General features: G+C 72.0%; 105 protein-coding genes, 7 tRNA genes, 3 pseudogenes and 1 riboswitch. Of the genes and pseudogenes, 27 read left to right on the top strand and 88 right to left on the bottom strand.

The window, feature by feature from the left end; all coding sequences use genetic code 11:
* The first annotated feature begins 76 nt into the window (after window positions 1-76).
* A complete protein-coding gene (locus ABT245_RS12715) occupies window positions 77-1,942 on the top strand; it encodes an AAA family ATPase (protein ID WP_351732397.1) in 1,866 nt (621 codons plus the stop codon).
* Window positions 1,943-2,341: 399 nt separating this feature from the next.
* Here the strand turns inward: ABT245_RS12715 and ABT245_RS12710 are convergent, their stop codons facing one another.
* The 10 genes from ABT245_RS12710 to ABT245_RS12665 all read right to left on the bottom strand — a co-directional run bounded on the left by ABT245_RS12710 (window position 2,342) and on the right by ABT245_RS12665 (window position 11,636).
* Window positions 2,342-3,427 carry a hemolysin family protein gene (locus ABT245_RS12710; protein ID WP_351732394.1) on the bottom strand — a complete coding sequence of 362 codons (1,086 nt, stop codon included), beginning with the start codon at window positions 3,425-3,427 and terminating at the stop codon, window positions 2,342-2,344.
* A complete protein-coding gene (locus ABT245_RS12705; RefSeq protein WP_351732392.1) occupies window positions 3,424-4,758 on the bottom strand; it encodes a hemolysin family protein in 1,335 nt (444 codons plus the stop codon). Before ABT245_RS12705 ends, ABT245_RS12710 begins: the two co-directional genes overlap by 4 nt.
* A 205-nt stretch (window positions 4,759-4,963) precedes the next feature.
* Window positions 4,964-5,428 carry a PH domain-containing protein gene (locus ABT245_RS12700; protein ID WP_351732390.1) on the bottom strand — a complete coding sequence of 155 codons (465 nt, stop codon included), beginning with the start codon at window positions 5,426-5,428 and terminating at the stop codon, window positions 4,964-4,966.
* A gap of 22 nt (window positions 5,429-5,450) precedes the next feature.
* Complete coding sequence (hisG, locus tag ABT245_RS12695; protein ID WP_351732387.1) at window positions 5,451-6,326, bottom strand: ATP phosphoribosyltransferase; 876 nt, start codon at window positions 6,324-6,326, stop codon at window positions 5,451-5,453.
* Window positions 6,327-6,444: 118 nt separating this feature from the next.
* Window positions 6,445-6,717 (bottom strand): phosphoribosyl-ATP diphosphatase, encoded by a 273-nt coding sequence (locus ABT245_RS12690; protein ID WP_351732384.1) that lies wholly within the window; start codon window positions 6,715-6,717, stop codon window positions 6,445-6,447.
* A gap of 33 nt (window positions 6,718-6,750) precedes the next feature.
* A complete protein-coding gene (gene ribH / locus ABT245_RS12685; RefSeq protein WP_351732382.1) occupies window positions 6,751-7,236 on the bottom strand; it encodes a 6,7-dimethyl-8-ribityllumazine synthase in 486 nt (161 codons plus the stop codon).
* A 21-nt stretch (window positions 7,237-7,257) separates the two neighbouring features.
* The gene (locus ABT245_RS12680; RefSeq protein WP_351732379.1) at window positions 7,258-8,592 is read right to left on the bottom strand and encodes a bifunctional 3,4-dihydroxy-2-butanone-4-phosphate synthase/GTP cyclohydrolase II; all 1,335 of its coding nucleotides are present in this window, start codon (window positions 8,590-8,592) and stop codon (window positions 7,258-7,260) included.
* Window positions 8,589-9,233, bottom strand: coding sequence for a nicotinamide mononucleotide transporter family protein (locus tag ABT245_RS12675; protein ID WP_351732377.1), 645 nt, complete (start codon window positions 9,231-9,233; stop codon window positions 8,589-8,591). The genes ABT245_RS12680 and ABT245_RS12675 overlap by 4 nt, the downstream gene beginning before the upstream one ends.
* Entirely contained in the window at window positions 9,230-9,832 is a 603-nt protein-coding gene (locus tag ABT245_RS12670) for a riboflavin synthase (RefSeq protein ID WP_351732375.1), read from the bottom strand. Before ABT245_RS12670 ends, ABT245_RS12675 begins: the two co-directional genes overlap by 4 nt.
* A gap of 149 nt (window positions 9,833-9,981) precedes the next feature.
* Window positions 9,982-10,112, bottom strand: a riboswitch (FMN riboswitch).
* A 330-nt stretch (window positions 10,113-10,442) separates the two neighbouring features.
* Window positions 10,443-11,636, bottom strand: a complete 1,194-nt coding sequence (locus ABT245_RS12665) for an ROK family transcriptional regulator (protein ID WP_351732373.1) — start codon at window positions 11,634-11,636, stop codon at window positions 10,443-10,445.
* 144 nt (window positions 11,637-11,780) lie between these two features.
* Between ABT245_RS12665 and ABT245_RS12660 the strand changes: the two genes are divergently transcribed.
* From ABT245_RS12660 to ABT245_RS12645, 4 genes are all read left to right on the top strand, one after another.
* The gene (locus ABT245_RS12660; RefSeq protein ID WP_351732370.1) at window positions 11,781-12,992 is read left to right on the top strand and encodes an MFS transporter; all 1,212 of its coding nucleotides are present in this window, start codon (window positions 11,781-11,783) and stop codon (window positions 12,990-12,992) included.
* Between the two features lie 195 nt (window positions 12,993-13,187).
* The gene (locus ABT245_RS12655; protein ID WP_351732368.1) at window positions 13,188-14,597 is read left to right on the top strand and encodes a uracil-xanthine permease family protein; all 1,410 of its coding nucleotides are present in this window, start codon (window positions 13,188-13,190) and stop codon (window positions 14,595-14,597) included.
* 154 nt (window positions 14,598-14,751) lie between these two features.
* Window positions 14,752-15,447 carry a DUF5995 family protein gene (locus ABT245_RS12650; RefSeq protein ID WP_351732364.1) on the top strand — a complete coding sequence of 232 codons (696 nt, stop codon included), beginning with the start codon at window positions 14,752-14,754 and terminating at the stop codon, window positions 15,445-15,447.
* Between the two features lie 88 nt (window positions 15,448-15,535).
* A complete protein-coding gene (locus ABT245_RS12645; protein ID WP_351732361.1) occupies window positions 15,536-16,465 on the top strand; it encodes an LLM class F420-dependent oxidoreductase in 930 nt (309 codons plus the stop codon).
* A 208-nt stretch (window positions 16,466-16,673) separates the two neighbouring features.
* Here the strand turns inward: ABT245_RS12645 and ABT245_RS12640 are convergent.
* The 5 genes and pseudogenes from ABT245_RS12640 to ABT245_RS12620 all read right to left on the bottom strand — a co-directional run.
* A pseudogene (locus tag ABT245_RS12640) lies at window positions 16,674-17,250 on the bottom strand (HAD family hydrolase); the annotation flags it as partial.
* 59 nt (window positions 17,251-17,309) lie between these two features.
* On the bottom strand, window positions 17,310-18,389 hold the full coding sequence (locus ABT245_RS12635) for an ABC transporter ATP-binding protein (protein ID WP_351732359.1): 1,080 nt from the start codon (window positions 18,387-18,389) through the stop codon (window positions 17,310-17,312).
* A 4-nt stretch (window positions 18,390-18,393) separates the two neighbouring features.
* Window positions 18,394-19,212, bottom strand: a complete 819-nt coding sequence (locus ABT245_RS12630) for an ABC transporter permease (protein WP_351732357.1) — start codon at window positions 19,210-19,212, stop codon at window positions 18,394-18,396.
* Entirely contained in the window at window positions 19,197-20,096 is a 900-nt protein-coding gene (locus ABT245_RS12625) for an ABC transporter permease (RefSeq protein WP_351732354.1), read from the bottom strand. Before ABT245_RS12625 ends, ABT245_RS12630 begins: the two co-directional genes overlap by 16 nt.
* A complete protein-coding gene (locus ABT245_RS12620; protein WP_351732352.1) occupies window positions 20,093-21,250 on the bottom strand; it encodes an ABC transporter substrate-binding protein in 1,158 nt (385 codons plus the stop codon). The genes ABT245_RS12625 and ABT245_RS12620 overlap by 4 nt, the downstream gene beginning before the upstream one ends.
* A 212-nt stretch (window positions 21,251-21,462) precedes the next feature.
* Here ABT245_RS12620 and ABT245_RS12615 point away from each other — a divergent pair, with 212 nt between their 5' ends.
* The gene (locus tag ABT245_RS12615; protein WP_351732349.1) at window positions 21,463-22,212 is read left to right on the top strand and encodes a GntR family transcriptional regulator; all 750 of its coding nucleotides are present in this window, start codon (window positions 21,463-21,465) and stop codon (window positions 22,210-22,212) included.
* Between the two features lie 210 nt (window positions 22,213-22,422).
* Here ABT245_RS12615 and ABT245_RS12610 read toward each other — a convergent pair.
* From ABT245_RS12610 to fmt, 8 genes and pseudogenes are all read right to left on the bottom strand, one after another.
* Window positions 22,423-22,608: pseudogene (locus tag ABT245_RS12610) on the bottom strand (Lrp/AsnC ligand binding domain-containing protein); the annotation flags it as partial.
* A gap of 34 nt (window positions 22,609-22,642) precedes the next feature.
* A complete protein-coding gene (locus tag ABT245_RS12605) occupies window positions 22,643-24,085 on the bottom strand; it encodes a GuaB1 family IMP dehydrogenase-related protein (RefSeq protein WP_351732347.1) in 1,443 nt (480 codons plus the stop codon).
* Window positions 24,086-24,321: 236 nt separating this feature from the next.
* Window positions 24,322-24,630: a barstar family protein gene (locus tag ABT245_RS12600; protein ID WP_351732345.1), complete on the bottom strand. Its 309-nt coding sequence runs from the start codon at window positions 24,628-24,630 to the stop codon at window positions 24,322-24,324.
* A complete protein-coding gene (locus ABT245_RS12595; protein ID WP_351732342.1) occupies window positions 24,627-25,028 on the bottom strand; it encodes a guanyl-specific ribonuclease in 402 nt (133 codons plus the stop codon). Before ABT245_RS12595 ends, ABT245_RS12600 begins: the two co-directional genes overlap by 4 nt.
* Window positions 25,029-25,078: 50 nt before the next feature.
* Window positions 25,079-26,116 carry a sugar-binding transcriptional regulator gene (locus ABT245_RS12590; protein WP_351732340.1) on the bottom strand — a complete coding sequence of 346 codons (1,038 nt, stop codon included), beginning with the start codon at window positions 26,114-26,116 and terminating at the stop codon, window positions 25,079-25,081.
* A 78-nt stretch (window positions 26,117-26,194) separates the two neighbouring features.
* Window positions 26,195-26,881, bottom strand: coding sequence for a ribulose-phosphate 3-epimerase (rpe, locus tag ABT245_RS12585; RefSeq protein WP_351732338.1), 687 nt, complete (start codon window positions 26,879-26,881; stop codon window positions 26,195-26,197).
* Window positions 26,882-27,422: 541 nt separating this feature from the next.
* The gene (locus ABT245_RS12580) at window positions 27,423-28,841 is read right to left on the bottom strand and encodes an RsmB/NOP family class I SAM-dependent RNA methyltransferase (RefSeq protein WP_351732336.1); all 1,419 of its coding nucleotides are present in this window, start codon (window positions 28,839-28,841) and stop codon (window positions 27,423-27,425) included.
* Between the two features lie 80 nt (window positions 28,842-28,921).
* Complete coding sequence (gene fmt, locus ABT245_RS12575; protein WP_351732334.1) at window positions 28,922-29,854, bottom strand: methionyl-tRNA formyltransferase; 933 nt, start codon at window positions 29,852-29,854, stop codon at window positions 28,922-28,924.
* Between the two features lie 276 nt (window positions 29,855-30,130).
* Here fmt and ABT245_RS12570 point away from each other — a divergent pair, with 276 nt between their 5' ends.
* On the top strand, window positions 30,131-30,673 hold the full coding sequence (locus ABT245_RS12570) for a hypothetical protein (RefSeq protein ID WP_351732332.1): 543 nt from the start codon (window positions 30,131-30,133) through the stop codon (window positions 30,671-30,673).
* Window positions 30,674-31,318: 645 nt separating this feature from the next.
* Here ABT245_RS12570 and ABT245_RS12565 read toward each other — a convergent pair.
* The 14 genes from ABT245_RS12565 to pyrR form a co-directional block, all read right to left on the bottom strand.
* Window positions 31,319-33,466, bottom strand: a complete 2,148-nt coding sequence (locus tag ABT245_RS12565; RefSeq protein WP_351732330.1) for a primosomal protein N' — start codon at window positions 33,464-33,466, stop codon at window positions 31,319-31,321.
* Between the two features lie 168 nt (window positions 33,467-33,634).
* Window positions 33,635-34,843: a methionine adenosyltransferase gene (gene metK / locus ABT245_RS12560; RefSeq protein ID WP_351732328.1), complete on the bottom strand. Its 1,209-nt coding sequence runs from the start codon at window positions 34,841-34,843 to the stop codon at window positions 33,635-33,637.
* 276 nt (window positions 34,844-35,119) lie between these two features.
* Window positions 35,120-36,322: a bifunctional phosphopantothenoylcysteine decarboxylase/phosphopantothenate--cysteine ligase CoaBC gene (gene coaBC, locus ABT245_RS12555; protein WP_351732325.1), complete on the bottom strand. Its 1,203-nt coding sequence runs from the start codon at window positions 36,320-36,322 to the stop codon at window positions 35,120-35,122.
* A gap of 168 nt (window positions 36,323-36,490) precedes the next feature.
* Window positions 36,491-36,763 carry a DNA-directed RNA polymerase subunit omega gene (rpoZ, locus tag ABT245_RS12550; RefSeq protein ID WP_005319902.1) on the bottom strand — a complete coding sequence of 91 codons (273 nt, stop codon included), beginning with the start codon at window positions 36,761-36,763 and terminating at the stop codon, window positions 36,491-36,493.
* A 38-nt stretch (window positions 36,764-36,801) separates the two neighbouring features.
* On the bottom strand, window positions 36,802-37,359 hold the full coding sequence (gene gmk, locus ABT245_RS12545) for a guanylate kinase (RefSeq protein WP_351732323.1): 558 nt from the start codon (window positions 37,357-37,359) through the stop codon (window positions 36,802-36,804).
* Between the two features lie 37 nt (window positions 37,360-37,396).
* The gene (locus ABT245_RS12540) at window positions 37,397-37,720 is read right to left on the bottom strand and encodes an integration host factor (protein ID WP_030810589.1); all 324 of its coding nucleotides are present in this window, start codon (window positions 37,718-37,720) and stop codon (window positions 37,397-37,399) included.
* 300 nt (window positions 37,721-38,020) lie between these two features.
* Window positions 38,021-38,914, bottom strand: a complete 894-nt coding sequence (gene pyrF / locus ABT245_RS12535; RefSeq protein ID WP_351732319.1) for an orotidine-5'-phosphate decarboxylase — start codon at window positions 38,912-38,914, stop codon at window positions 38,021-38,023.
* Entirely contained in the window at window positions 38,911-40,020 is a 1,110-nt protein-coding gene (locus ABT245_RS12530; RefSeq protein ID WP_351732317.1) for a quinone-dependent dihydroorotate dehydrogenase, read from the bottom strand. Before ABT245_RS12530 ends, pyrF begins: the two co-directional genes overlap by 4 nt.
* Window positions 40,021-40,111: 91 nt before the next feature.
* Window positions 40,112-43,420: a carbamoyl-phosphate synthase large subunit gene (gene carB / locus ABT245_RS12525; protein WP_351732314.1), complete on the bottom strand. Its 3,309-nt coding sequence runs from the start codon at window positions 43,418-43,420 to the stop codon at window positions 40,112-40,114.
* The gene (gene carA, locus ABT245_RS12520; protein WP_351732312.1) at window positions 43,413-44,570 is read right to left on the bottom strand and encodes a glutamine-hydrolyzing carbamoyl-phosphate synthase small subunit; all 1,158 of its coding nucleotides are present in this window, start codon (window positions 44,568-44,570) and stop codon (window positions 43,413-43,415) included. The genes carB and carA overlap by 8 nt, the downstream gene beginning before the upstream one ends.
* The gene (locus ABT245_RS12515) at window positions 44,567-45,214 is read right to left on the bottom strand and encodes a PH-like domain-containing protein (protein WP_351732309.1); all 648 of its coding nucleotides are present in this window, start codon (window positions 45,212-45,214) and stop codon (window positions 44,567-44,569) included. The genes carA and ABT245_RS12515 overlap by 4 nt, the downstream gene beginning before the upstream one ends.
* Window positions 45,211-46,497, bottom strand: coding sequence for a dihydroorotase (locus ABT245_RS12510; protein WP_351732307.1), 1,287 nt, complete (start codon window positions 46,495-46,497; stop codon window positions 45,211-45,213). The genes ABT245_RS12515 and ABT245_RS12510 overlap by 4 nt, the downstream gene beginning before the upstream one ends.
* A gap of 5 nt (window positions 46,498-46,502) precedes the next feature.
* Window positions 46,503-47,483, bottom strand: coding sequence for an aspartate carbamoyltransferase catalytic subunit (locus tag ABT245_RS12505; protein ID WP_351732305.1), 981 nt, complete (start codon window positions 47,481-47,483; stop codon window positions 46,503-46,505).
* 91 nt (window positions 47,484-47,574) lie between these two features.
* On the bottom strand, window positions 47,575-48,144 hold the full coding sequence (gene pyrR / locus ABT245_RS12500) for a bifunctional pyr operon transcriptional regulator/uracil phosphoribosyltransferase PyrR (protein WP_351732302.1): 570 nt from the start codon (window positions 48,142-48,144) through the stop codon (window positions 47,575-47,577).
* 252 nt (window positions 48,145-48,396) lie between these two features.
* Between pyrR and bldD the strand changes: the two genes are divergently transcribed.
* Window positions 48,397-48,900: a transcriptional regulator BldD gene (bldD, locus tag ABT245_RS12495; RefSeq protein ID WP_086170636.1), complete on the top strand. Its 504-nt coding sequence runs from the start codon at window positions 48,397-48,399 to the stop codon at window positions 48,898-48,900.
* A gap of 193 nt (window positions 48,901-49,093) precedes the next feature.
* On the opposite strand, the gene nusB is transcribed toward bldD, so the two are convergent.
* From nusB to ABT245_RS12415, 16 genes are all read right to left on the bottom strand, one after another.
* Entirely contained in the window at window positions 49,094-49,522 is a 429-nt protein-coding gene (gene nusB / locus ABT245_RS12490) for a transcription antitermination factor NusB (protein ID WP_351732299.1), read from the bottom strand.
* A gap of 2 nt (window positions 49,523-49,524) precedes the next feature.
* A complete protein-coding gene (gene efp, locus ABT245_RS12485) occupies window positions 49,525-50,091 on the bottom strand; it encodes an elongation factor P (protein ID WP_351732297.1) in 567 nt (188 codons plus the stop codon).
* A gap of 86 nt (window positions 50,092-50,177) precedes the next feature.
* Window positions 50,178-51,284 (bottom strand): aminopeptidase P family protein, encoded by a 1,107-nt coding sequence (locus ABT245_RS12480; protein WP_351732295.1) that lies wholly within the window; start codon window positions 51,282-51,284, stop codon window positions 50,178-50,180.
* 149 nt (window positions 51,285-51,433) lie between these two features.
* Complete coding sequence (locus ABT245_RS12475) at window positions 51,434-52,342, bottom strand: Pro-rich N-terminal domain-containing protein (protein WP_351732292.1); 909 nt, start codon at window positions 52,340-52,342, stop codon at window positions 51,434-51,436.
* Between the two features lie 187 nt (window positions 52,343-52,529).
* Window positions 52,530-53,621 (bottom strand): 3-dehydroquinate synthase, encoded by a 1,092-nt coding sequence (gene aroB, locus ABT245_RS12470; protein WP_351732290.1) that lies wholly within the window; start codon window positions 53,619-53,621, stop codon window positions 52,530-52,532.
* Window positions 53,618-54,100: a shikimate kinase gene (locus ABT245_RS12465; protein WP_351732520.1), complete on the bottom strand. Its 483-nt coding sequence runs from the start codon at window positions 54,098-54,100 to the stop codon at window positions 53,618-53,620. The genes aroB and ABT245_RS12465 overlap by 4 nt, the downstream gene beginning before the upstream one ends.
* A gap of 32 nt (window positions 54,101-54,132) precedes the next feature.
* A complete protein-coding gene (gene aroC, locus ABT245_RS12460; RefSeq protein WP_351732287.1) occupies window positions 54,133-55,317 on the bottom strand; it encodes a chorismate synthase in 1,185 nt (394 codons plus the stop codon).
* Window positions 55,318-55,482: 165 nt separating this feature from the next.
* Window positions 55,483-56,316 carry a shikimate dehydrogenase gene (locus ABT245_RS12455; RefSeq protein WP_351732285.1) on the bottom strand — a complete coding sequence of 278 codons (834 nt, stop codon included), beginning with the start codon at window positions 56,314-56,316 and terminating at the stop codon, window positions 55,483-55,485.
* Between the two features lie 90 nt (window positions 56,317-56,406).
* The gene (gene mltG, locus ABT245_RS12450) at window positions 56,407-58,263 is read right to left on the bottom strand and encodes an endolytic transglycosylase MltG (protein ID WP_351732282.1); all 1,857 of its coding nucleotides are present in this window, start codon (window positions 58,261-58,263) and stop codon (window positions 56,407-56,409) included.
* A gap of 119 nt (window positions 58,264-58,382) precedes the next feature.
* The gene (gene ruvX, locus ABT245_RS12445) at window positions 58,383-58,847 is read right to left on the bottom strand and encodes a Holliday junction resolvase RuvX (protein ID WP_351732280.1); all 465 of its coding nucleotides are present in this window, start codon (window positions 58,845-58,847) and stop codon (window positions 58,383-58,385) included.
* 15 nt (window positions 58,848-58,862) lie between these two features.
* Complete coding sequence (gene alaS / locus ABT245_RS12440; protein ID WP_351732278.1) at window positions 58,863-61,535, bottom strand: alanine--tRNA ligase; 2,673 nt, start codon at window positions 61,533-61,535, stop codon at window positions 58,863-58,865.
* Window positions 61,535-61,879: a hypothetical protein gene (locus ABT245_RS12435; RefSeq protein WP_351732275.1), complete on the bottom strand. Its 345-nt coding sequence runs from the start codon at window positions 61,877-61,879 to the stop codon at window positions 61,535-61,537. Before ABT245_RS12435 ends, alaS begins: the two co-directional genes overlap by 1 nt.
* A 7-nt stretch (window positions 61,880-61,886) precedes the next feature.
* Window positions 61,887-62,333, bottom strand: a complete 447-nt coding sequence (locus ABT245_RS12430) for a DUF948 domain-containing protein (RefSeq protein ID WP_351732272.1) — start codon at window positions 62,331-62,333, stop codon at window positions 61,887-61,889.
* A 234-nt stretch (window positions 62,334-62,567) separates the two neighbouring features.
* Window positions 62,568-63,182 carry a 30S ribosomal protein S4 gene (gene rpsD, locus ABT245_RS12425; RefSeq protein WP_351732269.1) on the bottom strand — a complete coding sequence of 205 codons (615 nt, stop codon included), beginning with the start codon at window positions 63,180-63,182 and terminating at the stop codon, window positions 62,568-62,570.
* A 303-nt stretch (window positions 63,183-63,485) separates the two neighbouring features.
* A complete protein-coding gene (locus tag ABT245_RS12420) occupies window positions 63,486-64,841 on the bottom strand; it encodes a replication-associated recombination protein A (protein WP_351732266.1) in 1,356 nt (451 codons plus the stop codon).
* A 77-nt stretch (window positions 64,842-64,918) separates the two neighbouring features.
* On the bottom strand, window positions 64,919-65,572 hold the full coding sequence (locus ABT245_RS12415; protein ID WP_351732264.1) for a vitamin K epoxide reductase family protein: 654 nt from the start codon (window positions 65,570-65,572) through the stop codon (window positions 64,919-64,921).
* A gap of 143 nt (window positions 65,573-65,715) precedes the next feature.
* Between ABT245_RS12415 and ABT245_RS12410 the strand changes: the two genes are divergently transcribed.
* From ABT245_RS12410 to ABT245_RS12395, 4 genes are read left to right on the top strand one after another with little or no spacing between them, the layout of a single operon-like run.
* On the top strand, window positions 65,716-66,678 hold the full coding sequence (locus tag ABT245_RS12410) for an ABC transporter ATP-binding protein (RefSeq protein WP_351732262.1): 963 nt from the start codon (window positions 65,716-65,718) through the stop codon (window positions 66,676-66,678).
* Window positions 66,675-67,520 carry an ABC transporter permease gene (locus ABT245_RS12405; protein WP_351732260.1) on the top strand — a complete coding sequence of 282 codons (846 nt, stop codon included), beginning with the start codon at window positions 66,675-66,677 and terminating at the stop codon, window positions 67,518-67,520. The genes ABT245_RS12410 and ABT245_RS12405 overlap by 4 nt, the downstream gene beginning before the upstream one ends.
* Window positions 67,517-68,848, top strand: a complete 1,332-nt coding sequence (locus ABT245_RS12400) for a sensor histidine kinase (RefSeq protein WP_351732518.1) — start codon at window positions 67,517-67,519, stop codon at window positions 68,846-68,848. Before ABT245_RS12405 ends, ABT245_RS12400 begins: the two co-directional genes overlap by 4 nt.
* The gene (locus ABT245_RS12395; RefSeq protein ID WP_351732258.1) at window positions 68,845-69,465 is read left to right on the top strand and encodes a response regulator; all 621 of its coding nucleotides are present in this window, start codon (window positions 68,845-68,847) and stop codon (window positions 69,463-69,465) included. Before ABT245_RS12400 ends, ABT245_RS12395 begins: the two co-directional genes overlap by 4 nt.
* Before the next feature lie 72 nt (window positions 69,466-69,537).
* Here the strand turns inward: ABT245_RS12395 and hisS are convergent, their stop codons facing one another.
* Window positions 69,538-70,800, bottom strand: coding sequence for a histidine--tRNA ligase (gene hisS / locus ABT245_RS12390; RefSeq protein WP_351732255.1), 1,263 nt, complete (start codon window positions 70,798-70,800; stop codon window positions 69,538-69,540).
* Window positions 70,801-70,812: 12 nt separating this feature from the next.
* Window positions 70,813-71,523 (bottom strand): MBL fold metallo-hydrolase, encoded by a 711-nt coding sequence (locus tag ABT245_RS12385; RefSeq protein WP_351732253.1) that lies wholly within the window; start codon window positions 71,521-71,523, stop codon window positions 70,813-70,815.
* Window positions 71,524-71,691: 168 nt separating this feature from the next.
* Between ABT245_RS12385 and ABT245_RS12380 the strand changes: the two genes are divergently transcribed.
* Together ABT245_RS12380 and ABT245_RS12375 are read left to right on the top strand one after the other, a co-directional pair.
* Window positions 71,692-72,513, top strand: a complete 822-nt coding sequence (locus ABT245_RS12380; protein WP_351732250.1) for a peptidylprolyl isomerase — start codon at window positions 71,692-71,694, stop codon at window positions 72,511-72,513.
* A gap of 144 nt (window positions 72,514-72,657) precedes the next feature.
* Window positions 72,658-73,887 (top strand): DUF349 domain-containing protein, encoded by a 1,230-nt coding sequence (locus tag ABT245_RS12375; RefSeq protein WP_351732247.1) that lies wholly within the window; start codon window positions 72,658-72,660, stop codon window positions 73,885-73,887.
* A gap of 96 nt (window positions 73,888-73,983) precedes the next feature.
* Here ABT245_RS12375 and ABT245_RS12370 read toward each other — a convergent pair whose 3' ends face one another.
* From ABT245_RS12370 to pgsA, 15 genes are all read right to left on the bottom strand, one after another.
* On the bottom strand, window positions 73,984-76,497 hold the full coding sequence (locus ABT245_RS12370) for a RelA/SpoT family protein (RefSeq protein ID WP_351732245.1): 2,514 nt from the start codon (window positions 76,495-76,497) through the stop codon (window positions 73,984-73,986).
* 238 nt (window positions 76,498-76,735) lie between these two features.
* The gene (locus ABT245_RS12365; protein ID WP_351732242.1) at window positions 76,736-77,275 is read right to left on the bottom strand and encodes an adenine phosphoribosyltransferase; all 540 of its coding nucleotides are present in this window, start codon (window positions 77,273-77,275) and stop codon (window positions 76,736-76,738) included.
* The gene (secF, locus tag ABT245_RS12360) at window positions 77,272-78,378 is read right to left on the bottom strand and encodes a protein translocase subunit SecF (RefSeq protein ID WP_351732240.1); all 1,107 of its coding nucleotides are present in this window, start codon (window positions 78,376-78,378) and stop codon (window positions 77,272-77,274) included. Before secF ends, ABT245_RS12365 begins: the two co-directional genes overlap by 4 nt.
* Before the next feature lie 3 nt (window positions 78,379-78,381).
* A complete protein-coding gene (secD, locus tag ABT245_RS12355; RefSeq protein ID WP_351732237.1) occupies window positions 78,382-80,148 on the bottom strand; it encodes a protein translocase subunit SecD in 1,767 nt (588 codons plus the stop codon).
* Window positions 80,149-80,279: 131 nt separating this feature from the next.
* Window positions 80,280-80,843 (bottom strand): preprotein translocase subunit YajC, encoded by a 564-nt coding sequence (yajC, locus tag ABT245_RS12350; protein ID WP_351732236.1) that lies wholly within the window; start codon window positions 80,841-80,843, stop codon window positions 80,280-80,282.
* Window positions 80,844-81,010: 167 nt separating this feature from the next.
* Window positions 81,011-82,105 carry a Holliday junction branch migration DNA helicase RuvB gene (gene ruvB / locus ABT245_RS12345; protein ID WP_351732234.1) on the bottom strand — a complete coding sequence of 365 codons (1,095 nt, stop codon included), beginning with the start codon at window positions 82,103-82,105 and terminating at the stop codon, window positions 81,011-81,013.
* A 35-nt stretch (window positions 82,106-82,140) separates the two neighbouring features.
* Window positions 82,141-82,746 carry a Holliday junction branch migration protein RuvA gene (gene ruvA, locus ABT245_RS12340; RefSeq protein ID WP_351732232.1) on the bottom strand — a complete coding sequence of 202 codons (606 nt, stop codon included), beginning with the start codon at window positions 82,744-82,746 and terminating at the stop codon, window positions 82,141-82,143.
* Window positions 82,743-83,282, bottom strand: coding sequence for a crossover junction endodeoxyribonuclease RuvC (gene ruvC, locus ABT245_RS12335; RefSeq protein ID WP_351732230.1), 540 nt, complete (start codon window positions 83,280-83,282; stop codon window positions 82,743-82,745). The genes ruvA and ruvC overlap by 4 nt, the downstream gene beginning before the upstream one ends.
* Window positions 83,283-83,404: 122 nt before the next feature.
* Window positions 83,405-84,157, bottom strand: a complete 753-nt coding sequence (locus tag ABT245_RS12330; RefSeq protein WP_351732229.1) for a YebC/PmpR family DNA-binding transcriptional regulator — start codon at window positions 84,155-84,157, stop codon at window positions 83,405-83,407.
* Between the two features lie 49 nt (window positions 84,158-84,206).
* Window positions 84,207-84,812, bottom strand: a complete 606-nt coding sequence (gene pdxT / locus ABT245_RS12325) for a pyridoxal 5'-phosphate synthase glutaminase subunit PdxT (protein WP_351732226.1) — start codon at window positions 84,810-84,812, stop codon at window positions 84,207-84,209.
* 3 nt (window positions 84,813-84,815) lie between these two features.
* Window positions 84,816-85,727: a pyridoxal 5'-phosphate synthase lyase subunit PdxS gene (gene pdxS / locus ABT245_RS12320; RefSeq protein WP_351732223.1), complete on the bottom strand. Its 912-nt coding sequence runs from the start codon at window positions 85,725-85,727 to the stop codon at window positions 84,816-84,818.
* A gap of 271 nt (window positions 85,728-85,998) precedes the next feature.
* Window positions 85,999-86,541, bottom strand: coding sequence for a LemA family protein (locus ABT245_RS12315; RefSeq protein WP_351732220.1), 543 nt, complete (start codon window positions 86,539-86,541; stop codon window positions 85,999-86,001).
* 589 nt (window positions 86,542-87,130) lie between these two features.
* The gene (locus ABT245_RS12310) at window positions 87,131-88,300 is read right to left on the bottom strand and encodes a glycosyltransferase family 4 protein (protein WP_351732217.1); all 1,170 of its coding nucleotides are present in this window, start codon (window positions 88,298-88,300) and stop codon (window positions 87,131-87,133) included.
* The gene (locus tag ABT245_RS12305) at window positions 88,297-89,205 is read right to left on the bottom strand and encodes a phosphatidylinositol mannoside acyltransferase (protein ID WP_351732215.1); all 909 of its coding nucleotides are present in this window, start codon (window positions 89,203-89,205) and stop codon (window positions 88,297-88,299) included. Before ABT245_RS12305 ends, ABT245_RS12310 begins: the two co-directional genes overlap by 4 nt.
* Window positions 89,202-89,936 carry a phosphatidylinositol phosphate synthase gene (pgsA, locus tag ABT245_RS12300; RefSeq protein WP_351732212.1) on the bottom strand — a complete coding sequence of 245 codons (735 nt, stop codon included), beginning with the start codon at window positions 89,934-89,936 and terminating at the stop codon, window positions 89,202-89,204. Before pgsA ends, ABT245_RS12305 begins: the two co-directional genes overlap by 4 nt.
* Before the next feature lie 227 nt (window positions 89,937-90,163).
* Here pgsA and ABT245_RS12295 point away from each other — a divergent pair, with 227 nt between their 5' ends.
* Window positions 90,164-92,362: an elongation factor G-like protein EF-G2 gene (locus ABT245_RS12295; protein WP_351732209.1), complete on the top strand. Its 2,199-nt coding sequence runs from the start codon at window positions 90,164-90,166 to the stop codon at window positions 92,360-92,362.
* 363 nt (window positions 92,363-92,725) lie between these two features.
* Window positions 92,726-94,372, top strand: coding sequence for an AbeC-like domain-containing protein (locus ABT245_RS12290; RefSeq protein ID WP_351732206.1), 1,647 nt, complete (start codon window positions 92,726-92,728; stop codon window positions 94,370-94,372).
* Between the two features lie 18 nt (window positions 94,373-94,390).
* Here ABT245_RS12290 and ABT245_RS12285 read toward each other — a convergent pair whose 3' ends face one another.
* Window positions 94,391-94,951, bottom strand: a complete 561-nt coding sequence (locus tag ABT245_RS12285; protein WP_351732203.1) for an HIT family protein — start codon at window positions 94,949-94,951, stop codon at window positions 94,391-94,393.
* A 67-nt stretch (window positions 94,952-95,018) separates the two neighbouring features.
* On the opposite strand from ABT245_RS12285, the gene ABT245_RS12280 reads away from it, so the two are divergent.
* Window positions 95,019-95,675, top strand: coding sequence for a potassium channel family protein (locus tag ABT245_RS12280; RefSeq protein WP_351732200.1), 657 nt, complete (start codon window positions 95,019-95,021; stop codon window positions 95,673-95,675).
* Window positions 95,676-95,705: 30 nt separating this feature from the next.
* On the opposite strand, the gene thrS is transcribed toward ABT245_RS12280, so the two are convergent.
* The 3 genes from thrS to ABT245_RS12265 form a co-directional block, all read right to left on the bottom strand.
* Complete coding sequence (gene thrS, locus ABT245_RS12275) at window positions 95,706-97,682, bottom strand: threonine--tRNA ligase (protein ID WP_351732198.1); 1,977 nt, start codon at window positions 97,680-97,682, stop codon at window positions 95,706-95,708.
* A 121-nt stretch (window positions 97,683-97,803) separates the two neighbouring features.
* Window positions 97,804-99,039, bottom strand: coding sequence for a hypothetical protein (locus tag ABT245_RS12270; protein WP_351732196.1), 1,236 nt, complete (start codon window positions 99,037-99,039; stop codon window positions 97,804-97,806).
* Window positions 99,036-99,602: a DUF4365 domain-containing protein gene (locus ABT245_RS12265; protein ID WP_351732193.1), complete on the bottom strand. Its 567-nt coding sequence runs from the start codon at window positions 99,600-99,602 to the stop codon at window positions 99,036-99,038. Before ABT245_RS12265 ends, ABT245_RS12270 begins: the two co-directional genes overlap by 4 nt.
* A 168-nt stretch (window positions 99,603-99,770) precedes the next feature.
* Here ABT245_RS12265 and ABT245_RS12260 point away from each other — a divergent pair, with 168 nt between their 5' ends.
* Entirely contained in the window at window positions 99,771-100,496 is a 726-nt protein-coding gene (locus ABT245_RS12260; RefSeq protein ID WP_351732191.1) for a 3'-5' exonuclease, read from the top strand.
* A gap of 57 nt (window positions 100,497-100,553) precedes the next feature.
* Here ABT245_RS12260 and ABT245_RS12255 read toward each other — a convergent pair.
* The 5 genes and pseudogenes from ABT245_RS12255 to ABT245_RS12235 form a co-directional block, all read right to left on the bottom strand.
* Window positions 100,554-100,625: transfer RNA gene (locus tag ABT245_RS12255), tRNA-Val, on the bottom strand.
* A gap of 39 nt (window positions 100,626-100,664) precedes the next feature.
* Complete coding sequence (locus ABT245_RS12250) at window positions 100,665-101,111, bottom strand: SRPBCC family protein (protein ID WP_351732188.1); 447 nt, start codon at window positions 101,109-101,111, stop codon at window positions 100,665-100,667.
* Window positions 101,112-101,439: 328 nt separating this feature from the next.
* A pseudogene (locus ABT245_RS46045) lies at window positions 101,440-101,763 on the bottom strand (extracellular solute-binding protein); the annotation flags it as partial.
* Between the two features lie 26 nt (window positions 101,764-101,789).
* A tRNA-Val gene (locus ABT245_RS12240) sits at window positions 101,790-101,861 on the bottom strand.
* Window positions 101,862-101,964: 103 nt separating this feature from the next.
* Window positions 101,965-102,450 carry a TIGR02611 family protein gene (locus tag ABT245_RS12235; RefSeq protein ID WP_351732183.1) on the bottom strand — a complete coding sequence of 162 codons (486 nt, stop codon included), beginning with the start codon at window positions 102,448-102,450 and terminating at the stop codon, window positions 101,965-101,967.
* Window positions 102,451-102,641: 191 nt separating this feature from the next.
* Here ABT245_RS12235 and ABT245_RS12230 point away from each other — a divergent pair, with 191 nt between their 5' ends.
* Together ABT245_RS12230 and ABT245_RS12225 are read left to right on the top strand one after the other, a co-directional pair.
* Window positions 102,642-103,055, top strand: coding sequence for an SsgA family sporulation/cell division regulator (locus ABT245_RS12230; RefSeq protein WP_004002642.1), 414 nt, complete (start codon window positions 102,642-102,644; stop codon window positions 103,053-103,055).
* Between the two features lie 259 nt (window positions 103,056-103,314).
* Complete coding sequence (locus ABT245_RS12225) at window positions 103,315-103,875, top strand: CGNR zinc finger domain-containing protein (RefSeq protein ID WP_351732180.1); 561 nt, start codon at window positions 103,315-103,317, stop codon at window positions 103,873-103,875.
* 421 nt (window positions 103,876-104,296) lie between these two features.
* Here ABT245_RS12225 and ABT245_RS12220 read toward each other — a convergent pair whose 3' ends face one another.
* Together ABT245_RS12220 and ABT245_RS12215 are read right to left on the bottom strand one after the other, a co-directional pair.
* Window positions 104,297-104,464, bottom strand: coding sequence for a hypothetical protein (locus ABT245_RS12220; RefSeq protein WP_351732531.1), 168 nt, complete (start codon window positions 104,462-104,464; stop codon window positions 104,297-104,299).
* Between the two features lie 164 nt (window positions 104,465-104,628).
* Window positions 104,629-105,072, bottom strand: coding sequence for a hypothetical protein (locus ABT245_RS12215; RefSeq protein ID WP_351732178.1), 444 nt, complete (start codon window positions 105,070-105,072; stop codon window positions 104,629-104,631).
* Window positions 105,073-105,274: 202 nt separating this feature from the next.
* On the opposite strand from ABT245_RS12215, the gene ABT245_RS12210 reads away from it, so the two are divergent.
* Window positions 105,275-105,802, top strand: a complete 528-nt coding sequence (locus ABT245_RS12210; RefSeq protein ID WP_351732175.1) for a DsbA family protein — start codon at window positions 105,275-105,277, stop codon at window positions 105,800-105,802.
* Window positions 105,803-105,906: 104 nt separating this feature from the next.
* On the opposite strand, the gene ABT245_RS12205 is transcribed toward ABT245_RS12210, so the two are convergent.
* From ABT245_RS12205 to ABT245_RS12195, 3 genes are read right to left on the bottom strand one after another with little or no spacing between them, the layout of a single operon-like run.
* Entirely contained in the window at window positions 105,907-106,731 is an 825-nt protein-coding gene (locus ABT245_RS12205; RefSeq protein WP_351732172.1) for a GNAT family N-acetyltransferase, read from the bottom strand.
* A 52-nt stretch (window positions 106,732-106,783) separates the two neighbouring features.
* Window positions 106,784-107,605: an aminotransferase class IV gene (locus ABT245_RS12200; protein ID WP_351732170.1), complete on the bottom strand. Its 822-nt coding sequence runs from the start codon at window positions 107,603-107,605 to the stop codon at window positions 106,784-106,786.
* A 1-nt stretch (window position 107,606) separates the two neighbouring features.
* A complete protein-coding gene (locus ABT245_RS12195; protein WP_351732167.1) occupies window positions 107,607-108,656 on the bottom strand; it encodes a chorismate-binding protein in 1,050 nt (349 codons plus the stop codon).
* A gap of 177 nt (window positions 108,657-108,833) precedes the next feature.
* On the opposite strand from ABT245_RS12195, the gene ABT245_RS12190 reads away from it, so the two are divergent.
* From ABT245_RS12190 to ABT245_RS12170, 5 genes are all read left to right on the top strand, one after another.
* Window positions 108,834-108,906: transfer RNA gene (locus tag ABT245_RS12190), tRNA-Gly, on the top strand.
* A gap of 38 nt (window positions 108,907-108,944) precedes the next feature.
* Window positions 108,945-109,018: transfer RNA gene (locus ABT245_RS12185), tRNA-Cys, on the top strand.
* A 1-nt stretch (window position 109,019) separates the two neighbouring features.
* A tRNA-Val gene (locus tag ABT245_RS12180) sits at window positions 109,020-109,091 on the top strand.
* A gap of 20 nt (window positions 109,092-109,111) precedes the next feature.
* Window positions 109,112-109,183: transfer RNA gene (locus ABT245_RS12175), tRNA-Val, on the top strand.
* Window positions 109,184-109,217: 34 nt separating this feature from the next.
* Window positions 109,218-109,289, top strand: a tRNA-Val gene (locus tag ABT245_RS12170).
* Between the two features lie 50 nt (window positions 109,290-109,339).
* Here ABT245_RS12170 and ABT245_RS12165 read toward each other — a convergent pair.
* The 4 genes from ABT245_RS12165 to ABT245_RS12150 form a co-directional block, all read right to left on the bottom strand.
* Window positions 109,340-109,621 (bottom strand): TFIIB-type zinc ribbon-containing protein, encoded by a 282-nt coding sequence (locus tag ABT245_RS12165; protein WP_351732164.1) that lies wholly within the window; start codon window positions 109,619-109,621, stop codon window positions 109,340-109,342.
* An 80-nt stretch (window positions 109,622-109,701) separates the two neighbouring features.
* Window positions 109,702-110,676 carry a phosphotransferase family protein gene (locus tag ABT245_RS12160; protein ID WP_351732162.1) on the bottom strand — a complete coding sequence of 325 codons (975 nt, stop codon included), beginning with the start codon at window positions 110,674-110,676 and terminating at the stop codon, window positions 109,702-109,704.
* Window positions 110,677-111,048: 372 nt separating this feature from the next.
* Window positions 111,049-111,246, bottom strand: a complete 198-nt coding sequence (locus ABT245_RS12155) for a hypothetical protein (RefSeq protein WP_351732159.1) — start codon at window positions 111,244-111,246, stop codon at window positions 111,049-111,051.
* A 197-nt stretch (window positions 111,247-111,443) separates the two neighbouring features.
* Window positions 111,444-111,719, bottom strand: coding sequence for a DUF8836 family protein (locus ABT245_RS12150; RefSeq protein ID WP_351732156.1), 276 nt, complete (start codon window positions 111,717-111,719; stop codon window positions 111,444-111,446).
* Window positions 111,720-111,915: 196 nt separating this feature from the next.
* Here ABT245_RS12150 and ABT245_RS12145 point away from each other — a divergent pair, with 196 nt between their 5' ends.
* Window positions 111,916-113,286 (top strand): serine/threonine-protein kinase, encoded by a 1,371-nt coding sequence (locus ABT245_RS12145; RefSeq protein ID WP_351732516.1) that lies wholly within the window; start codon window positions 111,916-111,918, stop codon window positions 113,284-113,286.
* Window positions 113,287-113,411: the final 125 nt, after the last annotated feature.

Here is a 113,411-nt window from a genome sequence, read left to right as displayed (position 1 = left end):
GCGGTTCGACCAAAGGCGGCCACCGGGCAGCCGCCCGGCGGTGAACCAACGGGGGCACGGTTTGTGGGGGGACGTGATGGACTTCGGCACGCGGGGCCCCAAGGCCCCGGCCGACCTCGCCTGGTTGCGGGGTGTGGACGCCTACACCGTGGGCGCCTATCCGCAGGCGGAGGAGGAGTTCCGCACCGCGGTGCGGATGGATCCCGGGATGGCGGACGCCTGGCTCGGGCTGCACGCGCTGCGCGTCGACACGACGACCGCGCTGCTGCGGATGTTCCGGCACCGTGACCGGTTCGGGGAACAGCGGTCCCGGCACCGCCGCAGCCTCAACTCCTGGTACTGGCTGGGCTGGTGGGTGCAGCCGGTGCTGGAGAGCCCGCGCGACCTGCTGCTCGCGCACTCCTCGCACTGGCTCGACGGCCGCCATGTGCCGGAGCTGGACCGGGCTCTGGCCGGGCTGCCGCCCGTGGACACCGACCCGCAGGTCCGCTTTCTGCACGCCTGCCGCGCGTATCTCGTCAAGGACTGGGAACAGCTCGTCCGGCACACCGAACCGTTGCTCGACGACGCCCTGCTCGGCATCGAGGCGGGCCTGTTCGGCGGCATGGCCCGGGTCCGCCTGGAGATGTACGGCCAGGCAGAACCGCTGCTGTCGGCGGCCCTGATGCGCTGCCGCAGCGAGCAGCCGCAGCGCAAGGAGTTGCGCTACTGGCTGGCCCGCGCCCACGAGGGCACGGGCCGCAGCGCCGCCGCCCTCCCCCTGTACCGGGCCGTGCACCGGGTCGACCCCGCCTTCATGGACACCTCGGCCCGGCTCGCCGCGATCGCCGAGGGCGACGAGTACGACGACGCCGCGGACCTCGCGACGATCATGCTCGGCGGGGCCGGACAGGACAGCGTGGACGGCCCGGACCTGCTCGACCCGCTCTTCGGCGGCGAGGGCCGCGATCTGCGGCTGCCCGAGCCCGACCTGCCGCCGGCCGGCCCGCTGCCGTCGGTGATCGATCCGGCGGTGCGCGAGAAGGCGGGCGTGCCGTCGCCGCCGCTGCCCACGGGGCCCACCGATCCGGCCCTGCTGGAGGAGGCGCTTGCCGAACTGGAGCGCATGGTCGGACTGGAACCGGTGAAGCGCCAGGTCAAGGCGTTGTCGGCGCAGTTGAACATGGCCCGGCTGCGGACCGGGCAGGGGTTGCCGGTGCAGCCGCCGAAACGCCACTTCGTCTTCTCCGGCCCCTCGGGCACCGGCAAGACCACCGTCGCCCGGATCCTCGGCCGTGTCTTCTACGCTCTCGGGCTGCTCGGCGGCGACCACCTCGTGGAGGCGCAGCGGGCCGACCTGGTCGGCGAGTATCTGGGGCAGACGGCCGTGAAGGCCAACGAGCTGATCGACTCCGCGATCGGCGGCGTGCTGTTCGTGGACGAGGCGTACTCGCTGTCCAACTCCGGCTACGGCAAGGGCGACGCCTACGGCGACGAGGCCTTGCAGGTGCTGCTCAAGCGGGCGGAGGACAACCGGGACCACCTGGTGGTGATCCTGGCCGGCTACCCCGAGGGCATGGACCGTCTGCTGGCCGCCAACCCCGGGCTGTCCTCCCGCTTCACCACCCGCGTCGACTTCCCCTCGTACCGGCCGCTCGAACTCACCGCGATCGGCGAGGTGCTGGCCGCAGAGAACGGGGACGCGTGGGACGAGGAGGCGCTGGAGGAACTGCGGTCCATCGCCGGGCATGTGGTCGACCAGGGGTGGATCGACGAGCTGGGCAACGGACGGTTTCTGCGCACCCTGTACGAGAAGAGCTGCGCCTACCGGGATCTGCGGCTGTCGGGTTACCCCGGTGCGCTGTCCCGGGACGACCTCGCGACGCTGCGGCTGCCCGACCTGATGCAGGCGTACGGGGAGGTGCTGTCGGGGCGCGGGCCGCAGGATCCGTCGGCCATGTGACCCACGCAACGACTTCCGTGCCGCGCGGCGCCTGCACGCGGTGGCATCCGATGGCCGCGGACCGCGACCCGGCGACGGTGGCCGAGATCGAGCGGCTGCCGCGGGATTACCGGGACCGCGGGCTGATGACACCCGCGCCGCTCAGGGCGCTTCCGGTGTCCGCGCGATCGACGCGTCGGCCGGCGGCCCCACCCACCAGCAGCCGCCTGCCAGCCGGGCGCCCGCCTCCCGCCGCTCCTCGGCCTGCTCCCGCCGCTGCTCGGCCTGCTCGGCGCGGAAGCCGGCGCGGCCCGTTCCAGCCGTGGGCCGCGGCGTCCCAGGACTCGCCGCTGTCGGGGCAGGCGACGACCGGCTTGCCGGTGACCCGCGCCGCGGCCCGCGGCCCGGAAGGGGCCCGGCTCAGCCGGCCAGCGCCTCCTCCGGTTCCCCGCTCACCCGCGGCTCCGTCGTCCTCGGCCCACCGGCCTGCCGGTGCGCGGGATCGCGTACCTCGCCGACCAGCAGTTCCAGTACGTCCTCCAGCGCGACCAGGCCGAGGATCCGGCCGGACGCGTCGGCCACCTGCGCCAGATGGGTGGCGGCCCGTCGCATCACCGTCAGCGCGTCGTCCAGCGGCAGTTCGGCCCTGAGCGTGGTCATCGGACGCCACACCTGCTGGGGCACGGCCCGCTCGGAGTCCTCCAGGTCGAGTACGTCCTTCACATGCAGATAGCCCATGAAGGCGCCGGTCTCCGCGGCGACCGGGAAGCGGGAGAAGCCGGTCCGTGCGGTGAGCCGGACGATCTGGCCGGGGGTGACCGACGGGGGCACCGTCACCAGCGACTCACGCTTGAGGAGCACATCGGTGACCGGGCGCGAGCCCAGTTCCAGCGCGTCCTCCAGGCGCTCCTGCTCCTCGGGGTCGAGCAGCCCTGCCTGACCGGAGTCCTCCACCAGTCGGCCCAGCTGCACGCTGGTGAAGACGGCCTCGACCTCGTCCTTGGGCTCGACGCGGAAGAGCCGCAGGATGCCCTGGGCGCAGGCGCCGAGCGCCACGGTGATCGGCCGGCACAGCCGGGCGAAGGCGACCAGACCGGGGCTGAGCCACAGCGCGGCCTTCTCCGGTGCGGCCATCGCCAGGTTCTTCGGCACCATCTCGCCGATCACCAGATGGCAGAAGACCACCGCGGCGAGGGCGATGACATAGCCGAGCGGGTGGATCATGCCGTGCGGCAGGTGGATCCACTCGAAGACCGGCTCCAGCAGCCGCGCCACCGTCGGCTCGGCGACCGCGCCCAGGGTCAGCGAGCAGACCGTGATCCCGAACTGGGCGGCGGCCATCATCTGCGGCAGGTGCTCCAGGCCGTACAGCACCTGGCGGGCCCGCGCGCTGCCGAGCGGTTCGATCTGGCTGCGGCGCACGGAGACCAGCGCGAACTCGGCGCCCACGAAGAAGCCGTTGGCGAGCACCAGCAGCGCGGCGAAGAGGAGTTGCAGCAGGCTCATCGGACCGCCTCCGGGACCGGGGCCACGGGGGCGGTGCGCACCAGCCGGACCCGTTCCGCCCGGTAGTGGCCGACCTGGCGCACCGACAGCCGCCAGCCGGGCAGCTCGGCCCGGTCGCCCGGTGCCGGGATACGGCCGAGCAGATCGGCGACCAGGCCCGCGACGGTCTCGTACGGCCCCTCGGGCACGTCGAGGCCTATCCGCCGCAGGACGTCGACGCGGCAGCTGCCGTCCGCGTCCCAGGCGGGCCTGCCGTCCTCGGACGGCGCCACGGCGAGTTCGGGAAGGTCCTGGCCGTCGTGCTCGTCGCGGACCTCGCCGACGAGTTCCTCGACGATGTCCTCCAGGGTGACCACCCCCGCCGTGCCGCCGTACTCGTCGACGACGACCGCGATGGGCTGCTCGCTGCGCAGCCGGGCCAGCAGCGGCTGCACGGGCAGGGTCTCCGGGACCAGCAGCGCCCTGTGGGCGATCCGGCCGACCGGGGTGCGCAGCCGCTCGTGCGGCGGGACCGCCAGGGCGTCCTTGAGATGGGCCATGCCCACGATCTCGTCGATCTTCTCCCGGTAGACGGGGAAGCGGGACAGTCCGGTGGCCCGGGTGAGGTTGACGACGTCCTCGGCGGTGGCCGAGGACTGCAGCGCGCTGACCTTCACCCGCGGGGTCATCACGTGCTGCGCGGTCAGCTCACCCAGCGACAGGGTGCGCACGAACAGGTCGGCCGTGTCCTGTTCCAGGGCTCCCGCCCGGGCGGAGTGCCGGGCCAGCGAGACCAGCTCGCCGGGGGTGCGGGCGGAGGCCAGCTCCTCGGCGGGTTCCACACCGAGGGCGCGCACCAGCCGGTTGGCGACCGCGTTGAGCGCGGCGATCACCGGTCGGAACTGACGGGCGAACCGGTGCTGCGGACCCGCGACGAACCGCGCGACCTGCAACGGCCTGGAGACCGCCCAGTTCTTCGGTACGAGTTCGCCGATCACCATCTGGATCGCGGAGGCGAGCAGCATGCCGACGACCACGGCGACGCCGGGCACGGCGCCGTCGGGGATGCCGGTCGCGGTGACCGGGCCGCTCAGCAGCTCGGCGAGGGCCGGTTCGGCGAGCATGCCGACCACCAGGGAGGTGATGGTGATGCCGAGCTGGGTGCCGGAGAGCTGGAAGGACAGCTCCCTCAGCGACTCGACGACCCTGCGGGCGCGTCGGTCGCCCTCGGCCGCGGCCTTCTCGGCGTCCGGTCGCTCGACCGTCACCAGGCCGAACTCGGCCGCGACGAAGAAGCCGTTGGCGAGGATCAGCAGGAATGCGGCTGCGAGGAGCAGCAGGGGGGTGGTCATGATGCCGCCGCCTCCGCGGTATGTCGGGAGGGGGCGGCGCAGGTACTACAGGACGATCCGTCCATCGCCGGAGAGGGTCACTCCTCGGGTAGCAGGAACCCCTGTGCACCGGGCGGCGCGGCAGGGGCGGAGGTACAACGGAAAAGCCTCCGCCCACCAGATTAATCAAGACATCGGCCGCCGCGGCAGGGTGGACGGCCCGAAGTCAGCCCTGATGCCGGTCCGGGCCCCGGCCGGCGCGGGCCTCGGCGAGCGCCCGCAGGGTGCCGGCGTCGGCGATGGCGCGCTGTTTGGCGATGCCCGGCTGGATGCCGAGCGCGGGCAGGCTGGTGCCGTCGCTGAGGTCGAGGAAGACCCAGGGGTCGCCCGGACGGAGGTTCACCCGGAGGATCTCCGCCCAGTCCAGGCGCCGTTTGCCGGCGATGTTGACGACGGTGACGCCGGACTCGTCGGCGACGACCTTCACCCGGGCGAGCTGGGCCAGCACCCAGAAGATCAGCGCCCCGGTCAGCACGAAGGTCAGCCGCTCCCCCGGGCCGAGCTGTTCCAGCGCCAGCGCGACCCCGGTTATCACCAGGAGTATCGCCGCTCCGGCGGTGAGCAGGATCACCCGGGTGAGCTGCGGGCGGAAGGTGACGGGCAGGGTGGGCGGTTCGGGCGGCGCGGACATAGGGGTGCGGCCTCCTTGCCGGTCAGAGGCGGCAGGCGTGGATGGCCGTGGTCAGGATGGCCCGCGCGCCGATGTCGTACAGGTCGTCCATGATCCGCTGGGCGTCCGCGGCCGGGACCATGGCGCGGACGGCGACCCAGCCCTCGTTGTGCAGCGGCGAGATGGTCGGGCCCTCCAGGCCGGGGGTGATGGCGACGGCCTGCTCCAGGTGCTCGGCGCGGCAGTCGTAGTCCATCATCACGTACGTCCGGGCGACCAGGACGCCCTGCAGCCGGCGCAGGAACTGCTGGACCTTCGGCTCCACGGAGTCGTCGGCGGAGTCGGCGGCGCCGGCGCTCGCGCCGGTGCGGCGGATGACGATCGCCTCGGACTGCATGATCGGCTCGCCGATGACTTCGAGGCCGGCGTTGCGCAGCGAGGTGCCGGTCTCGACGACATCCGCGATGACCTCGGCGACACCGAGTTCGATCGCGGTCTCCACGGCACCGTCGAGGTGCACCACGGAGGCGTCGATGCCCTGGTCGGCGAGGTGCTTGGCGACGATGCCCTCGTAGGAGGTGGCGACCGTCCTGCCGCCCAGGTCCGCGACGCCGGACGCGGTGCCGGGCTTGGTGGCGTAGCGGAACGTGGAGCGGGCGAAGCCGAGCGGAAGGATCTCCTCGGCGTTGGCGCCCGAGTCGACCAGCAGGTCGCGGCCGGTGATGCCGATGTCGAGGCGGCCGGAGGAGACGTAGATCGCGATGTCGCGGGGGCGGAGGTAGAAGAACTCGACCTCGTTCGTCGGGTCGACGGTCCTCAGTTCCTTGGACTCCCGGCGCTGCCGGTAGCCGGCCTCATGCAGCATGTCCGCCGCAGGGCCGGACAGGGAACCCTTGTTGGGGACGGCGATGCGCAGCATGAGGTCGGCTTCCTTCGCGTGACGGGAGTGACGGTACGGGAACTACAGAAACTACGGGGACTACGGGGCCTGCGTGGGGTGGGGCCTGAGTGCCCGTGGCGGGCTCGGCCGTCCGGGCCTACAGATGGGCGTAGACGTCGTCGAGGGAGATGCCGCAGGCGACCATCATCACCTGTACGTGGTACAGCAGCTGGGAGATCTCCTCGGCGGCCGCCTCCTTGCCCTCGTACTCGGCGGCCATCCAGACCTCGGCGGCCTCCTCGACGACCTTCTTGCCGATGGCATGGACTCCCTTGCCGACCAGTTCGGCGGTGCGGGAGGTCGCGGGATCGCCGTGGGCGGCCTTGTGCTGGAGCTCCGTGAAAAGCTCCTCGAACGTCTTCTTGGACATGGTGGTCCCACCCTACGCGGTTGCGGGGACTGCTCAGCGCCAGGGTTCGGATACCGAGCGGAGTGTGGCCGCGGTGGCGACGGCGGCGGTCACCGCCTCGTGTCCCTTGTCCTCCCGGGAGCCCGTGAGGCCGGCCCGGTCCAGGGCCTGTTCCTCGGTGTCGCAGGTCAGCACGCCGAAGCCGACGGGTACTCCGGTCTCGACCGACACCTGGGTCAGGCCCTGGGTGACGCCCTGGCAGACGTAGTCGAAGTGCGGGGTCCCGCCGCGGATGACGACGCCGAGGGCGACGATCGCGTCGTAGCCGCGGCCTGCCAGCGCCTTGGCGACCACCGGCAGTTCCCAGCTGCCGGGGACCCGGAGCAGGGTGGGCTCGTCGATTCCCAGGTCGTGCAGGGCGCGCAGGGCGCCGTCCACCAGTCCGTCCATCACCTTCTCGTGCCACCGTGCCGCGATGACGGCGACCCTGAGGTCGCCGACGTTCTGGACGGACAGTTCCGGTGCACCCTTGCCGCTCACGTGTCTCCTCGGTGTTCTTTCCTACTGGTTTGCGCAGCCCGACCCGGCCGGTGCGTCCAGCCAGGGCAGGTCGTGGCCCATCCGGTCCCGCTTGGTGCGCAGGTAGCGGAGGTTGTGCTCGCCCGCGTGCACGGGCATCTGCTCGCGTCCGGTGACCTTGAGGCCGTGGCGCAGCAGTGCGTCGGTCTTGTCGGGGTTGTTGGTCATCAGGCGGACGCTGCGGACGCCGAGGTCCTCCAGGATCCGGGCGCCGGCGCCGTAGTCGCGGGCGTCGGCGGGCAGGCCGAGTTCGAGGTTGGCGTCCAGGGTGTCCCGGCCGCGTTCCTGGAGTTCGTAGGCGCGCAGCTTGGACAGCAGGCCGATGCCGCGGCCCTCGTGTCCGCGCAGATAGACGACGACGCCGCGGCCCTCGTCCCGGATCCGGTCCAGGGCGGCGTCCAACTGCGGGCCGCAGTCGCAGCGCAGCGAGCCGAAGATGTCGCCGGTGAGGCATTCGGAGTGGACGCGGACGAGGACGCCCTCGCCGTCGCCGATCTCGCCGTGGACGAGGGCGACGTGTTCGACGCCGTCGGCGGTGGAGCGGTAGCCGTAGGCCGTGAAGGTGCCGTGCCGGGTGGGCAGGCCGACCTCGGCCTCGCGGCGGACGGCGGGTCCGGGCGCGGGCACGCGCTGCTTGACCGGGGCCGTGGGCGCGGCGGCACGCAGGTGGGCGATCAGGCCCTCGATGGAGATGATCGTCAGGCCGTGCTTGCGGGCGAACGGGATCAGCTCGGGCAGGCGCAGCATGCGGCCGTCCTCGCCGGCGATCTCCACGATCGCGCCGGCCGGACGCAGCCCGGCGAGCCGGGCGAGGTCGACGGCGGCCTCGGTGTGGCCGGGGCGGACCAGGACGCCGCCGGGCCGGGCGCGCAGCGGGAAGACATGGCCCGGGCGGACCAGGTCGCCCGGTTCGGCCTTGCCGCCGGCCAGCAGCTGGAGGGTGGTGGCGCGGTCGACGGCGGAGATCCCGGTGGTCACGCCGTACTCGGCTGAGGCGTCCACGGAGACGGTGAACGCGGTCTGCATGGACTCGGTGTTGTCCTCGACCATCTGCGGAAGGTCCAGCCGGTCGAGTTCCGCGCCCTCCATGGGGGCGCAGATCAGGCCGCGGCACTCGCTCATCATGAAGGCGACGATCTCGGGGGTCACCTTCTCGGCGGCGATGACGAGGTCGCCCTCGTTCTCCCGGTCCTCGTCGTCCACGACCACGACGGGGCGGCCGGCCGCGATGTCCGCGACGGCCTGCTCGATCGGGTCGAGGGCGATGACGTCGAGGTGGTCGGTGTCGGTGCCGTACAGGATCGGTGCCGCGGTCATGCGGGCGCTCCTTCCAGGACGGGCCGCGCGGCCTTGCGGGAGCGCAGCCACCAGTCGCGCAGGCCCCAAAGGACGAGTGCGCCGTAGATGACGTAGACGAAGCCGGAGAAGGCGAAGCCGTTGGCGAAGTTGAGCGGGACGCCGACGGCGTCCACCAGGAGCCAGGCGAGCCAGAACTCGACCATGCCGCGCGCCTGGGCGTACATCGCGACGATGGTGCCGATGAAGATGTAGGCGTCCGGCCAGGGGTCCCAGGACAGCGAGGGGTAGGCGTGGAACAGTCCGGCCACGGCGAGGGTGCCGGCGGCCGCGGCGACGAGCAGGACGGCCCGCTCGCGCCAGGTGGCGAACCGTACGGCGATATGGCCGTCCGCGCCCCGTACCGAGCCGCGCTTCCACTGCCACCAGCCGTAGCCGGCGACGACCATGACCACGACCTGCTTGCCTGCGCTGCCGGACAGGTGGGCGGTGGCGAACGCGGCGAACAGGATGAGCCCGGACAGGAACTGGGTCGGCCAGCTCCACAGGGAGCGGCGCCAGCCGAAGACGAGACCGACCAGGCCGATCACGTTGCCGATCATGTCGGACCACTTGATGTGCTGGCCGAAGAGGGTGAACGCCTGGGAGTTGAGCCAGTTCACCGGGTCGCCCCCTGGTCCGGGAGCAGCCGCTCGACGTACTTGGCGATGACGTCGACCTCCAGGTTGACCGGGTCGCCGGGCTGCTTGTGGCCGAGCGTGGTCAGGGCGAGGGTGGCCGGGATCAGGCTGACGGTGAAGTGGTCGTCGCCCGCCGTCACGACGGTGAGGCTGATGCCGTCGACGGTGATGGAGCCCTTCTCTACGACGTAGCGGGCGAGGGCCGCGGGCAGGGCGATCTTCACGATCTCCCAGTGCTCGGAGGGGGTGCGTTCCAGGACTTCGCCGGTGCCGTCCACATGGCCCTGCACGATGTGTCCGCCGAGGCGCGCGCCGACGGCGGTGGGGCGTTCGAGGTTGACGCGGGAGCCGACGGTGAGGACGCCGAGGCTGGAACGGTTCAGCGTCTCGGCCATGACGTCGGCGGTGAACTCGTCGCCGTCGTGCTCCACGACGGTGAGACAGACCCCGTTCACGGCGATGGAGTCGCCGTGCCGCGCGCCTTCGGTGACGACGGGACCACGGAGCCGGAAGCGGCAGGCATCGCCCAGGTTCTCGACGGCGGTGACTTCACCCAGCTCTTCGACGATTCCGGTGAACACTTCCCGGGTCCTCCTGCCTCTTGGGGCACGGACTCCGGGGCCTGTCGATGACGACAGAAGAAGCGGATGAGCACTCGGGGGACGACGCCGGACGGACCCGTCCGCCAGGGACGTGTCCAGAGACGGCGGCGTGCACGGATGCCCGCCCGCCGCGCACTGCCTCCCATCCGGACTTTAACCGTCGGTCCAGGAATTTCACCTGGTCAACCGATCGCTGGAAGCGACCGGGTCGCGGACTGTAACCGCCGGTTCGGACTTTCACCGACCCCGGAGTGCGCTGCTTCTGGTACACGCCCAGTGTGCCACGGCGGATGCCCGTCCCGGCAGGGGGGTCGTGTGGGGTGGCTCACAGCGCGGCGCGCCGGGCTCGCCACCGGGCCGCCCCAGGTCAACTCCGCAGGCCAGGAAGACGCCTGACCGTGATTCAAACCCATTGACCTTACTGGTCTAGTCCTTTTAGGGTGCGGGCGGGCCCGGTGGCGGTGACGACGGCCCTTGCCCGCCGCCGGGCCGTCATACGGGTCCCCCGGCCGAGAACCCGGGGAAACGGCCGGCCACCACGCCGCCGCGGCCGACCGACGGCACGGGCACGGCTCGGCCCGCGGAGCACTCAGTGGTCCGCCGGGGTGAACAGGTCGTCCTGGGCGCGTTCCCGGGCGGTCAGCAGGGCGCCGCGCAGCACGGCCGCGCCGCCGAGGCTGCTCGGCCGTACGTCGGTGATCAGCGGCGACATCCGCCGCACCCGGTCCCGCACCCGGTCCGCGAGCGGGTCGCCGCCGGCCTGGCCGATCTCTCCGCCGAGGACCACGCAGCCGGGGTCCAGGACGGCGACGACGGAGGCCGCGCCGATGGCGATCCGGTCGGCGAGGGCGTCGAGGAAGCGGTCGGCGGCCGCCGTGGCGGCCCCGGTCACGGCCGTCCGTACCAGGCCCGCGGCGCGCGGCCCGTCCGTGTCGTCCGCGGCGCCCGTCAGCCCGCACTCGTCGGCCAGCGCCTCGATGGCCGCGGCGCCCGCCAGGGAGTGGAAGCCGCCCTCGCAGTCCGTCGCCGAGGGCAGCGCGGCGGCGCCCGGTACCGGCAGGAAGCCGATCTCGCCGGTGCCGCCGGAGGCGCCGCGGCGCAGGCTGCCGTCCAGGACGACGGCGGCGCCCGTGCCGTGGCCGAGCCAGAGCAGGACGAAGGTGTCGCGGTCCCGGGCGGCGCCCTCGCGCTGCTCGGCCAGGGCGGCGAGGTTGGTCTCGTTCTCGACGCTGACCCGGGCCTCGGGCAGGCGTTCCTGAAGGGCCGCGACCAGCCGTCGGTGCCAGGCGGGCAGGCCGGTGGAGTCGCGCAGTTCGCCCGTGGCCGGGTCGATCAGGCCCGGTGCGCCGATGCCGACGGTGTGCAGCCGGTCGGCCCCGGCCTCCTTCGCGGCGCGCTCCACGAGCGTCACCGCCTGCTCCACCGCGGGCCCGGTCCCGATGTCCCCGGCGATGGGTACGGACGCCTCGGTGAGCACCCGGCCCAGCAGATCGGACACCAGCACCCAGACGCCCTCGGTGCGGACGTCGAGCGCGGCGAGGTGGGCGCGGTCCGCGACGATGCCGTAGAGCCGGGCGTTCGGGCCGCGGCGCTGCTCGCCGGACTCGCCGACGACCGTGATCAGGCCACGGTCCGTGAGCCGCTCGACGAGATCGGCGACGGTCGGCCGGGACAGCCCCGTCAGCTGCTTCAACTGCCCTGCCGTGAGCGGCCCTTCCTCCTGCAGCAGCCGCAGGGCGAGCCGGTCGTTGATGGCCCGGGCGGTGCTCGGGGATGCGGGCATGACGGGAATCCTCCCAGATCGGCGGAGCCGGCCGGCCGGCCGCTGCGTGCCGGGACGGCGACGATACTCCCTATCTATCAGGCAGGGTCCCTGATAGTTTACGCCGCGAGACAGCGGGGCGACCGTCCAGGGAGGGGCCGGAACATGAGTGGCGTGGTCTACGCGCAAGGTGAGGTGAAACGCTCCCGGTACGCCGTCGCGGCCGTGTTCGCCGTGCACGGGGCCGTCACCGGCTCGTTCGCGACCCGGGTGCCCTGGATCCAGGACCATGCCTCCCTGAGCGCGGGACAGCTCGGGTTCGCGCTCGCCTTCACGGCGTTCGGCGCCTCGTGTTCGATGCCGGTGGCGGGCCGGATCAGCCATCGCTTCGGCAGCCGCGCCGCGCTGCGCGGACTGATCGCGCTGTGGACGCTCTCGCTGATCCTGCCGAGCCTCGCGCCGAACCTGTACACGCTGTGCCTGGCGATGTTCGCCTACGGCGCGAGCGCCGGCATGGCCGACGTGGCGATGAACGCGCTCGGGGTGGAGGTGGAGCGGCTGCTCGGCAAGTCGATCATCTCGGGGCTGCACGGCATGTGGAGCATCGGCGCCCTGATCGGCTCGGCCGCCGGTACCCTCGCCGCGCATCTGGGCTCGGACGCGCGGCTGCACTTCGGGCTCGCGGCGGCCGTCCTCACGCTGCTCGGCGTACTGGCCGCCGGGTGGGTGCTGGACCTCCAGCCCGCCGAGGACGAGGAGCCGCCGCCGCGGTTCGCGCTGCCGCCCCGTTCGGCGCTGCTGATCGGCGCGGTCGGCTTCTGCGCGGTGTTCGCGGAGGGCGCGAGCCTCGACTGGTCGGCGGTGTTCCTGCGGGACCGGCTGGACAGCTCCGCCGGACTCGCCGCGGCCTCGACGACCGGTTTCATGCTGACCATGGCGATCGCCCGGATCGCCGGGGACGCGGTGGTGAACCGCTTCGGCGCGGTGCGCACGGTCCGGGCGGGCGGGGTGCTCGCCGCGGCCGGCGGCCTGCTGATCGTGGTCGCGGGGCATCCGGCGGTGGCGATGACCGGGTTCGCGCTGATGGGATTCGGCATCGCGGTCGTGGTACCGCTGTGCTTCGCGGCGGCCGGGCACAGCGGCCCCAATCCGAGCCAGGCCATCGCGGGCGTGGCGACCATCACCTACACCTCGGGCCTGATCGCGCCCAGCCTGATCGGCGGGGTGGCCCAGGCGACCAGTCTGATGGTGTCGTTCTGCCTGGTGACCGTGCTGGCGTGCGGGCTCGCGGTGTTCGCGGGCGTGCTGCGTCCCGGCGGGCGGACCCGGACCGAGGCCGGCCGCCCGGCCGCGGCGGTCCCCGGCCCACGCCCCTGAATCTGCCGCCCGTCGCCACCGCCCGGCCACGGCGCCGCCCGCCCGCGCCCCTCGGGGCGCCGTCCGCCACCATCACCCCTCTGGGTCACGCATGTGAACGGAGTCCACGAGCAGGACCAGGTGGGCGGAGGACCGCCAGGTACCCCTGACAATGGTGCGGACCCTCTTCACGTACAGAGAAAGCGACACCTCACCATGGACCTCGGCGTGCGCTGGAAGCTGCACGGTGACGGGCGCACGCCCGCGCCCGGAGCGGTGGTACGCCCCGACGAACGGCTGTCCTGGCCCCGCACGATGGGCCTCGGCGCCCAGCACGTCGTGGCGATGTTCGGCGCGTCCTTCGTGGCCCCCGTCCTGATGGGCCTCGACCCCAACCTCGCGATCATGATGTCGGGCGTCGCGACCGTGATCTTCCTGCTCGCGACCCGCGGCCGGGTGCCGAGCTACCTGGGCTGCTCCCTGTCCTTCGTGGGCGTCGCCGCGGTCATCCGCGCCCAGGGCGGCACCAGCGCGACGGTCACCGGGGCGGTCTTCGTCGTCGGCGTCGCCCTGTTCCTGGTGGGGCTCGCCGTGCAGCGCTTCGGGGCGCGCATCATCCACGCGACGATGCCCCCGATCGTCACCGGCGCCGTGGTCATGCTGATCGGTTTCAATCTGGCCCCGGTGACCGCGTCCACCTACTGGCCGCAGGACCAGTGGACGGCGCTGCTCGTGATGCTGTTCACCGGTCTGGCCGTGGTCTGTCTGCGCGGCTTCTGGTCACGTGTCGCGATCTTCCTGGGCCTGGTCTTCGGATACGTGGTCTCCTGGGCCTTCGACCGGATCTTCGGCCGGATCCACTCGGCGGACGCGAGCGGCAAGCTCACCGACCACTGGCGCCTGGACCTGTCCGGCGTCGGCAAGGCCGACTGGATCGGGCTGCCCTCCTTCCACGGCCCGTCCTTCCAGTGGTCGGCGATCCTGGTCGCCCTGCCCGTCGTCATCGCGCTGGTCGCGGAGAACGCCGGACATGTCAAGGCGGTCGGCGAGATGACCGGGGACCTGCTGGACGACCGGCTCGGCACGGCGATCTCGGCGGACGGCGTGGCGTCGATGCTGTCGACCGCCGTCGGCGGCCCGCCGAACACCACGTACTCCGAGAACATCGGCGTGATGGCCGCCACCCGTGTCTACTCGACGGCCGCGTACTGGGCCGCGGCCGGCTTCGCGCTGCTCTTCGGCCTGTGCCCCAAGTTCGGCGCGGTCGTCGCCGCGATCCCGGGCGGGGTGCTCGGCGGCATCACCGTCATCCTGTACGGCATGATCGGTCTGCTCGGCGCGCAGATCTGGCTGCACGCCGAGGTGGACCTGCGCAATCCGCTGAATCTGGTCCCGGCCGCCGCCGGCATCATCATCGGCGTCGGCAACGTCTCCATGAAGTTCACCGACACGTTCTCGCTGAGCGGGATCGCCCTCGGCACACTGGTCGTCATCACCGGCTACCACGCGCTGCGCGCCTTCGCGCCCGCCCATCTCAAGGGACAGCAGCCGCTGTTGGACGAGGGCACCTCCGCCTACGACGAGAGCGCGGAGCCCGACGGGGGCGGCCACCGCGCCGGTTCGTAGGCGTACTCCGGCGCGCGCCTCCGCGCGGCGCCCGCGCGGCCCGCGGTGCTCCGCCCTGTGGCGCAACCCCCGTGCGACGGGCCGGTTCCCCCGTTCCGGGGACGCGTCGGGCCCGTCGGCACGCGGATCGGCCCGGGGCTGGGACCCTGCCCCCATGACGCAGTTGGAACAGTTCACGACGTCCGTCCCCACCGTGGACTGCGTCGTCGCGCGGATGCGTGCCCTGGACGCCGCCCTGCCGGCCCGGGACGGGGTCGCGGTCTTCAACCGCGTCTACCTGACCGTCACCGAGGAGGTGCAACGGCGGCTGGACGCCGGGTACTTCGCCGACCGGCGGGCCGCGACCGCGCTGGACGTCCGGTTCGCGCACCGGTATCTGGCCGCGGTGGACGCGGCGGCGGACGGCCGGCGCGCCCCCGCCTGCTGGCGGCCGTTGTTCCAGCTCCGCCGCCATCCGGGCGTACGGCCGCTGCAGTTCGCGTTGGCGGGCGTCAACGCACACGTCGGCCACGACCTGGCGCTCGCCGTGGTGGACACCTGCCGGACGCTCGGCTGCGCACCCGAGGACCTGGAGGACGAGTTCGACCAGGTGGGCGATCTCCTCGTCTCGCTGGAGGAACGCGTCCGGGAGGATCTGATGCCGGGGCCCGACCTCCTCCAGATCGCCGACCCGCTCACCCACCTGCTGGGCTCCTGGAGCCTGGAGCGGGCCCGGGACGCGGCCTGGTCGGCGGCGCGGGCGCTGTGGGCGCTGCGCCGGTGCGGGGACCTCGCCGACGAGCTGGCCGAACGCCTCGACGCGGCCGTCGGCCTCGCGGGCCGGCTGCTGCTCACCCCGCTACCGGACTGATCGGGCCATTGCGCGAGCGTCGCCCGGAAAGCCGTGTATGTCGCAGGTACGTTGACCGGCAGGCACCCCGATGCGAAGGAGCAGCGGTATGGCGATCCGGCTCGGTCTCGGTCTTCCCCAGATGCGGCAGTACTCCATCGGCAAGGACGTAACCGACGTGGCGCGCGCGGCCGAGAAGATCGGCTACGACGGCCTGTGGGTCTTCGAACGGGCCCTGTTCCCCGAGCCGGCCACCCAGGGGCTGTACGGCGTCGAGGGGCTGGCCTGGCCGGACAGCTACCGCGAGGTCGCCGAGCCGCTGGTCACACTCACCCTGGCGGCGTCGGCCACCGAACGGGCCCGGCTCGGCTCCAGTGTGCTGGTCGCGCCGCTGCACCAGCCGTTCCAGCTGGCCAAGGCACTCGCCTCGCTGGACGCGGCGAGCGGGGGCCGGGTCCTCGCGGGCTTCGGCACGGGCTGGTCCCTCGACGAGTACGCGGCGGCCGGGATCCGGCCGTTCGAGGAGCGCGGCCGGGTGCTGGACGAGCTGATCGAGGTCTGCCGGGCGGTGTGGGGCCCCGACCCGGTGCGCTACGAGGGCGACATCACCAAGATCGCCTCGGCCGTGGTCGGGCCCAAGCCCGCCCGACCGATCCCGATCCTGCTGGCCGCGGGCACCGAGCGGGCGCTGCGGCGGCTGATCGACCACGCCGACGGCTGGCTGCCGGTGGCCGTGGGCGCCGGCCAACTCGCGGCGCAGCGGCGGCGATTGCAGGACCTGGCGGCCGAGCGGGGACGCACGGAGCCCGTCCGAACGGTCCTGCGGGCGAACACGGCCCTGTCGGCCGAGCCCTACGGCGGCGCCGACCGCCGGCCCTTCCAGGGCGATGCCGGGCAGATCGTCGAGGACCTGGCGGCCCACGCGGCCGTCGGCCCCGAGGAGATCATCGTCGACCTCCAGGGCAGCGCCCGCGACGCCGAACACCTCAAGGACATCGCCGCCGAGGTGTACGAGAAGGCGCGGGCCGCGGGCGTCTGAGCGCGTTCATTCCTCGGGGAGTTCCACCGGGGCCATCGCGTCGTAGACGTCGGCGGGGCCGGGGCCGGCGGGGTCCGTCGGCCCGCCGAGCCCCAGGTTCCAGGACATCACCCGGAGCCGGGGTGCGCCGGTCGCCTCGCGCCGCTGCCCGCGCGCCGGTCACGGCCTATGTCCGAGCGGGCCGCGGCCATGCCGCCCAGCTCTTTTAGGGTGAGTCCGGCGAGGCTGGCGCGCACGGTCCGGCCGGGCGCGGCGTCGATCGGCGCGAGGGACGGCACGGCCAGGACGGCGCAGCCGGCCGCCTCGGCGGAGGCGACTCCGGTGCGGGTGTCCTCGACCGCCACACAGTCCGCCGGGTCGACGCCGAGGGCGCGGCAGGCGGCGAGGTAGGGGTCGGGGGCGGGCTTGGTGCGGCCGGTGTCGTCGGCGGTGACGGAGACCGCGAACCGGCCGGGTCCGAGGACGTCGAGCACGAGGTCGGCCACGACCCGCGGGGACGCGGTGACCAGGGCGGTGGGGATGCCGGCCCGGCCGAGCGCGTCGAGCAGGTCGACGGCGCCGGGGCGGGGCACGATGCCGGTGCGGACGCGGGCCATGAACTCCCGGTGCAGCTGGTCCGCGAGGTCGGCGGCCGGGCGGCCGGCCGCCGCGGCCAGCCAGCCGGCGGTGTGCTCGACCGCCCGGCCGAGCACCTCGGGCTGGTCGGCCGCGGTCAGCGGGCGTCCCGCGACTCGCTCCACCGCCTCCCACCACAGCCGCTCGGTGTCCACGAGCGTGCCGTCCATGTCGAACAGGACGGCCTGCAGCGGGAGTCGGGGATGGGGAATCACGTCGGTCTCTCTCCTCACTTCTGGATACGTTCCGCCACCAGCACCGGCCGCGCGGGCAGCGACACCCGCACGGTGGTTCCCGCGCCGAGCCCGGCGGCCTCGTGGGCGGGCAGGTCGGCCTTGGCCTCGGTGCCGTCGGCGAGCCTGACGGTGACCCGGACCACGGCGCCCAGGAAGGCGGTGGCGGCGACCCGGGCGGTGCCCGCCTCGTCGGCGCGGACCCGGACGGCCTCGGGCCGGACCAGGACGTCCACCTCGGTGGCGGCCGGGGCCGTCCCGTCGACGGGCAGCCGCTGCCCGAGCACCTGCACCCTCTCGTCGGCGAGGGTACCGGGGATCCGGCTCATCGTACCGACGAACTCGGCGACGAAGGCGGTGGCGGGCCGCCCGTACAACTCGGCGGGTGCCGCGCACTGTTCGAGCCGTCCGGCCCGCATGACGGCGACCCGGTCGGCGACGGACAGCGCCTCTTCCTGGTCGTGCGTCACGAACAGTGTGGTGATGCCGAGTTCCTGCTGGAGCCGGCGGATCTCCTCGCGCAGGGTGAGCCGCACCTTGGCGTCGAGCGCCGACAGCGGCTCGTCGAGCAGCAGCACGCGCGGGCGCAGCGCGAGGGCCCGGGCCAGCGCGATGCGCTGCTGCTGGCCGCCGGAGAGCTGGTGCGGGAAGCGCTGTCCCTTGTCGGCGAGGCCGACCAGCTCCAGCAACTCGGCGGCACGGGACCGCCGTTCGGCGGTGCGCACGCCCCGCATACGCAGTCCGAAGGCGACGTTGTCGAGGGCGTCGAGGTGCGGGAAGAGGCTGTACGACTGGAAGACCATCCCGGCGTCGCGGCGGTGGGCCGGCACCCGGGTGATGTCCTCGCCGTCCACCAGTACGGCGCCGGCGTCGGGGTGCTCGAACCCGGCGAGCATGCGCAGCGCGGTGGTCTTGCCGCACCCGGACGGGCCGAGCAACGCCAGGAACTCCCCCTGCCGTACGGTCAGGTCGAGCCCGTCGAGGGCGACGGTGGTTCCGAACGCGCGGCGCAGCCCGCGGAATTCGACGGTGGCGGCCTGCTGAGCGACGGCCTTCTCCAGCGTGGTGGCGGTCATGGTGTCATCCCCGGGACGAAGCGGTTCGGGTACGCCCGCCGGCACCGGCGAGCGCGAGGAGCAGGGCCCAGGTGACGAGCAGGCTGAGCACGGACACGGCGACGGACATCTGGGCCTGGGAGCCGCCGACGTTGTAGATCCATACCGCGAAGGGCTGGAAGCCCAGCAGCCGGGCGACGGTGAACTCGCCGAGCACCAGCGCCAGTGTGAGGAAGGCCGCGTTCAGCAGCGCAGGGCGCATATTCGGCAGGACGGCCCGCAGCAGGGCCTGCGGCCAGGAGGCGCCGCAGCTGCGGGCGGCCTCGATCAGGGTGCGCACGTCGATGGCGCGCAGCCCGGAGTCCAGCGCCCGGTACACGAAGGGCAGCGCCATCACGACATAGGCGAGGACGAGCACGATCGGGAAGCTGGGGTTCTGTACGGCCACGAACGTCTGGAACAGCGGCGTACGGGAGAGGTGTTCGGGCCCCCATCTGAGCACCGTGGCGATCCCGGCGACGAACGCGATGGGCGGCACGACCAGCGGCAGTGAGCACACCACCTCCACGACGGGCCGCAGCCGGGGCGCGCCGAGCCGCAGGGCGACCAGGGCGGGCACCGTCAGCAGCAGGACGACGGCGATGGTGGCCGCGGCCAGCTCCAGCGAGAGCAGCAGGCCGGAGACGAAGCCGTCGGCGGACAGGATCTGCGTGTAGGCGTCGAAGGTGAGGCCCTGCCCGGGCACGTCCACCGTGAAGACCACGGACGCGGCGAGCGGCACCAGGAAGTACAGCGCGGCAAGGCCGAGCACGGCCCCGCGCCAGGGGTTCAGGCGTCGAGCCATCGGGCGCTCCGTCGTTGCAGGGGCAGATACACGGCCATGACGAGGCCCGCGACCAGGACCATGTCGAGGCTGAGGGCGAGTGCCACGTTCTCCTGGTCGACCAGCACATTGCCGGAGATGGCGTCGGCGATCTGCAGGGTCACCAGCGGGACGGTGCTGCCCACCATGGCGGCGGCGGTCGCGTACGCGGCGAACGCGCTGCCGAAGAGCAGCACCAGGCCGCCGAGCAGCGACGGCGCGAGGACGGGCAGGGCCACGTGCCGCCAGTACTGCCAGGCGGTGGCGCCGTTGTTGCGGGCGGCCTCACGCCACTGGGAGCGCAGTCCGTCCAGCGCCGGGGTGATGGTGAGGACCATCAGCGGGATCAGGAAGTACAGGTAGACGATCACCAGCCCCCAGAAGCTGTAGAGGCTCCAGCCGGCGTCCGCGAGGCCCAGGTGCCGGGTGAGCACGCCGGCGTTGCCGAGGGTGGCGACGAAGGCGAAGGCCAGCGGAATGCCGCCGAAGTTCGCGAGGACGCCGGAGCCGGTGAGCACCGCGTCACGCAGCGCCGAGGAACGGGAGGCCACGACCGCCTGCGCGAGCGGCAGTCCGAGCAGGACCCCGAGGACGGCGGTGACGGCGGACAGCTTCACGCTGCCGGCCAGGGCGGTGAGGTACGGCCCCTGTAGCGAGGTGGTCAGGTTCTCGCCGGTGTACGACGTCGCGCCCGTGGCCCGGTCCTCGACCGTGAAGGCGCCGTACAGCATGGCCAGCGCGGGGATGCCGAAGGCGACGGCGGTGAAGACCAGCAGCGGGGCGACGGCGAGCCAGCCGGGGGCGCGGCGCCGCCGCTTGAGGGAAGCGGTCGGCGCCACGTCCGCGCGCGGGAGAGCGGCGGTCATCCGGAGACGGCCTTCGACCAGCCCTGGGCGAGGACCGTCTTGGCCTTGCTCTGCTGGTCCTCGGTCGGGAAGGCGGGGGTGCCGGTGACGCTCGGGAGCTTGGCGGCGGCCTCCTTGTCGAGGGTGCCGGCCTTGTCCAGGGCGGCCATCAGGGCCGGGCGGGCGTACCCCTTGAGCCACAGGTTCTGGCCCTCGGCGCTGTAGAGGTACTCCTGCCACAGCCGGGCGGCCGCCGGGTGCGGGGCGTCCTTGTTGACGGCCTGGGAGTAGTACTGGGCGAACTTTCCGTCGGTGGGCACCGCCACCTTCCAGTCGACGCCCTTGGCGCGGAACTCGTCGGCGTAGCCGGCGTTGAGGTAGTCCCAGTCGATGCTGATCGGCGTCTCGCCCTTCTCGACGGTGGCCGACGTGGACTCGACGGGCGTGTAGTTGCCGTTCTTCTTCAGTTCGGCGAAGAAGTCGAGGCCGGGCTGGATGTCGTCGAAGGAGCCGCCGTTCGCGAGCGCCGCCGCGTACACGCCGCCGAAGGCCGAACCGGACTTGGTGGGGTTGCCGTTGAGCGCGACCTGGCCCTTGTACTGCGGCTTCAGCAGGTCCTTGAAGGTGGTCGGGCACTGCTTGACCCGCTTGGCGTCGCAGCCGATGGAGACATAGCCGCCGTAGTCGTTGTACCAGCGGGCCTGCGCGTCCTTCTGGCCCTCGGGGATGTCGGCGAACGCGACGACCTTGTAGGGCGCGAGCAGCCCCTGCTCGGCGGCGCTGAGCGCGAAGGAGCTGCCGAGGTCGAGGACGTCGGGGGCGCGTTTTTGTCCCTTGCGGGAGGTGACGGCGTTGATCTCGTCCTGGCTGGCGCCGTCGGGGCTCTCCACCGCGATCTTGATGCCGTACTTCTTCTGGAAGCCGTCGATGATGGCGCCGTAGTTGGCCCAGTCGCGGGGCAGCGCGATGGCGTTCAGCGTGCCCTCCTTCTTGGCGGCCTCGACCAGCGCGTCCATGCCGCCGAAGTCGGCCGCGGAGGCGGCGGTGGCGGCGCTCTTGCCGTCGGCGGTGGTGGAGGCGTCGTCGGGGGCGGCGCCGCAGGCGCTCAGGGCGAGCGCGGCTACGACGGCGAGGGAGCCGCTCAGGACGGCAGTTCTCGGCAGGGACACGGTCACGGTCTCTCCAGGAGTACGCACGAGGGTGAGATGGCGCAGAAAACTTGTCTGAACAAGTTGGCACTCAGTACGCCCGCCGCCGATGTCCTGACCGTGAACATGGGCCAAACTACGACCAGAGATTCCCTGCACAATCCCGGCCGGACCGCAGCACAGGGGAGCGTCGATTAGGCTGCTCACGCTGTGCACAGCGACCTACGCAGAGGGGATACATGGCCGCGCGACACGAGGAGATCGCCGACGAGCTGCGACGGGCGATCGACCGCGAGGAGTACACAGTCGGCAGCCGGCTGCCCGCGGAGACCGCACTCATGGCGCGGTACGGCGTCTCGCGCGGCACGGTGCGCCAGGCCATCGCGGCCCTCACCGCCGAGGGGCTGATCGGCTCACGCCAGGGCGCCCGGCGGGTGGTCCTGGCCAGCCGCCGCAGCCAGAGCTTCGCGGAGTTGCGCAGCTTCGCCCAGTGGGCGCGGGCGATGGGCCGCGAGGCGCGGGGGCACGTGGTGGCGCAGGAGCGCCGCGCGGCCACCGAGGAGGATGCCGTGCGCCTCCAACTGCGGGCCGGGACGCCGGTGTTGCATGTGCTGAGGGTGCGCGGTCTGGACGGCGAACCGGTCCTGCTGGAACGGACCGTGTACGCGGACTGGATCGCGCCGGCGGTCGAGGCGATCGAGCCGGACTGCCCCTCCGTCACCCAGCGGCTGTTCGAGGACACGGGCCTGGTCTTCGCCTACGGCGAGCACGTCATCGACGCGGTCGCGGCGGGCGCCCAGGACGCGGAGCTGCTAGGCGTGCGCCGGACGAGCCCGCTGCTGCGGGTCCGCCGGGTGACGACGACCCGCGAGGGCCGCCCGGTGGAGTGGTCGGACGACCGCTACCGCTCGGACGCCGTCAGCTTCAGCGTGCGCAATTCGATCGGGAACAACGCCCTGGCCCGCAAGACCGCCGACCGAGCCGGCTGAAGGGGCCCTCAAGCCCCGAGCCCGCACCGCCGCACACCGACTCGGCACCACACCGGAAGAGATCCTTCTCCTTCGGCGTCGTGCCGTGCCGGCGGTGGGCCCGCCCGGTCGGCTGCGCCGACCGCACCGCGTCCGGTCCACGGCCGCTCGCCGAAGGCCCGGGGTCCGGGGCGACGCCGCCCCGGGGCGGGGGCCGGTGCTCGGCGGACGCCATCGGCGCATGTCGGCGGCGAAGACCTGGACGACGGCGTCCGCGTCCCCGGTGACGGTGGACGCGGCCACCACCTCCCGGTAGCGCTCCAGGCCCCACCGGACGGTCTGCGGTGAGGTGTTGCGCCGGCAGTACAGCTCGCTGAACCCCTCGGTTTCCCAGCCGAGCGCGGCCGGGCCCACCACGAGCCCGGCGCGGACGGCACCGGCGGCAGCGGGGTCAGTTCCAGCTGGCGTGCAGGGGCTCGCCCTCGGCGTAGCCGGCCGCGCTCTGGATGCCCACGACGGCCTTCTCCGCGAACTCCTCCAGGGAGCCCGCCCCGGCGTAGGTGCACGCCGAGCGGACGCCCGCGATGATCGAGTCGATCAGGTCCTCGACGCCCGGACGGACCGGGTCGAGGAACATCCGGGAGGTGGAGATGCCCTCCTGGAACAGCCCCTTGCGGGCCCGGTCGTAGGCCGACTCCTCCGAGGTGCGGTTGCGCACCGCGCGCGCGGACGCCATACCGAACGACTCCTTGTACAGGCGCCCGTCGGCGTCCTGCTGAAGGTCGCCCGGCGACTCGTACGTGCCCGCGAACCAGGAACCGATCATCACATTGGATGCGCCGGCCGCCAGCGCCATCGCCACGTCCCGCGGGTGCCGCACCCCGCCGTCGGCCCACACGTGCTTGCCGTACTTGCGTGCCTCGGCGGCACACTCCAGCACGGCCGAGAACTGCGGCCGGCCCACGCCGGTCATCATGCGGGTCGTGCACATCGCGCCCGGTCCCACGCCCACCTTGACGATGTCCGCGCCCGCCTCGATCAGATCCCGGACGCCCTCGGCGGAGACGATGTTGCCCGCCACGACCGGGACCCGCGGACCGAGGTCGCGCACCAGCTTGAGCGCGCTGATCATCGACTCCTGGTGGCCGTGCGCGGTGTCGATGACGAGCGTGTCGACCCCGGCGTCCAGCAGCTGCTGCGCCTTGCCCGCCACATCGCCGTTGATGCCGACCGCGGCGGCGATGCGCAGCCTGCCGTGCGCGTCGGTGGCCGGGGTGTACAGCGTGGCGCGCAGCGCGCCCTTGCGGGTGAGGATGCCGGCCAGCTTGCCGTCCCGGTCCACCGCCGGGGCGTAGCGGCGGTTGGCCGCGTCCAGCGTGTTGAAGGCCTCGCGCGGGTCGATGTCCGCGTCGAGCAGCAGCAGGTCGCGGGACATGACCACGGCGAGCTGGGTGAAGCGGTCGACGCCGGACAGATCCCGGTCGGTGACGACTCCGACCGGCCGGCCGGCCTCGTCGACGACGACACCGGCGTTGTGCGCACGCTTCGGCAGCAGGGCCAGCGCGTCGGCGACGGTCTGGTGCGGGGCGAGCACGATCGGCGTGTCGAGAACCAGATGGCGGCTCTTCACCCAGGTGACGACGTCCGTGACGACGTCGATCGGTATGTCCTGCGGGATCACCACCAGTCCGCCGCGCCGGGCCACCGTCTCGGCCATGCGGCGGCCCGCGATGGCGGTCATATTGGCGACGACCAGCGGAATCGTGGTACCCGTGCCGTCCGGGGAGCTGAGGTCCACACCCTGACGCGAGCCCACCGCGGAACGGCTCGGCACCATGAACACGTCGTCGTACGTCAGGTCGTACGCGGGCTGGATGTCATTGAGGAAACGCACGTGCTGCACATCCCAGTCGATCAGAGGTGGCCCCCGGACAGGTCTGCCAAGGGGAAGAGCACGTACTTCATTGTCCCATGGCGACCGGAATGCGTGGCCCGGGCGGATCATCCAGGCAGGTCAGGGGCGGATTCGGAGGATCCGACGAAGACCGGCCGGGTGCCACCGCGGCGACCGCGACGGGTCCGCCGTCCGCCCGAGGGCGAAGGTGAGGCCGGCCGAGGGCGAAGGTGAGGTCAGCCGAGGGCGAGGGCGACGGTCAGCCGCGGTTCACGCCCGGACGCCTCGGTGAACACCTCCCGTGCGACGGACCACTCCTCGGGCCGCTCACGGGCGTATGCCCGCCAGCCGGTGACGACGACGAGCAGCGCGCGGCCGGCCGTCGCCGCCGGCCACACGGACGGATCGGCGAGGCTGTCGGCGAGGGCGTCCCAGTTGCGGCCGAACCAGTCGGGCAGGCCCAGCGCGTGCGCCGACCGGTCCATCAGCCCGGCCTTGTCGACGATGCCGCCGAGGTCGACCGTCACCACGTACGGGGTCGTCATCTCAGCACCGCCCGGAACGACTCGTAGTGATCATCGGTGTAGTAGACCTCCTTGCCCTGCCCCGTGACAATGCGCCGGGCGCCACGGTCGCGCGATCCCGGGGTCCGCACGGTGTATTCGTGGTAGTAGCCGCGCGGGTGCCGGGGCAGCAGTCCCTCGAAGTTGCCGAAGACGACGCCGTCCCTGGCGTAAGGGAAGGGGCCGCCGCGGTCGATGAGGGCCAGCGTCTGCCGGGCCTCCGCCGGCAGCCGGGACTCCGCGACGGTGGGCAGGCCGGCCGCCCAGGGCGGCGCGGAGGCGTCCGCGGCACCGGTCCGGGCCGACGAGCAGCCCGCGACCAGGACGGCGAGACAGAGCAGGAGCGCCGAAAGCGCACGGGGGACGCACCGCGACAGCATGCGTCGATGCTGTCACGGCCGTCCCCGCATCGGTCCGCTGCCGCGGCCGGTCAGGGCCCGTCGGGGTCCGCCCGGTTCAGGGCGGGTCGCGGCGTGGGGCCCGCGGTCATCAGATAGTCCGCGGCCGAGGTGTCCGTCACCAGGCTGGTGACGAGGCCGGAGCGCAGCACCGCGTCGATCGCCGCCGCCTTGCGCTGCCCGCCCGCGATCGCGACGACCTCGGGCACCCGGCGCAGCTGGTCGGCCTTGACCGTGATGCACCGCTCCCCCAGGTCCCGGCCGACCCGGCGGCCCTCCGCGTCGAAGAGATGCGCGGACATCTCGGCGGCGACCCCGAGCGAGGCGTAGTGGCCGCGCTCCTCGTCGCTGAGCATGTCGTGCACCGTCGAGATGCCCGGCTCCCAGGAGCCGATCGAGACACAGGCGACCGTGACCTTGTCGAAGTACTCGAAGGCCCGGGCGATCCCCGTCTGGTTGCGCAGCGCCACCGCGGTGGCCGCGTCCGGCAGCAGCATCGGCGCGTAGATGGGGTGCGCGTCGCCGCCGGACACCTGGGCGGCGCGGCGGACGGCCTCGACCGAACCGCGCTCGGCGGTCCCGGCGTCGTACACACCCGTCAGCTGGACCACCGTGCACGGCGGCAGCCGGTCGAGGGCGGCGGCCATGTGGATGGTGGACCGGCCCCAGGCCAGGCCCAGCACGTCTCCCTCGTTGACCAGCTCGCCGAGCAGGTCGGCCGCGACCTCGCCGAGGTTCTCCGGATCCGGGGTCTCCTCCGCGTCGGCCGGGGACTCGACCACGACGGCGTGTCTGAGGCCGTAGCGGGCGCGGAGCGCGTCGGAGCGATCGGCGTCCAGTTCGGCCGGCACACGGATCTCGATGCGCACGAGATCCCGTTCCAGGGCCGTCTCCAGGACCCGGGCCACCTTGAAGCGGCTGACGCCGAACTCCTCCGCGATCTGGATCTTGGACTTGCCCTCAAGGTAGAAGCGGCGGGCCATGGCCGCCGCCTGCACCAGCTCAGCGGGTCCCATCCGCATGCGGCCCGCCGACATACCCGACACGGCGCTCTCCTCACTGCTGTTCACACTCTGGATTCGCCGTTCATCCTTGCAGATCCGGCGCGGTTGATCAGCCCTGATGGCCGCCGTTCACGTACCTGTGGCTCAGTGGTCGCATGCCCAGGACGCCTTCGCGGTGGCCGACTGCGCCTGGGCGCGCAGTGCGCGTACCGCCGCCGCCGGGTCCTGCGCCCCGTAGACGGCCGAGCCGGCCACGAAGACATCGGCTCCCGCTTCCGCGCACCGCTCGATCGTGGCCGCCGAGACGCCACCGTCCACCTGGAGCCACAGTTCGAGGCCGTGCTTGTCGATCAGCTCACGGGTGCGGCGGATCTTCGGAAGCATGATGTCGAGGAACGCCTGGCCGCCGAAGCCGGGCTCGACCGTCATGATCAACAGCATGTCGAGTTCGGGGAGCAGGTCCTCGTACGGCTCGATGGGCGTCGCGGGCTTCAGCGCCATGGAGGCGCGGGCGCCCTTGGCGCGGATCTCGCGGGCGAGCCGCACGGGCGCGGCGGCCGCCTCGACATGGAAGGTGACCGAGGAGGCGCCCGCCTCGACGTACTGGGGGGCCCAGCGATCGGCGTCCTCGATCATCAGATGGCAGTCGAGCGGTGTGTCCGTGGCCCGGGCCAGGGACTCCACGACCGGCACGCCGAGCGTCAGGTTCGGCACGAAGTGGTTGTCCATGACGTCGACGTGGAGCCAGTCGGCGCCCTCGACCGCCTTCGCCTCGTCCGCGAGACGGGCGAAGTCGGCGGACAGGATGCTGGGGTTGATCTGCACGGCCATGCCCCAAGCCTGCCACGTCCGCCCCACCACGTCCCCGCCGGGAGCCAACAGACACCTACGTCCACCGCCCCCAGAGCCCGGCCCCTCTCGCCCCCGCCCCACCACCGGCACCCCAGCCCCAGCCGCCCCGAGCCGTCCCCCGCCTCGACCCACCGGCCGTAGCCCCCGGGCCGGAGAGCCACGAGAGCAGTCCAAGCCGACCCGAGCCTGGCCCGCCCCGGAGAGCCACGAGAGCACTCCAAGCCGACCCGAGCCGGGCCCCGAAAACCCGACCGCCCCGCCAGCCTCAACCGCCCCGGCCAAAGGCCGAACCCTCCCCCGTTCCCGCCTCCTCGGCCCAAGCGCAAACCGCCCGGCCCGAGGTGACAGCCACTGCCGACCCACCGGCCACAACCCGGAAGACCAAAGCAACCCACCCACCCAAACCGCTCCCGGCCAAAGACCCACCCCCCCGATCCCACCCCCGAGCACCGGGCGCTGGCCGGCCGGCCCGAGGACGGAAAAATGTGGGCCCGCCCGGTCGAAGAAGGCCGGAGGCGGGTCAGGCTGTTCGGCGGATCAGGGCCAGGTACATGGCGTCGGTGCCGTGCAGGTGTGGCCACAGCTGGATGTCGGGGCCCTCGCCGAGCGCGGGCATCGTCGGCAACAGCGGGCGGGCGTCGATGAGTTCGGTGTCCGGGCGCTGCTTGAGCACGTCCGCGACGACCGCACGGGTCTCGGCGAGGTGCGGCGAGCAGGTGGCGTAGCCGACGACGCCGCCGACCCGCACCGAGTCCAGCGCGCTGCGCAGCAGGGCCCGCTGCAGCGGCGCGAAGCCGTCCAGGTCCTCCGGGCGCCGCCGCCAGCGGGCCTCGGGACGCCTGCGCAGAGCGCCGAGACCGGTGCACGGTACGTCCACCAGCACCCGGTCGAAGCCGCCCGCCCGCCACGGCGGCCGGGTCCCGTCGGCGACGACGACCTGGTACGGCCCCGGATTGCCGTGCAGCGCCCTGGCCACCAGACCGGCGCGGTGCGGCTGCTTCTCGGCGGCTACCAGGACGGCCCCGCGCTCGGCCGCCAGCGCCCCGAGCAGCGCGGCCTTGCCGCCGGGCCCCGCGCATCCGTCGAGCCACTTCTCGTCCGGCCCGTCCAGGGGCGCGCCGGCCAGGGCGAGCGCGACCAGCTGGCTGCCCTCGTCCTGCACACCGGCCCGGCCCTCCCGTACCGCTTCGACGGCGCCGGGCTCCCCGCCCTCGGTGAGCCGCACGGCGTACGGCGACCAGCGTCCCGGCACGGCGGCGTCCTCGCGGAGCAGTTCCTGCGGGTCGGCCCGGCCCGGCCGGGCGACGAGGGTCACCTCGGGACGTTCGTTGTCGGCCTCCAGCAGCTCCTCGATCCCGGCGCGCCCGCCGCCGAGCGAGTCCCACAGCGCGGAGACGATCCAGCGGGGGTGCGAGTGCACGACCGCGAGATGGTCCTCGGGGTCCTCGTCGTAGGACGGTGCCACCTTGGCCAGCCAGCCGTCGAGGTCGTCCTGCGCGATCTTCCGCAGCACCGCGTTGACGAACTTGGCCCGCCCGTCACCGAGGACGACCCGGGCCAGCTCGACAGAGGCGGACACGGCGGCGTGCGTCGGGATCCGCGTGCCGAGCAGCTGGTGCGCGCCGAGGCTGAGCACGTCGAGGACCGGCGGGTCGACCTCGCGCAGCGGCCGGTCGACACAGGCCGCGATGATCGCGTCGTAGGTGCCCTGCCGGCGCAGCGTCCCGTACACCAGCTCGGTGGCGAGGGCGGCGTCCCGGACGTCGAAGTCGCCCTTCTCCCGTGCCTTGCGCAGCAGCGGCGGCAGTACGAGGTTGGCGTACGCGTCCCGCTCGTCCACGGCCCGCAGGGCGTCGAAGGCGAGGATGCGGACGGGGTCCTTGTGGGGACGGCGGTAGGGCTTGCCGGGCCGACGGGGCCGGCGGGACTGCTCGCTCACGAAAAAGGTGCTCCGGTGGTGGAATGGGGTGCGCCTGCCCAGCGTACGTCGCGTGGCGGCCGCCGGGACCGGGCGGGGCGTCAGCCGTCCAGCGTCTCGCCGTCGCCGATCCGCACGCCGCGCGCCCAGTCCGCCGCCCTCATCGGCTTCTTGCCCTGGGCCTGCACCCACAGCAGCTCGACGGCGTACGAACCGGTGCCCACGTGCACGCTGTTCTTGCCGACCGCCGGCTGCCCCGGGGCGAGGTCCGTGCGCTCCGGCGCGGGGGTGACGTGGATGAGCTTGAGCCGCTCGCCGCGGAAGGTGGTCCAGGCGCCCGGCGCCGGGGTGCAGCCGCGCACCACCCGGTCGACGCGCAGCGCCGGGGCGCGCCAGTCGACCCGGGCGTCCTCGACGGTGATCTTCGGTGCGACGGTGATGCCGTCCGCCGGCTGCGGTACGGCCTTCAGCGTGCCGTCCTCGATGCCGTCCATGGTCGCGGCGAGCAGCCCGGCACCGGCGAAGGCGAGCCGGGTGAGCAGATCGCCGCTGGTGTCGGTGGGCCGGATCTCCTCCGTGACCGTCCCGTAGACGGGGCCCGAGTCCAGCCCCTCCTCGATCAGAAAGGTCGAGGCGCCGGTGATCTCGTCGCCCGCCATGAGGGCGTGCTGCACGGGTGCGGCGCCGCGCCATGCGGGCAGCAGCGAGAAGTGCAGATTGACCCAGCCGTGGGCGGGGATGTCCAGGGCCACGCGCGGCAGCAGCGCCCCATAGGCGACGACGGGGCAGCAGTCGGGGGCGATCTCCCGGAGCCGTTCGAGGAATTCGGGGTCGCGTGGCTTCGCCGGCTTCAGCACCTCGATGCCGGCCTCCTCCGCCCGCTCGGCCACGGGGGACGCGACCAGCCGGCGCCCCCGCCCGGCCGGCGCGTCGGGCCGCGTGACGACGGCGGCCACCTCGTGCCGCCCGGCGGCGATGAGTGCGTCCAGGGCGGGAACGGCGACCTCGGGGGTACCGGCGAAGACGAGCTTCATGGGCGGGTGGGGGCCTCTCGGGCGGGGGTGGACGGGCAGCGCACCAGTCTATGCCGACGGGGCCGCCCGGGGCCGGGCGACCGTGGGTGAAGGCCCGGCTTCCGCGTAACTGCCACGGCCAGGGGGTGCATGAGCGGGCCGACGGCGTACGCATATGCCCACGCGCCCCCACACCGTGACCAGCCGCGGGCAGACGCGTTGGTCAAGAAAGAGTTGACCACAACGGGCCGCCAGCGCGGCCCGATTCCTTTCAACGCCGGTTCGAGAGGCTTGTTCATGGCCGACCACGCAACCCACGACGCCCAGGCCCGGGCCAGCCTGCACTTGTTGGTGCGGGACATCGAGCGGGTCCGCCGGCAGGTGGACGCACTGCGTACGCTCACCGCTCAGTTGGGCAACGTCTACCGCCCACGCCGCTCCGGCCCCTCCACGGGCTTCGTCGTCTACGGACGTGCCCCCGCCCCGACCGTCCGTCTCGCCCAGGAACTCCGGGACAGTGTGGAAACCCTGGTCACGGCCGCCGTGGACTTCGACCGCTCGCTGGGCTTCTCGTGGGACGCGGTGGGCTCGGCCCTCGGCGTCACCAAGCAGGCGGTGCACCGCCGTTACGGCGCCCGTCGCGCCGCGGCCCGGGCGACGGCGGATGCCGAGCACGCGCCGGAGCCGACGGGCAGCCGCACGGTGAACGTGAACACCGGCCTGCCCGCGGTGCCGACGGTCCCCGCGGCTCGTTCGATGCCGACCCAGCCGACCGCGGGCAGCCCCACGCTCCGCGAAGAGGTCCGCCCCACGGCCTTCCCCGGCCCCCGCAACGGCTGACCCGCAGTCACCTGCCCTCCCGGCCCAGGCCCCGGGAGGGCGACTGACCTTCCAGCGGCCTCATACGCGACGGCGCGCGGCAATCGACGATCCGCCGGCCCCGGCACCAGCACACCCCGCCCCGGCACGGATCCGCCCCCGCTCCAAGCGCCCACCGCCAACCACCCGGCCCGCCTCCCCTCCCCGCCGGACCGCCGCCCTCCCCCTGCCCCTCCCTCGTCGGACCACCCGCCGCCGAACCACCCCTGACAATCCGCCCCACGACTGAAGCCGTTCCCCGGCCGAATCACACACGATGGTCCAGAGGCCCCCACCTCCCCCAAACACCCACGCGGCCCAAGCTGCCCCGCCCCCGGCTCACCCCGCCACGGCCCAGCCGACCCCCTCCCCAAACACCCACGCGACTGAAGCCGTTCCGCGGCCAAATCACACACGATGGTCCAGAGGCCCCCGCCTCCCCCAAACACCCCCGCGGCCCAAGCTGCCCCGCCCCGGCTCACCCCGCCACGGCCCAGCCAGCCCCCTCCCCAAAAACCCTCGCGACTGAAGCCGTTCCCCGGCCGAATCACACACGATGGTCCAGAGGCCCCCGCCTCCCCCAAACATCCCCCGCCTGCCTGCTCAGCCCGGTCCGCTGAGGCTGGGTCAGCCGATGTCCGGGGGATCGATCCGGATCCGCACCGGCTCGCCGCCGCCCCGTACCATCCGTGCCACCTGGGCCGTCTTCAGTGCCACCGCCAGTGCGGACCCACTGCCGGGCGGTACCCGGACCAGCGCCCGTTCCCACCGCTCCCCGGGCGGCGGCCCCCCGGCACGCCGAGGCCGCCCGGCCGCCACGACCGGCAACGGCACGGGCCCCAACACCTCGGCATCCGAAGGGAGTTCGACCGTCGTCAGGAATCCGGCCACGGCCTCGGCCGAGCCCGACACGGCCGCCATCCGGGAGACCGGCGGGAACCCCAGCTCGGCCCGCTCGGCCAGCTCCCGCACCGCGTGCCCGACCGGATCCCACCGCACCAGGGCCTGTACCGGCCGCAAAGTCGGCTCGGCGACCACCACCACCGTGCCCCCTTCCCCCTGCGCCCGCACCAGCGCCGCGGCCCCGAGCCAGCGCCGCAACGCGTCCTCCCCGGCACGCAGGTCCGGACGGCCGAGCATGGCCCAGCCGTCGAGGAGCAGCGCCGCCGCATAACCGCCCTCGGCGACCGGCTCGGCCCCCGGTGTGCTCACGACCAGCGCGGGCGTCCCCGGCACCGTGTCCAGCACCTGCTCGCGCCCCGAGGTGCGCACCGGCACCGCCGGGAAGGCCCGCCCCAGTTCCTCGGCGGTCCGTCGCGCCCCCACGACCTGCGCGCGCAGCCGGAACGAGCCGCACTCCGGGCAGTGCCAGGCGGCCTCCTCACGACCGCACCAGCCACACCACAACGCCCCCGCGTCCCGCGCCTCCAGCGGCCCCGAGCAGTGCCGGCACCGAGCGGGCGCCCGGCATGTCGCGCAGGCCAGTCGCGGCACGTATCCGCGCCGGGGCACCTGCACCAGCACCGGGCCGTGCCGCAGTCCGTCCCGGACCGCCTGCCAGGCGAGCGTCGGCAGCCGGGCCGCACGGGCGGCCTCGTCCCGCGCCAGATCACCGTCGCCCACGGTCCGCACCAGCGCTGCGGCCCGCCGCACCTGCTCCCGGCCGGCGACCAGGGGCCGCGCCCAGCCGCTCTCCACCAGTTGCGCCGCCTCCACGGTGCAGCTCCAACTCCCGAGCAGGAAAGCGCACTTGTCCAGGGCGGCGCGCAGCAGGAGCACATCCCGGGCATGCGGCTGCGGGGCGTGCGGCTCGCTGTGGCTGTCGTCCCCGTCGTCCCAGATGGCGAGGAGCCCGAGGTTCAGCACCGGTGCGAACATGGCGGCCCGCGTCCCGACGACGGCCCGTACCGCCCCCCGGCGCACGGCGAGCCACTGCCCGTACCGCTTCTCGGGCCCGGCGTCCGCGGTGAGCAGCGCATGCCGTCCCTGGCCGAGCTGCGCGGTGAGCGCGGCGTCCACCCGGGCCGCGGCACGCCCGTCGGGTACGACGACGAGGGCGCCGCGCCCCGAGGCGAGCGTGGCGGCGACGGCGAGGGCCAGTTCCTCGCTCCACCGCGGGCCCGGCAGCGCGTTCCACACGGCCCGCGGCGTGCCCCCCGAGGCCAGCGCCCCGATGAACGCCGCCCCCCGCTCGTACCGGGCCCATGGGCCGGCCTCGGGCGGCGCCGGCGGTGGCAGCGGCGCGGGCGACGGCCGCCCCTCGGCCCGCGCGTTGCGCGGCGGCACGGCCAACTGGAGCACATCGGCGAGGCTGCCCGCGTACCGGTCGGCGACGGCGCGCGCGAGCCCCAGCGACTCCTCGCTCAGCACCGGCTCGGGGGAGACCACCTGGGCCAGCGCGGCCAGCGGCCCGGAGTAGTCGGACTCGGCCCGTCGTTCGATGAGGAACCCGTCGATGAGCCCGCCGCCCTCCCGGCGCCCCTCCCGCACCCGGTGCCGGCCCGCCCCGAACCGCACCCGCACCCGCACCCCGGGCTGTGCCTGCTCGTCCAGTTCCTCGGGCACGGCGTAGTCGAAGTACCGGTCGAGGTGGAGTGCGCCCTTGTCGACCAGCACCCGCGCGACGGGCAGTTCCTTGGCCAGGGCGGCCCCGCGCCAGGTCCGCGGCTTGGCCCGCGGCACCTTGGCGCCGCGCACGCTCTCCCGGATGAGCGCGAGCTGCTCCGGCGGCGCCCCGTCGGCCCCACCGTCCCGCTGCCCGTTCTCGCTGCTCACGCTTGCATTCTTACCAAACCCCACCGACAACCGACGGCTGACCGCCGCACCGGCGGCCGGATGCGGGGGCCCGTGCCGTGCGCGCACCGCCCGTGCCGTGGCGCAGCGAGGCCCGGCTCCCCGCGGGAAGCCGGGCCTCGGTGTCGGGCGTCGTCGGGATCGTCGGGACTACAGGCCCACGGCCTCGCGCAGAGCGTCCACGCGGTCCGTGCGCTCCCAGGTGAACTCCGGCAGCTCACGGCCGAAGTGACCGTAGGCGGCGGTCTGGGCGTAGATCGGGCGGAGCAGGTCGAGGTCGCGGATGATGGCGGCCGGGCGCAGGTCGAAGACCTCGTCGATGGCCTTCTCGATCCGCTCGGGCTCGACCTTGTGCGTGCCGAAGGTCTCCACGAACAGACCGACCGGCTCGGCCTTGCCGATCGCGTACGCCACCTGGACCTCGCAGCGGGCGGCGAGGCCCGCGGCCACCACGTTCTTCGCCACCCAGCGCATCGCGTACGCCGCCGAGCGGTCCACCTTGGACGGGTCCTTGCCGGAGAACGCGCCACCGCCGTGCCGCGCCATGCCCCCGTACGTGTCGATGATGATCTTCCGGCCGGTCAGGCCCGCATCGCCCATCGGACCGCCGATCTCGAACCGGCCCGTCGGGTTCACCAGCAGCCGGTAGCCCTCCGTGTCCAGCTTGATGCCCTCGTCCAGGAGCGCCTTCAGCTCCGGCTCGACGACGAACTCACGGATGTCGGGGGCGAGCAGGGACTCCAGGTCGATGTCCGAGGCGTGCTGGCTGGAGACGACCACCGTGTCCAGGCGCACCGCCTTGTCGCCGTCGTACTCGATGGTGACCTGCGTCTTGCCGTCCGGCCGCAGATAGGGGATCGTGCCGTTCTTGCGCACGTCGGACAGCCGCTTGGACAGCCGGTGCGCCAGGAAGATCGGCAGCGGCATCAGCGTCGGCGTCTCGTCGGTCGCGTAGCCGAACATCAGGCCCTGGTCGCCCGCGCCCTGCTTGTCCAGCTCGTCACCCTGCTCCCCGACCCGGGACTCGTACGCCGTGTCCACGCCCTGGGCGATGTCCGGGGACTGCGCGCCGATCGACACCGACACACCACAGGAGGCGCCGTCGAAGCCCTTCTTCGAGGAGTCGTAGCCGATCCCCAGGATCGTGCCCCTGACCAGGGTCGCGATATCCGCGTACGCCTTGGTGGTGACCTCGCCGGCCACATGCACCAGGCCGGTCGTGATCAGCGTCTCCACGGCGACCCGGGACGTCGGGTCCTCGCGCAGGAGCGCGTCGAGAATGGTGTCGCTGATCTGGTCAGCGATCTTGTCGGGGTGACCCTCGGTCACGGACTCCGAGGTGAACAGGCGACGGGACACAACGCTCCCTGGGGTTGCAGCGGCTGCTGGCTGATCATTGGCGGACGACGCGGGGGCTGCGCCCAGCGACGTCCGACAACAGTTTATCGGTGGCACTCCGTCGCAGGGGCACCCTCCCCCCGCTTCAGCCTTCGCTCGACGGGGGGCGCGCTCCCACCAGCTCTCGGGGGCGCCATGACCTGCGGCACGGGCATTCTGCCCAATGCCCGGCCCCGTTGGCCAGAGGCTCCCCGCGAGAATGTCGGGTTTGAGGAAACCGTCGAACGGCTGAAACACTCAGGCCAAACGGCCGCGCACCAGGTCCCAGACGGCCTCGGCAAGGGCCTCTTTGGGGCCGCGCGGCACGGGCGTCTCACTGCCGTCGGCGCCCAGCACCAGGGCCTCGTTCTCCTCGGAGCCGAACGTCTTCTCCTCCCCCACCTCGTTCACCACCAGCAGGTCGCACCCCTTGCGCGCCAGCTTCGCCCGGCCGTTGGCGAGGACGTCGTCGGTCTCGGCGGCGAAGCCGACGATCACCTGTCCGGGCCGCGCCCGCTCCGCCGAGATCTCCGCGAGAACGTCCGGATTGCGTACCAGGACGACGGGCTCCGGGTCCTGGCCGTCCTTCTTCTTGATCTTCCCGGTGGCGTAGCGGGCCGGACGGAAGTCGGCCACGGCCGCGGCCATCACCACGGCGTCGGCGTCCGCGGCGGCCTTGAGCACCGCCTCGCGCAGCTGGACCGCCGTGCCGACCCGGACGACGTCCACCCCGGCCGGGTCGGGCAGGCCGGTGTTCGCCGCGACCAGGGTCACCCGGGCGCCCCGCGCGGCGGCCGTGCGCGCGAGGGCGTAGCCCTGCTTGCCGGAGGAGCGGTTGCCGAGGAAGCGCACCGGGTCGAGGGGTTCGCGGGTGCCGCCGGCGGAGACGACGACATGCCGGCCGGCCAGGTCGGGCTCGGTGACCCCGCGGGCCAGCACCCGCCGGCAGACCTCGAAGATCTCCACGGGATCGGGCAGCCGCCCCTTGCCGGTGTCGACGCCGGTGAGCCGCCCGACCGCGGGCTCGATGACGACGGCACCCCGGCGGCGCAGCGTCGCCACGTTCTCCTGGGTGGCCGGGTGCTCCCACATCTCCGTGTGCATGGCCGGGGCGAAGACGACCGGGCAGCGGGCCGTCAGGAGCGTGTTGGTCAGCAGGTCGTCGGCGAGGCCGTGGGCGGCCTTGGCGAGCATGTCGGCCGTCGCGGGGGCCACCACCACGAGGTCGGCCTGCCGGCCGATGCGGACGTGCGGGACCTCGTGGACGTCGTCCCAGACCTCGGTGGCGACGGGTTTGCCGGACAGGGCGGACCAGGTGGCGGCGCCGACGAAGTGCAGCGCGGCGGCGGTGGGGACGACGCGCACATCGTGGCCCGACTCGGTGAATCTGCGCAGCAGCTCACAGGCCTTGTACGCGGCGATGCCGCCGCTGACCCCCAGAACGACCTTCGGCTTGTCCACCGTCTCTCCCCGGACTCGGAACGTACATCCCATGCTGCATGACGGCGGGGTACCTGTTCCCCGCACCCCCGAGCAGACCACAGGCCCGGCAGTCGTGCTGCCGGGCCTGTGGAAAAGCCGACCGCAGTCTGAACGTACGACTGCGCCTGGTACCGCTGACCGCGTGGGTTACTGCGCCGGGCCCTCGATGGCCTCGGAGGTCAGCAGACCCGCGTTGATCTCGCGCAGGGCGATCGAGAGCGGCTTCTCGTGGACGTGGGTGTCGACGAGCGGACCGACGTACTCAAGCAGGCCCTCGCCGAGCTGCGAGTAGTACGCGTTGATCTGGCGGGCACGCTTGGCCGCGTAGATCACGAGGCTGTACTTCGAGTCGGTGGCCTCAAGCAACTCGTCGATCGGCGGGTTGATGATGCCCTCGGGCGCGGTGATGGAAGAGGACACGCTCTACCTTCCGAAAGATGGGAAAAGATCAGACACAATCACACAACGTCCATCAAGGCTAGCAGCTCGCGCGCCACGTCCTCGACGGAGGTGTTGACCAAGGTCTCGTCGAACTCCGGCTCGGCCGCCAGCTCGGTCCTGGCCGCCTCCAGGCGACGCTCGATCACCTCGGGCGGCTCGGTGCCGCGGCCGGTGAGCCTGCGCACCAGCTCCTCCCAGGAGGGCGGAGCCAGGAACACCAGCTGGGCCTCCGGCATGGACTCGCGGACCTGCCGGGCGCCCTGGAGGTCGATCTCCAGCAGGACGGGCTCGCCCGCCTCCAGCCGGTCCAGCACGGCGGCACGCGGCGTGCCGTAGCGATTGCCGGCGAACTCGGCCCATTCCAGCAGCTCGCCGTTGGCGATCAGCTTGTCCATCTCCTCGTCGGTGACGAAGAAGTAGTGGACGCCGTGCTGCTCGCCCGGGCGGGGCTCGCGGGTGGTCGCCGACACCGAGAGCCAGACCTCGGCGTGCCGCTTGCGCATATGGGCGACGACCGTGCTCTTGCCGACCCCTGAGGGGCCGGAGAGCACGGTCAGCCGCGGACGTTCACTCATGCAGCGATTATTCCAGCAATCCCGGAGTGTCCGGGACTCAGGAGCCGGTGCTGCCGAACTCGCGCTCCAGGGAGGCGATCTGGTTGGAACCGAGGCCACGCACTCGGCGGCTCTCGGAGATCCCGAGTCGCTCCATGATCTGCTTGGCGCGGACCTTGCCCACGCCCGGCAGGGACTCCAGCAGGGCGGAGACCTTCATCTTGCCGATGACCTCGTTCTCCTGACCCTGCTTGATGACCTCGTGGAGGGAGGCGCCGGAGTGCTTGAGTCGATTCTTGACCTCGGCCCGCTCCCGGCGAGCCGCGGCGGCCTTTTCGAGCGCGGCTGCGCGCTGTTCAGGGGTAAGGGGCGGAAGAGCCACGCCTACGTCACCTCGGATGTCGAACTGTCGGATACGGACCGGTGAGGAACCTAGTCGCCCCACACCGGGGGAGGCACGAGCAACACGCTGCCCGTTCTCCCCCACTGCCTTGAGCAGCGTGGGAGGTGTCCCCACTGCTCGGAGACTAGCGGGCAAGTCCGCCAGAGTCAGCGAGAACAGCGGAAAAGTCCTGGTCAGCCTCCGCCAGGCCGGACATTTGAGACAAATTGCCCCGGATTTGAGGATGTATTCAGGCTCAAGGCGGCCCGGCGGCGCTCCTCGGGGCACCCGTCGCGGGACTCAGGCACCCGCCACACCGGCCCGGATCGCGTCCGCGAAGCGTTCCGCGGCGGCCCGCAACGCCCCGACCTCGGGACCGTGACGAAGAACACTCCGGCTGATGTGCGGCACGACGTTGCGCACGGCCGGCCCGAAGAGCCCGGGCAGATCCGCCGGGCTCGCCCCCTGGGCGCCGATGCCGGGCGCCAGGAGCGGCCCGTTGATGTCGAGGTCGTAGTCCGACAGGTCGCCGAGCGTGGCGCCCACGACCGCGCCGAACGAGCCGAGGGGCGCTGCGCCGGCGTTCTCCGCGGCGAGGTGGGCCAGCATCGTCGCGCCGACGGTCCGACCGTCCGCGCGCACCGCGTGCTGCACCTCGGCGCCCTCCGGGTTGGAGGTCAGCGCCAGCACGAACACACCCGTTCCGTTCTGCCGCGCCAGTGCGAGGGCCGGGCTCAGCGAGCCGTAGCCGAGGTACGGCGAGACGGTCAGGGCGTCCGAGAACAGCGGGGCGTCCGGGTGCAGGAACGCCTCGGCGTAGCCGGCCATGGTCGAGCCGATGTCCCCGCGCTTGGCGTCCATGACGACCAGGGCACCGGCCGCGCGCGCCTCCCGGACCGATGTCTCCAGGACGGCGATGCCGCGCGAGCCGAAGCGCTCGAAGAACGCGCTCTGCGGCTTGAGGACCGCGACCCGGTCGGCCACCGCCTCGACGACCGTGCGGCTGAACCGCTCCAGACCGGCGACGTCGTCGTTCAGGCCCCACTCGGCGAGCAGGGCGGCGTGCGGGTCGATGCCCACGCACAGCGGGCCCCGCTCGTCCATGGCGCGGCGCAGGCGGGCGCCGAAGGGTTCGGCGGGCCGGGTCCGCGGCCCCGGCGAGGTCCGGTGGTCGGGTGACGGGTGGGCACTCATGCGGCTGCCTTCTTCACGTCGGCGCCGACCGCGTCGGCGAGGGTGGCGTACGGGCTGGTCCGGAGGCGGGCGGCGAGGCCCTTGTGGACTGCGCGGCTCCAGAAGGGCCCCTCGTAGACGAAGGCGCTGTAGCCCTGGACCAGGGTCGCGCCGGCCAGGATGCGCTCCCAGGCGTCCTCGGCGTTCTCGATGCCGCCGACCCCCACCAGGGTGATCCGGTCGCCCACGCGCGCGTACAGGCGGCGCAGCACCTCCAGGGAGCGTGCCTTCAGGGGCGCTCCCGAGAGCCCGCCGGTCTCCTTCACCAGCGCCGGGTCGGACGCCGGGCCGAGGCCGTCGCGGGCGATGGTGGTGTTCGTGGCGATGACGCCGTCCAGGTTCAGCTCCACGGCGAGGTCGGCGACGGCGTCGACGTCCTCGTCGGCGAGGTCGGGCGCGATCTTCACCAGCAGCGGCACCCGGCGGCCGGGCACCGCGCGGTCGGCGGCCGCGCGGACCGCGGTGAGCAGGGGGCGCAGTGCCTCGGTGGCCTGCAGATCGCGCAGCCCCGGCGTGTTGGGCGACGACACGTTCACGACCAGGTAGTCGGCGTACGGCGCCAGCCGCTCGGCCGACTTCACATAGTCGGCGACCGCGTCCGTCTCGGGGACGACCTTGGTCTTGCCGATGTTGACGCCCACGACGGTCCGGAAGACGGGTTCGCGCGCGGCCAGCCGGGCGGCGACGGCGAGCGAGCCCTCGTTGTTGAACCCCATGCGGTTGATCAGCGCCCGGTCGGCGACCAGCCGGAACAGCCGCTTGCGCGGGTTGCCGGGCTGCGCCTCGCCGGTCACCGTGCCGATCTCGACGTGGTCGAAGCCGAGCATCGCCATCCCGTCGATCGCGACGGCGTTCTTGTCGAAGCCGGCGGCGAGGCCGAACGGGCCGTGCATGCGCAGCCCGAACGCCTCGGTGCGCAGCTCCTTGTGGCGGGGGGCGAGGGCGGCGGCGAGGAAGGTGCGCAGCACCGGGACGCGGGCGGCGAGACGGATCCAGCGGAAGGCGAGCCGGTGCGCCCGCTCCGGGTCCATCCGGGTGAAGAAGAGTCGGAAGAAGAGCTTGTACATGTGGATGTCCTCGTGAGGAGCCCCGGCAAGGGGCCCCGAGACGGGCCCCAAGAAGAGGGGGACACCGTTTCCGGTGTCCCCCTCGGGGCTGCTAGTCGCGGGCCGCGGTCAGGTGGTGCGCGTGTTCCTGGAGCGAGCGGACGCCCACGTCGCCGTGGGTGAGCGCGTCGATGCCCTGGACGGCCGCGGCGAGCGCCTGGACCGTCGTCAGACAGGGCACCGAGCGGGCCACCGCGGCCGTGCGGATCTCATAGCCGTCGAGGCGGCCGCCGGTGCCGTAGGGCGTGTTCACGATGAGGTCGACCTCCCCGTCGTGCACGAGCTGGACGATGGTCCGCTCGCCGTTCGGGCCGGTGCCCTCGGACTGCTTGCGCACGACCGTGGCGTTGATGCCGTTGCGCCTCAGGACCTCGGCGGTGCCGGAGGTGGCGAGCAGTTCGAAGCCGTGGGCGACCAGTTCCCGGGCCGGGAAGATCATGGAGCGCTTGTCGCGGTTGGCGACCGAGATGAACGCGCGGCCCTTGGTCGGCAGCGGCCCGTACGCACCCGCCTGCGACTTGGCGTACGCCGTGCCGAAGACGGAGTCGATGCCCATGACCTCGCCGGTGGAGCGCATCTCCGGGCCGAGCACGGTGTCCACGCCCCGGCCGTGGATGTCCCGGAAGCGCGACCAGGGCATGACGGCCTCCTTGACGGAGATCGGCGCGTCCAGCGGCAGTTCCCCGCCGTCGCTGTGCGCCGGGAGCAGCCCCTCGGCGCGCAGTTCGGCGACGCTCGCGCCGAGCGAGATCCGGGCGGCGGCCTTGGCCAGCGGCACCGCGGTCGCCTTCGAGGTGAAGGGGACCGTACGGGAGGCGCGCGGGTTGGCCTCCAGGACGTACAGGATGTCGCCGGCCAGCGCGAACTGGATGTTGATCAGGCCGCGTACGCCGACGCCCCGGGCGATCGCCTCCGTCGAGGCGCGCAGCCGCTTGATGTCGAAGCCGCCGAGGGTGATCGGCGGCAGCGCGCACGCCGAGTCGCCGGAGTGGATGCCGGCCTCCTCGATGTGCTCCATGACGCCGCCGAGGTACAGCTCCTCGCCGTCGTAGAGCGCGTCGACGTCGATCTCTATGGCGTCGTCGAGGAACCGGTCGACGAGCACCGGCCGGGAGGGGCTGATCTCGGTGGACTCGGCGATGTAGGAGGCGAGGCGGGTCTCGTCGTAGACGATCTCCATGCCGCGTCCGCCGAGGACGTACGAGGGACGCACCAGGACCGGGTAGCCGATCTCGTCGGCGATGGCCTTGGCCTCCGCGAAGGCGGTGGCCGTGCCGTGCTTCGGGGCCGGCAGGCCGGCCTCCGCGAGGACGCGGCCGAAGGCGCCGCGGTCCTCGGCGGCGTGGATGGCCTCGGGCGGGGTGCCCACGATCGGCACGCCGTTGTCCTTGAGCGCCTGCGCGAGGCCGAGCGGCGTCTGGCCGCCGAGCTGCACGATCACGCCCGCGATCGGGCCGGCCTGCGACTCCGCGTGGACGATCTCCAGCACGTCCTCCAGCGTCAGCGGCTCGAAGTAGAGGCGGTCGGAGGTGTCGTAGTCCGTGGAGACGGTCTCCGGGTTGCAGTTGACCATCACGGTCTCGTACCCGGCGTCGGACAGCGCGAAGGACGCGTGCACGCAGGAGTAGTCGAACTCGATGCCCTGGCCGATGCGGTTGGGTCCGGAGCCCAGGATGATCACCGCGGGCTTCTCGCGCGGCGCGACCTCGCTCTCCTCGTCGTAGGACGAGTAGAAGTACGGCGTCCGGGCGGCGAACTCGGCGGCGCAGGTGTCGACCGTCTTGTACACCGGGCGGATGCCGAGGGCGTGCCGCACCTCGCGGACGACGTCCTCGCGCAGCCCGCGGATCTCGCCGATCTGCTGGTCGGAGAAGCCGTGCCGCTTGGCCTCGGCCAGCAGGCCGGCGGTCAGCTCGGCGGCGGCGCCCAGCTCGTCAGCGATCTCCTTGATCAGGAAGAGCTGGTCCACGAACCACGGGTCGATCCGGGTGGCCTCGAAGACCTCCTCGGGCGTGGCGCCCGCGCGGATGGCCTGCATCACGGTGTTGATCCGGCCGTCCGTGGGACGCACGGACTGCGCGAGCAGGGCGGTCTTGTCGCCCGGTTCGCCGACGAACGTGAACTGGCTGCCCTTCTTCTCCAGCGAGCGCAGCGCCTTCTGGAAGGCCTCGGTGAAGTTGCGGCCGATGGCCATGGCCTCGCCGACCGACTTCATGGTGGTGGTCAGCGTGGAGTCGGCGCTCGGGAACTTCTCGAAGGCGAACCGCGGCGCCTTGACGACGACGTAGTCGAGGGTCGGTTCGAAGGAGGCCGGGGTCTCCTGGGTGATGTCGTTCGGGATCTCGTCGAGGGTGTAGCCGACGGCGAGCTTGGCCGCGATCTTGGCGATCGGGAAACCGGTCGCCTTGGAGGCCAGGGCCGACGAACGCGACACGCGCGGGTTCATCTCGATGACGATCACACGGCCGTCCTCGGGGTTCACCGCGAACTGGATGTTGCAGCCGCCGGTGTCCACGCCGACCTCGCGGATCACCGCTATGCCGATGTCGCGCAGGATCTGGTACTCGCGGTCGGTCAGGGTCATCGCCGGGGCGACGGTGATCGAGTCACCGGTGTGCACGCCCATGGGGTCGAAGTTCTCGATGGAGCAGACGACCACGACGTTGTCGTGTCTGTCGCGCATCAGCTCCAGCTCGTACTCCTTCCAGCCGAGGATCGACTCCTCCAGGAGCACCTCGGTGGTCGGGGACAGCGTGAGGCCCTGGCCGGCGATGCGGCGCAGTTCGTTCTCGTCGTGGGCGAAGCCGGAGCCGGCGCCGCCCATGGTGAAGGAGGGGCGGACGACGACCGGGTAGCCGCCCAGCTCGTCGACGCCGGCCAGCACCTCGTCCATGGAGTGGCAGATCACGGAGCGGGCGGACTCGCCGTGTCCGGTCTTGCGGCGGACCTCCGCCACGACCTCCTTGAACCGGTCGCGGTCCTCGCCCTTGTGGATGGCTTCCACATGGGCGCCGATCAGCTCGACGCCGTACTTCTCCAGGACGCCGTTGTCGTGCAGCGAGATCGCGGTGTTGAGGGCCGTCTGGCCGCCCAGGGTGGGCAGCAGGGCGTCGGGCCGCTCCTTGGCGATGATCTTCTCGACGAACTCCGGGGTGATCGGCTCGACATAGGTGGCGTCGGCGATCTCCGGGTCGGTCATGATCGTCGCCGGGTTGGAGTTGACGAGGACGACGCGTAGTCCCTCGGCCTTGAGCACCCGGCACGCCTGTGTACCGGAGTAGTCGAACTCGGCGGCCTGGCCGATGACGATCGGACCCGAGCCGATGACCAGGACGGACTGGATATCGGTGCGCTTAGGCACGCTGGCCCTCCATCAGGGATACGAAGCGGTCGAACAGGTAGGCGGCGTCGTGCGGGCCCGCTGCCGCTTCGGGGTGGTACTGGACGGAGAAGGCCGGCTGGTCGAGCAGGTGCAGCCCCTCCACGACGTCGTCGTTGAGGCAGACGTGGGACACCTCGGCGCGGCCGAAGGGCGTCTCGCTGACCCGGTCGAGCGGCGCGTCCACGGCGAAGCCGTGGTTGTGCGCGGTGACCTCCACCTTGCCGGTCGTACGGTCCTGCACCGGCTGGTTGATGCCCCGGTGGCCGTACTTGAGCTTGTAGGTGCCGAAGCCGAGGGCGCGGCCCAGGATCTGGTTGCCGAAGCAGATCCCGAACAGCGGCGTGCGCCGTTGAAGGACGGCGGTCATCAACGCGACCGGGCCGTCGGCGGTGGCCGGGTCGCCGGGCCCGTTGGAGAAGAACACGCCGTCGGGCGCGACGGCGTACACGTCCTCGGGGGTGGCGGTGGCGGGCAGCACATGGACCTCGATGCCCCGCTCGGCCATGCGGTGCGGGGTCATGCCCTTGATCCCGAGGTCGATCGCGGCGACGGTGAACCGTTTCTCGCCGATCGCCGGGACGACGTACGCCTCCTTGGTGGCGACCTCCTCGTAGAGGCTCGCGCCCTTCATGTGGGGCTGGGCCCGCACGCGCGCGAGGAGGTCGGCGTCGGCGGCGACCGCGTCGCCGGAGAAGACCCCGGCCCGCATGGAGCCGCGTTCGCGCAGATGGCGGGTGAGGGCTCGGGTGTCGATCCCGGAGATGCCGACGACGCCCTGCGCGTGCAGTTCGTCGTCCAGGGAGCGCTTGGCGCGCCAGTTCGACGGCACGCGCGCGGGGTCGCGCACCGCGTAGCCGGCCACCCAGATACGACGGGACTCGTCGTCCTCGTCGTTCCAGCCGGTGTTGCCGATCTGCGGGGCGGTCGCGACGACGATCTGGCGGTCGTACGACGGGTCGGTGAGGGTTTCCTGGTAGCCGGTCATGCCGGTGGCGAACACGGCTTCGCCGAAGGTCTCCCCCACGGCCCCGTAGGCGCGGCCGCGGAAGACCCGGCCGTCCTCCAGGACGAGTACCGCGGCAAGCACCTCTTTCCTCTGCGAGGCGTTCTCCTTCGTGGAGGTCGTCATCGTTCGGCGCCTTCCGTGCTGTCTGTCTTGATCATGGAGTTGATGGCGTCGACCCAGTCGCCGTGCTCGGCCGCGCGGTCGGAGCGGAAGCCGGAGTCGATCAGCCGGTCGCCGTGCGCCCAGGTCACCACGAGCAGGCCGCCCTCGGTGAGGACCTTGCCCGCGATGCCCTTGTCGAGCCGGGCCTCGCGCAGCGCGCCGGCGGGGACGAAGAAGTCGGCGGCCCCCGGGCGTACGACGTCCAGGCCCGCGTCCGTCAGCGTCAGCTCGGCCCTGCTGCGGGCGCCCAGGCCGTGCGCCACGATGCGGTCCAGCCACTGCCCGGCGGTGGTGGAGCCGTGGTAGCGGCCGCTCATCGTCAGTCCGGCCGGGCCCGGGTCGTGCGGCATTCCGGGCAGGGGCGGCTCGCCGCCTCCGTCGAGGGTGGCGGTGAGGGACGGTCGGGCGGGCAGCGGGGGCAGGTCGCCCTGGAGGTGGCCGCGCCACTTCCAGCCCTCGCGCATCAGCCAGTAGACGAGCGCCACGAAGAGGGCGAGTGCGACGAGCCAGCCGATCCGGGCGGCCCAGTCGGTGACCGGGGCCGACTTCTGTTCGGCGGCGAGCGCGGGCGCCATTCGGGCCGCGAGCAGTGGTGCAGGTGTCACGTGAGCTTCCCGTCGACGAGCGTGGCCTTGCCCCGCAGCCATGTGTGGGTGACACGGCCCGGCAGCTCGCGACCCTCGTACGGGGTGTTGCGGCTGCGCGAGGCGAAGACCGCGGGGTCCACCCGGCCACGGTATGCCGTGTCGACCAGGGTGAGGTTGGCGGGCTCGCCTGCCGAGACGGGACGGCCGTGGCCGGTGGCCCGGCCGATGCGGGCCGGGGCGGACGACATGCGCTCGGCGACGCCCGCCCAGTCCAGCAGACCGGTGTCGACCATGGTCTCCTGGACCACCGACAGCGCGGTCTCCAGGCCGACCATGCCCATGGCGGCCGCGGCCCACTCGCAGTCCTTGTCCTCGTGCGGGTGCGGGGCGTGGTCGGTCGCGACGATGTCGATCGTGCCGTCGGCGAGTGCCTCACGCAGGGCCCGTACGTCGCGCTCGGTGCGCAGCGGCGGGTTGACCTTGTAGACCGGGTCGTAGGAGCGCACCAGTTCGTCGGTGAGCAGCAGGTGGTGCGGGGTGACCTCGGCGGTGACGGCGATGCCGCGGGACTTGGCCCAGCGGACGATCTCCACCGAGCCCGCGGTGGACAGGTGGCAGATGTGGACGCGGGAGCCGACGTGCTCGGCGAGCAGCACGTCACGGGCGATGATCGATTCCTCGGCGACCGCGGGCCAGCCGCCCAGGCCCAGCTCGGCGGAGACGACGCCCTCGTTCATCTGGGCGCCCTCGGTCAGCCGCGGCTCCTGCGCGTGCTGGGCGACCACGCCGCCGAACGCCTTCACGTACTCCAGCGCGCGCCGCATGATCACGGCGTCGTCGACGCACTTGCCGTCGTCGGAGAAGACGGTGACGCCCGCGGCGGACTCGTGCATGGCGCCCAGTTCGGCGAGCTGCTTGCCTTCCAGGCCGACGGTGACGGCGCCGATCGGCTGTACGTCGCAGTAGCCGTGCTCCCGCCCGAGCCGGTAGACCTGCTCGACCACGCCCGCGGTGTCGGCGACCGGGAAGGTGTTGGCCATGGCGAACACGGCGGTGTAGCCGCCCGAGGCGGCTGCGCGGGTGCCGGTCAGCACGGTCTCGGAGTCCTCGCGGCCGGGCTCGCGCAGATGGGTGTGCAGATCGACGAGGCCGGGGAGCAGGACCCTCCCCGCGGCGTCGACGACCTCGGCGCCGTCGGCGTCGAGCCCGGTACCCACCGCGGCGATGGTCTCGCCGTCGATCAGCACGTCCTGCGGTACGCCGCCGAGCACCTCGGCACCACGGATCAGGATCTTGCTCACGGTTCTCACTTCTCCTCGGTGGTGCGGGCGTGGGGGACGGCGGGCTCGTTGCCGCCGAGCAGCAGGTAGAGCACGGCCATCCGGATGGACACTCCGTTGGCGACCTGTTCGACGGCGGTGCAGCGGTCGGAGTCGGCGACCTCGGCGGTGATCTCCATGCCGCGGACCATCGGGCCGGGGTGCATGACGATGGCGTGCTCGGGCATCCGCGCCATCCGGTCGGCGTCGAGGCCGTAGCGCCGGGCGTACTCGCGCTCGGTCGGGAAGAAGGCGGCGCTCATCCGCTCCCGCTGTACCCGCAGCATCATCACCGCGTTGGACTTGGGCAGCGTGGCGTCGAGGTCGTAGGAGACCTCGCAGGGCCATGCCTCGATGCCGACCGGCAGCAGGGTGGGCGGGGCGACCAGGGTGACCTCGGCGCCCAGGGTGTGCAGCAGGTCGACGTTGGAGCGGGCGACGCGGCTGTGCAGGACGTCACCGACGACGGTGATGCGCCGGCCGGCGAGGTCCCGGCCGAGGCCGGCGTCCCGGCCGACCAGCCGGCGGCGCATGGTGAACGCGTCGAGCAGCGCCTGGGTGGGGTGCTGGTGGGTGCCGTCGCCGGCGTTGATCACGGCGGCGTCGATCCAGCCGGAGTTGGCCAGGCGGTAGGGGGCGCCGGAGGCGCCGTGCCGGATGACGACCGCGTCGACGCCCATGGCCTCCAGGGTCTGTGCGGTGTCCTTCAGGGACTCGCCCTTGGAGACGCTGGACCCCTTGGCGGTGAAGTTGATGACGTCCGCGGACAGCCGCTTCTCGGCGGCCTCGAAGGAGATGCGGGTGCGGGTGGAGTCCTCGAAGAAGAGGTTGACGATCGTCCGGCCGCGCAGGGTCGGCAGCTTTTTGATCGGCCGGTCGGCGACCCGGGCCATCTCCTCGGCGGTGTCGAGGATCAGGACGGCGTCGTCGCGGGTGAGGTCGGCGGCCGAGATGAGATGGCGCTGCATCTGTCAGGCTCCGTAAGGCAGTTCAGGTATCGGGAGAATCCGGGCAGGCGTGGGCGCGGTGACGCGGCGCACGGTGGCGCGCGTCGGCGTGCTACCGATCGCCCGGGGCGGCCTGCTGGGCGCCGAGCAGCACGGTGTCGCGGCCGTCCTCCTCGGTGAGCTGGACCTTGACCGTCTCCCGCAGCGACGTGGGGAGGTTCTTGCCGACGTAGTCGGCGCGGATGGGCAGCTCGCGGTGGCCGCGGTCGACGAGGACCGCGAGCTGCACGGCACGCGGGCGCCCGATGTCGCCCAGGGCGTCGAGGGCGGCGCGGATGGTGCGGCCGGAGAAGAGCACGTCGTCTACGAGGACGACCAGCCGCCCGTCGATGCCGTCACCGGGGATGTCGGTACGGGCCAGCGCCCGCGGCGGGTGCAGGCGCAGGTCGTCGCGGTACATCGTGATGTCGAGCGAGCCGGCCGGAACCTTGCGGTCGGTGATCTCGGCGAGCTTGGCGGCGAGCCGCTGGGCGAGGAAGACGCCCCGGGTCGGAATGCCGAGGAGCACCACGTCGTCGGCGCCCTTGGCGCGCTCGACGATCTCGTGGGCGATGCGGGTCAACACCCGCGCGATGTCGGCCCCTTCGAGCACGGGCCGGGCATCGGACGCTTGCATGTCCATACGAAACGGACCTCCTTCTCCGCCTCACGGGACGGACCTTAAAGGACGTCGGAATTGCGCCATCCACCGTAGCAGGTCGTCCGAGCACCCCGGTCACCCGATTGGCGCAGTCGTTCGCCGGCACCACGGAAGAGTCGGTGTGGACCATTCGGCTTGACGCAGAAGTGTCACGCTGCGTAACCTCACAGTGAGTTACCAGCCGCGCGGCGGGAATCGCAGCCGGCCGCGTCGACACAGTGTCCGGGGAGCTATATGTCCAGCGAATACGCCAAACAGCTCGGGGCCAAGCTCCGGGCCATCCGCACCCAGCAGGGCCTTTCCCTCCACGGTGTCGAGGAGAAGTCCCAGGGCCGCTGGAAGGCAGTCGTCGTCGGCTCGTACGAGCGTGGCGACCGCGCCGTGACCGTGCAGCGCCTCGCGGAGCTGGCGGACTTCTATGGCGTTCCCGTGCAGGAACTGCTGCCCGGCACGACCCCGGGCGGCGCCGCCGAGCCGCCGCCGAAGCTGGTCCTGGACCTGGAGCGGCTGGCCACGGTGCCGGCCGAGAAGGCGGGTCCCCTGCAGCGCTACGCGGCGACGATCCAGTCGCAGCGCGGCGACTACAACGGCAAGGTGCTGTCGATCCGCCAGGACGACCTGCGCACACTCGCCGTCATCTACGACCAGTCGCCGTCCGTCCTCACCGAGCAGCTGATCAGCTGGGGTGTGCTGGACGCGGACGCGCGCCGTGCCGTGGCCACCCACGAGGAGAGCTGAGCCGCCGGACGACTCAGCAGAAACGTGCCGCCGGGGTGGCCGGAACCTGATGGTTCCGGCCACCCCGGCGGTTTTTCCTGTCGTACGACCTCACAAGAGGGCGCGGCAACCTGCGTGAGCGCCCCGAGGAGCGCCGTAGCCGCCCCTCTGCCGCCCTCCCGCGGCGCCCCCGCGGCTGCGGGTGTGGGCCGGGCTAATCGCGCCGCAGCGAGGGCTTCAGCTCCTTCAGCCGGCCGAGCAGCCCGTTGACGAACGCGGGCGACTCGTCCGTGGAGAACTCCTTGGCCAGCTGCACCATCTCGTCCAGGACGACGGCGTCCGGGGTCTCGTCGCCCCAGATCAGCTCATGGGCGCCGAGCCGCAGGATGTTGCGGTCCACGACCGGCATCCGGTCGAGCGTCCAGCCGACCGAGTACTGGGCGATCAGCTCGTCGATGCGCTCCGCGTGCTCCGCGTAGCCCTCGACCAGCTGCATCGTGTACTCGCTCACCGGTGGCTGCCGGGGGTCGGTCCGCGAGAGCCGGATCCAGTCCGCGAGGACCGTCAGGACCCCGGCAGCGCGCTGGTCGGCCTCGAAGAGGATCTGGAAGGCACGTTTGCGGGCCGTGTTGCGGGCAGCCACGGTTAGCTGTTCACCCGGCCGAGGTAGTCGCTCGTGCGGGTGTCGACCTTGATCTTCTCACCGGTGGTGATGAAGAGCGGGACCTGGATCTGGTGGCCGGTCTCCAGCGTGGCGGGCTTGGTGCCGCCGGTGGAGCGGTCGCCCTGGACGCCGGGCTCGGTCTCCTGGATGGTCAGCTCGACGGCGGCGGGCAGCTCCACGAAGAGCACCTCGCCCTCGTGCTGGGCGACGGTGGCCTCGAAACCCTCGATCAGGAAGTTGGCGGCGTCGCCGACGACCTTGCGGTCGATGTGCAGCTGGTCGTAGGTCTCCAGGTCCATGAAGACGAAGTAGTCGCCGTCCATGTACGAGAACTGCATGTCGCGCTTGTCGACAGTGGCCGTCTCGACCTTGACACCGGCGTTGAAGGTCTTGTCGACGACCTTGCCGGAGAGCACGTTCTTGAGCTTGGTACGCACGAATGCCGGGCCCTTGCCGGGCTTGACGTGCTGGAACTCGACGACGGACCAGAGCTGGCCGCCTTCGAGCTTGAGCACCAGGCCGTTCTTGAGGTCGTTCGTGGAAGCCACGGTTGCGGAATCTCCTGGACTGACGTGGACGACCCCGGGGCACGAACCGAGCGTCGCCGGGACGTGCCTGCACCTCCCTGCGTTCGCTACAGCGCGAGCAGCTCCTTGGTCGTGATGGTGAGTAGCTCGGGTCCGCCGTCCGCCTCGGGGCGCACGACGAGCGTGTCATCGATCCGGACACCGCCCCGTCCCGGGAGGTGGACCCCCGGTTCGACGGTGACCGGCACGCAAGCGTCCAGTTTACCCATGACGGCGGGGCCCAACTGAGGGTCCTCGTCGATTTCGAGTCCGACACCGTGTCCGGTGACGGGGGGCAGGCCCTCGCCGTAGCCCGCGGAGTCCAGCACCTGGCGGGCGGCGCGGTCCACGTCGCGGAACGCGGCGCCGGGCGCCAGCGCCTCCCGGCCGGCGCGCTGGGCGGCGAAGACCAGGTCGTACAGCTCGACCTGCCAGTCGGCGGGGGACGTGCCGATGACGAAGGTACGGCCGATCTCGCAGCGATAGCCCCGGTACGCGGCGCCCAGGCAGACGGAGAGGAAGTCGCCCTCCTCGACCCGCCGGTCGGTGGGGCGGTGACCGCGGCGCCCGGAGTGGGGTCCGGTGGCCACGGAGGTCAAGAACGCGGGTCCGTCGGCGCCGTGGTCGACCAGGCGCCGCTCCAGCTCCAGCGCGAGGTGCCGCTCGGTGCGGCCCACCAGGATCGACTCCAGCAGCTCGCCGAGGGCCTGGTCGGCGATCTCCGCGCCGATCCGCAGAAAGGAGATCTCCTCCTCGTCCTTGACGACCCGCAGCTGCTCGACGGCCGTGCCGAGATCGGTGAGGCGCACACCGGGGGCGACGCAGGCGGCGGCCCGGTAGCGGGCCATGGTGAGGTGGTGTTCCTCGACCGCGAGGGTGTCGGCCCCCTGGCCGGCGGCGAGACCCGCGGCGGCCACGGCCGGGTCACCGCCGGGCATGGGCAGGACGTGCACGCGCAGGTGCTCGTCCGGCCGCCCCTCGGTGGGGCGGTCGTCGGGCGGCTCGGCGCACACCAGCAGGTCCTCGCTGCTGCCGAGGAGCATGACCGCGCCCTGCGGGGCGGCGCCCGCCAGATAGCGCACATTGGCGGGGCGGGTGACAAGCGCCGCCGCGGTGCCGGCCGCGGTGCAGCGCTCCCTCAGCCGGGAGCGGCGGTTCGCGTACACCTCTGACATGAGTCGAGCCTAGAAGCGGTGACCGGATTGTGCCGGTTGGGAGGCTGCCGTTCGAGGGATCGAGGGGGCGCGCACGGCCGTGTGCCGGGTCCGGGCGGGGCGGCGCGCAGCCGGTCCTCGGGCGTCGGCGGAGGGTGCGCCCGTCCTGGTCACCAGGTGGGCGGGCTCGCTATCGCCCTGGCCAGGACGTCGTTCAGGACGCGGGCGGTGCCGGGCACGTCCAGCTGGGAATTGTCGATGATCGGCAGCCCCGAGCCGTACCACCCGGCCATGCGGCCGTGGATGCGGGCGACCTCCTCGTCGGTCAGCCTGCGGTTGCCGGTGCGTTCGGCGTTGCGCTCCAGGACGATGTCGAGGCCGGGCAGCAGCACGACCGGGAGCAGGCCGGGGCCGACGTGCCGCTTCCAGCCGCCGAGGCCCACCACCGGGCGGTCCGGGAAGACGGCGTCGTCGAGGATGCAGGAGATGCCGTTGGCCAGGAAGTTGCGCGCGGCGAAACCGCAGGTGCGGCGGGCCAGCCGGTACTGCGCCTCGGAGTGGTCGTTCCAGCCGGTCTGCGGGTCGGCGAAGCCGGAGCGTACCCATTCGCGTACGTCGTCGAGGCTGATGTGGGCGGTGGGGACCCGCCGGTGGTCCGCCCAGTACTTGGCGACGCTCGTCTTGCCCGCGCCCGCGGGTCCGATCAGCAGCACGGCCAGCGTCGTGCTGGTCGCATCCGGCGCGGTGGCGGTGGCGGGCGGTGTGCTGGGCGCGGGGACGGGGCCGCCGGGTGGCAGCGGCACATGCCCGGTGCTGTCCGGCACCGGCGGGGCGGGCGGGGCAGGCGTGTGCCGCGGGGGCGCGGGCGGGGCAGGGGTGTGCCGCGGGGGCGCGGGCGGCACCGGTCCCGCGGGGGCGCCGGCGCCGGTGAAGCCCGGCACGGGTGGCGGCGGGGGCACGGATGCGGGACCCTGGTGGGCTCCCGCGCCCGGGTGGTGTGCGGCCGGCGACCAGCCGGCGGCCGGTTCCTGCCCCGGCTGGTGGGGCGGCGGCAGCGGTGACCCCACTGCGTGCTGCATCCGGTGCCACTCCGTCTCGTTCTTCTCGGGCTCGGTCCGCCGCTGGCCCTGGACGCCGACCGCGGAGTGCGAGCCCCCGCTCGCTACCGAACGGTACCGTCCCCGGCCGTCGTTTGGTGAAACGGCCGGGGACGGTGCGAAGTGCCCGCTGCGTATGGCGAATCGGGCGGACGGAGCGCGGGCGGACCTACTGCCCCACTTCTCCGTAGGCGGCGAGCAGCACGGCCGGGTCCGGTCCCTCCAGGACGGTGGGCTTGGCGAGCCCGTCAAGGACGATGAAGCGCAGCAGGTCGCCACGGGACTTCTTGTCGACCCTCATCGTCTCCAGCAGCTTGGGCCACTGGTCGTGCCGGTAGTGCAGGGGCAGCCCGACCGACTCCAGGACGGTGCGGTGGCGGTCGGCGGTCGCGTCGTCCAACCGGCCCGCGAGACGGCCGAGTTCGGCGGCGAAGTGCATGCCCACGGCCACGGCCGCGCCGTGCCGCCACTGGTAGCGTTCGTTCTTCTCGATGGCGTGGGCGAGCGTATGGCCGTAGTTGAGGATCTCCCGCGGGCCGGACTCCTTCAGGTCGGCGGAGACCACCTCCGCCTTCACCCGGATCGACCGCTCGATCAGTTCGGCCGTGTGCGGGCCGGCCGGGGTGCGCGCGGCCTCGGGGTCCGACTCGATGAGGTCCAGGATGACCGGGTCGGCGATGAATCCGGCCTTGATGATCTCGGCGAGGCCGGAGACGTAGTCGTGCACGGGCAGTGTCTCCAGCGCGGCGAGGTCGCACAGCACGCCCGCGGGCGGGTGGAAGGCGCCGACGAGGTTCTTGCCCTCGGCCGTGTTGATGCCGGTCTTGCCGCCGACCGCCGCGTCCACCATGGCCAGCACGGTCGTCGGTACGGCGATCCAGCGGACGCCGCGCAGCCAGGTCGCGGCGACGAATCCGGCGAGGTCGGTGGTCGCGCCGCCGCCCACGCCGACGATGACGTCGGTGCGGGTGAACCCGGACTGGCCGAGCGCCTTCCAGCAGTAGGCGGCGACCTCGGCGGTCTTGGCCTCCTCCGCGTTCGGCACCTGGACGGCGATCGCCTCGTAGCCCTGCTCGGCGAGGTCGGCGCGGAGCGCGTCCCCGGTCTCGGCCAGCGCTTCGGGGTGGACGACCGCGACCCGCTTGGCCCGCGGTCCCACCAGATGGGGCAGTTCGCCCAGGAGCCGGCGGCCGACCAGGACCTCGTAGGGTTCGGTGCCCGCTGTGCCGCCGACCTGGATCCGCGTCACCGTCTCGCTCATGCTTTCTTCAACTCCAGTGCGTCCAGGGCTTCTTGGGTGACCTCTTCGGGCGTGCGGCCGTCGGTGGCCACGACCGCGGTGGCGACCTCCTCGTACAGGTGCCGGCGCGCCTCCATCAACTCCCGCCACTGCCGGCGCGGGTTGACCGCCAGCAGCGGCCGGGCCACGTTCAGACCGGTGCGCCTGACCGCCTCCTCCACGTCCATGGAAAGGTAGACCACCCGGTGCCCGGACAGCAGAGCGCGGGTGTCCGCATCGAGGATCGCGCCGCCGCCCAGCGCCAGCACGCCTGCGTGCTCGGCGAGCGCGGTGTGCACCGCCCGCTTCTCGATCGCGCGGAACGCGGCCTCGCCCTCGTCCACGAAGATCTCGGCGATGGTCCGCCCCTCGGCGGCCACGATGTCCTCGTCGGTGTCCCGGTAGGGCACGCCGAGCCGGACGGCCAGCAGTTCCCCGACGGTGGACTTGCCCACCCCCATCGGCCCCACGAGCACGACCGCAGGCACGGCGCTCACCGGATCGTGAGGCTGTCGAGGTAGGAACGCACATTGCGACGGGTCTCCGGCACGCTGTCGCCGCCGAACTTCTCCGCGACCGCGTCCGCGAGCACCAGGGCGACCATCGCCTCCGCGACGATCCCCGCGGCCGGCACCGCGCACACATCCGACCGCTGGTGGTGCGCCCGGGCCGGCTCGCCGGTGGCCACGTCGACGGTGGCGAGGGCGCGCGGCACCGTCGCGATCGGCTTCATCGCCGCCCGCACCCGCAGCAGCTCACCCGTCGACAGCCCGCCCTCGGTCCCGCCGGAGCGGCCCGACGCACGCCGGATGCCGTCCGGCGTGGTCACGATCTCGTCATGCGCCTTGGACCCCGGCACCCGCGCCAGGTCGAACCCGTCACCCAGTTCGACGCCCTTGATCGCCTGGATGCCCATCAGCGCCGCGGCCAGCCGCGCGTCCAGCTTCCGGTCCCAGTGCACATGCGAACCGAGCCCCACCGGCACCCCGTAGGCCAGCACCTCGACCACACCGCCGAGCGTGTCCCCGTCCTTGCGGGCCTGGTCGATCTCCGCGACCATCGCCTTCGACGCGTCCGCGTCCAGGCAGCGCACCGGGTCGGCGTCCAGCCGCTCGACATCGGCGGGCGTCGGGTACAGGCCGTACGGCGCCTTCGCCGCCGCCAGTTCCACGACGTGGCTGACGACCTCGATCCCCGCGGTCTCCTTCAGATACGACCTGGCCACCGCGCCGAGCGCCACCCGCGCCGCGGTCTCCCGCGCCGAGGCCCGCTCCAGGATCGGCCGGGCCTCGTCGAACCCGTACTTCTGCATCCCCGCCAGATCGGCGTGCCCCGGACGGGGCCGGGTCAGCGGCGCGTTGCGGGCCAGCCCCTCCAGCACCTGCGGATCCACCGGATCGGCCGCCATGACCTGCTCCCACTTCGGCCATTCCGTGTTGCCCACCATGACCGCCACCGGCGAGCCCATCGTCAGCCCGTGCCGCACCCCGCCGAGGAACGTGACCTCGTCCCGCTCGAACGACATCCGAGCGCCCCGCCCGTACCCGAGCCGCCGCCGGGCCAGCTGGTCCGCCACCATCTCCGTGGTGATCGGCACGCCGGCGGGAAGGCCCTCCAGCGTCGCGACGAGTGCGGGACCGTGGGACTCCCCCGCGGTCAGCCAACGCAGCCTGCTCAACGGTGCTCCTCTGGGATCGCGCCCTGGTACTGCCCTGCGTACGCGTGTCCTCGCGTACGGCGACGGCGTGAGCGGGTGCGCGGCCCCGGTCCGCCGTCTCCGATCCTCCCACGTCCGTCCCCGCGCAAGGCCGCCGGTCCAGCAGGCGGACGACGCATGGACGGATCAGCGTGCGGCGAGGGCCCTCTCCCCCGCGCGGCGCATGGCCTCCAGCGGGGCCGGTGCGCGGCCGGTCATCTGCTCGACCTGGAGCACGGCCTGGTGGACGAGCAGGTCGAGGCCGCCGACGACGGCCCCGCCGACCATGGACCAGCGGGCCGCGAGGGCGGTCGGCCAGGGCTCGTAGAGCACGTCGAAGAGGGTGCCGGGCCGCTCCGGTACGCCGGTGGCGAGCGCGTCGGTGGTGCCCGCCGGCGTGGTGGCGACGACCAGCGGGGCGTACAGCGCCTCGGCGGCGTCGGCCCAGTTTGCGGTGCGGACCTCGACGTCGAGCCGTTCGCCCCACTGCCGCATCTCGGCGGCCCGGGCCGTGCTGCGGACGTAGGCGACGACCTCGCCGGTGCAGATCCGCGCCAGGGCGGCGAGCGCGGAGGAGGCGGTGGCGCCGGCGCCGAGGATCGCGGCGGAGCCGACCTGTTCGATGCCGTGCTCGCGCAGCGCGGCCACCATGCCCGGGATGTCGGTGTTGTCGCCGACGCGACGGCCGTCCTCGGTGCACACGACCGTGTTGACGGCGTCGACCGAGGCGGCCGTCTCGCTGATCTCATCGACCAGCGGGATGACCGCGCGCTTGAGCGGCATGGTCAGCGACAGCCCCGCCCACTCGGGGCCAAGCCGCGCGAAGAAGCCGGGCAGCCCGGCCTCGTCGACCTCGAAGCGCTCGTACACCCAGTCGGTGAGCTGGAGTTCGGCGTACGCGGCGCGGTGCAGCACCGGGGAGAGCGAATGCGCGATGGGGGATCCGAGCACGGCGGCCCGCTTGTACCGAACGTTGTCCATCACCGCTCCGCCGCTCTTCACCGACCCGATGTGCATCGGGCTGCAACGGTACCGGAGCCGCCCGCGGCCGAGCGCGGCGGGCGGGCGGTGTCAGCGGCCGTTGTTGGCGTTGAACTTGTCCTTCAGTTTCTGGAACTCGTCGAAGGTCTTGGCGAATTCCGTGTTGCTCTCGCCGTCGGTGGCCACGAAGTAGATCCAGCCGTCGTGGGTCGGATTGAGCGTGGCCTTCAGGGCGTCGTCGCTCGGGTTTCCGATCGGGCCGGGCGGCAGGCCCGCGTTGGTGTAGGTGTTGTACGGGTCCTTGTTGCTGTGGATCTCGGACTCGCTGATGTGGATATTGCTCTGGCCCTTCAGGTAGTTGTACGTCGAGTCGAACTGCAGCAGTCGGTTGGTCTCGGTGTTCGTGGGCTTGAGACGGTTGTAGATCACTTCCGCCATCTTGCGGAAGTCGTCGTGCGTCTTGCCCTCGGCCTGGACCAGGCTCGCGACGGTGACGAGCTGGAAGGGGTCGGCCAGGTCGAGTTCCTTGGCCTTGGCCTCAAGGCCGTAGCCGGCGTACTTCTGCTTGGCCTGGGTGACCATCTGCTTCAGGACGGTGTCGGGCTTCATGCCCTTGGCGGCCGGGTAGGTGCCGGGGAAGAGGAAGCCCTCCAGCGGGTCCCGGATCCGGCTGTTGTTCTGCGCCCAGCTCGGCATCCCGAGCTTCTTGTACTCCTTCTGGGCGGTCTTTTGCGTGGTGCCCGACGCGAGGCCGAGTTGTTTGTCGATCGCCTGGTACACCTGGGCATTGCGTTCACCCGGTTTGACCAGCACATTACTCTGGCTCGTCGGATCGAGCATCAATTTCACCGCGCTGGCACCGGACATCTCTTTCTTCAGCACATAGGCGCCGGCCTGGATCGTGCCGCCCTCGGGGTTCTGCGTCTGGGCGGAGACGAACGCGTCGACGCTCTTGACGACACCGGCGTCCTTCAGCCGTCGTCCGATCTCGTAACCGCCCGCGCCTTTGGGGATTTCCACGGTCACGGTTTCGTTCGTGCCGTTGCCCGCGTAGTCCGGGGCCGCGCCGAAACGGTTTTGGTAGAACTTCAATCCGAAGTATCCGACCCCGCCGAGGCCGCCGCCGAAGACCAGGACGACCACCATGCACGCGCAGCCGTTGCGCCGTTTCTTGGCTCCTTTGCCGCCCTTCGCGCCCTTGCCCCTGCGGTCGCCGCGCCCGCGCCGCGCCGCCGGGTCGTGGTCGAGGTCGTCGTCGGCGTCGTCATCGCCGCCGCCCGCGAAGAACGCGTGCTCGCCCTGGTCCGGGCCGGGGTCCCAGTCGGTCTCGGGCTCCGGCTCGGGTCGTCTGCGGCCGGGCGGCCGCGGCGGCGGATAGGCGTCGGGGGTGCCGTAGAGGTCGGGCTGCTCCGCGCCGTACGCCACGGGCTGCTGGCCGTAGGGGTCACCGGGGTCGGCGGCGTACGGCACATGGCCATGGGTGCCGGTGGCGTCCCAGCCGCCCTGCGGGTACTGCGGCTGGGACTGCGCCGGGTACTGCTGCTGGTCGTGCCCGGTGTACTGCTGCTGGCCGTGACCGGCGTAGTGCTGCTGGCCGTGACCGGCGTAGTGCTGCTGGCCGTGACCGGCGTAGTGCTGCTGATCGTGACCCGTGGGGTGTTGCTGGTGGCCGTTGTAGTGCTCGTCGCCCTGCTGTGCGTACTGCTGGTGGCCCTGTTCGCCGTAGTGCGGGTACTGCTGCCGGCCGTACTGGTCGTACTCGGACTGCTGCTGGTGCCAGCCGTCGTACTGCGGCTGCTGCGACTGCTGCGGATGGTGCTGGGGCAGGCCGCCGTAGGGGGCCTGCTGACCCGCCTGGGTCTGCTGGCCTCCCCATCCGCCGTCCCCGTTCAACGGGTCCTCCGGATGCCACGGTTCGGGGCCTGGGCCCCGGCCATACTCAGTCATCGATCCCCTAGAGCCGCGAGGCGGCGGTCACGCGGCTGCCGTCGGTTCCCGTTCCGCCTCTTGCTGTGCGGCAGCTGTTCGAACACCACCGCATCGCGCGGAACGTTACCGTATCGCGATCAGATGACCACTTCGACGCCCTCGCCGGGTGCCTTGCCTGACACCCGTTCGGATTCGAGGGCCTGCTGGAGGATGATCACGGCCGCGGCCTGGTCGATGACGGAGCGGCCCTTCTTCGACCCGACCCCCGAGGCGCGCAGTCCCTGGCCTGCCGTGACGGTGGTCAGCCGCTCGTCCACGAGCCGTACCGGGACGGGCGCGATGCCCTTGGCCAACTCCTGGGCGAAGGCGCGCACCTTGGCCGCGGCCGGTCCCTCGCCCCCCTTGAGGGAGCGGGGCAGCCCGACGACGACCTCGATCGGCTCGTACTCCTGGACGAGTTGCCCGAGCCGGCGGTGGGCGGCCGGGACGTCCCGGCCGGGGACGGTCTCCACCGGGGTGGCGAGGATCCCGTCGGGGTCGCACGAGGCGACCCCGATGCGGGCGTCCCCGACATCGATCGCGAGCCGACGTCCTCTGCGCATGATCGGGACCGTCCCCTACTTGGCGGTCTCGGCGACCAGGCGTTCGACGGCGTCCACGGCGTCGCCGATGGCGGCCGGATGCTGGCCGCCGCCCTGGGCGACGTCCGGCTTGCCGCCACCGCCGCCGCCGAGCGTCTTGGCGGCGGCGCGGACCAGGTCACCGGCCTTGAGGCCACGCTCGCGGGCGGCCTCGTTGGTGGCGATGACCGTGAGCGGCTTGCCGTTCGCCACGGTGAAGAGGGCGACGACGGCGCCCCGGCCGCCCTGGATGCGCCCGCGCACATCGAGGACCAGCTTGCGCAGGTCGTCCGGCGTGGTGCCGTCCGGCACCCGGCCCGTGACGACGGCGATCCCGCGGACGTCCTTGGCGGACTCGGCGAGACCGGCGGCGGCCTGGAGCACCTTCTCGGCGCGGAACTTCTCGATCTCCTTCTCGGCGTCCTTCAGCTTGCCGAGCATCGAGGAGACCTTCTCCGGCAGGTCCTCCGGGCGGCCCTTGAGCAGTTCGGTCAGCTGGTTGACGACCGTGTGCTCGCGGGCAAGGAAGGCGTAGGCGTCCACGCCGACCAGGGCCTCGATGCGGCGCACGCCGGAGCCGATGGAGGACTCGCCGAGCAGCTTCACCAGGCCCAGCTGGGCGGTGTTGTGCACATGCGTGCCGCCGCACAGCTCCTTGGAGAAGTCACCGATGGTCACGACGCGGACCCGCTCGCCGTACTTCTCGCCGAACTCGGCGATGGCGCCCTGCCGCTTGGCCTCGTCGATGCCCATGATCTCGGCGTGCACATCGAGGTCGCGGGCCAGCACCTCGTTGATCTTCTGTTCGACGTCGGTCATCACGGCCGTGGGCACGGCGGACGGGGAGCCGAAGTCGAAGCGGAAGCGGCCGGGCTGGTTCTCCGAGCCGGCCTGGGCGGCGGTCGGACCGAGGGCGTCGCGCAGCGCCTGGTGGGTGAGGTGGGTGGCCGAGTGGGCGCGGGCGATGGCCTTGCGCCGGCGGTGGTCGATGGAGGCGTGGGCCTTGGCGCCGACCGTCACCTCGCCGACCTGGACGACGCCCTTGTGGACGTACACACCGGGGACCGGCTTCTGGGTGTCGCGGACGTCGATGACGGCACCGGAGTCGGCCCTGATCCGGCCGGTGTCGCCGATCTGGCCGCCGCCCTCGGCGTAGAACGGGGTGCGGTCGAGGACGATCTCGACCTCGTCGCCCTCCGTGGCGGCGGGCGAGGAGACGCCGTCGACCAGGATGCCGACGACCGTGGACTCGGCCTCGGTGTCGGCGTAGCCGATGAAGTCGGTCCCGCCGGCCGAGTCGGCGATCTCCCGGTAGGCGCCGAGGTCGGCGTGGCCGGTCTTCTTGGCCTGGGCATCGGCCTTGGCGCGCTCCCGCTGCTCCTTCATCAGGCGGCGGAAGCCCTCCTCGTCCACGGACAGGCCCTGTTCGGCGGCCATCTCCAGGGTGAGGTCGATGGGGAAGCCCCAGGTGTCGTGGAGCAGGAAGGCCTTGTCGCCGGGCAGGACGGTGCCGCCGGCGACCTTGGTCTCGGTGACGGCGGTGTCGAGGATGTTGGTGCCGGCCTTCAGCGTCTTGAGGAAGGCGGCCTCCTCGGCGAGGGCGACCTTCTCGATGCGCTCGCGGTCGGTGACCAGCTCCGGGTACTGCCGGCCCATCGTGCCGATCACGGTGTCGATCAGGTCCTTGGCGACCAGGCCGGTGGCACCCAGCAGCCGCATGTTGCGGATGGCGCGGCGCATGATGCGGCGCAGCACATAGCCGCGGCCCTCGTTGCCGGGGGTGACGCCGTCGCCGATGAGCATGGTGGCGGTGCGCATGTGGTCGGTGACCACGCGCAGGGAGACGTCCGAGTCGTGGGCGTCGCCGTAGGCGACACCGGTCAGCTCGGTGGCCTTGTCGATCACAGCCATGGAGGTGTCGATCTCGTACATGTTCTGCACGCCCTGCAGAATCATGGCGAGCCGTTCCATGCCGAGGCCGGTGTCGATGTTCTTGCTCGGCAGGTCGCCGAGGATCTCGAAGTTGTCCTTGCCGGTGCCCTCGCCGCGCTCGTACTGCATGAAGACGAGGTTCCAGATCTCCACGTACCGCTCGTCGTTGACGGCGGGGCCGCCCTCGGCGCCGAACTCGGGGCCGCGGTCGTAGTTGATCTCGGAGCAGGGGCCGCACGGGCCGGGGACGCCCATGGACCAGAAGTTGTCCTTCATGCCGAGGCGCTGGATGCGCTCCTTGGGCACGCCGACGACCTCGTGCCAGATCTGCTCGGCCTCGTCGTCGTCCTTGTAGACGGTGATCCACAGGCGCTCGGGGTCGAGGCCGTAACCACCCTTGTCCTGGGGCGTGGTGAGCAGCTCCCAGGCGAGCTTGATGGCGCCTTCCTTGAAGTAGTCACCGAAGGAGAAGTTGCCGCACATCTGGAAGAACGTGCCGTGCCGGGTGGTCTTGCCGACCTCTTCGATGTCCGGCGTGCGCACGCACTTCTGCACGCTGGTGGCGCGCGGGAACGGCGGCTTGACCTCGCCCAGGAAGTAGGGCTTGAAGGGCACCATGCCGGCCGGGACGAGGAGCAGAGTCGGGTCGTCCGCGATGAGCGACGCCGAAGGGACGACGGTGTGACCGCGCTCCTCGAAGAAGCTCAACCAGCGGCGACGAATCTCGGCCGACTCCATCAGTGGTCCTCATTCCGGTCGTGCGAGTACGTCGTGGGGTCGGCGTACGTCGGGTTGCTGCGGTTCTCGATGGCGGCGTAGCGCCTGGGGGCGGGGAGCTGCGGGTCCTCGTGGATACCGAGGGCGTCTTCGAGTTCGGCTTCCCGCCGGGCCATGTTGTCGCGGACGTCGAGGGCGAAGCCAACCGCTCGGTCCTTGACGCGCCGGCCCGTCACGAGCGCCTTGTCGGCCGCGGTGGCGGCAAGGCTTTCCGGGGTCAGCTGCTTCAGCTTGCGGTTGACCTTGGTGGTGGCCCATACACCGGCGGCGACGCCCGTGGTGAACCAGAACGTACGGCGGAACATCGCTCGGTCAGTCTCTCTTTTCCCGGGTGTTCCGCTTCCCCCGTCGCACGGACGGGATGGTGCGGCCCACGATCACGGTACGCCGGGGCGCCTTGCCGGGCACGTCCTCGCGCCGGCCGGTGATGGCCCGGCGCACGCCGTAGCCGAACGCCGCGACCTTGACGAGGGGGCCACCGAAGGTGGACGCGACGGTCGTCGACAGCGCCGAGGCGTTGGACGTGACCTCCTGGACGTCCGAGGCGATGGCGTCGACCCGGTCGATCTGGGTCTGCGCGGAGCGCACCGCGGAGGAGGCGTCGGCGAGCAGCGGGACGGCCTGATCCGTCACATCCGCCACGAGTTTGGTGGTCGCCTTGAGCGTCTGGGCCAGCCTCGCCAGGGCAACGGCGAGGAAGGAGACCAGGATCGCCCAGAAGACGGCCACCAGGATCCCGGCAACCTCTCCACCGGACACGCTGCACCGCTCCCTGCTGTCACTGGGGTGCCCACGGGCTGCCGCTGGGCACTTGCCGACGGGCACCTTCGAAAGTCGCCATCCGACCCTATCGCGCCCGCGGTGGCCCGCCGTACCGGATTTCGCCTTCCGCAAGGCGTCGGGTGGACGAAAGCGCCCGCCGCTTCCCACCGGTGCGGTGGGAAGCGGCGGGCGAGGCGCAAGGCCCGGTGGTACTGCCGCCGCCGAGGGTGATCAGCGGGCGTAGTACTCGACGACGAGCTGCTCGTCGCAGATCACCGGGACCTCCTTGCGGTTCGGCTCACGGTCCAGGCGGAACGCCAGGGCCTTGAGGTTCACCTGGAGGTAGCGCGGGGTCTCGCCGTCGGGGGCGAAGCCGCCCTCGCGGGCGATCTGGAAGAGCGTCTTGTCCTTGCTGCGGTCGCGGACCTGGATGACGTCGTCCGGACGCACACCGTAGGACGGCTTGTCCACCTTCTGGCCGTTGACCTGGATGTGGCCGTGGACGACCATCTGGCGGGCCTGGTAGATCGTGCGGGCGATGCCCGAGCGCAGGACCAGCGCGTCGAGACGGCGCTCCAGCTCGACGATCAGGGCCTCACCGGTCTTGCCCTGGACCTTGGACGCACGCTCGTAGGCGCGCACCAGCTGGCGCTCGGAGATGTCGTACTGAGCGCGCAGGCGCTGCTTCTCCAGCAGTCGGACCTTGTAGTCCGAGTTCTGCTTGCGGCCGCGGCCGTGCTCACCCGGCGGGTAGGGACGGGCCTCGAAGTACTTGACGGCCTTCGGGGTCAGCGCGATGCCGAGGGCACGCGACTTCTTGACCTTGGGGCGGGACTGGTTCGCCACTGTTTCTGTCTTCTTTCGTCGTTTCGGCTTGTCAGTGTTGAGGGAGGTCGCATCCGCAGCCGGGGAATCCCGTCGGGTCCGCAGGGGACCTGCCGGGCAGCCGCTTCCCTGGTCTGGGCACATACGTGCAGCACGCGAGTGGCCCACCGGCCGGTCCCGGGACTCCGGGTGGTGGTGGGCTGCCCGCGACACCGTTCGACGGTGCGCGACGCTCCTGGAGCCAGCCCCTTGGGACTGGTTCTCCGGCTGACTGTCCCGCTCTGACTGCGCGGGATCAGCGCTTCACCGCATTCTACAGGGCGCTCAGGACCGCTTGCGACCGAGGTGCTTCCTGGTCCATTCGGCTGCGTCCGCGTACCGGGCCTCGGCGCCGTGCCGGGTCGGGGTGTAGTACTCGCGGCCTTGGAGGGCGTCCGGCGCGTACTGCTGGGCGGCGATGCCCTCGGGCAGGTCGTGCGGGTACACATACCCCTGGGCGTGGCCGAGCTTGGCGGCGCCCTTGTAGTGCCCGTCGCGCAGATGCGGCGGGACCGGGCCCGCGAGCCCCTTGCGCACGTCGTCCAGGGCGGCGCCGATCGCCGTGGTCGCGGCGTTGGACTTGGGGGCGAGGGCCAGGGCGATGGTGGCGTGGCTGAGGGTGAGGGCCGCCTCCGGGAAACCGATCATGGCGACGGCCTGGGCGGCGGCCACCGCGAGCGGCAGGGCGTTCGGATCGGCGAGACCGATGTCCTCGCTGGCGGAGATCATCAGCCGGCGGGCGATGAAGCGGGGGTCCTCGCCGGCCTCGATCATCCGCGCCAGGTAGTGCAGGGCCGCGTCCACATCGGAGCCGCGGATGGACTTGATGAGCGCGCTCGCCACGTCGTAGTGCTGGTCGCCGTCGCGGTCGTACTTCACGGCGGCCCGGTCGACCGTCTCCTCCAGGGTGCCGAGCGCGATCTGCGACTCGCCCTTGTCGAGCGCGGCGCCGGCCGCCGCCTCCAGGGCGGTCAGGGCGCGGCGGGCGTCGCCGCCGGCGATCCGCAGCAGATGGTCCTCGGTGGCCTCGGGGAGGGTGACGGCCGCTCCGAGGCCCCGCTCGTCGGCCAGCGCGCGGCGGAGCAGCCCGCGCACGTCGTCGTCCGTGAGGGGTTCGAGGGTGAGCAGGAGGGAGCGGGACAGCAGGGGGGAGATCACCGAGAAGTACGGGTTCTCGGTGGTGGCCGCGATCAGGGTCACCCAGCGGTTCTCGACCGCCGGGAGCAGGGAGTCCTGCTGGGCCTTGCTGAAGCGGTGGATCTCGTCCAGGAAGAGGACCGTCTCCTTGCCGAAGCCCCCGGTGGCGCGGCGTGCGCCGTCGATGACCGCGCGGACCTCCTTGACGCCCGCGGTGATCGCGGACAGTTCCACGAAGCGCTTGTCAGTGGCCTTGGAGACGACGTACGCCAGTGTCGTCTTGCCGGTGCCGGGCGGGCCCCAGAGGATCACCGAGGAGGGCCCGGCCGGGCCGCCCGCTCCCTCGCCGACCAGCCGGCGCAGCGGCGAGCCGGGCTTGAGCAGATGTTGCTGGCCCACCACCTCGTCGAGGGTGCGCGGGCGCATCCGCACCGCCAGGGGGCTGCCTGCCGGGTCCTTCTCCTGGCGCTCTTCCGCCGCCGCGGTGAACAGGTCGGGTTCCACGCTGAAACCCTAAATCACCGCACTGACAACGCGGCCGGGCCCCGGTGCCGGCAACGCGGCGGGGGCCCCGTCCGGGCTCAGCTGGTCCAGAAGTCCCACCAGCGGGTCAGGATCAGCATGCCGATGATGCCGACGTGCAGCACCGGGAGCACCCAGGTGAACTCGCCGAAGAAGCCCTTCAGCCAGCGCGGGCCGGGCAGGAAGTCCTTGCGGACGTTGAACGACGTCACGTACCAGAACATGGTGATGGTGGCGACCCAGGCCAGGCAGCACCACAGGCACAGGGCGTTGATCCGGTACAGGGACTGGAACTGCAGCCAGGTGCAGAAGCCGACGCCGAAGAGGGTGCCCGCGTTGAAGGTCAGCCAGTACCAGCGCGGGAAGCGGACCCGGGTGAGCAGGCTCATGCCGACGCAGATGACGATGCCGTAGCAGACCAGGCCGAGCATGGGGTTGGGGAAGCCGAAGACGGCGGCCTGCTTGCTCTCCATGACGCTGCCGCAGGAGACGACCGGGTTGAGGCTGCACCCGGGCGTGAAGGTCTTGCCCTCGACCTTCGCCTCCAACAGCTTGAACTTGTCGATCGTGATGACCCAGGCGGCGAGCAGCCCGGCCGCGCCGGTGATCACCAGCAGCAGCGCGAAGGCACGGCTGCCGCCCTCCGTCCGCGGTCCGGTGGCAGGCTCGGGTCCGGGCTCGGTGGAGACGTCCTTGACTGTCGTCTTGCTCATCACGCCGATTCCGTTTGCTTGAGAGTTGGACCTTCGGGCAGGGGCCATTGTGCCGCACCGGGGGGCCTGTCCACCGTTCGGTGGACATAAGGAGGTACGCACGGTCGTCCCGGAGCGCTCGGTTCTGGCCGACCCTCAATGCCATGACAGCACACGCGAACGACTTCGCGGTGGACGTACGGGGGCTGCGCAAGCAGTACGGGGACGTGACCGCGGTGGACGGCATCGATCTCGGCATCCGGCGGGGCGAGGTGTTCGGCCTGCTCGGACCCAATGGGGCGGGCAAGAGCACCACGGTGGAGATCCTTCAGGGCAACCGCTCCCGGGACGCCGGCGAGGTCTCGGTCCTCGGGGCCGACCCGGCGACCGCCACGCGCGCGTGGCGATCCCGTGTGGGAATCGTCTGGCAGGACGAATCGGCACCCGCCGAGTTGACGGTCCGCGAGACCGTACGGCATTTCGCCCGCTACTACCCGTGCCCGCGGGACCCGGAGGAGGTGATCGGCCTGGTCGGCCTCCAGGAGAAGGCGGGCAGCCGGATCAAGTCCCTCTCCGGCGGGCAGCGCCGCCGTCTCGACGTGGCACTCGGGGTGATCGGCGGGCCCGAGCTGCTGCTCCTGGACGAGCCGACGACCGGTTTCGACCCGGCGGCCCGCCGGCGGTTCTGGGAGCTGATCCGGCTGCTCGCCGACGAGGGCACGACGATCGTGCTGACCACGCACTACCTGGAGGAGGCCGAGGCGCTCGCCGACCGGCTCGCCGTCCTCGCCCGGGGCCGGATCGTCGCCATGGGCGAGCCCGGTGCACTGCGCGACCGGTACGGCACCGAGGCCACCGTGGAGTGGACCGAAACCGACGGCCGGGTGCGCACCGAGCGCACGGACACCCCGACGCGCACGGTCGCGCGGCTCATGCGGCGCTTCGACGGCGAGATCCCGGGGCTGCGGGTCGGCCGCCCCACGCTGGAGGACGTCTATCTGCGGCTCATCGGACAGATCACGGACCCGCTCGGCGCACGGCCCGCCGGAGCACGCGCCGCGGACCTGCCCGGCGACCGCGCCGAGGACCTCGCCGAGGACCTCTCCGGGCGGGAGGACGCGCGGTGACCACGACCGAGACGCGCGCCCGCGCGCAGGCACCCGCCGACCGGCTGCCCGGCGCCTGGGCCGTCGGGCTGCAGCGGGGCGCACTGGAGATCAGACAGTTCTTCCGGCAGCGCGACCAGGTGGTGTTCACCTTCGCCTTCCCGGTCGTCTTCCTCTTCCTGTTCGCGTCGATCTTCCAGGACGACGTGCGCGGCAGCGGCGTGACCGCCTCCCAGCTGTACGTGCCCGCGATGATGGCCTCGGGGATCATGTCGACGAGCTTCCAGTCGCTGGGCATCTCGATCGCCGTGGAACGGGACGAGAAGGTACTGCGGCGGCTGCGCGGCACACCGATGCCGCCGGCGGCGTACTTCCTCGGCAAGATCTGGCTCGTTCTGTTCACCGGGATCCTGGAGACGGCGATCCTCCTGCTCGTCGGCACCACGCTGTACGGCGTCGACCTGCCGTCGGACGCGGGCCGGTGGTTCGACTTCGCGTGGATCTTCGTGCTCGGTCTGACCGGGTGCGCGCTGCTCGGCATCGCGGTCAGCTCGTTGCCCAGGTCGGCCAGGAGCGCGAGTTCCGTCGTCGTACTGCCGTTCCTGGTCGTGCAGTTCATCTCCGGGGTCTACATCTCCATCGGCACCATCCCGGACTGGATGCTGAACATCGGCGCCCTGTTCCCGCTGAAGTGGCTGTGCCAGGGGCTGCGCGGGGTGTTCCTGCCCGACTCCGCGCAGGTCCTGGAGCAGGCGGGCAGCTGGGAGTTCGGCCGTATCGCCCTGGTGCTCGCCGCCTGGTGCGTCGGAGGATTGGCGCTGTGTCTGCTGACCTTCCGCTGGAAGACCCGGCGCGACGGATGACCGGCCGGGGCTCGGCGCGCGACGTGCACGCCTGGGACCGCACGATGCGGCTCTGGGACGCTTACTTCGCCATCGCCTGGGTGGCCCCCCTGGTCCTCGTCCTCACGGCCGGGCAACCGGGGTGGCCCGTCCGGGCGCTCGCCGCCGGGCTGTTGCTCCCGCTGGTGCCCTGGTACGTGGCGCTGGGCCGGCCGCTGCTCCAGGCCGATGTGCCGGACGGGCGGCGGGTGGTGCGCTATCTGTCCGGGGCGATCGCGCTGTTCCTGTCGTCGGCCGTGCTGGCGGGCGAGGCGCGGCTGGCGACGTTCGCGCTCATCCCGCAGTGCTTCATGACGCTGCGGCTGCGCGGGGCGCTGGTGGCGGTCACCGTGATCAACCTGGTGCCGGTGCTCGGCGGGGCGCTGCTGTGGCGGCCGGCCGGCGCGGAGCTGTTCGCCGAGGCGCTCTCCGCCCTGGTCTCCCTCACCTTCTCGGTGGCGGTCGGCGGCTGGATCATCCGGATCATCAGGCAGAGCTGGGAACGGGCGGAGCTGATCGGGGAATTGGACGTGAGCCGGCACGAGGTCGCCCGGCTGTCGGCCGCGCACGGCGCGCTGGCCGAGCGCGAGCGCATGGCACGCGAGATCCATGACACCCTCGCCCAGGGCTTCACCAGCCTGCTGATGCTGGTCCAGGCGGTCGAGGCCGAGCTGGAGCACGATCTGCCGCTCGCCCGGCGCCATCTGGCACTGATGGACGAGACGGCCCGGCAGAATCTCGCCGAGGCCCGGGCGCTGGTGGCCGGGGGCACCCCGGCCGACCTCGACGGCGCGTCCCTGCCGGACGCCCTGGGCCGGCTGGCCGCCCGGCACGGTGCGGTGCTGGAGGTGACCGGTCCGGTGCGGGCGCTGCCCGCCGGGCCGGAGGTGGTGGCGCTGCGCTCCTGCCAGGAGGCGCTGGCCAACGCCCGCAAGCACGCGGGGAGTCCGGCGGCGGTGGACATCCGTCTGCGGTACGCGGCGGATACCCTGACCGTCTCGGTGCGCGACGACGGCCGCGGCTTCGACCCGGCGGCCGTCCACGGCGGTTACGGCCTGGCCGGGCTGCGCGCCCGGGCCGCCGAGGTGGGCGGGACGGCTTCGGTACGCAGCGCGCCCGGTGCGGGCACGACGGTCACCGTGTGTCTGCCCGTCCCCGCGGCCCCTGCCGACGCAAGACCCGACGCAGAGCCCGACGCAGAGCCCGGCACCGGCTCCCCCGCCCACCCCCGCACCGCACCCGGTGCCGAACCCGGTGCCGGTCCTGCGTACGCCGCCGTTCCGTTCGCCGTGAGGAGTGAGAACCCGTGATCCGGATCGTCCTGGCCGACGACCATCCCGTGGTACGGGAGGGCCTGCGCGCCATGCTGAGCGCCGAGCCGGACCTGGAGGTGGTGGCGGACGCGGCCAGCGGTCCGCAGGCGGAGGCGCTGGCGGCCGAACTACGGCCCGACATCGTGCTGATGGACCTCAGGATGCCGGGCGGCGGGGGCGTCGAGTCCATCGTGCGGATGGCCGAGTCCGGGCTGACGTGCCGGGTGATCGTCCTGACGACGTACGAGACGGACCGGGACATCCTGCGGGCCGTGGAGGCGGGGGCCGCGGGCTATCTGCTCAAGGACCTGGCCCGGGGCGAACTGGCCGCCGCGGTACGGGCCGCGGCGCGCGGCGAGACCGTACTGGCGCCGTCGGTGGCGGCCCGGCTGGTGGACCGGCTGCGGACCAGACCGGAGCGCCCTCGGCTGTCGGAGCGGGAGGTCGCGGTGCTGCGGCTGGTGGCCGAGGGCTGCACCAACGCCGAGATCGGGCGGGAGTTGTTCATCGGGGAGTCCACGGTGAAGACCCATCTGCTGCGGATCTTCGGCAAGCTGGGCGTGGCCGACCGGACGGCGGCGGTGACCACCGCGATGCGCGACGGGCTGTTGTGACGTTCACGTTCGCGTGGTCCCCACGGGCGCGGGGAGCGGGGCCGGACGGCGGTGTGCCGTCCGGCCCGCCGGTCACCCGAGCCGTGCCTCCAGCTCCGCCACGATCTCGTTCACACTGACGGGCTGCTGCTCGCCGGACGCCATGTCCTTGAGCTGGACGACGCCCTCCGCCAGGTCGCGCTCGCCGAGCACGAGGGCGTACCGCGCGCCGGAACGGTTGGCCGCCTTCATCGCGGCCTTGAGTCCCTTCGCGCCATAGGAGAAGTCCGCCGCGACGCCCACCTTGCGCAGCTCGGTCACCTTGCCGAACAGCACGCGCCGCGCCTCGTCCCCGAGCGGGACGGCGAACACACTGGTCGGGGCGGGCAGGTCGAGCGCGATGTCCTCCGCCTCCAGGGCCAGCACCGTGCGGTCGACGCCGAGGGCCCAGCCGACCGACGGGAGCGCCGGGCCGCCGATCATCTCCGACAGGCCGTCGTAGCGTCCGCCGCCGCCGACCGCTGACTGCGAGCCCAGGCCGTCGTGCACGAACTCGAAGGTGGTGCGCGTGTAGTAGTCCAGGCCGCGCACCAGCTTCGGGTCGTCCTCGAAGGCCACGCCCGCCGCGGTGATCAGCTCACGGACCTCCTCGTGGTACGTCTTGCAGGCGTCGCACAGGTAGTCGCGCAGCAGCGGCACGCCCGCCAGCTGCTGCTGCACCGACTCGCGCTTGTCGTCGAGCACCCGCAGCGGGTTGATCTCGATGCGGCGGCGGGTGTCCTCGTCCAGGTCGAGGGCGCGCAGGAACTCCTGGAGCGCTGCCCGGTACACCGGCCGGCACTCCCGGTCGCCCAGGCTGTTGAGCAGGATCCGGAACTGCCGCAGCCCCAGCGAGCGGTACGCCTGGTCCGCCAGGATGATCAGCTCGGCGTCGAGCGCCGGGTCCTCGGCGCCGATCGCCTCGGCGCCGACCTGGGAGAAGTGCCGGTAACGGCCCTTCTGCGGGCGCTCGTAGCGGTAGTACGAGCCGGAGTACCAGAGCTTGACCGGGAGGTTGCCGGCCTTGTGCAGGTTGGCCTCGAGTGCCGCGCGCAGCACGGACGCCGTGCCCTCGGGGCGCAGGGCGAGCCGGTCGCCGCCCTTGGTCTCGAAGGCGTACATCTCCTTCGTCACGATGTCGGTGGACTCGCCGACACCGCGCGCGAAGAGTTCCGCGTTCTCGAAACCGGGCGTTTCGATGTAGCCGTAGCCGGAGTTGCGCAGGGGCGCGGCGATCGCCTCGCGGACGGCCAGGTACTTGGCGCTCTCCGGTGGGATCAGGTCGTACGTGCCCTTGGGGGCGGTGAAGGTGCTCACGAAGGTCTCTCGTCACATTCCTCGTCGGGGAGCGTCGGCACGCGCTCCCGGGCCGGCGGCCACCTGCCGCAGATACGGATTGGTGCCGCGCTCCTGGCCGATGGTCGTCTGGGGGCCGTGGCCGGACAGCACCACGGTCGAGTCGTCGAGCGGCAGGCACACGCGGGCCAGCGAGTCGAGCATCTCGGCCATGTCACCGCCGGGCAGGTCGGTGCGTCCGATGGAGCCGGCGAAGAGCAGATCGCCCGAGAAGAACACCGGCGGGACGTCCGCCGACTCGGGCATCCGGAAGGTCACCGACCCCTTGGTATGGCCCGGCGCGTGCGCCACGGCCAGCTCGAGACCGGCCAGTTCCAGCGTCACCCCGTCCGTCAGCTCCTTGACGTCGTCCGGCTCCCCCACGGTCAGCTCGCCCATCAGGGGCATGCCGATGGAGCGGCCGAGCGCCTTCTCGGGGTCGCTCATCATGTACCGGTCCTCGGGGTGGATCCAGGCGGGCACGTCGTGCGCGCCGCACACCGGGACGACCGAGGCCACATGGTCGATATGACCGTGGGTGAGGACGACGGCGACGGGCTTGAGCCGATGCTTGCTGAGCGCTTCCTCGACTCCTGGGGCGGCCTGGTGGCCCGGGTCGATGATCACGCACTCCTCGCCGGCGGCGGGGGCGACGAGATAACAGTTCGTCCCCCAGGCCCCGGCGGGGAACCCGGCAATGAGCACGATCGTCCTTCGTTGTGTCGATTACGGGCGGCTTCCGCTGTCGTCAGAGCCTACCGGCGCTGCCGTTTCCTCAGCTAACCCATATACGGTACGGGGCTACACGCAGCGGTCGGCTCACAGGACACACGCGTACCGGTCGACACACGACACGCATGAGGAGAGAACCCGGTGGTCAGCCAGGAGCAGCGGCGGCGTCAGCTCGCCCGGGAGAAGTTCTTGCGGCAGCAGCAGCGGCGTACGTCCGCGCGGCGCAAGGCACGGATGCGGAACTCCGTGATCGCGTCGGTACTCGGCGTGGTCGTCATCGGCAGCCTCGCGCTGTACACGACCGGAGTGCTCAAGAACGACGACGACAAGGCCAACGCGAACGCCGAGGTGACGCCCAGCGCCTCGGCCACCGGCAAGGCGTCCGACCCCTGCGAGAAGGCCGCCAAGGGGTCGGTGGAGAAGCTCAGCTGGAAGAAGGAGCCGGCGATCACGATCGACAAGTCGGCCGACTACACCATGAAGCTGGCGACGACGTGCGGTGACATCGGCCTCGCGCTGAAGACCTCGGCGGCGCCGCACACCGTCAACTCGTTCAACTTCCTCGCCGGCAAGGGCTACTTCGACCACACCAAGTGCCACCGGCTCACCACGAACGGCATCTACGTGCTGCAGTGCGGCGACCCGACGGGCACCGGCAGCGGCGGTCCCGGCTACACGATCCCGGACGAGAACCTGAAGGACAAAAGCCTGAAGAACAACGTGTACCCGGCGGGCACGGTCGCGATGGCGAACACCGGCCAGGCGCACACCGGCGGCAGCCAGTTCTTCCTGGTGTACCAGGACAGCCAGTTGCCGCCCAGCTACACACCGTTCGGAACCATCGACGAGGCAGGATTGAAGGTGCTCAAGGAGATCGCCGCCGCCGGCGAGAACACGGGCGCCGGCGACGGTGCTCCGAACGCGACCGTCGTGATCAACAAGGCGACGGTCACGAAGTCCTGACGCATACGACGGCCCACTGCGGAATTTCGGTCGCGCGGGATGCGGACAGGCCACCCGCCGGTCGCCTATGTTGGCCGTGACGAAACTGTGGACGATGCCCGGGGGTGCACAAGCCCTGCGCAGGCATCATGTGGAGGAGGCGCTGTGAGCAGCGACCCGTGGGGCCGCGTCGACGAGACGGGGACCGTGTACGTGCGTACGGCCGACGGCGAGCAGGTCGTCGGTTCCTGGCAGGCCGGCTCCCCCGAGGAGGCGCTGGCCTACTTCGAGCGCAAGTACGAGGGCCTGGTCGTCGAAATCGGCCTCCTCGAAAAGCGAGTGCAGACCACCGACCTGTCGGCGAAGGACGCCCGTACCGCGATCGACCACCTCCGCGAGCAGGTGGACGCGCATCATGCGGTGGGCGACCTGGAGACGCTGCGGGCCCGGCTGGACACGCTCGTGGCGACGGTGGATGCCCGCCGTGAGGAGCGCAAGGCGCAGCGGGCCAAGCAGACCGACGAGGCCCGCAGGTCCAAGGAGGAGCTGGTCGCCGAGGCCGAGCAGCTGGCGCAGTCCGACCAGTGGCGGGCCGCCGGTGAGCGGCTGCGCGCCCTGGTGGACACCTGGAAGGGCCTGCCGCGGCTCGACCGCAAGTCGGACGACGAGCTGTGGCACCGCTTCTCCCACGCCCGGTCGGCGTTCTCCAAGCGTCGCAAGGCGCACTTCGCGCAGTTGGACGCGCAGCGCGAGGACGCCCGCAAGGCCAAGGAGCGGCTGGTCGCCGAGGCCGAGTCGCTGTCCGACTCGACGGACTGGGGTCCGACGGCGGCCCGCTACCGCGAGCTGATGGCGGAGTGGAAGGCCGCGGGCCGCGCCCAGCGCGAGCACGAGGACGACCTGTGGAACCGCTTCCGCGGTGCGCAGGACGTGTTCTTCGCCGCCCGCAGTTCGGTGTTCGCGGAGCGTGACGCCGAGCAGGCGGAGAACCTGAAGCTGAAGGAGGAGCTGGCCGAGGAGGCCGAGAAGCTGCTGCCGATCAGCGATCTCAAGGCCGCCCGCGCCGCCTTCCGCTCGATCAACGAGCGCTGGGAGGCCATCGGTCATGTGCCGCGCGACGCGCGCCCCCGGGTCGAGGGCCGGATGCACACGGTCGACCGGGCGATCCAGGAGGCCGAGGAGAGCGAGTGGCGCCGGACCAACCCGGAGGCACGCGCGCGTGCCGAGGGCCTGACCGGTCAGCTCCAGGCCGCTGTGGACAAGCTGAAGGGCCAGATCGAGCAGGCTCGGGCACAGGGCAACGCGTCCAGGGCCGACAAGCTCGAACGGGAGCTGGAGGGCCGCCAGGCACTCCTTGACCAGGCGCTGAAGGGCCTACAGGAGTTCGGCGGCTGACACCTGCCCCGTCCCGCTTCTCCCGTCACACGTCAGGGGCCCCGTACACGGCGTACGGGGCCCCTGACGTTCCGCGGGGCCGGTCCGCGGGCCGCGTCACCTGCTGCGGGCCGACGTCACCCGGTACACGTCGTAGACGCCCTCCACGCCCCGCACGGCCTTCAGGACGTGCCCGAGGTGTTTCGGGTCGCCCATCTCGAAGGTGAAGCGGGAGGTGGCGACGCGGTCGCGGGAGGTCTGGACGGCCGCGGAGAGGATGTTGACGTGCTGGTCGGACAGGACCCGGGTGACGTCCGACAGCAGCCGGGAGCGGTCCAGGGCCTCGACCTGGATGGCGACGAGGAAGACCGAGGACTGGGTGGGTGCCCACTCGACCTCCAGGATCCGCTCGGGCTCGCGGGACAGCGACTCCACGTTGACGCAGTCGCTGCGGTGCACCGAGACGCCGCTGCCGCGCGTGACGAAGCCGATGATCGGGTCGCCGGGTACCGGTGTACAGCAGCGGGCCAGCTTGACCCACACATCCTCGACGCCCTTGACGACCACGCCCGGATCGGCGCTGGAGCGGCGCTTGCGGCCCCGGCCGCGCGAGGGCGGCACGCTCTCGTCGATCTCCTCGGTGGCCGCCTCCTCGCCGCCGAGCGCCTGCACCAGTTTCTGCACCACGTTCTGCGCGGAGACGTGTCCCTCGCCGATCGCCGCGTACAGCGCGGAGATGTCCGGGTAGCGCATCTCGTGCGCGAGCGTGACGAGCGAGTCGCCGGTCAGGATCCGCTGGATCGGCAGGTTCTGCTTGCGCATCGCGCGGACGATGGCGTCCTTGCCCTGCTCGATCGCCTCGTCGCGGCGCTCCTTGGAGAACCAGGCGCGGATCTTGTTGCGGGCACGCGGCGACTTGACGAAGCCCAGCCAGTCGCGGGAGGGTCCGGCGCCCGGCGCCTTGGAGGTGAAGACCTCCACCAGATCGCCGTTGTCCAGGGTAGATTCGAGCGGTACGAGGCGGCCGTTGACCCGCGCTCCTATGGTGCGGTGGCCCACCTCGGTGTGCACCGCGTACGCGAAGTCGACCGGGGTGGCGCCGGCGGGCAGCGCGATGACGTCGCCCTTGGGTGTGAAGACGAAGACCTCGTTGCGGGACAGGTCGAAACGCAGCGACTCCAGGAACTCGCCCGGGTCCTCGGTCTCCTTCTGCCAGTCCAGCAACTGCCGCAGCCACGCCATGTCGTTGATGGCGGCGGATTCCTTGCCGGACTTGCCTGCGGGCTTGGGCACATCGGTGCGGACCTTGGAGGCGCCGGCGACGGCCTCCTGCTTGTACTTCCAGTGCGCGGCGATGCCGTACTCGGCGCGGCGGTGCATGTCGAAGGTGCGGATCTGCAGTTCGACGGGCTTGCCGTTGGGGCCGATCACCGTCGTGTGCAGCGACTGGTACATGTTGAACTTGGGCATCGCGATGTAGTCCTTGAAGCGCCCCGGAACCGGGTTCCAGCGGGCGTGGACGGTGCCCAGCGCCGCGTAGCAGTCGCGGACGGTGTCCACCAGGACGCGGATGCCCACCAGGTCGTAGATCTCCGCGAAGTCACGGCCGCGGACGATCATCTTCTGGTAGACGCTGTAGTAGTGCTTGGGCCGGCCGGTGACGGTCGCCTTGATCCGGGCGGCGCGCAGATCGGCCTGGACCTCGTCGGTCACTATGGCGAGATACTCGTCCCGCTTGGGCGCGCGCTCGGCGACCAGCCGGACGATCTCGTCGTACATCTTGGGGTAGAGGATCGCGAAGGCCAGGTCCTCCAGCTCCCACTTGATGGTGTTCATGCCCAGCCGGTGGGCGAGCGGCGCGTAGATCTCCAGCGTCTCGCGCGCCTTCTTCTCCTGCTTCTCCCGCTTGAGGTAGCGCATCGTGCGCATGTTGTGCAGACGGTCGGCGAGCTTGATGACCAGGACGCGCGGGTCCTTGGCCATGGCGACGACCATCTTGCGCACGGTCTCGGCCTGCGCGGCCTCGCCGAACTTGACCTTGTCCAGCTTGGTGACGCCGTCGACGAGGAGGGCGACCACGTCGCCGAAGTCACGGCGCAGGTCGTCGAGGCCGTACTCGGTGTCCTCGACGGTGTCGTGCAGCAGGCCCGCCATCAAGGTGGCCGGGTCCATGCCCAGTTCGGCGAGGATGGTGGTCACGGCGAGCGGATGCGTGATGTACGGGTCGCCGCTCTTGCGTTTCTGACCGCGGTGCCAGCGCTCGGCGACCTGGTAGGCGCGTTCGATCTGGCGCAGGGTGGCGTTCTCGATCTTGGCGTCGTTGCTGCGCACTATCCGCAGCAGCGGCTCCAGGACCGGGTTGTACGGGTTGGCACGCTGCACGCCGAGCCGGGCGAGGCGGGCGCGGACGCGGTTGGAGGAGCCGGAGCGGGCCGGCTGGCCGGTGCCGGGACGGACCGCGGGAGGGGCGGGCTTGGGGCGCACGGGCTCGATCGACTGGTCGACCGGCGCGGACTGGGCGTGCTCGACCGGCCCGCGGGTGTCCTTCTTGGCGGGCAGCGCGGGCTTCGCCGCGGGCGCCGAGGCGGACTCGGGCTTGGCGGCGGTCAGTGGCTGGGCCTCATCTGGCAAGAGGACTCCTCGTGCGCGATCCGGGTCCCCCGGTCAGGCTCCGGAGACCCCATGGTATCGATTGCGGGCTTCGGCATCGCCTCGAGACCGAAGTGCGGACCGTCTGCTCGATGAACGCAGGAGGCGGGCGCCGGATTCCTCCGGGCCCGCCTCTGCGGTGTCCCACGGGTGTCACGGGGGTGTCCCCCGGTGTCCGCACGGGTTGCGCGCTGCCGCGTACGCCCCCCGGCGGCCGTGCTCAGAGCTGGAGCAGTGCCTCCAGCGGAGCCCCGTCCAGGGCCTGTTCCAGCCGGGCCCGGCCGCCCAGGAAGCCCAGTTCCATCAGCACCGCGACGCCCGAGACCTCGGCGCCTGCCCGCTGGATGAGCTGGATCGCGGCCTGAGCGGTGCCGCCCGTGGCGAGGACGTCGTCGACGATCAGGATGCGGTCGGCCGTGGTCAGATCCTCGGCGTGCACCTCGATCTCGGCCGAGCCGTACTCCAGGTCGTACGCCTGGCGCAGGGTGGCGCCGGGGAGCTTGCCGGCCTTGCGGACGGGGACGAAGCCGAGGCCCGCGCGGACGGCGACCGGGGCGCCCAGGATGAAGCCCCGGGCCTCCAGGCCGACGATCTTGGTGGCGCCGGTGGCAGCGGCGATGTCGGCCAGCGCGTCGGTGAGGGCCGTGAATGCCGCCGGGTCCGCCAGGAGCGGGGTGATGTCCTTGAACATCACGCCCTGCTCCGGGTAGTCGGCCACGTCGCGGATGCGGCTGAGCAGCAGTTCCCGGATGTCGGTCATCGACGCTTCCCCGAGGGTCGGCCGCGGCCCCGGTTGCGGGAGGCGGGCTGGTTGCGCGGTCCCACCACGGCGTGTGCGGCGTCCTCGGAAGCGTCGTCGGGCGCGGGCCGGTTCGCCGCCAGGTCCTCCTCGGCCACGGCCTGGGCCCGCTTGGCCTTGACCCGCTTTCTGAGGGCCTTCATCTGCGGCTCGCGTTCCTTGAGGTCGGCGACGAGCGGGGTGGCGATGAAGATCGAGGAGTACGCACCGGCCGCGAGGCCGACGAACAGCGACAGCGAGATGTCGTTGAGCGTGCCGGCGCCGAGGAAGCCGCCGCCGATGAACAGCAGGCCCGCGACCGGCAGCAGCGCGACCACCGTGGTGTTGACGGAGCGGACCAGGGTGCCGTTGATCGACTGGTTGGCGATCTCGCTGTAGGTGAAGCGAGTCTGCTTCGTGATGTCCTTCGTCTGCTCCTTGAGGCTGTCGAAGACGACGACCGTGTCGTACAGCGAGTAACCGAGGATGGTCAGCAGACCGATGATCGTGCCGGGCGTGACCTCGAAGCCGACCAGGGCGTAGATGCCGGTCGTGATGGTGATGTCGTGGATCAGCGCGACGAGCGCCGCGATGGCCATCCGCCACTCGAAGGCGATGGCCAGGTAGATCACGACGAGCACCATGAAGATCGCCAGGCCCTCCCAGGCCTTGTTGGCGATCTGTTCGCCCCAACTGGGGCCGACCAGGTCGGCGTTGATGGTCTCCGGGTTGACCTTGAAGTCGTGGGCGAGGGCGGCCTTGACCTCGTCGGACTTCTGGGTGTCCATGCCCGCGATCTGGATGCGCAGACCGCCGGTGCCGAGCTTTTGCACGACCGCCTCGTGGTCGGCCGCGTCCTTCGCGAACTCCTCGGCCTGCGTCACGGAGACACTGGTCTTCGGAGTGGTGAAGACGGCACCGCCCTGGAAGTCGATGCCCATGTTCAGGCCGCGCACCGCCAGGCCGACGATGGCCGTGATGGTGATCAGGATCGAGATGCCGTACCAGAGCTTGCGGTGGCCGACGAAGTCGTAGCTGATCTCGCCGCGGTGCAGTCGGGCGCCGAGGTTGCCGAGTTTCGACATCGCTCACGCTTCCTTCGGGTCGACAGAGCCGGCGGCAGGACCGGCGGGACGGCGGGTGCGGCGCAGCGGTGGCTTGGCACCCAGGCTCTTCGGGTCGAGTCCGGACCACTTGTGGCCCTGGGCGAAGAACTTCCGGCGGGCGAGGATGGTCATCAGCGGCTTGGTGAAGAAGAAGACGACGACGACGTCGAGCACGGTGGTCAGACCCAGCGTGAACGCGAAGCCCTGGACCTTGCCGACGGTCACGATGAACAGCACCGCGGCGGCGAGGAACGACACGAAGTCGGAGACCAGGATGGTGCGCCGGGCCCGCGGCCAGCCGCGTTCGACGGCCGGACGCAGCGAGCGTCCCTCGCGGATCTCGTCCCGGATGCGTTCGAAGAACACGATGAACGAGTCCGCCGTGATACCGATCGCGACGATCGCGCCGCAGACCGCCGGCAGGTTGAGCGCGAAGCCGATCGTCGGGCCGAGCAGCGACATGATCACGTAGGTGAGGGCCGCGGAGACCAGCAGCGAGGCGATGGCCACGAGCGCGAGGCCGCGGTAGTAGACCACCAGGTAGATGACGACCAGGGCGAGGCCGATCGCGCCGGCGAGCAGACCGGCGTGCAGCTGCTCACCGCCGAGCGCGGCGGTCACCGTGGTCACGCTCTGCTCCTTGAAGGACAGCGGGAGCGCGCCGTACGACAGCATGTTGGCGAGGCTCTGGGCCTCTTCCTGGGTGAAGCTGCCGGAGATCTCCGCCTGGCCGCCGCTGATGGACTGGCTGACGTACGGGCTGGAGACGACGTCGCCGTCGAGGACGATGCCGAACTGGTTCTGCGGGGAGGACTTCTTGGCGAGCTGGCCGGTGATGTCGGCGAACTTCTTCGCTCCGGTGGAGTTGAAGTTCATCTGGACCTGCCAGCCAGCCGCGGTCTGCGTGTCGAAGACCGCCTGCGCCTTCTTGACCTCGGTGCCGTCGACGGCGGCCGGGCCGAGCAGGTACTTGTACCAGGCACCGCTGATCTCGCCGCAGGCCACGGTCGACTCGGACGGCTTGGCCTTCTTGCCCGCGGTGGCCCGGTCGGCCGACTTGGAGCAGTCCAGCTTGGCGTACTGGTCCTCCAGCTTGCCGCCGGAGGAGCCGGTGCCGCTGGCCGAGGGGCTGGCGGAGTCCGTCGTGCTCGGGGTCGCGGACGGCGTGGCGTCGGCCTTCAGCGCGTCCGTGACGGCCCGTCCCTGGGAGGTCGCGGAGGTCGAGGGCGACGCCGAGGAGGAGGACGAGGACGCCTTCTCGTCCGCCGACGCGCTGCTCGACGGCGACGGGGAGGCGCTGCCGCCCGCGGAGCCGCTGGGCGAAGGGCTCGGCGAGGCGGCGGCGCCGCTGGCCTCACTGGCAAGGACCGGGCGGAAGTACAGCTTCGCGGTGGTGCCGACCTGCTGGCGGGCCTCTTCGGAGTTGGTGCCCTTGGGGATGTTGACGATGATGTTGCTCGTCCCCTGGGTCTGCACCTCCGCCTCGGAGACACCGAGGCCGTTGACACGGCGGTTCATGATGTCGACCGCGGTGTCCATGTTGGCCTTGTTGATCGCGGACCCCTGGTCGGCCTTCGCCTGGAGCGTGATGCTCGTGCCGCCGGCAAGGTCGATGCCGAGACGTGGGGTGGTGTGCCCGGAGGCGAACATGCCCCCGGTGAGCGCCACGATGGCGATCAGGATGAGGGCCAGCGAGCGCCCCGGCTTGCCCGGGGCACTCGCGCTCCGGCCCTTCTTAGGTGCTGCCACCTTCTCGTACTCCCTCTCGGGCCGCCCCGCGCCGGATGGGCGCGGCGGCGGCCATGACGTGGTTCGGTACCCCCTGCGAGGAGCACACGGCGTGGGACGTGCGAGCCGGAACCGCGCGCCCCTCGACGTGTCTACTTCGCTTCGGAGCCGCCTTCGGCCTTCTTCGCCTCGTCGTCCGCCGTCGGCTCCGCGTCCGTCTTCGGCTCGGCGTCCGTCTTCGCGTCCGTCTTCGGCTCGGCGTCCGTCTTCGCGTCGTCGTCCGTCTTCGCGTCCGCGGCCGGCTCCTCGGCCGCGTCCTTCTTGCCGAGGTCGACGGCCTGGTCGGAGGCGGCAGCGTCGGCGGGCCCGTCGTGCTCGGTGAGGGAGGAGGCGTCGTCCGGGACGATGTCGGCGTCGGACTTCAGTTCGTGCTCGATGCCGTGCACGATGCGGTTGTACTCGTCGTCGGTGAGGACGGCACCGATGGAGTTCTTCGCGAAGAGGAGTTCGACGCCCGGACCGGCGTCGAGGAGGACCGTCTCCTCGTTCACCTCCTTGACCGTCGCGTACATCCCCCCGATCGTGCGGACGCCGGAACCGGGCTGCATCTGGTTCCGCATGTCACTGGCCTGCTGCTGCTTCTTCTTGGCCGAACGCGTCATCAGGAACATGGCCGCGATGAGCACGATGAACGGGAGGAGGGTCAAGGTATTCACGGGACGGGGTTTCCTTCGCACGACCGCGGCGGACAGCGGCCTGGTGGCTGGGGGTGTGGACGGCGCCGCCCGCAAGGGCGGCATCGGCGGAGTCTAGGCGAGTCCGCGCGCATGGAACAACGCTCAGCATGGCACCTGGGTTCCTGCCCCGGCCAGTGCGCTCGCCGTCACGCCCCGAACAGGTCCTGTTGTCCCTTTCCCGCCGCCGCCGAGCGGGGCGGGGTGAGGCCGAGATGCGCCCATGCGGCGGGCGTGGCGATCCGGCCGCGCGGTGTACGGGCCAGCAGGCCCTCACGGACCAGGAACGGCTCGGCGACCTCCTCGACCGTCTCGCGCTCCTCCCCCACCGCCACGGCCAGGGTGGACAGGCCGACCGGGCCGCCGCCGAACAGCTTCAGCAGGGCCTTAAGGACGGCGCGGTCGAGGCGGTCGAGGCCGCGGGCGTCGACCTCGTAGACGGCGAGGGCCGCTTGGGCGATCTCGCGCGTGATGAAGCCGTCGGCCTTGACCTGCGCGTAGTCCCGGACGCGGCGCAGCAGCCGGTTGGCGATGCGGGGCGTGCCGCGCGAGCGGCCGGCGATCTCGGCGGCGCCCTCGGGCTCGATCTCGACGTCGAGCAGCCGGGCCGAACGGTGCACGACGCGCTCCAGTTCGACGGGCTCGTAGAACTCCATGTGGGCGGTGAAGCCGAAGCGGTCGCGCAGCGGAGGCGGCAGCAGGCCCGCGCGCGTGGTGGCACCCACCAGGGTGAACGGGGGCAGTTCGAGCGGGATGGCGGTGGCGCCGGGGCCCTTGCCGACGATGACGTCGACCCGGAAGTCCTCCATCGCCATGTAGAGCATCTCCTCGGCGGGCCGGGACATGCGGTGGATCTCGTCGAGGAACAGCACCTCGCCCTCCTGGAGGGAGGAGAGGATCGCGGCGAGGTCGCCGGCGTGCTGGATGGCGGGACCGCTGGTGATGCGGATCGGGGCGCCCATCTCCGCCGCGATGATCATCGACAGGGTGGTCTTGCCCAGGCCGGGGGCGCCGGAGAGCAGCACATGGTCGGCGGTGGCGCCACGCGCGCGTGCGGCGCGCAGAACGAGGTCGAGCTGCTCGCGGACCTTCTCCTGGCCGATGAACTCGCCCAGGTCCTTGGGGCGCAGGGCGGCCTCGACGGCCTGGTCCTCGCGGTCGGCGACCGAGCCCACCAGCCGCTCCGCGGCGGGGTCGCCCAGCCCCTCGGGGGCGGGGGTGCCGGTCGTGTCGTCCCAGTTCACTGAGGTCTCCTAGCTGCGACTCGGGGCGCAGGCGGTCAGCGGGCGCGGTTGAGGGTCTGGAGGGCGGCCTTCAGCAGCAGTCCGACCTGGGGGACGCCGTCGGCCGCCTCGGCCTGCGGGGTCACGGCGGCGACCGCCTCGTCGGCCTCGCGGGTCGCGTACCCGAGGCCGATCAGGGCGGCGTACAGCTGGTCGCGCCAGCCCTGGCTGACCGGGGCGCCGACGGCCGGGGCGCCGACCGGCTCGCCGAGCCGGTCCTTCAGCTCCAGCAGCAGCTTCTGCGCGCCCTTCTTGCCGATGCCGGGGACGGCGACGAGCGCCCTCTCGTCGCCCGTGGCGACCGCCCGGCGCAGCGCGTCGGGGGTGTGCACCGCCAGCATGGCCTGGGCGAGCCGGGGTCCGACACCGCTGGCGGTCTGGAGCAGTTCGAAGACCTGGCGCTCGTCGTCGTCCACGAAGCCGTACAGGGTCAGCGAGTCCTCACGCACCACGAGGGAGGTGGCGAGCTTGGCGGGCTGTCCCACGCGCAGCGTGGAGAGCGTGTTCGGCGTGCACTGGACGGCCATGCCGACGCCGCCCACCTCGACCACGGCGGTGTCCGGAGCGAGTGCGGCGACCGTGCCGCTCACGAAGGCGATCATGCCGTACGGCCTTTCGGTGCTTTGGCTGCGTGCAGGGCCACGGCCTGCTGGAGTCGGTTCTGCGCGGGGGCGCGCCAGATGTGGCAGATGGCCAGGGCGAGGGCGTCGGCCGCGTCGGCGGGCTTCGGCGGCGCGTCGAGCCGCAGCAGCCGGGTGACCATGGCGCCGACCTGCGCCTTGTCGGCGCGGCCGGTGCCGGTGACGGCGGCCTTGACCTCGCTGGGGGTGTGCAGGGCGACCGGGATGCCCCGGCGGGCCGCGCAGAGCATGGCGACGGCGCTGGCCTGGGCCGTGCCCATCACGGTGCGCACATTGTGCTGGCTGAAGACGCGCTCCACGGCGACGCACTCGGGGCGGTGTTCGTCGAGCCAGTCCTCGATGCCCCGCTCCACGGCGACCAGCCGGTGGGCCGGCTCCGCGTCCGCGGGGGTGCGGACGACACCGACGCCGAGCATCGTGAGCGGGCGCCCCGCGACGCCCTCGACCACCCCGATGCCGCAGCGGGTCAGCCCCGGGTCCACCCCCAGCACGCGCACGCGCCCCTCCCATCGATCTGCTGTTCGTGCAGGCTATCGGGTGCCACCGACAACGCCCCGCAAAGGGACGGGCCGACGGGTGTGTCCCGTCGGCCCGTTCGCCCGTGCAGTCCGTGGCGGCGTTACGCGTCGACCTTCTCCATGACCTCGTCGCTGACGTCGAAGTTGGCGAAGACGTTCTGCACGTCGTCGCTGTCCTCCAGCGCGTCGATCAGCTTGAAGATCTTCTTGGCGCCCTCCTCGTCCAGTTCGACCTGCATGGTCGGGACGAAGTTGGCCTCGGCGGAGTCGTAGTCGATCCCGGCGTCCTGGAGTGCGCTGCGGACCGCGACCAGGTCGGTGGCCTCGCTGAGCACCTCGAAGGACTCACCGAGGTCGTTGACCTCCTCGGCGCCCGCGTCCAGGACGGCACCGAGCACGTCGTCCTCGCCAAGATCGCCCTTGGGGACGATGACGACACCCTTGCGGTGGAACAGGTACGACACGGAGCCGGGGTCGGCCATGGAGCCGCCGTTGCGGGTCATGGCGACGCGGACGTCGGAGGCGGCGCGGTTGCGGTTGTCGGTGAGGCACTCGATGAGCACCGCGACACCGTTGGGGCCGTAGCCCTCGTACATGATCGTCTCGTAGTCGGCGCCGCCGGCCTCCAGGCCCGCGCCGCGCTTGACGGCGGAGTCGATGTTCTTGTTCGGGACCGACTGCTTCTTCGCCTTCTGGATGGCGTCGTACAGAGTCGGGTTGCCCTCCGGGTCGGCGCCGCCCATCCGCGCCGCGACCTCGATGTTCTTGATCAGCTTCGCGAAGAGCTTGCCGCGCTTGGCATCGATCACGGCCTTCTTGTGCTTCGTCGTGGCCCATTTAGAGTGGCCGGACATCTGCCTGTCTCCTTCGCGTAACCCATCTCTGCAACGAACGCCAGCGATCCTACAAGGACTCCGCCGCGCGGTTCGCGTGCACCATGTCGACGAACAGGGCGTGCACACGGTGGTCGCCGGTCAGTTCTGGGTGGAACGACGTGGCGAGCGCGTTGCCCTGCCGGACCGCGACGATGTGACCCTCGTGTTCGGCCAGCACCTCGGCCGCCGCGCCGACGGACTCCACCCAGGGGGCGCGGATGAAAACGCCCTCTACAGGATCGCCCGCGATCCCCGCGACGTCGACCGCCGCCTCGAAGGACTCGTTCTGGCGTCCGAAGGCGTTGCGGCGCACGATCATGTCGATCCCGCCGACCGTCTCCTGGCCCGAGCGCGGATCGAGGATCTTGTCGGCGAGCATGATCATGCCCGCGCAGGTGCCGTAGACCGGCATGCCGTCCCGCACGCGCGCGCGGAGCGGATCCATCAGGCCGAAGAGGACGGCGAGCTTGGAGATGGTCGTGGACTCACCGCCGGGCAGGACCAGCCCGTCCACCCCGGAGAGTTCCTCGGGGCGCCGCACCGGCCTGGCCGCGGCGTCGGCCGCGGCCAGGGCGACGAGGTGCTCCCGTACGTCGCCCTGGAGGGCCAGGACGCCGATGACAGGAGTGTTCATGGGTCACCAGCCGCGGTTGGCGTAGCGCTCGGTCTCGGGGAGGGTGTCGCAGTTGATGCCGACCATGGCCTCGCCGAGGTTGCGGGAGGCGTCCGCGATGATCTTCGGGTCGTCGTAGAAGGTGGTGGCCTTCACGATGGCGGCCGCGCGCTTGGCCGGGTCACCGGACTTGAAGATGCCGGAGCCGACGAAGACGCCCTCGGCGCCGAGCTGGCGCATCAAGGCGGCGTCGGCCGGGGTCGCCACGCCGCCCGCGGAGAACAGCACGACGGGGAGCTTGCCGAGTTGGGCGACCTCCTTGACCAGCTCGTACGGGGCGCGCAGCTCCTTGGCGGCGGCGTACAGCTCGTGGTTGTCGTAGCCGCGCAGCCGGGCGATCTCGTTCTTGATCTGGCGCAGATGACGGACGGCCTCGACGACGTTGCCGGTGCCGGCCTCGCCCTTGGAGCGGATCATCGCGGCGCCCTCGGCGATGCGGCGCAGGGCCTCGCCGAGGTTGGTGGCGCCGCACACGAACGGCGTGGTGAAGGCCCACTTGTCGGAGTGGTTGACCTCGTCGGCCGGGGTGAGGACCTCGGACTCGTCGATGTAGTCCACGCCGAGGGACTGCAGCACCTGGGCCTCGACGAAGTGGCCGATGCGCGACTTGGCCATCACGGGGATCGAGACGGCGTCGATGATGCCCTCGATCATGTCCGGGTCGGACATGCGGGCCACGCCGCCGTCCTTGCGGATGTCGGCCGGGACCCGCTCCAGGGCCATGACGGCGACGGCGCCCGCGTCCTCGGCGATCTTCGCCTGCTCCGGCGTGACGACGTCCATGATCACGCCGCCCTTGAGCTGCTCGGCCATGCCGCGCTTCACGCGGGCGGTGCCGGTCTCGGGGGCCTGGTTTTCGGGAAGCGTGGTGGACACGGGGTACCTCACTCGATGCAAGAGGGTTTCTGCCGCACTGAGGAAACGTGAACGGACCAGTCCACAGCAAGGGCCAATGGCAAGCCGGTGGATCGTTCTGCCCGCCCGGGACCGTGCGCCGGTGCGGAGCGCTCCGCTGTTGGTGCCGCGCCGTGCCGGTGTTTGTGCCAGGCCGCGCCGGTGTTTGTGCCGCGCCGTGCCGTCGGTCGGCTGCGGCGCCCTCGTGGCTGGTCGCGCAGTTCCTCGCGCCCCTTTGTCTTTGGGGCGCCGCTCAGCCAGCTCGGTCCACCAGGGCGGCGGGCGGCTCGTCGTCCATCTCGAAGGCCGGCGGGAAGGGCGCGTGGCCGGCCAGCCGGAACCAGCGGACCTTGCGGTGCTCACGCAGCCGGCGGGCCGCGCCCACGGCGTCGTTGTGGAAACGGCGGGCCATCGGCACCCTGCGCACCGCCTCGGTCAGCTCACGGGCCGCCGCCTCGCCGCCGGGAGCCCGGCGGACCTCCTCGACCTGCTGGGACTCGGCGAAGACGGCGCGCAGCGCCTGGCTCAGCTCGCTCTCGGCGACCTCCCGCTGCTCCTCCTCGGCCTGTCTGGCGGCGTGCGCGGCCTCGTACAGCACCATCGAGGCGGCCGGGTCCAGCACTTTGGAGGTCGCCAGTTCCTGGGCCACCGAGGCCCGGCGCAGCAGTTGGGCGTCGAGTGCGGCGCGGGCCGCGTCGATCCTGGAGTGCAGTCGGTCGAGGCGGCCGGCCGTCCAGCTCAGGTAGAGGCCGACGGCGACCAGGACGACGAGGATCCAGATGAGGGTTGCGGTCACGGCGGGCAAGGCTACCGGTGCGCTCCGCTGGGTCGGCCGGGGCTGGGGGTGCTGTTTCTCGCCGGGGCTGCCCAGGCTGGGGTTGCCGTCCCCGGGGGCTACCGCCCCCACACACCCGCCCAGGCCCGAACAGCCTTGTCCTCAAACGCCGGACAGGCTGACCATGACCGCCCGCCAGCGCACAACCCGCCAGGCTCAACCACGGTCCGCTGCTCCTCGCCGAGGCCCCCCGACTGGGAACGCCGCCGCCGGGAGCCACCGCCCCCACACCCCCACCCAAGCCCGAACAGCCTTGTCCTCAAACGCCGGACAGGCTGACCATGACCGCCCGCCAGCGCACAACCCGCCAGGCTCAGTCATGGTCCGGGACGAGGCGGGACCGGGTGCGCCACCACACCACCGCACCAACCGCCGCCACACCGACCACCGCCGCGCGGTCCGCCCGGATCGGTCGCCGTCGCGAGCCGAGCCGAAGCAGGCGCGCCACCGCGACACCGGCCCAGCCGACGCCGACGCGACCCCAACCCGGGAACACACCCCCGAGCGCCCCACCAACGCGCCGCAGCCACCACCTCGCGAGCCACTCGGCTCAGTCGCGGTCGCGGACGAGGCCGAAGCGGGCGCGTAGACCTGGGGGGCGTTCGTCGGTCGCCACCGCTGCCGTGCCCGTCGTCACCGTCTCGTAGACGGACAGGATGTCCGCGCCGACCGTGGACCAGTCGAAGCGGCGCACATGGGCGCTGCCGCGCTCGCGCAGTTCGGTGCGGCGTGCCGGGTCGGCGAGCAGGCGGACCGCCGCGTCGGCGAGCGCGTCGGCGTCCTCGTTGGCGAACAGTTCCCCGGCCGCGCCCTGGTCCAGGACCTGGGCGAAGGCGTCCAGGTCGGAGGCGAGGACGGGGGCGCCCGCCGACATCGCCTCGACCAGGATGATGCCGAAGCTCTCGCCGCCGGTGTTGGGCGCCACGTACAGGTCGATGCTGCGCAGGAAACGCGCCTTGTCCGCGTCGCTGATCATGCCGAGGAACTCGACCCGGGAGCGCAGCTCGGCGGGGAGCGTCTCGACGGCCTCCTCCTCGTCGCCGCGCCCGGCCACCAGCAGCCGGGTCCCCGGCCGCGCGCCGAGGATCTTCGGCAGGGCCTTCATCAGCACCGGCAGTCCCTTGCGCGGCTCGTCGATCCGGCCGATGAAGCCGATCGTGTCGCCCTGCCACTGCGGCTCGGGCTCGGCGCGGGCGAAGAAGTCGACGTCGACGCCGTTGGGGATCACCACCGCGTCCCCGCCCAGGTGCTCGACCAGCGTGCGCCGGGCGTACTCGCTCACCGCGATGCGCGCACTGATCTTCTCCAGCGCCGCCTGAAGGATCGAGTACGCGGCGATCATCGCCCGCGAGCGGGGGTTGGAGGTGTGGAAGGTGGCCACGATGGGGCCCTGTGCCGCCCAGCAGGTCAGCAGGCCCAGCGACGGCGATGTCGGCTCGTGGATGTGCACCACGTCGAAGGCGCCGTCGTGCAGCCACCGGCGTACCCGGGCGGCCGAGAGGAAACCGAAGTTCAGGCGGGCCACCGAGCCGTTGTAGGGCACGGGCACCGCGCGGCCGGCCGAAACGACGTACGGCGGCAGCGGGGTGTCGTCGTCGGCGGGCGCGAGGACGGAGACCTGGTGGCCGAGGCCGATGAAGTACTCGGCCAGATCCCGGATGTGGAACTGGACGCCGCCCGGCACGTCCCAGGAGTAGGGGCAGACGATGCCGATCCTCACGAAGCTCCCTCCGGCGGGTCCAGATCAGCGAGCCACAGGCGCTGCAGCATGTGCCAGTCCTCCGGATGCTCGGCGATCCCCGAGGCGTAGGCATCGGCCAGCGCCTGTGTCATGACAGACGTCTTCTCGGCCCGCGTACCTGTCTCGGGTACCTCGATCGGGGGATGGACCCGGCCCCGCATCACCGGAGAGTCGTCGTACCACAGGGTGACGGGCAGCAGCAGCGCGCCCGTCTGCTGGGCGAGCAGCGCCGGGCCCGCGGGCATCCGGGCCGGTTCACCGAAGAAGCCGACCCGCACGCCGGAGGCGGACAGGTCACGGTCGGCGACCAGGCAGACCAGGCCGCCGTCGCGCAGCCGCCGGGCCAGCGTGCCGAACGCGGAGCCGCCGCTGTGCGGCAGGACCTCCATGCCGAGGCCCTCGCGGTAGGCGACGAAGCGGTCGTAGAGCATCTCCGGTTTCAGGCGTTCGGCGACCGTGGTGAAGGGGGTGCCCAGCGCGGTGGTGACCCAGGCGCCCGCGAGGTCCCAGTTGGCCATGTGCGGCAGCGCGAGGACGACGCCCCGGCCGGCGGCGAGGCCGTCGGTCAGGTGGTGGATGTCCTTGGCGTCGAAGCCGTTGCTGATCCGCTCGTGGCTCCAGGCGGGCAGCCGGAAGGACTCCATCCAGTAGCGCAGGTAGGAGCGCATGCCCGCGCGCGACAGCTCGCCAAGGCGCTCGGGGGTCGCGTCGGGCAGCACGCGCGCGTAGTTGCTCTCCAGCCGTCGTACGCCCTTGCCGCGCCGCTTCCAGGCGAGGTCGGCCACGGTGCGGCCGAGCCGCACGGCGACCGGCTCGGGAAGCGTCTTGACGGCGCTCCAGCCGAACCCGTACAGGGCGTCCGTCAGGCGCTCCTGAGCGCTCACTTGGCGGCCTCGCTCCCCTGGGACTGGTTGCGGTGGCCCGCCGCCGCGTCCGCCTCGGCGGCCTCCCGGCGGACCGTGACGACGCGCTGGACCAGGGTGACCAGACTGCCGACGGCGACGATCCACAGGGCGATCGGCAGCAGCCACTGGATGCCCGGCACGCCGAACTTGTGGAAGCCGGCCAGGCCCGCGGCGACCAGCGAGACCACCAGCCGTTCGGCGCGTTCGACGAGGCCGTTGACGGCCACCGGGAGCCCGATCGACTCGCCGCGCGCCTTGGTGTACGACACCACCTGGCCGCTGGCCAGGCAGAAGATGGACACGGCACACAGCACATTGTTGTCGCCGTCGCCCGCGTACCACAGGGCGAAGCCGCCGAAGACGGCGCCGTCCGCGACCCGGTCCAGGGTGGAGTCGAGGAAGGCGCCCCAGCGGCTGGAGCGGCCCAGCTGACGGGCCATGTTGCCGTCGACCAGGTCGGAGAAGACGAAGAGCGTGATCACGACGGTGCCCCAGAAGAACTCGCCCCGGGGGTAGAAGACCAGTGCGCCCGCGACCACACCGGCCGTGCCGATGAGCGTCACCGTGTCGGGACTGACGCCCCGGCGGATGAGAAACGCGGCGAACGGTGTGAGGACACGCGTGAAGAATGCACGCGCGTACTTGTTCAGCATGGCCTTCCCGACGGTCGGTGTCGCCGCGCGGCCCCTGCTGGTCGCCGGCTGGCCCATCGTAGCCACGCGCGCGCGTGGCCGACGGCCGGGCACCGGGACCCGCGCGGAGATCGGCGGCCGGGCCGCGACGCCCGGCGGGCGTCGCGATCACGTCGCCCGTATGGACGCACCGTGACGGGAGTGGAAAGCTCGAAGAACCGCGGGCGTCGCCGAGGCCGCCACCGCACGCGGCTGATGCGTGTCCCGCGCCCACTGTGACCTCACCGTGCACGGGAGGCTAGGCCATGGGCGACAAGGCGAACACACATCCTGGGGCCGCCGGCAGGGCTACGGCGGCCGACCACCCCGCGTCCGTACGGAATGTGGTGCTGGTCGGCCACTCCGGATCGGGCAAGACCACCTTGGTGGAGGCTCTCGCGCTGGCCGCGGGAGCGGTGAACCGGGCGGGCCGCGTGGAGGACGGCGGCACCGTCTCCGACTACGACGAGATCGAGCACCGGCAGCAGCGTTCCGTACAGCTGTCGCTGGTGCCCGTCGAATGGGACGGTTTCAAGATCAATCTTCTGGACACCCCGGGGTACGCCGACTTCGTCGGAGAGCTGCGGGCCGGTCTGCGCGCCGCGGACGCGGCCCTTTTCGTGGTGTCGGCCTCGGACGGCGTGGACGGCTCGACCCGGATGGTGTGGGAGGAGTGCGCGGCCGTCGGCATGCCGCGGGCCATCGTCATCACCCATCTGGAGGCGGCCCGCGCGGACTTCGAGGAGATGACGCGGGTGTGCGCGGAGGTGTTCGGCGCGGCCGACCCGGACGCCGTGCTCCCGCTCTACCTGCCGCTGCGCGGGGCGCCGGCCGCCGACGGGCACGCACCCGTGACCGGGCTGATCGGACTGCTGTCGCAGCGGCTGTTCGACTATTCCTCCGGTGAGCGCAAGGAGTCCGAGCCGGGCCCCGACCTGCTGCCGCGGATCGAGGACGCCCGCAACCGGCTGATCGAGGGGATCATCTCCGAGAGCGAGGACGAGACCCTGATGGACCGCTATCTCGGCGGTGAGCAGGTCGACGTCAAGACGCTGATCGACGATCTGGAACGGGCCGTGGCGCGCGGGGCTTTCTTCCCGGTGCTGGCCGCCGCGCCCGCCGCCGAGGGCGCCCGCCAGGGGCTCGGCACGGTGGAGCTGCTGGATCTGGTCACCCGCGGCTTCCCGACCCCGCCGGAGCACGCGGTGCCGGAGGTCACCACGATCGACGGCAGGCCGCGCGAGCTGAAGCCGTGCGATCCCGACGGGCCGCTGGTCGCCGAGGTCGTGAAGACCTCATCCGACCCCTATGTCGGCCGGGTCTCCCTGGTCCGCGTCTTCTCCGGGACGCTGCGCCCCGACGAGACGGTGCACGTCTCCGGGCACGGGCTGGCCGACCGCGGCCACGAGGACCACGACGTCGACGAGCGGATCGGCGCCCTGTCCACGCCGTTCGGCAAGCAGCAGCGTCCGGTGACGCACGCCGTCGCGGGCGACCTGGCGTGTGTGTCGAAGCTGGGCCGCGCGGAGACCGGGGACACGCTCTCGGCCAAGGACGATCCACTGCTCATGGAGCCGTGGCAGATGCCCGACCCGCTGCTGCCGCTCGCCATCCGGGCGCACAGCAAGGCGGACGAGGACAAGCTGTCGCAGGGCCTGGGCAGGCTGGTCGCCGAGGACCCGACGATGCGTCTGGAGCAGAACCAGGACACGCACCAGGTGGTGCTGTGGTGTCTGGGCGAGGCGCACGCGGACGTCGCCCTGGAACGGCTGCGCAGCCGGTACGGCGTCCAGGTCGATGTGGTGCCGCACCGGGTGTCCCTGCGGGAGACGTTCGCGACCCGGTCCGCCGGGCGCGGGCGGCATGTGAAGCAGTCCGGCGGGCACGGGCAGTACGCCATCTGCGAGATCGAGGTCGAGCCGCTGCCGGGCGGCTCGGGCATCGAGTTCGTGGACAAGGTGGTCGGCGGCGCCGTGCCGAGGCAGTTCATCCCGTCGGTGGAGAAGGGCGTAAGGGCCCAGGCCGCCAAGGGAGTTGCGGCCGGCTATCCGCTCGTCGACGTGCGGATCACGCTGCTGGACGGCAAGGCGCACTCGGTGGACTCCTCCGACGCCGCGTTCCAGACGGCGGGCGCGCTGGCGCTGCGGGAGGCCGCGGCGGACGCGACGATCCATCTGCTGGAGCCGGTGGCCGAAGTGTCCGTCCTGGTCGGCGACGACTACGTGGGCGCCGTGATGAGCGACCTGTCGGGGCGGCGCGGGCGGGTGCTGGGCACCGAACAGGTGGGCACGGGCCGGACGCTGGTGCGGGCCGAGGTGCCCGAGTTCGAGATCGGCCGGTACGCGGTCGACCTGCGGTCCCTCTCGCACGGCACGGCACGCTTCGGCCGCTCGTACGCCCGGCACGAGCCGATGCCGGCGCAGATCGCGGAGAAGATCCGCGCGCAGGCGAAGGATGCCTCGTAGGCGGCCGGTTGAGGAGTCCGCCGCCGGCTTGAGCGAGGTCGCGTGGGCGGCGGCGGACGCGGCGATGTCCTTCGCGCGCCCGCGCCGAGCGGGCCGGAGGGGCACCGGTGCCGAGCGGCCGAGCGCGCGAAGGGCCCGAGGGGCTGGGCGCGTTGGGCCGCTCGTCTGTGGCCGAAGCGTTCCCGGAGTCTGACGGCCAGCAGGTGTCTTTGACCGGTCCGCCGACGGATGTCGGTGGCTGCGGATACGCTGATCACCTGATCAGGTCGTGCAGAATCGGCACCACGACCTGTTCAACAGGTGTGCGGAGCAAGGAAGTCGGGAAGGCCGCAGGAGCGACACCGGCGGCGATCGGGGGCGGGCATGTCGATTGGAACCGAGTGGGACGGGCCACAGGTACCCATCGCGGGCGACGGAAGCCAGGCGGCGACCTACGCGCTGGCCTCGGCCGCCTACCGGGACAGTGCGCTGGAGGACATCAAGAAGGCCGACAACGAGTGGCACCAGTCCACCGTCAAGGCCGGCCGGATGGCCCTGTTCAAGCCGAATCTCGGCGAGGCCTTCTCACGGGCCGTGGCCGACCGCATGCTCGGCTCCGGGCGCAAACCGCTGATCCAGTCCTTCGGTTCCGAACCGCAGGTCGTCGTGGAGCACTGTCTGGCGGCCAACAACATCCGCCGCACCCGTGACAACCAGCTCAGCACCGTCATGGTGCTGTGCGGCCTGCTCGTCCTGCCCGGCCTGCTGGTCTGGCTGCTGGTCTTCCAACTGCGTACGTTCATGGCCAAGCGGGACGCCAAGCGTGCCGGGGCGCTCGCCACCGCCCTGCTCGTCGCGGTCGGCGCGGTCGTCCTGATCTTCCTGATCCGCATGCCGTTCACCGGGTTCTGGGGCTGGTACGCGCGCGCGGCGGCCGTCCTGCCGGTGCTCGGCTGGTTCTGGGCCCGGCGGATCTGCGAGCGCGCGGCGAAGGACCTGCGGGCGCGCTGGGACGGCCTGCTCTCCGGCACCAGCGTCGGCGCCAAGGTCCCGGAGGCCGTGCCGAGCAGCCCGGGCGAGACGGCCGCGGAGGAGCTGCGCCAGTCCCTGGCCCGGCTCAGCGCCGAGCAGCAGTCCAACTCGGTCTTCTACGCCGGGCCCAAGGGCATACTCGGCATGGGCACACGCTGGGGCAGCTGGCAGCTCGCCGAGGACCTGCTGCCCGCCGACCCCACCCGGGAGATCCACCCGTTCCGCAGCTGGGACGTCATCCGCGCGATCCACGACCAGCTGGGGCTGCTGGAGCGCGGCCCGCTGAACACCGGCGGCTTCCCGAAGCCGTCCATACGCCACTGGATCGTGACGCCGATCGGCGAGAACGCGAAGGCGGTCTCCCGCCCGGAGGGCGCGGACGTCGAGGCGTTCCAGGTCAAGCCGCACGCGATACAGGAGATCTGCAACAAGCAGCAGTTCGGCGGCGGCGACCGGTACTACCTGGGCGTGCAGTGGACGCTGTGGGACGGGCAGTTGATCATCACCATGCTGATCACGGTCACCGTGCTGCACCAGACGCTGCGCATCGAGGTGACGGGGCATGCGCTGGGGCCGGTGCACTCGCTGTTCACCTCCAAGCCGGAGGCTCCGACGAAGGTGGTCACCAAGTCCTTCAAGCCATGGGAGACCCGGTCGATCAAGCTGCCGCTGGTCGGCACCGACGAGGTGGTGCGGCTCGCGGCGAGGGCACCGCTCACCTGGTATCCGCCGCTGCTGAACTGGCTGGGCGGCTCGCTGGGGCTGCCCGAGCCGTTCGGTCTGCGGCACGCGTGGGCGGACAAGCCGTGGCGGCACCGGTTCATGGCCGACGACGCGCTGCGGGCGGCGGCGCCGGTCCTGCGGGTGGTGCACTCCGCGGCGATCCGGGTGCTGGGGGAGCACGGCGTGGACACGGACAAGTTCGGCGCCCGTTCGGCGTTCCTCAGCTCGAACGTGCAGGACCCGTCGCCGCGGAAGGCCGATCTGTACGACGCGTAGCGGCCACCGGCCAGCGTCTCAGGGCGTCGGCCACGCCTGCGCCAGCATGGTGCGCGTGTCGGCCAGCAGCTGCGGCAGCACCCTGGTGTGGCCGACCACGGGCATGAAGTTGGTGTCGCCGCCCCAGCGGGGCACGATGTGCTGGTGGAGGTGGGCGGCGATGCCGGCGCCCGCGACGGCGCCCTGGTTCATGCCGATGTTGAAGCCCTGGGCGCCCGACGCGGTGCGCAGCGCCGTCATCGCCTGCTTGGTCAGCTCGGCCAGCTCCGCGGTCTCCGGCCCGGTCAGATCGGTGTAGTCGGCGACGTGCCGGTAGGGCACGGTCATCAGATGGCCGCCGTTGTACGGGTACAGGTTGAGCACCGCGTACACGTGCTCGCCGCGGCGGACGATCAGCCCGTCCTCGTCGGACTTGGCCGGGATCGCGCAGAAGGGGCAGCCGTCGTCGGCCCCCGGGCCGGTCGGCTTGTTCTCACCCTGGATGTAGGCCATCCGGTGGGGTGTCCACAGGCGCTGGAACGCGTCCTGCGTCCCCACTCCGATCTGCTGCTCCGGCTCACTCGTCATGCTAGGCAGCATATGGCTTCGCCCGTTCGCGGCGTGTCGTCGGGGCTGCGGCAACCGGCTCCGGGGCGAAGCTGGGCCGGTGTACGACGACAGCCCCGCAGCCCGCTGGGAGCGCCGCGCGGAGGTCCCGCTCGCCGTGGCGTCGCTGATCTTCCTCGGCGCGTACGCGGTCCTGGTGCTGGGGCCCGGCGTCGGCACCGGGTGGCGCCGCCTGTGCCAGGCCGCGCTCTTCACGGCCTGGGCGCTGTTCGCCGTGGACTACGCGGTGCGCTGGCGGCTGAGCGGGCAGCGGCTGCGCTTCGTGCGGGCGCACTGGCTGGACACGCTGGTGCTGCTCCTGCCGCTGCTGCGGCCGCTGCGTGTGGTCCGGCTCTACGAGGCGGTGCAGCGCCGGCACGGCCGGCCCCGGCTGGCGCTGCACGCGCGCGTGATCGTGTACGCGGGCCTGTCCGCCGCGCTCCTCGGCTTCTCCGGCGCGCTCGCCGTCTACCAGCAGGAGCGCGGGGCGCCCGAGACGACGATGCAGACGTTCGGGGACGCCGTGTGGTGGACGTGCGCGACCCTGAGCACCGTGGGATACGGGGATGTCGTCCCCGTGACCCGGTTCGGGCGGACGATCGCGGTGGGCATGATGGCCGGCGGCCTCGCCCTGCTCGGCGCGGTCACCGGGTCGTTCTCGTCCTGGATGCTCCAGGTCTTCGCACGCGAGGACGACGAGCGGCCCCCGAGGAACTGAGCCTGTTCGGGGGCCGTCGCGCGGGTCCGCTCAGACCTGTGCCCGCTCCTCCACGACCTTCACGATCTTGGCGATGGCCTCGTCGACCGGGATGCCGTTCTCCTGGGAGCCGTCGCGGTAGCGGAAGGACACCGAGCCGTTCGACATGTCCTCGTCGCCCGCGATGACCATGAACGGAACCTTCTGCTTCTGCGCCGTCCGGATCTTCTTCTGCATCCGGTCCGAGGACGAGTCCACCTCGACGCGCAGGCCCTTCTTGCGGGCCGCGGCGGCGAACTTCTCCAGGTACTCGACGTGTGCGTCGCCGATCGGGATGCCCACCGCCTGCACCGGCGCCAGCCAGGCCGGGAAGGCACCGGCGTAGTGCTCCAGGAGCACCGCGAAGAAGCGCTCGATGGAACCGAACAGGGCGCGGTGGATCATGACCGGGCGCTGCTTGGAGCCGTCGGGGCCGGTGTACTCCAGGTCGAAGCGCTCCGGCAGATTGAAGTCGAGCTGGATCGTCGACATCTGCCAGGTGCGGCCGATGGCGTCGCGGGCCTGCACGGAGATCTTCGGGCCGTAGAAGGCGGCGCCGCCCGGGTCCGGCACGAGCGGCAGGCCCTGCTTCTCGGCGACCTGGCGCAGCGTCTCGGTGGCCTCCTCCCAGGCGTCGTCGGAGCCGACGAACTTCTCCGGGTCCTTGGTGGACAGCTCCAGGTAGAAGTCGCTCAGGCCGTAGTCGCGCAGCAGGCCGAGGACGAAGGTGAGCGTCTTGTCCAGCTCTTCGGACATCTGCTCACGGGTGCAGTAGATGTGCGCGTCGTCCTGGGTGAAGCCGCGGGCCCGGGTCAGACCGTGCACGACGCCCGACTTCTCGTAGCGGTACACGGTCCCGAACTCGAAGAGCCGCAGCGGCAGTTCGCGGTAGGAACGGCCGCGCGCGTCGAAGATCAGGTTGTGCATCGGGCAGTTCATGGGCTTGAGGTAGTAGTCCACGCCCTCGTCGAGCTGCATGGGCGGGTACATGCCCTCGGCGTACCAGTCCAGGTGGCCCGAGGTCTCGAAGAGCTTCCCCTTGGTCGCGTGCGGGGTGTAGACGAACTCGTAGCCCTCTTCCTCGTGGCGGCGCCGCGAGTAGTCCTCCATCACGCGGCGGACGATGCCGCCCTTGGGGTGGAAGACGGCGAGGCCGGAGCCGATCTGCTCCGGGATGGAGAACAGGTCGAGTTCGCTGCCCAGCTTGCGGTGGTCGCGCTTCTCGGCCTCGGCGAGGAAGTCGAGGTACGCCTTCAGTTCGTCCTTGGACGGCCAGGCGGTGCCGTAGATGCGCTGGAGCATGGGGTTCTTCTCGCTGCCGCGCCAGTAGGCGGCCGCGTTGCGCATCAGCTTGAACGCCGGGATGGCGCGGGTGGAGGGCAGGTGGGGACCGCGGCAGAGGTCCTTCCAGCACAGCTCGCCGGTCTTGGCGTCCAGGTTGTCGTAGATCGTCAGCTCGCCGGCCCCGACCTCGACGTCCGCGCCGTCGTCGGCGGAGGCGGCCCCCTTGATGCCGATCAGCTCCAGCTTGTACGGCTCGTCGGCCAGTTCCTCGCGGGCGGCCTCGTCGGTCACGACACGGCGGGAGAAGCGCTGCCCCCGCTTCTGGATCTCCTGCATCTTCTTCTCGACGGCCTTGAGGTCCTCCGGCGTGAACGGCTTCTCGACGTCGAAGTCGTAGTAGAAGCCGTCCTTGACGGGCGGGCCGATGCCCAGCCTGGCCTCCGGGAACAGCTCCTGCACGGCCTGCGCCATGACGTGCGCGGTGGAGTGGCGCAGGATGTTCAGACCGTCCTCGGAGGAGATCTCGACGCCCTCGACAGTCTCGCCGTCCTTGACCTCGTAGGCGAGGTCCTTCAGCTCTCCGGCCACCCGGGCGGCGATGATCGAGCGCTCGCCGGCGAAGATCTCGGCGGCCGTAGTGCCCGTAGTCACCGTGCGCTCGTCCCGCTCGGAATCGCGTTGGATGATCACACGGACGTCTGACACCGGTCTCTCCTGACTGCTGGTGGATGCGGGCGCCGTACCAGGAGCGCGCGCAATAGGGGATCGTACCGACCCGGGCCCGCCGACGGCGAAACGGTGGCCCTGGGTGAGGGGCCGCCCCCGGTCAGTCGCAGTCGTCGCCGGTGCACGCCTCCTCGAAGAAGTCGAGATCCTCCTGAAGGGACTTCATCAGACGGTCCCGCTCGGCCTCGTCCACCTGCACCGGTACCACCCCGAGGGCGCCGGTCAGCCGGCGGAACCCGCCCCGGCTCTCCAGCCGGCCGTGCACCCGTACCGGCAGTCCGACGAGATGCGCGTGCCCGGCGATGCGGTAGTCCTCCTCGTCCAGGGTGACCCGGATGTGCGGCACCTCGGCGCCGGATATCACCCGCAGCCGTACGGTGCCCGCGCCGCGCGGGCCGGAGCGCCGCAGGCGGACCACGGTGCCGGTGACCCGGACCGGGACGGAGGGCTCGTCCCGCAGATAGCGCTTGCCGGCCTCACGCAGCACGGGCAGGTCGCCGGGCGAGAACTCGACGGGCTCGGCGGCGCTCGCGCAGTCCTCGGGGACCTGGGCGGCGGGCGCCCATGCGACGGCGATCCTGGCGCCCTCGGTGCCGCGGACGAGGGCCACCAGCGCCTCGGTCAACTCGCGGCTGACGCCGGCGTCGACGGCCGCGTCGAAGGCGTCCATGCCGCCGGTGGCCCGCTGGTAGTCGATCGCCTCGCGGGCGGCGTTCAGGGACTGGTGCAGGCGTACGCACAGGGGGCGTCCGGTGCCCACCGGGACGAAGGCGGTGAGGTGGCCGCCGGCCGTCGGCCCGACCAGGACGTCCGCCAGTGCCGCGGCGGCCGACCTGCGGTGCCGGGCGCCGTGGTAGCCCGCGCGCCCATGGCCGGCGAGCGCGCCCGCGAGCAGCATCTGCCGGGCGGCGGTGCGCAGTTGTTCCTCGGCCGTCCAGGGTGTGGCGCCCGCCGGGCCGCTCGGCACGTCCCGCCACCAGTGGATCTCGTCGCTGGGCACGGCGAGCCCGACGAGCACCTCGCGCGCGGAGGGCGTACCGCTGCGGGAGAGCGCGACAAGGGCCTCGCCGAGCAGGTCCTCGCTGTCGGGGAAGGCCCGGCTCTCGGGCACCAGCAGGCTGGTCCCGCCGCCCGGCCCCGGTGGGGTCCAGCGGCCGTACCGTCCGGCGGCCCCGCCGCGGCGCTGCCAGCCGTGCCGGTGCAGCAGGGCGCTGAGCACCGCGGGGTCGACGGTGGCGGGGTCGGGCCCGGCGGGCTCGGTGGGGTGGTTCCCGTGGGCGTCGGCCGGGTGCGGCCTGACCTCCCGCAGCGGCTCGTCGGCCGGACGGTGCCTCATGGTCTGCCTCCCGTCCCGACCCGCGTCATGATCTCGCACAGCGCCCGGTCGTCGAAGATGCGCCCGGTGGGGATGCGCACGGTGGTCCGGTGCCGGCCGGTGACCGGCTGGCCCGCCAGGTTGACCCAGTAGCAGCAGTGCCGCAGGTCGAGCCGGTCGTGGCTGGCGCGCAGCCAGTCGTCCTGGGAGCGCGGGACGAGCATCACCACCAGGATCTTGTGCACCGAGACGGGGGTGCGGGCGAGCTTGCGCAGGTGGTCGTTGTCGAGGGTGAAGGAGAAGAACCGGCCCGGGGGGTTGGGCGCGATCTGGTAGGTGCACTTGAGCTGCACCTTGATGGTCACCTCGTCGTCGACGGTGTGTCCGGGCGCGCTGTGGCTGACGTGCCAGTCGATGCCGTTGTCCGGGAACGGCTGGGACAGCGAGCAGCCCGCGGCGGCGGCGACCGCGTGCAGATAGCCGACCTGCAGTGTCTCCATGCAGGCGGTGGTGGCGAGTGTGCCGCGATGGGGGCCCGTACGTTCGGGCAGCAGCCCGCCCCGCTCGGGCTGCGCTATCGCCATGACCAACAGCCTTCCCAGCCGAGTGTTTTCCCGCAACGGGCCGCTGAACTGCAAAGACCCGTACTCCTGTTGTGTCCTTACGGCGTAGTGCGCAAACAGCCCGGGTATCACCAAACAGGCAGCAGACGGGCCGTCATCTGCCGTGGGTGAACGAGGAGTTGTGTGGGCATGACGTGCTGGTACGAGGGACCCCTGGCCGCCTTCGACACGGAGACCACGGGCGTGGATGTCGAGACCGACCGGATCGTGTCGGCCTCCGTCGTCGTCCAGGACGCGCCGGGCACCCGGCCCCGGGTGACCCGCTGGCTGGTGAACCCGGGCGTGCCGGTGCCGCGGGCGGCGACGGCGGTGCACGGGCTGACGGACGAACACCTGCAGCGCAACGGCCGCTGGCCGGCGCCGGTGATGTTCGAGATAGCCGAGGAGCTGGCGGGGCATGCGGCGCTGGGCCGGCCGCTGGTGGTGATGAACGCGCCGTTCGATCTGACGTTGCTGGACCGGGAGTTGCGCCGCCATCGGGCGTCGTCGCTGGACCGCTGGTTCGAGTCGGCGCCGCTGCTGGTCCTGGACCCGAGGGTGCTGGACAAGCATCTGGACCGCTATCGCAAGGGCCGCCGGACGCTGACCGATCTGTGTGCGCACTACGGTGTGGCGCTGGAGGGCGCGCACGACGCCGCCGCGGACGCGCTGGCCGCGCTGGGCGTCGTACGGGCGCTCGGGCGGCGCTTCGCGACCCGGCTGGAACGCCTGTCCCCGGCCGAGCTGCACACGCTGCAGACGACCTGGCACGCGGCGCAGGCCCGAGGTCTTCAGGCATGGTTCGCGCGCAGCGGATCCAACGAGGCGGTGAGCACGGACTGGCCGCTGCGTCCGGAACTGCCGAGGGCCGCCTGAAGCACGACGACGGCGACGGGGCCCGCATCGGATGCGGGCCCCGTCGCCGTCGGGCGGTGGGCGATACTGGGTTCGAACCAGTGACCTCTTCGGTGTGAACGAAGCGCTCTCCCACTGAGCTAATCGCCCGGGAACGCACTGAACCATACAGGTCCCGACGGGATTCGTTCAAACCGCTCGGAGGTGCCCGAGCAGACCGCGCCGGCCGGCCCGCATCATCAGCCGGTGGTTGACACGGAAGAAGGGCCGCCCGGGGACGGCCAGTCGCCGCAGCAGCGGCTTGGTGACGACGACGGTCTGGTCGTAGCGGACGAGGGTGCCGGTGCCCTGGGCGGTGACGGTCCAGCGGGCCCAGCCCTCGATGTCCCCGGTCAGGGCGACCTCCAGGACGCCGGCGGCGGGGTCCCGCCGCGCCGCGCGCGCGGTGAACGTCATCTCGTAGGGCAGGGCGGAGCGGATGGTGATGACGCCGGTTCTGTCGTCGAGCCGGGTCACCGTGCGCACCTGGGGCCACCAGCGCGGATACTCCTCGGCCCGCTCCAGCGCCGCGAAGACGGCGGCGGGCGGCGCGGGCAGCGGCCACCGGCTGCGGAAGCGGTAGTGGGTCCAGTCCATGGGCGCAGTCTGCCGGTGGGAGTCATCTGAGTACGCGTACTCATGCCGGGCGGGGCGGGGTGGGCCACACTCCTCGGTACGAGCGCCGCCGCCCGTGCGACGGCGCTCCCCCTCCACCGCCATCCGGGCATCCTGTCGCCCGGCAGCGCTGGTTTCTCGATCGCGGCGGGGCCGTACAGGGCGGTGTCGTCGGTGGACTCCCAGCCCGCCTCGCTGCCCGGGACAGCGTGGCCGGTCCGGTCACGAAGTCGCCGCCACTGCGGCCCGGTTCCGGCTTTCCGTCCATCTCGCCCGGCTTCGTGACGTCCGCACGGAAGTGATCCGGGCTCAGATTCCCTGCCGGCGCCTGTGACTTGAGGTCGAGGAGAACGCCCCGATTGTCGTACGTCCGAAGGAATCCGACCGCATTCTGGAAAACATCCGGTGGATTTCCACCGACGGCCTGCTTCTGGAACTTCTCCCAGAACGATTGATACGTCTGGAAGTCCGTCTTCACTCTGATCTTCGGGGACTTCTTCTCGAAGAGCGCAATGGTCTGATTGATCCTCTTGACCCGTTCCCCGGCGGTGGAGCGGCGTCGATGATTCGGGCCGAACGGAACGGCGTGGACGACGCTCAGCCGGGGGCAAAGACGACGACGGCCCGCCTGCACTGTCGCAGACGGGCCGCCGACCCGGGTGGGCGATACTGGGTTCGAACCAGTGACCTCTTCGGTGTGAACGAAGCGCTCTCCCACTGAGCTAATCGCCCGGGCGCAGGAAGAAGATTACCCCATGTCAGGGAATGCCTCCGACCCACGGCGCAGCGGCGCCCGGGGGCCGCGCCGGGAGCCGGGCGGCGCCCGCCCGCCGGATCACTGGTCCTTGATCTTCCAGGGCATCACGATGCCGAACTTCCAGACGTAGATCGCGAGCAGCACCGCCACGATCACCAGGCCGATCACCGTCAACGTGATGTTGCGGCGGCGCACCTTGGGATCGAGCGCCCGCTGGGCCGCCTCGGTCACTTTCCGTTTGGTCCAGCGGAGCACGAGCTGGGCCCAGACGAACTCGGTCGCCCAGATCGCCATGCCGCCGAAGATCACCACCCAGCCGGGTCCGGGCAGCGGCAGCATGATGATGCCGGCCACCACGACCGCGAGGCCGACGACGAAGACGCCGACCTGCCAGCTCACGTGCAGGGCACGACGCGCCTTGATGAACTCCGGCGCCCGCGACCCGAGGCCCTGCTCCTGCGGCGCGCCCGCCACCTCGGGCTCCGCGCCCGCCACCTCGGGCTCCGTCTCGTCCGGGCCGGAGACCGGGGCGGCCTCGCCCGACCTGTCACTCCCCGTATTCATACGACCAAACCCTACCCGAGTGAAACCAGTCACCGGAATGGCGGTGATCCCCGCTCGGGTTCTCGGCCGGAAGAGGTACCTAAAGACACGCAAAACACTCAGAGGGGTTTACAACGGCACCGTAGGTGGCATGTCGATTTCGCCGACGTGCGAATCCCCGAGCGCACACTGAGCGAAAGGCCCTGGCGCTTATGAACACCACGGTCAGCTGCGAGCTGCACCTGCGCCTCGTTGTGTCGAGCGAGTCCTCCCTGCCTGTCCCCGCAGGCCTGCGGTACGACACGGCCGACCCCTACGCCGTGCACGCCACCTTCCACACCGGAGCCGAGGAGACCGTCGAGTGGGTGTTCGCCCGCGACCTCCTCGCCGAGGGCCTGCACCGGCCCACCGGCACCGGCGACGTCCGCGTCTGGCCCTCCCGCAGTCACGGCCAGGGCGTCGTGTGCATCGCCCTCAGCTCCCCGGAGGGGGAGGCCCTGCTGGAGGCCCCCGCGCGGGCCCTGGAATCCTTCCTGAAGCGAACCGACGCCGCCGTGCCGCCCGGCACGGAACACCGGCACTTCGATCTGGATCAGGAGTTGTCGCACATCCTGGCGGAGAGCTAGGCCGCCCTCGAAGCAGCCCGGCGCCGTCCACTCGGGGAGACGGCTCGGGCCAAGACAACCGCATACGGCGTGGCCGAAGCCGCCACCGCGAGCCGTCGCGGCGGCGGCTTGGGCGTGCCCGGGCCGGTCCGGCGGCGCTCCCGGGCCGCGGGCCGGCGGGAACCGCGATGCGCAGGAAGCCGTTCTTCCGGCTTCCGGCCAACTACCATCGGCCAGCATCGGCGGGCACCGGCCCGACCCTCACGCCAGGGAGCGAAACGTGCTGATCACCCACGACACCCGGTGCTCGCTCGACACCGTGGTGGATCTGGTGAACACCGTGCCGGAGCAGGACGCTGCGCCGGACGGACTGCCGGACGTCGCGACGCTCCAGGATTTCGTACGAAAACACGAAATCAGCGATGTCGGGATGCTCTCCGAGTTCGATCTGTCGGCCGTGCGCAAGGTCCGCGGGCGGTTCGCGGGGATCTTCGCGGCCCCGGATGTCCGGGCCGCCGCGGGGATGATCAACGAGCTGGTCGCGGCGGCGGGGACGACCCCGCGGCTCACGGACCACGACGGCTACGACTGGCATGTGCACTACTTCGCGCCGGGCGCCTCCGTGGCGGACCATCTCGCCGCCGACTGCGGGATGGCGCTCGCGTTCTTCGTGGTCGCCGGAGAGCAGGAGCGGCTGCGGCGCTGCGAGGCGCCCGACTGCCGGCGGGCCTTCGTCGATCTGTCCCGCAACCGCTCGCGCCGTTACTGCGACAGCCGGACCTGCGGAAACCGGCTGCATGTGGCCGCGTACCGGGCCCGCCGCAAGGAGGCGACGGGCTGACCGCGCCCGGCAAACGCCCCGCTCCGACCACCCGACGGAATCCCGTTCCGGCCGTCCGGCCGGGCTCCGGTTTCCCGGCGCCGCCCGCTCCCCGCCGAGAGCGGTGTGACCGAACTCGTCGCCCTCCGCAACGCCGCCGTGTTCTCGGCCTACGGACCCATGCGCGCCGAGTGCCACGCCCTGAAGCGGCGCGCGCAGACGTGGTTCGACACCGAGGGTGTCCCCGAGGACCGGCGGGAGCCGCGTGCGGCCCCGACCACCCCGCCGCTCCGGGCATCCTGGGCAGGGCCGCCGAGCTGTCCCGCCTCAAGGGCCTGCTCGGGGCCGTGGACGGCACCGGACCGCAGGTGCTGGTGTGCCTTGCGGTGCCGGGGTGCCGACGCCCGTCCCGGCGGGTGGCGCCGGGACCGGCGTGTACGACTCACAGCAACAGCAGATCGTGCAGCGCAGCCATGAGGAGCAGACACCCGATCACCGCCAGGAAGATCATCAGCGGTGGCTGGGAAAGGGCGAAAAGGCACCCGCGCGGCTCGTCCTTCGGCGGCGCGGCCTCGCTCTGTGTCGTGTCCAGCATCTCGGGGGCGATCATGGCCCAGGTGACGGACCGCTCGCGATCAACACGCCCGGATCATGCGGGAGTTCGCCGAATTCCGTAATGTCCGGTCCGGATCCGCTCGGCTCATGATCACTTCCGGACATGGTCCCGACGGACTGTGTCGTTTCAGCGCCGGGGCCGACGTCGGCTGCCGGGCCTCAAATGCCGTGCTTCTTCAGGATGGCCTCTATGTCGCTGAAGTCGTCCGAGGAGCCGGCGGCGCGGGGCGCGCTCGCGGGCCGGGCCGCGGGGCGGGACGCCGGGCCCAGGGAGGGCGCCGAGGTGGCGGGGGCCACCGCGTCGGGCTGCGATCCACGGGCGGCCTTGCGCTGCGCGCGGGTACCGCCGCGGCGGCGCTCTACCGCGCGCGTCGTCGCGAACAGGGCCCAGGCGGCGCCCAGCACACCGAAGCCCGCCCATGCGGTGGGGCTGAACGCCGTGTCGGCCAGCCAGCCGACGACCCCCGTCATCACCAGGCCCACCGGGACCAGCGAGTAGGCCGCGATACGGGTGGCGGCGAGGAAGCGCTTGCGGTACGCGGTGACCACCGCGAGGCCCAGGCCGGCCGCGGACACGGCGGAACAGACGGTCTCGGCAATCATCCGGTCCTCCTGGCGGGCTCGGGCGGGCAGACCGAAGCACGAGGTGCGCTTCGTCCCTTCCATCCTGCACCGTCCCCTCCCCGCGGTGCCATGGCCGGGCCCGAGATCAGGGACATCTCCGGGTCGCCTCCTTCGCAGGTGCCGGTCGGCCGCGTACGGCGCCGATTCGGCCGTGGGGGCCGCGCCTGGAAGACTGGCGTTTATGAGCGACTCCTCCCCCGCGCCCAGCGACGTCCCCGTGCCCGTGCTCGACGTCTGGTGCGAACTCCAGTGCCCGGACTGCCGCACCGCCCTGGACGACCTCCGCGCGCTGCGCGCCCGCTACGGCGAGCGGCTGGAGCTGCGGCTGCGGCACTTCCCGCTGGACAAGCACCGGCACGCCTTCGCCGCCGCGCAGGCCGCCGAGGAGGCGTTCGCCCAGGGGCAGGGCTGGGCGTATGTCGAGGCGGTCCTCGGCCGCGTCGCGGAACTGGACCGCGAGGGAGAACCGCTTCTGGTCCAGGTCGCCCGTGAACTCGGCCTGGACGCCGAGGAGTTCGACACCGCGCTGATCGACGGACGGCACATCCTCGTCGTCGACGCCGACCAGGCCGAGGGCAAGGCGATCGGCGTGACCGGCACCCCGACGTATGTCATCGGCGGCGAGCGCCTGGACGGCGGCAAGAGCCAGGAGGGTCTGCGCGAGCGGATCGAGGAGATCGCCGACCGGCTGCTGTCCGCGCACACCTGACGGCGACGGCGCCTCGCCCTCGGGAGCGAGCCCGGTACCCCGGCGTCCTCCGGAGCGGGCCCGGTACCCCGGTGGCCGCCGAGCACCGAGCGCGTCCGCGTGCCTCAGAGCAGGTTCTTGTACAGCGAGTACTCCACCGTCTCGTACCCCAGCGACTCGTACAGCCGCTCGGCCGGTGTGTTGCCCGCGAAGACGTTGAGGGCGAGGACGCGGTGTCCTGCCGCCACCGCCTGGGCCTCGGCCAGCAGCATCAGGGCGCGGCCGTGGCCACGGCCGCGGAAACGCTCGTCGGCCTCCACGTCGAAGACGAACGCCCGGTCACCGGCGACCGACAGCCACAGCGTGCCGACCCCGGTGCCCTCGTGCTCCAGGACGCTGAGCAGGGTGTCCGCGGTGGCCGGGCCGTCCGGCAGGGCCCGCGCGTGGTCCCGCTCCGCCTTGGCCCGCGCCGCGTCCGCGGGCACCCCGCGGTCGATCCAGCTGCGGGTGTAGTCCTTGATCGCCTTCTTGATCCAGGGACCGAACTCGGCCTCGGTCATGGGCCTGCCCCGGCTGCCCGCCGGCAACTCCGGCGGCACGTCGCCGAGCCGCTTGGACATCCGGCGGTTGCGCTGGACGTAGCCGAGCGCCGTGGCCAGCCGCACCGCGGCCCCGGCCGCCGCGGGCACCGTGATCTCGACGCGCTCGCAGCCCCAGCCGCGCGCCACCTCCTCCGCGGCGAGCACGGCCACCGTGCCACGGCCACGGCCGCTGTCCGGCTCGTCGATGCTCAGCTCGTCGATCCGGGCCACCGTGGGCCCGAACAGCTCGTGCGTGGCGAGATGCACGCCGCCGACGGGGCGGCCGTTCACACACACCTGGAAGTGCCGGGACAGCGCCCCGTCAGCGGCCTGCTGGAGCGGCCCGGTCGGCCGCAGGGTCGTGGTCATCACCGGATTTCTACCCCCTGCGGCGCCACGCGTCAGCCCCTTTTGGTACTAGCTAGGGGTCGAGGTCGTCCGCGGACCGCTGTGCGAAGATCCGCATGGCCTTCGCGGTCACCGGGCCCGGCGCGCCGGACAGGTCACGGCCGTCCACCCGGTGCACCGCCTGGACGTCGCGCAGGGTGGAGGTGAGGAAGACCTCCTCGGCGCGCTCCAGCACGTCCAGCGGCAGGTCGGTCTCCTTGGCGCCGGTCCACTCGACGGTCAGCGCGCGGGTGATGCCGGCCAGACAGCCGGAGGCCGGCGGCGGGGTGTGCAGCTCACCGTCCACGACGACGAAGACATTGGAGCCCGTGCCCTCGCAGAGCTGTCCGACCGTGTTGGCGAACAGCGCCTCGGACGCGCCTTGTCGGACGGCACGGGCGAGGGCGACGACGTTCTCCCCGTACGAGGTGGTCTTCAGGCCGGTGAGGGCGCCGCGCTCGTTGCGGGTCCAGGGGACGGTGACGACGGCGGTGGAGTCGGGGCGGCGGGTGGTGGCGCCCAGCACGACCACCAGGGTCGGGCCCTGTCCCCCGCGGTCGGAACCGAGCGGGCCCTCGCCCGCGGTGTAGGTGATGCGCAGCCGGCCCAGCGGCACCGGGTCGGCCTCCAGGACGGCCGCGCAGGCGCGGCGGACCTCGTCCAGGTCGGGCTCGGGCAGGCCGAGGCCGCGTGCGGAGCGGGCCAGCCGGTCGAGGTGCCGGGTGAGTGCGAACGGCCTGCCGCGCTGCGCCTTCACCGTCTCGAAGACGCCGTCGCCCACGGTCAGTCCGTGGTCCAGCACGGAGACCCGGGCGGACTCGATGTCCCGCAGGCCGCCGCCGAGCCAGATCTTCACGTCAGGGTTCCTCCCCGCTCGGGTCGTATGCGCCCGACGCTATCGCGAGCAGCCGGGACGCCTTCAGTTCGGTCTCCCGCCATTCCGCCTCCGGTTGCGAGCCCCAGGTGATGCCGGCGCCGGTGCCGAAGCGCAGTGTCGCCCCGGGCGCGCCGGACCGGTCGAGCCAGAAGGTGCGGATGCCCACGGCCAGCTCGCCGGTGCCCCGGTCCGCGTCCACCCAGCCGATGCCGCCGCAGTACGGCCCCCGGGGTGCCGTCTCCAGCGCCTCGATGATCCGCAGCGCGCTCGACTTGGGCGCGCCGGTCACCGAGCCGGGCGGGAACGCGGCGGCCAGCAGCTGCGGCCAGCCGGCCCCGGGGCGCAGCCGACCGCGGACCGTGGACACCAGGTGGACGAGGCCGGGGTGCTTCTCCACGGCGCACAGTTCGGGCACGGTCACGCTGCCGGTGGCGCAGACACGGCCGATGTCGTTGCGGACCAGGTCCACGATCATCACGTTCTCGGCGTAGTCCTTCTCCAGGAGGTCCGCCTCGGTGCGCCCGGTGCCCTTGATCGGGCCGGACTCGACCGTCGCGCCGTCACGGCGCAGAAACAGCTCGGGCGAGGCGGTGGCGATCTCCACCCCGTGGCCGGGCAGCCGGATCGTTCCGGCGTACGGCGCCGGGTTGCCGCGGGCGAGCAGCGCGGTCAGGGCGTCGATGTCGGTGTCGGGGGCGACGGGCGCGGACAGCACCCGGCACAGGTTGGCCTGGTAGACCTCGCCGGCCGCGATGTGCTCGCGGATCCGGCGCACGGCCGCCGTGTACGCGGCGTGGTCCAGGGACGACGTCCACTCCCGCGGCGCCGGTCCACGCCACCGCCCCGGCACCGGGGCCGCTACCGGCTCCGTCCGGACGTCCGCGAAGCGGGCGCAGGTCAGCCGGCCCTCGAAGTCCGCCGCGACCGCCCACAAGCCCGTGGAGTCCAGGGCCGCGGGGTCGTCGGTGACGTCGAGGAGACCGGTGGCGACGCGGTCACCGAAGCGGGCGAGAGCGGGCAGGTGGGGCACGCGGTCGAGTCTAGGACGGGTGTCCCCAGGGTGATCCGGGCGTCTCCGGCGGGCGCCCTGACCATGCCGTTCGCTGAGCGCAGGGCAGCACGCTGCGCAAACGCGTTTTTGTGCTGGCTCGGGAATCCGCTAGAGTTCAACTCGTCGCCGGGACGCTGACGCCGACCGAAACGACAAGCGGACGTAGCTCAGTTGGTAGAGCGCAACCTTGCCAAGGTTGAGGTCGCGAGTTCGAGCCTCGTCGTCCGCTCGAAGGAACCAGGGGTCGTCCCGATCCCCTACACTCCTGGTGGAGTGGCCGAGAGGCGAGGCAACGGCCTGCAAAGCCGTCTACACGGGTTCAAATCCCGTCTCCACCTCCAAGGACGATTAGCTCAGCGGGAGAGCGCTTCCCTGACACGGAAGAGGTCACTGGTTCAATCCCAGTATCGTCCACTGGATCCGCGAGGGTCCCCGCGCGATTAGCTCAGCGGGAGAGCGCTTCCCTGACACGGAAGAGGTCACTGGTTCAATCCCAGTATCGCGCACGCACGGTATGTGACCGCGAGGTCACCGTCCCGAGGACGATTAGCTCAGCGGGAGAGCGCTTCCCTGACACGGAAGAGGTCACTGGTTCAATCCCAGTATCGTCCACATCCCGAAGCCCCCGGCCGTCTCGTACGGCCGGGGGCTTCTTCGTGGGCTCAGCTGGAGAACAGCATGTGGCCGAAGCTCTTGTGACGCTGGTGGCCGTAGTGTCCGTGACCGCCGTGCGGGGCGCCCCATGCGGGAGCGGACGGGGCCGGGTACGCCTGCGGGGCGGGCGGGGGCGGCGGGGCCGGCTGGGACCACTGGGACTCCAGGCGGGTCAGCGCCTCCAGTTCTCCGTAGTCGAGGAAGATGCCGCGGCAGCCGCTGCACTGCTCGATCTGAACGCCGTTGCGGTTGTAGGTGTGCATCGGCGCATGGCACTTCGGACACTGCATGGTCGGCTCAACTCCTCGCCGGTCGGTGCTGCTTCGCGGTTCGCCAGGACAGACTCCGCCAGGCCCCGGCCGGTTGCAGCCTACGTCGGGAATTCGGGTGTCAACTCGGCGGGGGCGCCGTCCATTCGGGCACAGGCGTCGACGAGGGCCGCCGCCACCTCGTCCGGTGGGCGGTCTGCCGCCAGCGCCTTGGCGACGGCCACGGCGGCGGTCTGCGCGGTGAGGGCGCGGGCCGGGACGTCCAGGGCGGGCCAGGGGTCGCCGTGGGCGGGGACGGCGGGGCCGCCTGCGGCACGGTAGGCGGTCAGGAAGCGGGTCCACTCGTCGGGCGGGAGGAGCCCGCAGGCGTACCAGGCGGCGGGGCGCGCCAGGTCCCAGGCCGGAACGCCCACGCCCAGATCGTCCACGTCGATGAGCCGCCAGGGACCGTCCGGGGCGGGGTGCCGCACCAACTGGCCGAGGTGTACGTCGCCGTGGCAGAGGGCGGCGGGGCCGGGCATGGGGGCCGCCGCGCGCGCCCAGGCGGGCAGGGCGGCCCACGCGCGCAGGACCGGGGGTGCGGCGGGGGTGCCGGCCGTGGTGAGCGCGGCGCGCAGGCGGGTGATCGCGCGGGCGGCCTTGAGCGGGCCGCGCATGGGCGGCGGCGCGGGGGCCGCGCGCAGGGTCGCCGTCACGGGCCCGGCCGCGGGGGTGCGGTGGAGGCGGGCGAGGAGGGTGCCGGCCGCCTCCCACGGCGCCGCGTCGGGGGTGTGCGGGTCGACCGGTGTGCCGTACGGCCAGAGCGTCGCGAGGCGGTCGCCGAGGGTGACCGGTGCCGTGCCGAGCGGTGACACGAAGACGTCCGGCAGGCGGGCGGCGATGGCGAGACGTATGTCGAGGCCGGTTCGGTCGGTGTCCGGGGCGTGGGCCTTCGCGACGACGTCCGCGTGCCGTACCACGGTGGCGTCGGGGCGGTCGGCGAGGGCGACGGTCGCTCCGCAGACGCACGGCGTCCCCTCCGGGTGGGCGGCGCCCCTGGCCTTCGCGGCCAGCCGCGGCAGGACGGATACGGTCACGAAGCTTCCTCAAGGCCGACGGCTGCTGCCGTGAGCCTACGTGTCGGCCTCGGGCTGCGATACGGGCTTCGAAACGGCGGTGTCGTCGAAGGGCGGGGCCGGGAAGCGGCGCGGGCACGGGCCGTTGCCGGAAGGGGTCATCCGCGGGCAGGACGTCGCCGTCCGGGTTCGCCGGTCGGCGGGGTCGTGCGGGTTCGCCGGTCGGCGGGGTCGTGCGGATTCGCCGGTCGGCGGGGTCGTGCGGGCAAAGCAATGCCGGCGCAGCTCCCCAGCTGCGCCGGCATTTGTGCCGTCCGCCGCACCCCCGTCCCCACGGGGTTTCATGGGTGGATGTCCCCGCCCGGACCGCTCTTCCGGGCCTGGGGTCGCCGGTCAGCGCCCCAGCATCACGCCCACGGACGACGCCTGTGTGGCCACCGTCTCCCAGCCGTCGAAGACGACGAGGAGCAGGGCCGCCAGGGGAAGGGCCATGAGCGTCGCCACCAGCGGGTGGCGACGGCCCTGACGGCGGGCACGGAACGCGCTGCGTCCCTGTGCGCGGAGCAGCGTCCGCGGTGCCGTGTAGGCCATGGTCCCTCTCCTGACCGTGTCGGTTGTCCTTGGCAGCGGCGGGCGTCTGACCTCGGGGGACGAGTGCTGCACCCGCCGCTTGACCTCAAATCTAGGGGGGCGACGCCCGCGGGACGTCATGCCGTCGTATCGATTCGCGGGCCTACGGGAGGATGAGCCATCACCTGCTGCGTACTCCCCTGGGTGGAGACGTGGTCCTAGGTCTCGGGGTCTTCCCGGAGGGGGCGTCCGGAGTGGTCGCGCTTTTCCGAGTTGTCCTCGCGGGGCACCGGCTGCTCGACCAGAGCGAGGACCCGGTTGGCCATGAAACGTGCGGTGCGCACGACCGTGCCGCTTCTGGTGACTTCGCTCACTTCCACCACTCCACGGCGCACCGTTGTCTCCACGCGGCGGCCCGCCCTGCTCGCCACCACCTCATAGGTCCGCGTCGTGTCCCCGGCGTCCACGACTATCTCCACGCGGTCACCCTTCACAGGTCCAATCCCCCTTCCGTCACGGACGGTTGGAGTCACAGTCCGGTCAAGGGCTCCGCGTCGGCAGGGTCCCCGGCCACTCTTCAAGTCTCCCACCGCGCACCGACAATCCCCTGAGCCGAGAGGGCGCGGCCTCTGCGCGCGGGCGGCCGGGGAAACGTAAGCTGTGCCACGTCACACGGACCGGGCAGCGGGGATGAACATGGCGATGATGCGCCTGAGGCGCGAGGACCCGCGTGTCATCGGCTCGTTCAGGCTTCACAGACGGCTCGGCGCGGGGGGGATGGGCGTTGTCTACCTCGGGTCCGACAAGAAGGGACAGCGGGTCGCGCTCAAGGTGATCCGGCCGGATCTGGCGGAGGACCAGGAGTTCCGGTCGCGGTTCGCGCGCGAGGTCTCGGCGGCCCGGCGGATCCGGGGCGGCTGCACGGCGCGGCTCGTCGCGGCAGATCTGGACGCCGACCGGCCGTGGTTCGCCACCCAGTACGTGCCGGGCCCCTCGCTGCACGACAAGATCGCCGAGGAGGGGCCGCTCGGGGCCGCCGAGGCGGCGGCCGTCGGGGCCGCCCTGTCCGAGGGCTTGGTCGCGGTGCACGAGGCCGGCGTGGTGCACCGGGACCTCAAGCCGTCCAACATCCTGCTGTCCCCGAAGGGGCCGCGGATCATCGACTTCGGCATCGCCTGGGCGACCGGCGCCTCCACGCTCACACACGTCGGCACGGCGGTCGGCTCCCCGGGTTTCCTCGCGCCCGAGCAGGTGCGCGGGGTGGCCGTCACGCCGGCCACCGACGTGTTCTCGCTGGGGGCCACGCTGGCGTACGCGTCGACCGGTGACTCGCCGTTCGGGCACGGCAGTTCGGAGGTGATGCTGTACCGGGTGGTGCACGAGGAGCCGCTGCTGCACGGTGTGCCGGACGCGCTCGCCCCGCTTGTCCGGGCGTGCCTCGCGAAGGACCCCGAGGAGCGGCCGAGCACCCTCCAACTGTCGTTGCGGCTCAAGGAGATCGCGGCCCGGGAGGCACAGGGCCTGACCGATGTACGGCCGCCCTCGCCGCGCGTCGCCGAGGCGGACCGGCCCACCGGCAGGCTCACCGACACCTACCCGCAGCCGCAGCGCACCCAGCGCCGCCCGCAGTCCTCGCAGGGCGGTACCCCGGTGCCGCGGGGCGGGGTTCCCTCGCGGGGCGGCACACCGTCGCGCGGGGGCGGTGCCGCACGCGCGAAGGGGGGCGGTGCGCGGCCCGGCGGTGCGCGGCCGACCCCGGTGTCGCGCGGCACGACGCGTTCCGGCAGCGGGAGCAGGCCCGCGCCGCGCAGCGGGGCCGGGCGCAAGGGGCCGCGCCCCACGGGCACCGGCAGACGGCCCGCCAATCCGCGGCTGCTGCGGCAGCGGCTGTTCGTGTTCGTCGTGGTGACCCTGCTGGTCGCGCTCGGCATCGCGCTGGCCCAGGGCTGTCAGGGGCCCGCGCACGGGCTGGGCGGCGGCGCGGGCGGGGGCGTTGTCGGCGCACAGGAGCGACATGTGCCACCGGAGGTCGCAGGCCGGAGCGCCGTGGCCCCGGAGTAGCCCCGGGACCGGTGGGCCGTGGCGCCGGGAACAGCTCCGGGACCGGTGCGCCGTGGTTCCGGAATAGCTCCGGGACCGGTGGGCCGTAGTTCCGGAATAGCCCCGGGACCGGTGGGCCGTAGTTC

The sequence above is a fragment of the Streptomyces sp. NPDC001508 genome, assembly GCF_040298665.1.
In the GTDB taxonomy this organism is placed as follows: domain Bacteria; phylum Actinomycetota; class Actinomycetes; order Streptomycetales; family Streptomycetaceae; genus Streptomyces.
Note: the sequence above shows the minus strand (reverse complement) of the source record. Positions and strands in the feature narration are given on the sequence as shown.

Bases quoted from the DNA above. Each gene is read 5' to 3' on its own strand.
- ABT245_RS12615 (WP_351732349.1), top strand. From the start codon at position 21,463: ATGGCCGCGCGACACGAGGAGATCGCCGACGAGCTGCGACGGGCGATC.
- ABT245_RS12220 (WP_351732531.1), bottom strand. From the start codon at position 104,464: ATGATCGCCCCCGAGATGCTGGACACGACACAGAGCGAGGCCGCGCCG.
- aroB (WP_351732290.1), bottom strand. From the start codon at position 53,621: ATGAGCGAGACGGTGACGCGGATCCAGGTCGGCGGCACAGCGGGCACC.
- ABT245_RS12365 (WP_351732242.1), bottom strand. From the start codon at position 77,275: ATGACCGACATCCGGGAACTGCTGCTCAGCCGCATCCGCGACGTGGCC.
- ABT245_RS12330 (WP_351732229.1), bottom strand. From the start codon at position 84,157: ATGTCCGGCCACTCTAAATGGGCCACGACGAAGCACAAGAAGGCCGTG.
- ABT245_RS12595 (WP_351732342.1), bottom strand. From the start codon at position 25,028: ATGCTGTCGCGGTGCGTCCCCCGTGCGCTTTCGGCGCTCCTGCTCTGT.
- ABT245_RS12505 (WP_351732305.1), bottom strand. From the start codon at position 47,483: ATGCAGCGCCATCTCATCTCGGCCGCCGACCTCACCCGCGACGACGCC.
- ABT245_RS12665 (WP_351732373.1), bottom strand. From the start codon at position 11,636: ATGCCCGCATCCCCGAGCACCGCCCGGGCCATCAACGACCGGCTCGCC.
- ABT245_RS12680 (WP_351732379.1), bottom strand. From the start codon at position 8,592: ATGACCGCGGCACCGATCCTGTACGGCACCGACACCGACCACCTCGAC.
- ABT245_RS12205 (WP_351732172.1), bottom strand. From the start codon at position 106,731: ATGACCACGACCCTGCGGCCGACCGGGCCGCTCCAGCAGGCCGCTGAC.
- ABT245_RS12295 (WP_351732209.1), top strand. From the start codon at position 90,164: ATGGGCGACAAGGCGAACACACATCCTGGGGCCGCCGGCAGGGCTACG.
- ABT245_RS12655 (WP_351732368.1), top strand. From the start codon at position 13,188: ATGGACCTCGGCGTGCGCTGGAAGCTGCACGGTGACGGGCGCACGCCC.
- ABT245_RS12635 (WP_351732359.1), bottom strand. From the start codon at position 18,389: ATGACCGCCACCACGCTGGAGAAGGCCGTCGCTCAGCAGGCCGCCACC.
- secF (WP_351732240.1), bottom strand. From the start codon at position 78,378: ATGTCGAAACTCGGCAACCTCGGCGCCCGACTGCACCGCGGCGAGATC.
- ABT245_RS12690 (WP_351732384.1), bottom strand. From the start codon at position 6,717: ATGTCCAAGAAGACGTTCGAGGAGCTTTTCACGGAGCTCCAGCACAAG.
- fmt (WP_351732334.1), bottom strand. From the start codon at position 29,854: ATGAAGCTCGTCTTCGCCGGTACCCCCGAGGTCGCCGTTCCCGCCCTG.
- ABT245_RS12645 (WP_351732361.1), top strand. From the start codon at position 15,536: ATGGCGATCCGGCTCGGTCTCGGTCTTCCCCAGATGCGGCAGTACTCC.
- gmk (WP_351732323.1), bottom strand. From the start codon at position 37,359: ATGAGTGAACGTCCGCGGCTGACCGTGCTCTCCGGCCCCTCAGGGGTC.
- ABT245_RS12700 (WP_351732390.1), bottom strand. From the start codon at position 5,428: ATGTCCGCGCCGCCCGAACCGCCCACCCTGCCCGTCACCTTCCGCCCG.
- ABT245_RS12165 (WP_351732164.1), bottom strand. From the start codon at position 109,621: ATGCAGTGTCCGAAGTGCCATGCGCCGATGCACACCTACAACCGCAAC.
- ABT245_RS12235 (WP_351732183.1), bottom strand. From the start codon at position 102,450: ATGAATACGGGGAGTGACAGGTCGGGCGAGGCCGCCCCGGTCTCCGGC.
- ABT245_RS12480 (WP_351732295.1), bottom strand. From the start codon at position 51,284: ATGTCAGAGGTGTACGCGAACCGCCGCTCCCGGCTGAGGGAGCGCTGC.
- ABT245_RS12250 (WP_351732188.1), bottom strand. From the start codon at position 101,111: ATGGACTGGACCCACTACCGCTTCCGCAGCCGGTGGCCGCTGCCCGCG.
- ABT245_RS12285 (WP_351732203.1), bottom strand. From the start codon at position 94,951: ATGCTGCCTAGCATGACGAGTGAGCCGGAGCAGCAGATCGGAGTGGGG.
- ABT245_RS12455 (WP_351732285.1), bottom strand. From the start codon at position 56,316: ATGGACAACGTTCGGTACAAGCGGGCCGCCGTGCTCGGATCCCCCATC.
- ABT245_RS12145 (WP_351732516.1), top strand. From the start codon at position 111,916: ATGAACATGGCGATGATGCGCCTGAGGCGCGAGGACCCGCGTGTCATC.
- ABT245_RS12415 (WP_351732264.1), bottom strand. From the start codon at position 65,572: ATGAGCAAGACGACAGTCAAGGACGTCTCCACCGAGCCCGGACCCGAG.
- ABT245_RS12715 (WP_351732397.1), top strand. From the start codon at position 77: ATGGACTTCGGCACGCGGGGCCCCAAGGCCCCGGCCGACCTCGCCTGG.
- ABT245_RS12630 (WP_351732357.1), bottom strand. From the start codon at position 19,212: ATGGCTCGACGCCTGAACCCCTGGCGCGGGGCCGTGCTCGGCCTTGCC.
- ABT245_RS12465 (WP_351732520.1), bottom strand. From the start codon at position 54,100: ATGGGGGTGGGCAAGTCCACCGTCGGGGAACTGCTGGCCGTCCGGCTC.
- alaS (WP_351732278.1), bottom strand. From the start codon at position 61,535: ATGGAGTCGGCCGAGATTCGTCGCCGCTGGTTGAGCTTCTTCGAGGAG.
- ABT245_RS12530 (WP_351732317.1), bottom strand. From the start codon at position 40,020: ATGTACAAGCTCTTCTTCCGACTCTTCTTCACCCGGATGGACCCGGAG.
- ABT245_RS12705 (WP_351732392.1), bottom strand. From the start codon at position 4,758: ATGACCACCCCCCTGCTGCTCCTCGCAGCCGCATTCCTGCTGATCCTC.
- ABT245_RS12660 (WP_351732370.1), top strand. From the start codon at position 11,781: ATGAGTGGCGTGGTCTACGCGCAAGGTGAGGTGAAACGCTCCCGGTAC.
- pyrF (WP_351732319.1), bottom strand. From the start codon at position 38,914: ATGAGTGCCCACCCGTCACCCGACCACCGGACCTCGCCGGGGCCGCGG.
- ABT245_RS12230 (WP_004002642.1), top strand. From the start codon at position 102,642: ATGAACACCACGGTCAGCTGCGAGCTGCACCTGCGCCTCGTTGTGTCG.
- ABT245_RS12215 (WP_351732178.1), bottom strand. From the start codon at position 105,072: ATGATTGCCGAGACCGTCTGTTCCGCCGTGTCCGCGGCCGGCCTGGGC.
- ABT245_RS12265 (WP_351732193.1), bottom strand. From the start codon at position 99,602: ATGGCGATAGCGCAGCCCGAGCGGGGCGGGCTGCTGCCCGAACGTACG.
- pgsA (WP_351732212.1), bottom strand. From the start codon at position 89,936: ATGGGCCAGCCGGCGACCAGCAGGGGCCGCGCGGCGACACCGACCGTC.
- ABT245_RS12600 (WP_351732345.1), bottom strand. From the start codon at position 24,630: ATGACGACCCCGTACGTGGTGACGGTCGACCTCGGCGGCATCGTCGAC.
- carA (WP_351732312.1), bottom strand. From the start codon at position 44,570: ATGACGACCTCCACGAAGGAGAACGCCTCGCAGAGGAAAGAGGTGCTT.
- ABT245_RS12290 (WP_351732206.1), top strand. From the start codon at position 92,726: ATGTCGATTGGAACCGAGTGGGACGGGCCACAGGTACCCATCGCGGGC.
- ABT245_RS12155 (WP_351732159.1), bottom strand. From the start codon at position 111,246: ATGGCCTACACGGCACCGCGGACGCTGCTCCGCGCACAGGGACGCAGC.
- ABT245_RS12710 (WP_351732394.1), bottom strand. From the start codon at position 3,427: ATGAGCCTGCTGCAACTCCTCTTCGCCGCGCTGCTGGTGCTCGCCAAC.
- ABT245_RS12210 (WP_351732175.1), top strand. From the start codon at position 105,275: ATGAGCGACTCCTCCCCCGCGCCCAGCGACGTCCCCGTGCCCGTGCTC.
- mltG (WP_351732282.1), bottom strand. From the start codon at position 58,263: ATGACTGAGTATGGCCGGGGCCCAGGCCCCGAACCGTGGCATCCGGAG.
- ABT245_RS12400 (WP_351732518.1), top strand. From the start codon at position 67,517: ATGACCGGCCGGGGCTCGGCGCGCGACGTGCACGCCTGGGACCGCACG.
- pyrR (WP_351732302.1), bottom strand. From the start codon at position 48,144: ATGGACATGCAAGCGTCCGATGCCCGGCCCGTGCTCGAAGGGGCCGAC.
- ABT245_RS12270 (WP_351732196.1), bottom strand. From the start codon at position 99,039: ATGAGGCACCGTCCGGCCGACGAGCCGCTGCGGGAGGTCAGGCCGCAC.
- ABT245_RS12475 (WP_351732292.1), bottom strand. From the start codon at position 52,342: ATGCAGCACGCAGTGGGGTCACCGCTGCCGCCGCCCCACCAGCCGGGG.
- rpe (WP_351732338.1), bottom strand. From the start codon at position 26,881: ATGGCCGTGCAGATCAACCCCAGCATCCTGTCCGCCGACTTCGCCCGT.
- ABT245_RS12650 (WP_351732364.1), top strand. From the start codon at position 14,752: ATGACGCAGTTGGAACAGTTCACGACGTCCGTCCCCACCGTGGACTGC.
- ABT245_RS12625 (WP_351732354.1), bottom strand. From the start codon at position 20,096: ATGACCGCCGCTCTCCCGCGCGCGGACGTGGCGCCGACCGCTTCCCTC.
- ABT245_RS12435 (WP_351732275.1), bottom strand. From the start codon at position 61,879: ATGTTCCGCCGTACGTTCTGGTTCACCACGGGCGTCGCCGCCGGTGTA.
- ABT245_RS12410 (WP_351732262.1), top strand. From the start codon at position 65,716: ATGACAGCACACGCGAACGACTTCGCGGTGGACGTACGGGGGCTGCGC.
- ABT245_RS12570 (WP_351732332.1), top strand. From the start codon at position 30,131: ATGGCCGACCACGCAACCCACGACGCCCAGGCCCGGGCCAGCCTGCAC.
- ruvA (WP_351732232.1), bottom strand. From the start codon at position 82,746: ATGATCGCCTTCGTGAGCGGCACGGTCGCCGCACTCGCTCCGGACACC.
- ABT245_RS12260 (WP_351732191.1), top strand. From the start codon at position 99,771: ATGACGTGCTGGTACGAGGGACCCCTGGCCGCCTTCGACACGGAGACC.
- bldD (WP_086170636.1), top strand. From the start codon at position 48,397: ATGTCCAGCGAATACGCCAAACAGCTCGGGGCCAAGCTCCGGGCCATC.
- hisG (WP_351732387.1), bottom strand. From the start codon at position 6,326: ATGCTGCGCATCGCCGTCCCCAACAAGGGTTCCCTGTCCGGCCCTGCG.
- ruvX (WP_351732280.1), bottom strand. From the start codon at position 58,847: ATGCGCAGAGGACGTCGGCTCGCGATCGATGTCGGGGACGCCCGCATC.
- pdxT (WP_351732226.1), bottom strand. From the start codon at position 84,812: ATGAACACTCCTGTCATCGGCGTCCTGGCCCTCCAGGGCGACGTACGG.